Annotated in this window: 108 protein-coding genes and 2 pseudogenes (2 of these 110 only partly in view); 67 read left to right on the forward strand and 43 right to left on the reverse strand. The window is 71.5% G+C overall.

What is annotated here, in order from left to right:
* Positions 1–423, reverse strand: partial view of an FAD-dependent oxidoreductase gene (locus tag ACZ7MF_RS14140; RefSeq protein WP_471476984.1) — the start only. 699 nt of this gene lie to the left of the window's left edge; only the first 423 of its 1,122 coding nucleotides appear in the window; its start codon is at positions 421–423; its stop codon lies beyond the left edge, outside the window.
* Positions 424–585: 162 nt separating this feature from the next.
* Positions 586–1,569: an alpha/beta fold hydrolase gene (locus ACZ7MF_RS14145; RefSeq protein ID WP_471476986.1), complete on the reverse strand. Its 984-nt coding sequence runs from the start codon at positions 1,567–1,569 to the stop codon at positions 586–588.
* A gap of 163 nt (positions 1,570–1,732) precedes the next feature.
* Here ACZ7MF_RS14145 and kcsA point away from each other — a divergent pair, with 163 nt between their 5' ends.
* From kcsA to ACZ7MF_RS14160, 3 genes are all read left to right on the forward strand, one after another.
* Positions 1,733–2,215: a pH-gated potassium channel KcsA gene (kcsA, locus tag ACZ7MF_RS14150; protein ID WP_471476988.1), complete on the forward strand. Its 483-nt coding sequence runs from the start codon at positions 1,733–1,735 to the stop codon at positions 2,213–2,215.
* Between the two features lie 73 nt (positions 2,216–2,288).
* Entirely contained in the window at positions 2,289–2,894 is a 606-nt protein-coding gene (locus ACZ7MF_RS14155; protein WP_471476990.1) for a dihydrofolate reductase family protein, read from the forward strand.
* 234 nt (positions 2,895–3,128) lie between these two features.
* Positions 3,129–4,307: a Cmx/CmrA family chloramphenicol efflux MFS transporter gene (locus ACZ7MF_RS14160; protein ID WP_471476992.1), complete on the forward strand. Its 1,179-nt coding sequence runs from the start codon at positions 3,129–3,131 to the stop codon at positions 4,305–4,307.
* Between the two features lie 36 nt (positions 4,308–4,343).
* On the opposite strand, the gene ACZ7MF_RS14165 is transcribed toward ACZ7MF_RS14160, so the two are convergent.
* Together ACZ7MF_RS14165 and ACZ7MF_RS14170 are read right to left on the reverse strand one after the other, a co-directional pair.
* The gene (locus ACZ7MF_RS14165; protein WP_471476994.1) at positions 4,344–4,628 is read right to left on the reverse strand and encodes an MGMT family protein; all 285 of its coding nucleotides are present in this window, start codon (positions 4,626–4,628) and stop codon (positions 4,344–4,346) included.
* Complete coding sequence (locus ACZ7MF_RS14170; protein WP_471476996.1) at positions 4,625–5,161, reverse strand: DUF488 domain-containing protein; 537 nt, start codon at positions 5,159–5,161, stop codon at positions 4,625–4,627. The genes ACZ7MF_RS14165 and ACZ7MF_RS14170 overlap by 4 nt, the downstream gene beginning before the upstream one ends.
* Before the next feature lie 163 nt (positions 5,162–5,324).
* On the opposite strand from ACZ7MF_RS14170, the gene ACZ7MF_RS14175 reads away from it, so the two are divergent.
* Positions 5,325–6,272 carry an NADP-dependent oxidoreductase gene (locus tag ACZ7MF_RS14175; RefSeq protein ID WP_471476998.1) on the forward strand — a complete coding sequence of 316 codons (948 nt, stop codon included), beginning with the start codon at positions 5,325–5,327 and terminating at the stop codon, positions 6,270–6,272.
* Positions 6,273–6,277: 5 nt separating this feature from the next.
* Complete coding sequence (locus ACZ7MF_RS14180; protein ID WP_471477000.1) at positions 6,278–6,874, forward strand: HD domain-containing protein; 597 nt, start codon at positions 6,278–6,280, stop codon at positions 6,872–6,874.
* Between the two features lie 44 nt (positions 6,875–6,918).
* Here the strand turns inward: ACZ7MF_RS14180 and ACZ7MF_RS14185 are convergent, their stop codons facing one another.
* The 3 genes from ACZ7MF_RS14185 to folE form a co-directional block, all read right to left on the reverse strand.
* Positions 6,919–7,662 (reverse strand): pyrimidine reductase family protein, encoded by a 744-nt coding sequence (locus tag ACZ7MF_RS14185; RefSeq protein WP_471477002.1) that lies wholly within the window; start codon positions 7,660–7,662, stop codon positions 6,919–6,921.
* Entirely contained in the window at positions 7,662–8,537 is an 876-nt protein-coding gene (gene folP, locus ACZ7MF_RS14190) for a dihydropteroate synthase (protein WP_471477003.1), read from the reverse strand. Before folP ends, ACZ7MF_RS14185 begins: the two co-directional genes overlap by 1 nt.
* A 217-nt stretch (positions 8,538–8,754) precedes the next feature.
* The gene (folE, locus tag ACZ7MF_RS14195) at positions 8,755–9,369 is read right to left on the reverse strand and encodes a GTP cyclohydrolase I FolE (protein ID WP_471477005.1); all 615 of its coding nucleotides are present in this window, start codon (positions 9,367–9,369) and stop codon (positions 8,755–8,757) included.
* A 127-nt stretch (positions 9,370–9,496) separates the two neighbouring features.
* Between folE and ACZ7MF_RS14200 the strand changes: the two genes are divergently transcribed.
* Together ACZ7MF_RS14200 and ACZ7MF_RS14205 are read left to right on the forward strand one after the other, a co-directional pair.
* Positions 9,497–10,204, forward strand: a complete 708-nt coding sequence (locus ACZ7MF_RS14200; RefSeq protein WP_471477007.1) for a helix-turn-helix transcriptional regulator — start codon at positions 9,497–9,499, stop codon at positions 10,202–10,204.
* A gap of 49 nt (positions 10,205–10,253) precedes the next feature.
* Positions 10,254–11,000, forward strand: a complete 747-nt coding sequence (locus tag ACZ7MF_RS14205; protein WP_471477009.1) for an SAM-dependent methyltransferase — start codon at positions 10,254–10,256, stop codon at positions 10,998–11,000.
* A gap of 4 nt (positions 11,001–11,004) precedes the next feature.
* Here ACZ7MF_RS14205 and ACZ7MF_RS14210 read toward each other — a convergent pair whose 3' ends face one another.
* Genes ACZ7MF_RS14210 through ACZ7MF_RS14220 form a run of 3 tightly spaced genes read right to left on the reverse strand, consistent with a single transcriptional unit; the run spans position 11,005 to position 13,724 of the window.
* Positions 11,005–12,036 carry an NAD(P)/FAD-dependent oxidoreductase gene (locus tag ACZ7MF_RS14210; protein WP_471477011.1) on the reverse strand — a complete coding sequence of 344 codons (1,032 nt, stop codon included), beginning with the start codon at positions 12,034–12,036 and terminating at the stop codon, positions 11,005–11,007.
* Complete coding sequence (locus tag ACZ7MF_RS14215) at positions 12,033–12,548, reverse strand: isoprenylcysteine carboxyl methyltransferase family protein (RefSeq protein ID WP_471477013.1); 516 nt, start codon at positions 12,546–12,548, stop codon at positions 12,033–12,035. The genes ACZ7MF_RS14210 and ACZ7MF_RS14215 overlap by 4 nt, the downstream gene beginning before the upstream one ends.
* Before the next feature lie 9 nt (positions 12,549–12,557).
* The gene (locus tag ACZ7MF_RS14220; RefSeq protein ID WP_471477238.1) at positions 12,558–13,724 is read right to left on the reverse strand and encodes a type III polyketide synthase; all 1,167 of its coding nucleotides are present in this window, start codon (positions 13,722–13,724) and stop codon (positions 12,558–12,560) included.
* Positions 13,725–13,769: 45 nt separating this feature from the next.
* Between ACZ7MF_RS14220 and ACZ7MF_RS14225 the strand changes: the two genes are divergently transcribed.
* From ACZ7MF_RS14225 to ACZ7MF_RS14265, 9 genes are all read left to right on the forward strand, one after another.
* Positions 13,770–14,630, forward strand: a complete 861-nt coding sequence (locus tag ACZ7MF_RS14225) for a UbiA family prenyltransferase (protein ID WP_471477015.1) — start codon at positions 13,770–13,772, stop codon at positions 14,628–14,630.
* A gap of 143 nt (positions 14,631–14,773) precedes the next feature.
* On the forward strand, positions 14,774–15,328 hold the full coding sequence (locus ACZ7MF_RS14230; protein WP_471477017.1) for a COG4315 family predicted lipoprotein: 555 nt from the start codon (positions 14,774–14,776) through the stop codon (positions 15,326–15,328).
* A 38-nt stretch (positions 15,329–15,366) separates the two neighbouring features.
* On the forward strand, positions 15,367–15,768 hold the full coding sequence (locus ACZ7MF_RS14235) for a cupredoxin domain-containing protein (protein ID WP_471477019.1): 402 nt from the start codon (positions 15,367–15,369) through the stop codon (positions 15,766–15,768).
* 43 nt (positions 15,769–15,811) lie between these two features.
* A complete protein-coding gene (locus tag ACZ7MF_RS14240) occupies positions 15,812–16,261 on the forward strand; it encodes a hypothetical protein (RefSeq protein ID WP_471477021.1) in 450 nt (149 codons plus the stop codon).
* Positions 16,262–16,355: 94 nt separating this feature from the next.
* Positions 16,356–16,577 (forward strand): ferredoxin, encoded by a 222-nt coding sequence (locus tag ACZ7MF_RS14245; RefSeq protein WP_388520267.1) that lies wholly within the window; start codon positions 16,356–16,358, stop codon positions 16,575–16,577.
* Positions 16,578–16,689: 112 nt separating this feature from the next.
* Positions 16,690–18,276: an ABC transporter substrate-binding protein gene (locus ACZ7MF_RS14250; protein WP_471477023.1), complete on the forward strand. Its 1,587-nt coding sequence runs from the start codon at positions 16,690–16,692 to the stop codon at positions 18,274–18,276.
* The gene (locus ACZ7MF_RS14255) at positions 18,273–19,223 is read left to right on the forward strand and encodes an ABC transporter permease (RefSeq protein ID WP_471477025.1); all 951 of its coding nucleotides are present in this window, start codon (positions 18,273–18,275) and stop codon (positions 19,221–19,223) included. Before ACZ7MF_RS14250 ends, ACZ7MF_RS14255 begins: the two co-directional genes overlap by 4 nt.
* The gene (locus ACZ7MF_RS14260; protein ID WP_471477027.1) at positions 19,220–20,074 is read left to right on the forward strand and encodes an ABC transporter permease subunit; all 855 of its coding nucleotides are present in this window, start codon (positions 19,220–19,222) and stop codon (positions 20,072–20,074) included. Before ACZ7MF_RS14255 ends, ACZ7MF_RS14260 begins: the two co-directional genes overlap by 4 nt.
* On the forward strand, positions 20,071–21,696 hold the full coding sequence (locus tag ACZ7MF_RS14265; RefSeq protein WP_471477029.1) for an ABC transporter ATP-binding protein: 1,626 nt from the start codon (positions 20,071–20,073) through the stop codon (positions 21,694–21,696). The genes ACZ7MF_RS14260 and ACZ7MF_RS14265 overlap by 4 nt, the downstream gene beginning before the upstream one ends.
* A gap of 62 nt (positions 21,697–21,758) precedes the next feature.
* Here the strand turns inward: ACZ7MF_RS14265 and ACZ7MF_RS14270 are convergent, their stop codons facing one another.
* On the reverse strand, positions 21,759–23,408 hold the full coding sequence (locus ACZ7MF_RS14270) for a (2,3-dihydroxybenzoyl)adenylate synthase (RefSeq protein WP_471477031.1): 1,650 nt from the start codon (positions 23,406–23,408) through the stop codon (positions 21,759–21,761).
* Positions 23,409–23,535: 127 nt separating this feature from the next.
* On the opposite strand from ACZ7MF_RS14270, the gene ACZ7MF_RS14275 reads away from it, so the two are divergent.
* From ACZ7MF_RS14275 to ACZ7MF_RS14330, 12 genes are all read left to right on the forward strand, one after another.
* Positions 23,536–30,324, forward strand: a complete 6,789-nt coding sequence (locus ACZ7MF_RS14275) for an amino acid adenylation domain-containing protein (RefSeq protein ID WP_471477033.1) — start codon at positions 23,536–23,538, stop codon at positions 30,322–30,324.
* Entirely contained in the window at positions 30,321–35,855 is a 5,535-nt protein-coding gene (locus tag ACZ7MF_RS14280) for a non-ribosomal peptide synthetase (protein WP_471477035.1), read from the forward strand. Before ACZ7MF_RS14275 ends, ACZ7MF_RS14280 begins: the two co-directional genes overlap by 4 nt.
* Positions 35,852–37,003, forward strand: a complete 1,152-nt coding sequence (locus tag ACZ7MF_RS14285; RefSeq protein ID WP_471477037.1) for a saccharopine dehydrogenase NADP-binding domain-containing protein — start codon at positions 35,852–35,854, stop codon at positions 37,001–37,003. The genes ACZ7MF_RS14280 and ACZ7MF_RS14285 overlap by 4 nt, the downstream gene beginning before the upstream one ends.
* Positions 37,000–38,958 carry a Gfo/Idh/MocA family oxidoreductase gene (locus ACZ7MF_RS14290; RefSeq protein ID WP_471477039.1) on the forward strand — a complete coding sequence of 653 codons (1,959 nt, stop codon included), beginning with the start codon at positions 37,000–37,002 and terminating at the stop codon, positions 38,956–38,958. Before ACZ7MF_RS14285 ends, ACZ7MF_RS14290 begins: the two co-directional genes overlap by 4 nt.
* Positions 38,959–38,967: 9 nt before the next feature.
* Complete coding sequence (locus ACZ7MF_RS14295; protein ID WP_471477041.1) at positions 38,968–40,203, forward strand: cytochrome P450; 1,236 nt, start codon at positions 38,968–38,970, stop codon at positions 40,201–40,203.
* The gene (locus ACZ7MF_RS14300; protein WP_471477043.1) at positions 40,200–41,033 is read left to right on the forward strand and encodes a thioesterase II family protein; all 834 of its coding nucleotides are present in this window, start codon (positions 40,200–40,202) and stop codon (positions 41,031–41,033) included. The genes ACZ7MF_RS14295 and ACZ7MF_RS14300 overlap by 4 nt, the downstream gene beginning before the upstream one ends.
* 10 nt (positions 41,034–41,043) lie before the next feature.
* Complete coding sequence (locus tag ACZ7MF_RS14305; protein WP_471477045.1) at positions 41,044–41,772, forward strand: class I SAM-dependent methyltransferase; 729 nt, start codon at positions 41,044–41,046, stop codon at positions 41,770–41,772.
* Positions 41,769–43,598, forward strand: a complete 1,830-nt coding sequence (locus ACZ7MF_RS14310; RefSeq protein ID WP_471477047.1) for an ABC transporter ATP-binding protein — start codon at positions 41,769–41,771, stop codon at positions 43,596–43,598. Before ACZ7MF_RS14305 ends, ACZ7MF_RS14310 begins: the two co-directional genes overlap by 4 nt.
* Entirely contained in the window at positions 43,595–45,358 is a 1,764-nt protein-coding gene (locus ACZ7MF_RS14315) for an ABC transporter ATP-binding protein (protein WP_471477049.1), read from the forward strand. The genes ACZ7MF_RS14310 and ACZ7MF_RS14315 overlap by 4 nt, the downstream gene beginning before the upstream one ends.
* A 58-nt stretch (positions 45,359–45,416) precedes the next feature.
* A complete protein-coding gene (locus tag ACZ7MF_RS14320; protein WP_471477051.1) occupies positions 45,417–46,832 on the forward strand; it encodes a salicylate synthase in 1,416 nt (471 codons plus the stop codon).
* A gap of 75 nt (positions 46,833–46,907) precedes the next feature.
* Complete coding sequence (locus tag ACZ7MF_RS14325) at positions 46,908–47,651, forward strand: SDR family oxidoreductase (protein ID WP_471477053.1); 744 nt, start codon at positions 46,908–46,910, stop codon at positions 47,649–47,651.
* Positions 47,652–47,842: 191 nt separating this feature from the next.
* Positions 47,843–47,980, forward strand: a complete 138-nt coding sequence (locus ACZ7MF_RS14330; protein ID WP_356857703.1) for a hypothetical protein — start codon at positions 47,843–47,845, stop codon at positions 47,978–47,980.
* Positions 47,981–48,015: 35 nt separating this feature from the next.
* Here the strand turns inward: ACZ7MF_RS14330 and ACZ7MF_RS14335 are convergent, their stop codons facing one another.
* Positions 48,016–48,987, reverse strand: coding sequence for an SDR family NAD(P)-dependent oxidoreductase (locus ACZ7MF_RS14335; protein ID WP_471477055.1), 972 nt, complete (start codon positions 48,985–48,987; stop codon positions 48,016–48,018).
* Between the two features lie 62 nt (positions 48,988–49,049).
* Between ACZ7MF_RS14335 and ACZ7MF_RS14340 the strand changes: the two genes are divergently transcribed.
* Positions 49,050–49,622, forward strand: coding sequence for a TetR/AcrR family transcriptional regulator (locus ACZ7MF_RS14340; RefSeq protein WP_471477057.1), 573 nt, complete (start codon positions 49,050–49,052; stop codon positions 49,620–49,622).
* 52 nt (positions 49,623–49,674) lie between these two features.
* Here ACZ7MF_RS14340 and ACZ7MF_RS14345 read toward each other — a convergent pair whose 3' ends face one another.
* Positions 49,675–50,043, reverse strand: coding sequence for a VOC family protein (locus ACZ7MF_RS14345; RefSeq protein WP_471477059.1), 369 nt, complete (start codon positions 50,041–50,043; stop codon positions 49,675–49,677).
* A gap of 65 nt (positions 50,044–50,108) precedes the next feature.
* Between ACZ7MF_RS14345 and ACZ7MF_RS14350 the strand changes: the two genes are divergently transcribed.
* On the forward strand, positions 50,109–50,558 hold the full coding sequence (locus tag ACZ7MF_RS14350; RefSeq protein ID WP_471477061.1) for a MarR family winged helix-turn-helix transcriptional regulator: 450 nt from the start codon (positions 50,109–50,111) through the stop codon (positions 50,556–50,558).
* A gap of 181 nt (positions 50,559–50,739) precedes the next feature.
* Entirely contained in the window at positions 50,740–52,050 is a 1,311-nt protein-coding gene (locus ACZ7MF_RS14355) for a phytase (protein WP_471477063.1), read from the forward strand.
* Between the two features lie 92 nt (positions 52,051–52,142).
* Here ACZ7MF_RS14355 and ACZ7MF_RS14360 read toward each other — a convergent pair whose 3' ends face one another.
* On the reverse strand, positions 52,143–53,240 hold the full coding sequence (locus tag ACZ7MF_RS14360; protein ID WP_471477239.1) for a MerR family transcriptional regulator: 1,098 nt from the start codon (positions 53,238–53,240) through the stop codon (positions 52,143–52,145).
* Between the two features lie 294 nt (positions 53,241–53,534).
* Here ACZ7MF_RS14360 and ACZ7MF_RS14365 point away from each other — a divergent pair, with 294 nt between their 5' ends.
* From ACZ7MF_RS14365 to ACZ7MF_RS14390, 6 genes are all read left to right on the forward strand, one after another.
* Positions 53,535–54,950 (forward strand): family 2B encapsulin nanocompartment shell protein, encoded by a 1,416-nt coding sequence (locus tag ACZ7MF_RS14365; RefSeq protein WP_471477065.1) that lies wholly within the window; start codon positions 53,535–53,537, stop codon positions 54,948–54,950.
* A 91-nt stretch (positions 54,951–55,041) separates the two neighbouring features.
* A complete protein-coding gene (locus ACZ7MF_RS14370) occupies positions 55,042–56,361 on the forward strand; it encodes a family 2 encapsulin nanocompartment cargo protein terpene cyclase (protein WP_471477067.1) in 1,320 nt (439 codons plus the stop codon).
* A 15-nt stretch (positions 56,362–56,376) separates the two neighbouring features.
* Positions 56,377–57,252, forward strand: a complete 876-nt coding sequence (locus tag ACZ7MF_RS14375; protein WP_471477069.1) for a geranyl diphosphate 2-C-methyltransferase — start codon at positions 56,377–56,379, stop codon at positions 57,250–57,252.
* 96 nt (positions 57,253–57,348) lie between these two features.
* Positions 57,349–58,188 carry a hypothetical protein gene (locus ACZ7MF_RS14380; RefSeq protein ID WP_471477071.1) on the forward strand — a complete coding sequence of 280 codons (840 nt, stop codon included), beginning with the start codon at positions 57,349–57,351 and terminating at the stop codon, positions 58,186–58,188.
* A 44-nt stretch (positions 58,189–58,232) separates the two neighbouring features.
* Complete coding sequence (locus ACZ7MF_RS14385) at positions 58,233–58,940, forward strand: TetR/AcrR family transcriptional regulator (RefSeq protein ID WP_471477073.1); 708 nt, start codon at positions 58,233–58,235, stop codon at positions 58,938–58,940.
* An 87-nt stretch (positions 58,941–59,027) separates the two neighbouring features.
* Positions 59,028–60,218 carry an FAD-dependent oxidoreductase gene (locus tag ACZ7MF_RS14390; protein WP_471477075.1) on the forward strand — a complete coding sequence of 397 codons (1,191 nt, stop codon included), beginning with the start codon at positions 59,028–59,030 and terminating at the stop codon, positions 60,216–60,218.
* Between the two features lie 8 nt (positions 60,219–60,226).
* Here the strand turns inward: ACZ7MF_RS14390 and ACZ7MF_RS14395 are convergent, their stop codons facing one another.
* On the reverse strand, positions 60,227–61,084 hold the full coding sequence (locus ACZ7MF_RS14395) for a helix-turn-helix transcriptional regulator (protein WP_471477077.1): 858 nt from the start codon (positions 61,082–61,084) through the stop codon (positions 60,227–60,229).
* Positions 61,085–61,221: 137 nt separating this feature from the next.
* Between ACZ7MF_RS14395 and ACZ7MF_RS14400 the strand changes: the two genes are divergently transcribed.
* The gene (locus ACZ7MF_RS14400) at positions 61,222–61,506 is read left to right on the forward strand and encodes an Atu4866 domain-containing protein (protein WP_471477079.1); all 285 of its coding nucleotides are present in this window, start codon (positions 61,222–61,224) and stop codon (positions 61,504–61,506) included.
* A 35-nt stretch (positions 61,507–61,541) separates the two neighbouring features.
* Here ACZ7MF_RS14400 and ACZ7MF_RS14405 read toward each other — a convergent pair whose 3' ends face one another.
* Positions 61,542–62,192: an MBL fold metallo-hydrolase gene (locus ACZ7MF_RS14405; protein WP_471477081.1), complete on the reverse strand. Its 651-nt coding sequence runs from the start codon at positions 62,190–62,192 to the stop codon at positions 61,542–61,544.
* A gap of 90 nt (positions 62,193–62,282) precedes the next feature.
* Here ACZ7MF_RS14405 and ACZ7MF_RS14410 point away from each other — a divergent pair, with 90 nt between their 5' ends.
* From ACZ7MF_RS14410 to ACZ7MF_RS14430, 5 genes are all read left to right on the forward strand, one after another.
* A complete protein-coding gene (locus ACZ7MF_RS14410; RefSeq protein WP_471477083.1) occupies positions 62,283–62,750 on the forward strand; it encodes a MarR family winged helix-turn-helix transcriptional regulator in 468 nt (155 codons plus the stop codon).
* 35 nt (positions 62,751–62,785) lie between these two features.
* Positions 62,786–63,661, forward strand: a complete 876-nt coding sequence (locus tag ACZ7MF_RS14415; RefSeq protein ID WP_471477085.1) for a glycosyltransferase family 2 protein — start codon at positions 62,786–62,788, stop codon at positions 63,659–63,661.
* A 52-nt stretch (positions 63,662–63,713) separates the two neighbouring features.
* Complete coding sequence (locus tag ACZ7MF_RS14420) at positions 63,714–64,460, forward strand: phosphotransferase family protein (RefSeq protein WP_471477087.1); 747 nt, start codon at positions 63,714–63,716, stop codon at positions 64,458–64,460.
* A gap of 80 nt (positions 64,461–64,540) precedes the next feature.
* On the forward strand, positions 64,541–65,992 hold the full coding sequence (locus tag ACZ7MF_RS14425) for a sensor histidine kinase (RefSeq protein ID WP_471477089.1): 1,452 nt from the start codon (positions 64,541–64,543) through the stop codon (positions 65,990–65,992).
* 7 nt (positions 65,993–65,999) lie between these two features.
* Positions 66,000–66,680: a response regulator gene (locus tag ACZ7MF_RS14430; RefSeq protein WP_471477091.1), complete on the forward strand. Its 681-nt coding sequence runs from the start codon at positions 66,000–66,002 to the stop codon at positions 66,678–66,680.
* Here ACZ7MF_RS14430 and ACZ7MF_RS14435 read toward each other — a convergent pair.
* Positions 66,672–67,361, reverse strand: a pseudogene (locus ACZ7MF_RS14435) (phosphatase PAP2 family protein); the annotation flags it as partial. The gene ACZ7MF_RS14430 and the pseudogene ACZ7MF_RS14435 overlap by 9 nt on opposite strands.
* Before the next feature lie 309 nt (positions 67,362–67,670).
* Between ACZ7MF_RS14435 and ACZ7MF_RS14440 the strand changes: the two are divergent.
* From ACZ7MF_RS14440 to ACZ7MF_RS14455, 4 genes are all read left to right on the forward strand, one after another.
* Complete coding sequence (locus ACZ7MF_RS14440) at positions 67,671–68,210, forward strand: GNAT family N-acetyltransferase (protein ID WP_471477093.1); 540 nt, start codon at positions 67,671–67,673, stop codon at positions 68,208–68,210.
* 66 nt (positions 68,211–68,276) lie between these two features.
* Positions 68,277–69,080, forward strand: coding sequence for an SAM-dependent methyltransferase (locus ACZ7MF_RS14445; protein ID WP_471477094.1), 804 nt, complete (start codon positions 68,277–68,279; stop codon positions 69,078–69,080).
* A 63-nt stretch (positions 69,081–69,143) separates the two neighbouring features.
* On the forward strand, positions 69,144–69,488 hold the full coding sequence (locus tag ACZ7MF_RS14450) for a hypothetical protein (RefSeq protein WP_356857736.1): 345 nt from the start codon (positions 69,144–69,146) through the stop codon (positions 69,486–69,488).
* A 228-nt stretch (positions 69,489–69,716) separates the two neighbouring features.
* Positions 69,717–70,172 (forward strand): SRPBCC family protein, encoded by a 456-nt coding sequence (locus ACZ7MF_RS14455; RefSeq protein WP_388520380.1) that lies wholly within the window; start codon positions 69,717–69,719, stop codon positions 70,170–70,172.
* Positions 70,173–70,274: 102 nt separating this feature from the next.
* Here ACZ7MF_RS14455 and ACZ7MF_RS14460 read toward each other — a convergent pair whose 3' ends face one another.
* From ACZ7MF_RS14460 to ACZ7MF_RS14475, 4 genes are all read right to left on the reverse strand, one after another.
* Entirely contained in the window at positions 70,275–70,715 is a 441-nt protein-coding gene (locus ACZ7MF_RS14460; RefSeq protein ID WP_471477095.1) for a VOC family protein, read from the reverse strand.
* A gap of 190 nt (positions 70,716–70,905) precedes the next feature.
* Positions 70,906–71,319, reverse strand: coding sequence for a hypothetical protein (locus ACZ7MF_RS14465; protein WP_471477096.1), 414 nt, complete (start codon positions 71,317–71,319; stop codon positions 70,906–70,908).
* A gap of 38 nt (positions 71,320–71,357) precedes the next feature.
* Positions 71,358–72,194 (reverse strand): hypothetical protein, encoded by an 837-nt coding sequence (locus ACZ7MF_RS14470; protein WP_471477097.1) that lies wholly within the window; start codon positions 72,192–72,194, stop codon positions 71,358–71,360.
* Positions 72,195–72,223: 29 nt separating this feature from the next.
* Positions 72,224–72,880: a TetR/AcrR family transcriptional regulator gene (locus tag ACZ7MF_RS14475; RefSeq protein ID WP_471477098.1), complete on the reverse strand. Its 657-nt coding sequence runs from the start codon at positions 72,878–72,880 to the stop codon at positions 72,224–72,226.
* Positions 72,881–73,036: 156 nt separating this feature from the next.
* Here ACZ7MF_RS14475 and ACZ7MF_RS14480 point away from each other — a divergent pair, with 156 nt between their 5' ends.
* From ACZ7MF_RS14480 to ACZ7MF_RS14490, 3 genes are all read left to right on the forward strand, one after another.
* On the forward strand, positions 73,037–74,047 hold the full coding sequence (locus ACZ7MF_RS14480; RefSeq protein ID WP_471477240.1) for a hypothetical protein: 1,011 nt from the start codon (positions 73,037–73,039) through the stop codon (positions 74,045–74,047).
* 97 nt (positions 74,048–74,144) lie between these two features.
* Positions 74,145–74,654: a GNAT family N-acetyltransferase gene (locus tag ACZ7MF_RS14485; RefSeq protein ID WP_471477099.1), complete on the forward strand. Its 510-nt coding sequence runs from the start codon at positions 74,145–74,147 to the stop codon at positions 74,652–74,654.
* A gap of 168 nt (positions 74,655–74,822) precedes the next feature.
* Positions 74,823–75,038 (forward strand): hypothetical protein, encoded by a 216-nt coding sequence (locus ACZ7MF_RS14490; RefSeq protein WP_471477100.1) that lies wholly within the window; start codon positions 74,823–74,825, stop codon positions 75,036–75,038.
* 58 nt (positions 75,039–75,096) lie between these two features.
* On the opposite strand, the gene ACZ7MF_RS14495 is transcribed toward ACZ7MF_RS14490, so the two are convergent.
* Positions 75,097–76,074 (reverse strand): winged helix-turn-helix domain-containing protein, encoded by a 978-nt coding sequence (locus ACZ7MF_RS14495; RefSeq protein ID WP_471477101.1) that lies wholly within the window; start codon positions 76,072–76,074, stop codon positions 75,097–75,099.
* Between the two features lie 88 nt (positions 76,075–76,162).
* Here ACZ7MF_RS14495 and ACZ7MF_RS14500 point away from each other — a divergent pair, with 88 nt between their 5' ends.
* Both ACZ7MF_RS14500 and ACZ7MF_RS14505 read left to right on the forward strand, forming a co-directional pair.
* Entirely contained in the window at positions 76,163–77,443 is a 1,281-nt protein-coding gene (locus ACZ7MF_RS14500) for an MFS transporter (RefSeq protein WP_471477102.1), read from the forward strand.
* A gap of 33 nt (positions 77,444–77,476) precedes the next feature.
* Positions 77,477–78,082 carry a DinB family protein gene (locus ACZ7MF_RS14505; protein ID WP_471477103.1) on the forward strand — a complete coding sequence of 202 codons (606 nt, stop codon included), beginning with the start codon at positions 77,477–77,479 and terminating at the stop codon, positions 78,080–78,082.
* A 34-nt stretch (positions 78,083–78,116) separates the two neighbouring features.
* On the opposite strand, the gene ACZ7MF_RS14510 is transcribed toward ACZ7MF_RS14505, so the two are convergent.
* The gene (locus ACZ7MF_RS14510; protein ID WP_471477104.1) at positions 78,117–79,310 is read right to left on the reverse strand and encodes a hypothetical protein; all 1,194 of its coding nucleotides are present in this window, start codon (positions 79,308–79,310) and stop codon (positions 78,117–78,119) included.
* A gap of 128 nt (positions 79,311–79,438) precedes the next feature.
* Between ACZ7MF_RS14510 and ACZ7MF_RS14515 the strand changes: the two genes are divergently transcribed.
* On the forward strand, positions 79,439–79,921 hold the full coding sequence (locus ACZ7MF_RS14515) for a tetratricopeptide repeat protein (RefSeq protein ID WP_471477105.1): 483 nt from the start codon (positions 79,439–79,441) through the stop codon (positions 79,919–79,921).
* 183 nt (positions 79,922–80,104) lie between these two features.
* Here the strand turns inward: ACZ7MF_RS14515 and ACZ7MF_RS14520 are convergent, their stop codons facing one another.
* Positions 80,105–81,595, reverse strand: a complete 1,491-nt coding sequence (locus ACZ7MF_RS14520) for a helix-turn-helix domain-containing protein (RefSeq protein WP_471477106.1) — start codon at positions 81,593–81,595, stop codon at positions 80,105–80,107.
* A gap of 176 nt (positions 81,596–81,771) precedes the next feature.
* On the opposite strand from ACZ7MF_RS14520, the gene ACZ7MF_RS14525 reads away from it, so the two are divergent.
* Entirely contained in the window at positions 81,772–82,395 is a 624-nt protein-coding gene (locus tag ACZ7MF_RS14525) for a hypothetical protein (RefSeq protein ID WP_471477107.1), read from the forward strand.
* Positions 82,396–82,506: 111 nt separating this feature from the next.
* Here the strand turns inward: ACZ7MF_RS14525 and ACZ7MF_RS14530 are convergent, their stop codons facing one another.
* Entirely contained in the window at positions 82,507–83,496 is a 990-nt protein-coding gene (locus tag ACZ7MF_RS14530; protein ID WP_471477108.1) for a phosphotransferase family protein, read from the reverse strand.
* 179 nt (positions 83,497–83,675) lie between these two features.
* Here ACZ7MF_RS14530 and ACZ7MF_RS14535 point away from each other — a divergent pair, with 179 nt between their 5' ends.
* Positions 83,676–84,227, forward strand: coding sequence for a YciI family protein (locus tag ACZ7MF_RS14535; protein ID WP_471477109.1), 552 nt, complete (start codon positions 83,676–83,678; stop codon positions 84,225–84,227).
* A 116-nt stretch (positions 84,228–84,343) separates the two neighbouring features.
* On the opposite strand, the gene ACZ7MF_RS14540 is transcribed toward ACZ7MF_RS14535, so the two are convergent.
* Entirely contained in the window at positions 84,344–85,270 is a 927-nt protein-coding gene (locus ACZ7MF_RS14540) for a LysR family transcriptional regulator (protein WP_471477110.1), read from the reverse strand.
* Between the two features lie 156 nt (positions 85,271–85,426).
* On the opposite strand from ACZ7MF_RS14540, the gene ACZ7MF_RS14545 reads away from it, so the two are divergent.
* The gene (locus ACZ7MF_RS14545; RefSeq protein WP_471477111.1) at positions 85,427–86,170 is read left to right on the forward strand and encodes an SDR family oxidoreductase; all 744 of its coding nucleotides are present in this window, start codon (positions 85,427–85,429) and stop codon (positions 86,168–86,170) included.
* Between the two features lie 500 nt (positions 86,171–86,670).
* Here the strand turns inward: ACZ7MF_RS14545 and ACZ7MF_RS14550 are convergent, their stop codons facing one another.
* From ACZ7MF_RS14550 to lepB, 6 genes and pseudogenes are all read right to left on the reverse strand, one after another.
* Complete coding sequence (locus ACZ7MF_RS14550) at positions 86,671–86,964, reverse strand: DUF1330 domain-containing protein (RefSeq protein ID WP_471477112.1); 294 nt, start codon at positions 86,962–86,964, stop codon at positions 86,671–86,673.
* Positions 86,965–86,998: 34 nt separating this feature from the next.
* The gene (locus tag ACZ7MF_RS14555; protein WP_471477113.1) at positions 86,999–88,432 is read right to left on the reverse strand and encodes an MFS transporter; all 1,434 of its coding nucleotides are present in this window, start codon (positions 88,430–88,432) and stop codon (positions 86,999–87,001) included.
* Positions 88,429–88,791, reverse strand: a complete 363-nt coding sequence (locus tag ACZ7MF_RS14560) for a MarR family winged helix-turn-helix transcriptional regulator (protein ID WP_471477241.1) — start codon at positions 88,789–88,791, stop codon at positions 88,429–88,431. The genes ACZ7MF_RS14555 and ACZ7MF_RS14560 overlap by 4 nt, the downstream gene beginning before the upstream one ends.
* 566 nt (positions 88,792–89,357) lie before the next feature.
* Positions 89,358–89,489 (reverse strand): annotated as a pseudogene (locus ACZ7MF_RS14565) (ATP-binding protein); the annotation flags it as partial.
* A gap of 52 nt (positions 89,490–89,541) precedes the next feature.
* Positions 89,542–90,297 carry a class I SAM-dependent methyltransferase gene (locus ACZ7MF_RS14570; protein WP_471477242.1) on the reverse strand — a complete coding sequence of 252 codons (756 nt, stop codon included), beginning with the start codon at positions 90,295–90,297 and terminating at the stop codon, positions 89,542–89,544.
* Between the two features lie 626 nt (positions 90,298–90,923).
* Positions 90,924–91,589, reverse strand: coding sequence for a signal peptidase I (gene lepB / locus ACZ7MF_RS14575; RefSeq protein ID WP_471477114.1), 666 nt, complete (start codon positions 91,587–91,589; stop codon positions 90,924–90,926).
* Positions 91,590–92,137: 548 nt separating this feature from the next.
* Here lepB and ACZ7MF_RS14580 point away from each other — a divergent pair.
* Positions 92,138–92,908, forward strand: a complete 771-nt coding sequence (locus tag ACZ7MF_RS14580; protein ID WP_471477115.1) for an SOS response-associated peptidase — start codon at positions 92,138–92,140, stop codon at positions 92,906–92,908.
* A gap of 81 nt (positions 92,909–92,989) precedes the next feature.
* Complete coding sequence (locus tag ACZ7MF_RS14585; RefSeq protein WP_471477116.1) at positions 92,990–93,895, forward strand: arginase family protein; 906 nt, start codon at positions 92,990–92,992, stop codon at positions 93,893–93,895.
* Positions 93,896–93,991: 96 nt separating this feature from the next.
* Here ACZ7MF_RS14585 and ACZ7MF_RS14590 read toward each other — a convergent pair whose 3' ends face one another.
* From ACZ7MF_RS14590 to ACZ7MF_RS14605, 4 genes are all read right to left on the reverse strand, one after another.
* Positions 93,992–94,333 carry a hypothetical protein gene (locus ACZ7MF_RS14590; RefSeq protein WP_471477117.1) on the reverse strand — a complete coding sequence of 114 codons (342 nt, stop codon included), beginning with the start codon at positions 94,331–94,333 and terminating at the stop codon, positions 93,992–93,994.
* A gap of 297 nt (positions 94,334–94,630) precedes the next feature.
* Positions 94,631–95,068, reverse strand: coding sequence for a pyridoxamine 5'-phosphate oxidase family protein (locus ACZ7MF_RS14595; protein WP_471477118.1), 438 nt, complete (start codon positions 95,066–95,068; stop codon positions 94,631–94,633).
* A 486-nt stretch (positions 95,069–95,554) separates the two neighbouring features.
* A complete protein-coding gene (locus ACZ7MF_RS14600; protein WP_471477119.1) occupies positions 95,555–95,923 on the reverse strand; it encodes a VOC family protein in 369 nt (122 codons plus the stop codon).
* Between the two features lie 208 nt (positions 95,924–96,131).
* Positions 96,132–96,965 (reverse strand): enoyl-CoA hydratase/isomerase family protein, encoded by an 834-nt coding sequence (locus ACZ7MF_RS14605; protein ID WP_471477120.1) that lies wholly within the window; start codon positions 96,963–96,965, stop codon positions 96,132–96,134.
* Positions 96,966–97,071: 106 nt separating this feature from the next.
* On the opposite strand from ACZ7MF_RS14605, the gene ACZ7MF_RS14610 reads away from it, so the two are divergent.
* A complete protein-coding gene (locus ACZ7MF_RS14610; RefSeq protein ID WP_471477121.1) occupies positions 97,072–97,464 on the forward strand; it encodes a winged helix-turn-helix transcriptional regulator in 393 nt (130 codons plus the stop codon).
* Between the two features lie 268 nt (positions 97,465–97,732).
* A complete protein-coding gene (locus ACZ7MF_RS14615; RefSeq protein ID WP_471477122.1) occupies positions 97,733–98,854 on the forward strand; it encodes an FAD-dependent oxidoreductase in 1,122 nt (373 codons plus the stop codon).
* 144 nt (positions 98,855–98,998) lie between these two features.
* Here the strand turns inward: ACZ7MF_RS14615 and ACZ7MF_RS14620 are convergent, their stop codons facing one another.
* The gene (locus tag ACZ7MF_RS14620) at positions 98,999–99,757 is read right to left on the reverse strand and encodes an SDR family NAD(P)-dependent oxidoreductase (protein ID WP_471477123.1); all 759 of its coding nucleotides are present in this window, start codon (positions 99,755–99,757) and stop codon (positions 98,999–99,001) included.
* A gap of 146 nt (positions 99,758–99,903) precedes the next feature.
* Here ACZ7MF_RS14620 and ACZ7MF_RS14625 point away from each other — a divergent pair, with 146 nt between their 5' ends.
* On the forward strand, positions 99,904–100,539 hold the full coding sequence (locus tag ACZ7MF_RS14625; protein ID WP_471477124.1) for a TetR/AcrR family transcriptional regulator: 636 nt from the start codon (positions 99,904–99,906) through the stop codon (positions 100,537–100,539).
* A gap of 147 nt (positions 100,540–100,686) precedes the next feature.
* On the opposite strand, the gene ACZ7MF_RS14630 is transcribed toward ACZ7MF_RS14625, so the two are convergent.
* A complete protein-coding gene (locus tag ACZ7MF_RS14630) occupies positions 100,687–101,307 on the reverse strand; it encodes a TetR/AcrR family transcriptional regulator (RefSeq protein WP_471477125.1) in 621 nt (206 codons plus the stop codon).
* 272 nt (positions 101,308–101,579) lie between these two features.
* Between ACZ7MF_RS14630 and ACZ7MF_RS14635 the strand changes: the two genes are divergently transcribed.
* Positions 101,580–102,089, forward strand: a complete 510-nt coding sequence (locus tag ACZ7MF_RS14635; RefSeq protein ID WP_471477126.1) for a hypothetical protein — start codon at positions 101,580–101,582, stop codon at positions 102,087–102,089.
* 113 nt (positions 102,090–102,202) lie between these two features.
* Positions 102,203–103,861: an alpha/beta hydrolase gene (locus ACZ7MF_RS14640; RefSeq protein ID WP_471477127.1), complete on the forward strand. Its 1,659-nt coding sequence runs from the start codon at positions 102,203–102,205 to the stop codon at positions 103,859–103,861.
* Positions 103,862–103,994: 133 nt separating this feature from the next.
* Here the strand turns inward: ACZ7MF_RS14640 and ACZ7MF_RS14645 are convergent, their stop codons facing one another.
* Positions 103,995–104,588: a TetR/AcrR family transcriptional regulator gene (locus tag ACZ7MF_RS14645; RefSeq protein ID WP_471477128.1), complete on the reverse strand. Its 594-nt coding sequence runs from the start codon at positions 104,586–104,588 to the stop codon at positions 103,995–103,997.
* A 101-nt stretch (positions 104,589–104,689) separates the two neighbouring features.
* Here ACZ7MF_RS14645 and ACZ7MF_RS14650 point away from each other — a divergent pair, with 101 nt between their 5' ends.
* The 3 genes from ACZ7MF_RS14650 to ACZ7MF_RS14660 all read left to right on the forward strand — a co-directional run bounded on the left by ACZ7MF_RS14650 (position 104,690) and on the right by ACZ7MF_RS14660 (position 106,677).
* Positions 104,690–105,430, forward strand: a complete 741-nt coding sequence (locus tag ACZ7MF_RS14650) for a nitroreductase (protein WP_471477129.1) — start codon at positions 104,690–104,692, stop codon at positions 105,428–105,430.
* A gap of 302 nt (positions 105,431–105,732) precedes the next feature.
* Positions 105,733–106,065: a type II toxin-antitoxin system PemK/MazF family toxin gene (locus tag ACZ7MF_RS14655; protein ID WP_471477130.1), complete on the forward strand. Its 333-nt coding sequence runs from the start codon at positions 105,733–105,735 to the stop codon at positions 106,063–106,065.
* A 201-nt stretch (positions 106,066–106,266) separates the two neighbouring features.
* Positions 106,267–106,677, forward strand: coding sequence for a DUF2625 family protein (locus tag ACZ7MF_RS14660; protein ID WP_471477243.1), 411 nt, complete (start codon positions 106,267–106,269; stop codon positions 106,675–106,677).
* A 21-nt stretch (positions 106,678–106,698) separates the two neighbouring features.
* On the opposite strand, the gene ACZ7MF_RS14665 is transcribed toward ACZ7MF_RS14660, so the two are convergent.
* Both ACZ7MF_RS14665 and ACZ7MF_RS14670 read right to left on the reverse strand, forming a co-directional pair.
* Positions 106,699–107,310 carry a DUF998 domain-containing protein gene (locus ACZ7MF_RS14665; RefSeq protein ID WP_471477131.1) on the reverse strand — a complete coding sequence of 204 codons (612 nt, stop codon included), beginning with the start codon at positions 107,308–107,310 and terminating at the stop codon, positions 106,699–106,701.
* A 563-nt stretch (positions 107,311–107,873) separates the two neighbouring features.
* Positions 107,874–109,355, reverse strand: a complete 1,482-nt coding sequence (locus ACZ7MF_RS14670; protein ID WP_471477132.1) for a hypothetical protein — start codon at positions 109,353–109,355, stop codon at positions 107,874–107,876.
* A 696-nt stretch (positions 109,356–110,051) separates the two neighbouring features.
* On the opposite strand from ACZ7MF_RS14670, the gene ACZ7MF_RS14675 reads away from it, so the two are divergent.
* Positions 110,052–110,654 carry a hypothetical protein gene (locus tag ACZ7MF_RS14675; protein WP_471477133.1) on the forward strand — a complete coding sequence of 201 codons (603 nt, stop codon included), beginning with the start codon at positions 110,052–110,054 and terminating at the stop codon, positions 110,652–110,654.
* A gap of 24 nt (positions 110,655–110,678) precedes the next feature.
* Here the strand turns inward: ACZ7MF_RS14675 and ACZ7MF_RS14680 are convergent, their stop codons facing one another.
* Positions 110,679–110,924 carry an MmyB family transcriptional regulator gene (locus ACZ7MF_RS14680; RefSeq protein ID WP_471477244.1) on the reverse strand — a complete coding sequence of 82 codons (246 nt, stop codon included), beginning with the start codon at positions 110,922–110,924 and terminating at the stop codon, positions 110,679–110,681.
* A gap of 13 nt (positions 110,925–110,937) precedes the next feature.
* Positions 110,938–111,219 carry the 3' end of a response regulator gene (locus ACZ7MF_RS14685; RefSeq protein ID WP_471477134.1) on the reverse strand. The gene runs 396 nt beyond the window's last position, so the window shows 282 of its 678 coding nt (coding positions 397–678); the start codon falls outside the window, past its right edge; it ends in the stop codon at positions 110,938–110,940.

The raw sequence follows: 111,219 nt of genomic DNA on the forward strand, positions 1-111,219 counted from the left end.
GGCGAACGTCACCTCGTGGCGTCCGTCGCCGAGGGAACGGGTGCGGCTGACCTTGTGTCCCCACCGCACGGTGCCGGCCGGGAGCGAGTCGAGCAGTATCTGTCGCAGGTCGCCGCGCTGCACCTCCGGGCGTCCGCCGGTTCCGTCGTCGGCCTGGTCGAGCCGGACGGTGCCGTCCTGGTCGAGGACCCGCATGGCCTGGCGGCCCTCGAGAACAATGGCCTGGAACTCGTCCGTCAGACCGGCCGCCTCGACCGCGAGCTGCCCGTTGTAGTCGTGGATGTCCAGCAGCCCGCCCTGGGCGCGCGCCGAAGGGGAGGAGTCGGCTTCGTAGACGGTGACCGGGATCGCGTGGAGGTGCAGGACGCGGGCCAGTGTGAGTCCGCCGAGCCCGGCGCCGATGATCGTGACAGGGGTGTGCATGCTGACTCCTTCGGGATCGGGCCGTCCGGTTCTTCTCCGGACGGCCACCTCTCGAAAGGTGCCAGCTGCCGCCGACGGGCCACCGACATCCGACCGACAGCCCCCGACATCTCTCCTACGCGGTGTCGGTATGACACCGACACCGCAGGTCGGACGATGTGCTCAGGTCCGGCGGGCGCGGATCACGACGGCCGTACCCGCCGCGACGGCGAGCATCGCCGCGCCGCCGAGGAGCGCGGTCCGTCCGTTCGTGCCGGTGCTGGCGAGGCTCGGCCGCGCGTCGCCCGCGGCCCGCAGGATCAGTTTGCTGACGTCCTCCGGGTTGGTCTCCATGACGGCGTGCGGCGCGTCGACCTCGACGGTGGTGGCGTCGGCCCGCTTCGCCATGAAACGCAGGTTGTCGGTGCCGATGGTGCGGTCGTCGGTGGGGACGAGGTACCAGGACGGGATGGTCTTCCACGCGACGGCCTGCGTCGGTTCATTGCCGGAGGCGGCGGTCGCGGGCCGCTGGGTGGCGGCCAGCACCTTGACGCGGCTCGCGTCGAGCCGGTCGCTCAGGAAGACGTCGCTGAACTTCTCCGGTTTGAGGTACAGGTCCACGTTCGTGGCGTCGCCGCCGAGCGGTACGGCGTTCAGCGCGGTGGGCACCGGCGCGTTCGGGTCGTCCGTCACCCGGCTGCCCGGGAACTTGGCCGCGAGCTGGAAGGCGGACTCGCCCTTGTCGGGCGCGAACCCGGCGATGTAGACGAGGGACTCGACGTTGGGGTTGCCGGCGGCGGCGTTGGTGATGACGGCTCCGCCGTAGGAGTGCCCGACGAGGACGATGGGTCCCTCGATGGCCTTGAGCTGGGCGGCGAGGTAGTCGGCATCGCCGGAGAGGCTGCGCAGCGGATTCGCCGTGGCCACCACCGGATAGCCCCGAGTCTGCAGGATCTCGACGACCCGGTCCCAGCCGGAGGCGTCCGCCCAGTACCCGTGCACGAGTACGACCGTCGGCTTGCCGCCTCCGGACGTCCCGCCGGGGGGTGTGGCACTGCCTCCGCTCTCGGACGCCAGGGAGGGGCCTGCGGCCATCAGGGCGGCCGCCGGGAGGAGGACGGCCAGGGGTAGCGTCCGCCGGGCGGCGGCGCGTCGTATCTGCTCCATGACCCTTCTTTCTCTGAGGGGAGAGACTGCTGACCACACTGCGTTCGGGTGATGGACGCGGCACCACGGATATGGCCATAGGAGTGAAGATCGATCACGGGGCGTAAAGGAGTGCCTCGCGCACGGCGCGGTGGCGCAGCGTCGTCCCGGCCGGTGGCGGAGCATGCCGTCCATGCTGTCCGGTCTTCTGGCCAGATTGGTCAAACTGCTGCTCGGGCGCCACGGCGGTGCGCTGCACTGGAGGGCCGCGTGTGCCGCGACGGTCGTCCTGGTGATCGTGCTCCTCGCGGGTTCGTACTTGGCCGTCCTGGCTGAGCGCGGTGCCCCGGGGGCGCAGCTGATCACGTATCCGCGGGCGCTGTGGTGGTCCGTGGAGACCGCGACGACCGTCGGTTACGGCGACCTGTATCCGGTGACTCTGTGGGGCCGGCTCGTGGCCGTGGTGGTGATGGTCGCCGGGATCACCGCCTTCGGTCTGGTCACCGCCGCGCTGGCCACCTGGTTCGTCGGAAGGGAACAGGAGCGCCGGGGCCACTTCGTGCGCCACACCGAGAAGGCCGCCGAGGAGGCCTACAGCCAGGCGACACGGGCGCTGCACGAGCGTTTCGACCGGTTGGAGCGGATGCTCGACGACAACCGCGGGTGACCGCCCGCCCGGACGCCGCACCGATGAGTTTCCGGCGGTTGTGCGGTCTACCCGTCGACGAAGGGAGCGCACCATGCGCGAGATCATCGTTTGCACGTTCCTGACGCTGGACGGTGTCATGCAGGCGCCGGGCGGCCCGGACGAGGACGCCGAGAGCGGCTTCGAGCACGGCGGCTGGCAGAAACCGGTGGACGACGACGAGGTCGGCACGGCCATCGCCGGTTGGTACGAGGACTCCGACGCCATGCTGCTCGGCCGCAAGACCTACGACATCTTCGCGTCGTACTGGCCGACCGCCGACCCGAACAACCCGTTCACCGATCGGATGAACGGCATGCACAAGTACGTGGCGTCGCGGACCCTGACGTCCCTCGAATGGCAGAACTCGACACTGCTGGAGGGTGACACCGTCGACGCCGTACGCAGGCTGAAGGCGTCCGACGGCGGGAACCTCAACGTCGTCGGCAGCGGCGACCTGGCCCAGACCCTCATGCGTCACGGCCTCGTCGACGAGTACCGGCTGACCATTCACCCGGTGATCATCGGAACCGGCAAGCGGCTGTTCGCCGACGGAGCGGTTCCCACCGCGCTGGAGCCGGTCAGCGTCTCGACGACGAAGGGCGGCACCGTCGTCGGCGTCTACCGGCCGAGCGGTGCGCCCAGCTACGACAGTTACTAGGCCGGCGGGGAAACCGAGGTGCCCCGGCGGGCCGGGGCCCGGTACTGTGCGGCTCATGTCGAGTCCTGAGTCGGACAGGGTGGGGGCTTTCGGTCACCCGTCAGCCCCCTGAATCGCTGAGTTCGCAGCCCTGCGTCGTCGTACCGCTTTGTCGGTCGGACGAGCGCGCGCATGGGGCCGGCCGTGGTGACGAGATGACCCTTCTCGTGCTTCTCCTCACCTCGGAGCCACTCGATGCCTCTTCCGCTGTACCTGCTTGCCGTGGCGGTGTGCGCCATGGGCACCTCGGAGTTCATGCTCGCCGGCCTCGTGCCGGACATCGCCTCGGATCTCGACATCACCGTCGGGACCACAGGCGTACTCACCTCGGCCTTCGCGACCGGCATGGTCGTCGGCGCTCCCCTTGTGGCGGCGCTTGCCCGCACCTGGCCCAGGCGTTCCAGCCTCCTCGGGTTCATCCTGGCCTTCGCGGCGGCTCACGCCGTGGGAGCCGGCACCGCGAGCTTCCCCGTCCTGGTGGTCTGCCGCGTCGTGGCCGCGCTCGCCAACGCGGGGTTCCTCGCGGTCGCTCTGACGACTGCCGCCGCACTGGTCCCCGCCGACAAGAAGGGACGCGCGCTGGCCGTGCTGCTGTCCGGCACGACGGTGGCCACGATCGCCGGTGTCCCCGGTGGGTCACTCCTGGGCACCTGGCTCGGCTGGCGGGCCACGTTCTGGGCCGTCGCCGTCTTCTGCCTGCCCGCGGCGCTCGGCGTGCTGAAGGGAATCCCCGCGGGACCTGTGACGGCGGCGGCAACCGTTGGGCCGCCGCTGCGAGTCGAGCTCGCCCGGCTCAAGACCCCCCGGTTGCTGCTGGCCATGCTGCTGGGCGCGCTGGTGAACGCGGCAACCTTCGCGAGCTTCACCTTCCTGGCCCCCGTCGTGACCGACACCGCCGGGCTGGGTGAACTGTGGGTCTCTGCCGCTCTGGTGCTCTTCGGTGCCGGTTCCTTCGTCGGCGTCACCGTCGCCGGACGGCTGTCCGACCAACGCCCCGCCCAGGTCCTCGCCGTCGGCGGTCCGCTGCTGCTCGTCGGCTGGCCCGCGCTGGCGATGCTGGCCGACCGGCCGGTCGCGCTGCTGATCCTCGTGTTCGTCCAAGGCGCACTGTCGTTCGCGCTGGGCAGCACGCTGATCACCCGGGTCCTCTACGAGGCGGCGGGCGCGCCCACCATGGCCGGTTCCTACGCGACCGCCGCCCTCAACGTGGGCGCCGCGGTCGGACCACTCGTCGGCGCGACCACCCTCGGCACCACGACCGGCACCCTCGGGCCGCTGTGGGCAAGCGGGCTCCTGGTCGCCGTCGCGCTGCTCGTCGCGGTCCCCTTCCGCACGGTGATCACGACCGCCGCACGCCCCGAGACGATCCGATGACGCAGGCGAAACCCGCGTGGTCCACCGTGGACGGTGTCACGGCGTCCAGTGGTGGCGGGCACGGGCCATGTCCACTCGCGCCCCGCGCATCGGCGTGCCCTCGTCCCGCAGCAGGAGCGGCGCCCGCCCACCGTGGCAGGAGGGCGGCGTCCCGTCCGCGTACACGACACGCCGCCACGGCACGCCCTCGTCGAGCAGACTCATGGCCCGACCCACCTGCCGAGCACCTAGACCGACCCGTTGACCGACGTCACCGTAGGAGGCCACGGCACCCGCGGGGATCGAGCACACCGCATCCCGGACCTCGTCGACGAAGGTCACGGCACCTCCGAGTCGGGCGGTGGGTAGGTGAGCCGGCCGTCGCGGACCCGTGCGTGCTCGTTCAGGACCGCGGGCTTCGTGGCCGTCCTCGACATGATGTGCACCACCTCCACCCCGGCGACCAGCAGCGCGTCAGTGATCAGCCGCCGGTGGCACCGCCACGGCACCGCCTCGCTGCACATGATCGCGGGCCGCTCGTGCCGCGCCAGCCGGATCAGCTCGTCGAGGCCTTCCGCGAATGCGTCCCCCGCCATGTAGTCGGCGTAGTCGCGGAACGCCTTTACCCGCCACGCACCATTCTCACTGGGAACCCCCGCGGGGGTGTGTCGCCGACCACCGAGTTGAGGGATCCAGCGGTACTCGATGTCGGACGGCAAATTCTCCACGACAGCGGACTGGTTCCACTGGGGATACTTCCTCGACGAAGGGTAGGAGCGCACATCGACCAGGCAGGTGATGTCATGGCCGCGCAGCATGTCCAGCACCTCGTCGAACGCACGCGTCGAATGCCCGATCGTGTGGACCCGGCTCACCTCGGCTCCATGCGGTCCAGAATCTCACGGGGGCAGGCCCGCGGCTATCCGGTGAATGGCTCAGTCCCCCGGGGGCGAAGTGGCCCACACGGGCAAAGTGGCGGGAGCATACGGTCGAGGGCACCGTGTGCGTGACGACCGCCGCTCGACCCGAGGACCCGATATGCAAGCCATCTCCGTCCATGACCGTGACGCGGGCGCCGAAGGGCTCGCCCTGACGGAAATGCCCTACCCGCACGCTGCCGAGAACGACGTCGTCGTGCGTGTGCATGCCGCCGGTTTCACCCGCGGGGAACTCACCTGGCCGGGTACGTGGACCGACCGTGCCGGACGCGACCGCACCCCGAGTGTGCCCGGGCACGAACTGTCCGGGGTGGTCCAGGAGTTGGGGTACGGCACCACCGGACTCACCGTCGGTCAGCGGGTGTTCGGTCTGGCCGACTGGACGCGCAACGGATCGCTGGCCGAGTACACCGCGGTGGAGGCACGCAACCTGGCCCCGCTTCCCGCGGATGTCGACCACACCGTGGCCGCCGCGCTGCCCGTCTCGGGGCTGACCGCGTGGCAGGGGCTGTTCGACCACGGACGGCTCGGGGCGGGGCAGACGGTCGTGATCCACGGCGCCGCAGGCAGCGTCGGTTCGGTCGCGGTCCAGCTCGCCCGCGAGGCGGGTGCCCGGGTGATCGCCACCGGTCGTGCCGCCGACCGGGACACCGCTCTCGGTCTGGGCGCCGAGGTCTTCCTGGACCTCCAGTCGGACCGCTTGGAGGACGCGGGAGAGGCCGACGTCGTGTTCGACGTCATCGGCAGCGAGATCCTGGACCGCTCGGCCGCCCTGGTACGTCCCGGCGGAACCCTCGTCACCATCGCCGCGCCCCCCGTCGTCAGGCCGGAGAACGGGCGGGCGGTCTTCTTCGTCGTCGAATCCGACCGGGTCAGGCTCGCCGACCTCGCGCAGCGGGTGCGGGACGGGCGGCTCAGGGTGTCCGTCGGAGAGGTGCGCCCGCTCTCGGAGGCACCGGCCGCCTTCGCGTCCGGCCGGGGCAGGCACGGCAGGACGATCATCCGCGTCGCGACCGAGGGCCCTCACGAGGCGGCGGGCCTCCGGTGACCCGTATGTCGCTCGACGCCCTGCCCGTGCCCGGCAGCGCGGCATCGGCCGCCGCCCTGGACGTCGCGACCGCCTACCTTCCGCCCGCGCTGCTCAACCACTCGCTGCGCGCCTACGTGTGGGCGGCCGCCCGCGGCACGGCGTCCGGCCTCTCCTTCGACCCGGAACTCCTCTACGTCGCCGCGCTTTACCACGACATCGGGCTGGTCCCGGCCTTCGACAGCCACACCGTCGCGTTCGAGGAGGCGAGCGGCCACGTCGCCCGCGTCTTCGCGGCGGGCGCCGGATGGCCTGCGGAGCGCCGCGAGCGCCTGGCGGACGTCATCGTCCGCCATATGGCGCCGCAGGTGGATGCCGCCACGGACCCCGAGGGACATCTGCTGGCCCGTGCCACCGCGACCGAGGTCACCGGCAAGGACGTGGACGACTACCCGCCGCTCTTCCGCGACGAGGTGCTGGCACGTTACCCCAGGCTGGACCTCACCGAGCGGTTCCTGGCGTGCTTCGAGGCCCAGGCCGCGCGCAAACCCGGCAGTTCCGCGGGCGGTGCGGTGCGGTCCGGGCTCGCCGGCAGGATGGCTGCCAACCCGCTCGGCCCCTGAGCCCGGCTCATGGTCCCTGCACTCGGCCCGTGGGCCGTGCCGGTTCAGCACGACGGCGTGAGGTAGCGCAGCAGCAGGGTGTCGTCCTCGGCGAGTGCGGTGGCCAGGCGCAGGCCGGTGGGCGGGGTGGGCGGCCCGGTGGCGATCCGGCCGGCCGGGCCCGCGGTCAGCAACGGGGAGACGGTCAGACGGAGTTCGTCGACCAGTCCGGCGGCGGTCAGCGCCCCGAACAGATGGGGCCCGCCTTCGCAGTCGATGCGCCGCAGCCCCCGCCGGGTGAGTGCGGAGACCGCTGCGGCCAGGTCGACGGTGTCCTCGCCCGCGACGACGACGTCCGCTCCGGCCTCCTGCCAGGCCCGACGCGTGGGCACGGGTACCGAAGCGCAGGTCAGGACGATGGTCGGGACGCGCGCCCGGGTGATGACGGGGGCTTCTGCGGGCAGTGTCCTGCCGGTGCTCACGACGGCCGTCGGCGGGACGTCGGCCAGGCCGAGGCGGCGCCGGCGGTCGAGGGTCTGCCGGTCGGGGTGGACGCCGCGGAAGCCCTCGACCATGGCGGTGGTGGCGCCGATCAGCAGGACGTCGGCGAGGTCGCTGCCGAGCCGCAGCACCTTGCGGTCGGGCGGGGTGGACAGGGGCCTGGCCAGGCCGCCGACTTCCACGGCCCCGTCGGCGCTGGCGACGAAGTTGACGGCGAGCCAGCGCTCACGGTCCGGGTAGGTGTAGAGGCGTTCCAGTTCGTCGTCGTCGATGGGCCGGGCGTGTTCGGCGGGCCAGATCAGATGCATCAGGCGATCCAGGTACTCGTACGGGCGGGGGGACGGCTGCCGTCGATGCCCGCGGCCATCTCGACGACGTGCCGGGTGGGCAGGACCTGGTGGGCCCGGAAGACGGCGGCGCCGTCCCTGGCGGCGATGGCGGTCGCCGCCAGGGTGCCGGCCAGCCGGTCCTCCAGTTCCACATTCAGCATCTCGCCCACGAACGTCTTGTTGGACAGTGCCATCAGGACCGGCCACCCGGTCCGGGTGAACTCGCGGAGGTTGCGGAGCAGGAGGAGGTGGTCGGCGGTGTTCTTGCCGTAGCCGGTGGCGTCGACGAGGATGCCGCCGCGAGGTACGCCGGCGGCTTCGGCCCGCTCCGCCAGCTCGAGGACGGAGGTGCGGACGGCGGCCACCACGTCGGGGTAGTCGGGCCGGAAGGGTTCGGCGCGGGGAGCGCGGCCGCCGGTGTGCGTGCACACGTAGCCGGCCCCGTGCTCGGCGGCCACCTCGATCAGTTTCGGGTCGGCGGCGGCCCAGGCGTCGTTGAGGATGTCCGCTCCGGCCCGGCAGGCGGCGTCGCCGACCTCGTGGCGCCAGGTGTCGATGCTGATCAGCAGGTCGGGGTAGCGGTCGCGGGCCCATTCCACCAGCGGAACGACACGGGCGACTTCTTCGGCGGTCGTGACTTCCTCTCCCGGACTGGCCGCGACTCCGCCGAGGTCTATCATGTCGGCGCCCTCGGTGACGGCCCGGGCGATGGCGGATTGGGCCGCCTCGGCGGCGAAGGTGGCACCCCGGTCGTAGAAGGAGTCCGGTGTGCGATTGACGATCGCCATCACCAGGGGCCGGTCGCGAACTACGCGGCGGCCGCGGAACTCCAGGTCGACTGCTGTGGTGGGCATGGTGTGTGCGGCTCCTGTCGTCGGCCGGTCGAGGGTGCGCAGCGTGTGCACCCCGGGATCCAGAGCGGTGACTGCGGTGTCACGGCGCGGGGTGATGCCGTGGTCGCGCCGGTAACCGGCCTCGCGGACCCAGTCCGGCGCCCACGATCAGGATCCGCCGGGGCGGGCGCTGCGGTGCGCTCATGACTGCCTCCCCATGGCCTGGTGCGTTGTTCTGCTACCGCTGGATGCCGGTGAGGGCGAGGAACTCCTGCCGGGAGGCCGCGTCCTCGCGCAGCGTTCCCAGCAGGGTGGAGGTGACGGTTCTCGATCCGGTGGCCCGCACTCCGCGCAGGGTCATGCAGGTGTGTTCGGCTTCGACGACGACCCCGACTCCCCGGGGCTGCAACTGTTCGGCGAGGTGGTCGGCGACCTGCTTGGTCAGCCGTTCCTGCACCTGGGGCCGGCAGGCGTAGTGCTCCACCACCCGGGCCAGCTTCGACAGCCCGAGGATGCGCGCGCCGGGCAGGTAGCCGACGTGTGCCACCCCCACGAAGGGCAGCATGTGGTGCTGGCAGACCGAACGCAGGGGAATGTCGCGGGCCAGGACGAGTTCGTCGTAGCCCTCGTCGTTGGGGAACGTGGTCATCCGGAACGGGCGCGCGTTGAGCAGTTCGGCGTAGCCGCGGGCCATCCGGCCGGGCGTGTCCCGCGTCCCCTCGCCGTCCACCACGACCCCAAGCGCCCGCAGGAACTCCCGGGCGGCCCGCTCGGCGGCCTCCAGGTCGGGCCCGGTGACCTCGTCGGGCCCGGTGACATCCTCGATCACCTGCAGTGCGGCTGTGGCAGTCATATCCACGGATCCTCCTGTGACATGTGCACGGCCCACGGCCCTCCGTGTATCGACAAGTCCCGTTGTTTTTACAGGCTGGTCACCGTGCCGGAGATTTGTCAAATCTCATTGGTGTTACATTGGGAATGTGGGTACGAACGAGGACCGTGACAGGGACGCCATCGGCGAACTGAGCAGCCTGGACGATCCGGTGCGGCGTCGGCTGTACGACTACGTGCGGACCCGCGACGAAGCCGTCAGCCGGGAGGACGCCGCGAAGGCGGCCGGGATCAGCCGCACGCTGGCGGCCTATCACCTGGACAAGCTCTCCGAGGCCGGCCTGCTGACCGCCGGCTACGCGCGGGCCGCCGGGCGCGGCGGCCCGGGGGCGGGCCGCCCGGCCAAGCGCTACACGCGAACGGACCGGGAGCTGTCGGTCAGCGTCCCGCCCCGCGACTACGCTCTGCTGGCCGGGGTGCTGGCCGAGGCCGTCACCGCGGACAGCTCCGGGGCGGTGCGGGAGGCCGTCGCGGCCGCCGCGCACGCGGCGGGCAGGGCGGCCGGTGGCGAGGACCTGACGGCGGCGCTGCGCGGCTGCGGCTACGAGCCCGCGACGACCGCCGAGGGAAGCATCGACCTGCGCAACTGCCCCTTCCACCGGCTCGCTCGCGAGCACACGGAACTGGTGTGCTGGCTCAACCTCCACCTGGTACGGGGCATGCTCGAAGCCGGCGGGCAGCAGCCCGGTCGTGCGGTGCTCGCACCCCGCCCCGGCCGCTGCTGCGTGGTCGTCGACCCGCCCGAGCGGGGGTCCGAAGCAACGTCCGCACGACGGCCGCACCGGGGCGGCCGGTAGTTTCCCGTCCTGATCCCCGCCTGCCTCCCTCCTTCGAAGGAATCCGGTCATGGACCTTCCTCGCATCTTCACCATCCGCGAGAGCAGCCATCGCATCCACAACCCCCTGACCCCGGCCAAGCTCGCCACCCTGGGCGAATCACTCCACCTCGACCCCGGGACCCGGGTGCTCGACCTGGCCAGCGGGTCGGGCGAAATGCTGTGCACCTGGGCCCGCGACCACGGAGTCACGGGCACCGGAGTGGACATCAGCACGGCCTTCACCGAGCGGGCCCGGGCCCGCGCCGACGAACTCGGCGTCGCCGACCGGGTCCAGTTCCTCCACGGCGACGCCTCGGACCATGTCGCGGACCAACCGGTCGATCTCGCCGCCTGCGTGGGCGCCACATGGATCGGGAACGGCGTCGCCGGAACGGCCGAACTGCTCCGGCGCAGCCTCCGCCCCGGCGGCCTGATGCTGATCGGCGAGCCCTACTGGCGGCGGACCCCTCCCGACGAGGAGACCGCCACGGCCTGCCACGCCGCTGCCATCGCCGACTTCCTGGAACTCCCGGACCTGATCGCGGAGTTCCAGGGGATCGGCTACGACGTGGTGGAAATGACGCTGGCCGACCAGGACAGCTGGGACCGGTACACCGCGGCCCAGTGGCTCACCATGCGCCGCTGGCTGGACCGTAACCCGGACGACGAACTGGCTCCCGAGGTACGGGAAGGTCTTGCCACCGAGCCCGTCCGCTACGCACGCGCCACACGTGAGTATCTCGGCTGGGGAGTCTTCGCCCTGATGAAACGCTGACGCCTCAGGCCAGCGCGTTCACCGCGGCCGAGAACACACGCGGCAGACGGGCGGCGGTGGGCATGATGCGGGGAGCGAGCGAGGGCTGTAAGCGCGCTCGCAGCAGGAGTTCGGTCAGCAGCCGGTGCCGGCGGGTCGCCCTGCGCCAGTCGGCCTCGTAGCGGCCGGGTGTGCCCCGGCGCAGGTTGGCGACCAGGGCCTCGGCGCCGACGAGGGCGAGGGCGACGCCCTCACCGGTCAGGGCGTCGACATATCCGGCGGCGTCGCCGACGAACAGGACTCTGCCGTGGGCCCGGGTGCGGGACCGCTGGCGCAGCGGTCCGGCGCCCCGCACCGAGGTGACGGCCCGCTCCGGCGAGAGTCGGGCCGCCAGACCGGGAAAGCCCTCCAGATGGGTGGTGAAGGAGGCGCGCCGGGTGGTCAGCACGGCGATGCCGACGAGCCGGGGGCCGATCGGGGTGACGTACGCCTCCGCGTCCCTGCCCCAGTGCACTTCGACGTACGGCGACCAGGGCGCCACCGCGTAGTGCCGGCGCAGCCCGTAGCGGGGTGCGCCACGGGCCGGCACCTCCAGGCCGAGGGAGCGGCGCACACGTGAGTGCAGGCCGTCCGCCGCGACCAGCCACCGGGAGCGCAGCCCCGTGCCGGGCACGCTCACGCCCCCACGGTCCTGCCGCACCTCTCCCACGCGCAGCGGCAGCACGGGCACCCCGGCCGCCAGCACGGCACGGTGCAGCACGCCGTGCAGGTCGGTGCGGCGGACGCCCATGCCGGGGCCGTGGCGGAACGTGGCCTGGACCCCGTGAGCCCCCTGGACGTAGCGGATGCCGCTGACGGGGACGCCGGGGACCGCAAGGCCGAGCGCGGCGAGCGAGCGGACCGCGCCGGGCATCAGCCCCTCGCCGCACGCCTTGTCGACCGGCGCCGGGCGGGGCTCGACGACGACCGTGTCGAGACCGGCGCGCGCCGCGTGCAGGGCGGTGGCGAGACCGGCGGGTCCGCCCCCGACGATCACCAGGTCGTGGTGGGCACTCACGCGGGCGCCGCCTGGGCGAGGGCCGTGTTCTCACAGCGCAGGCGGACGGTGAGCAGCATCGCGTTGGCCGCGGTGAAGACGGCCGCGGTCAGCCACGCGGAGTGCACCAGGGGCAGGGCGGCCACCTCCACCACGACCGCGACGTAGTTGGGGTGCCGCAGGAAGCGGTATGGTCCGGCGCCGACCAGACGCGTTCCCGGGACGACGATCACCCGGGTGTTCCAGTAGGGCCCGAGCGTCCCGATGCACCACCAGCGCAGGGCCTGCGCCGAGAGCGCCAGGGCCAGCATGGGCCACCCCAGGGCGGGCAGGAACGGGCGGTCGGCGAGCAGGGGTTCGAGCAGACAGCACGCGAGCAGCCCGGTGTGCAGGGCGACCATCACGGGGTAGTGGCCACGGCCGTGCTCCACTCCGGCGCGGGCGAGCGTCCACGCCGCGTTGCGGCGGGCGACGACGAGTTCGGCCACGCGTTCGACGGCGACGGCGAGGACGAGAAGCGCGTACCACGGCATGAGAGCACCTCACCAGCGCAGCAGGACGAGTTCGGAGCAGAACCCCGGGCCCATCGCCAGGAGCAGGCCCCAGGTGCCGGGCTCCGGTTCACGGCGTGCCCGGATGCCCTCCAGGATGTGCAGCACGGACACGGACGACATGTTCCCGACCGCCGCGAGGGAGCGCCGTGAGCAGTCCAGGGCGTCGTCGGACAGGCCGAGGGTCTCGCTCACCGCCGACAGGATCCGCGGGCCCCCGGGGTGGCAGATCCAGGTTCCGATGTCGTCGACGGTCAGCTCGTGCTCGGCCAGGAACGCGCGCAGATGCCGGCCGAAGTGGCCCCGGACGATGTCCGGGACACCGGCGTCGATCACGACGCGGAAGCCGGCGGCGCCGATCTCCCATCCGAGGAGCTGCTCGGTACCCGGGTACAGGTGACTGCGGGTGGCGACCACGCGGGGACCGGCCGCGGGTGCGACGGGGCCACTGCCGCCGCCGTCCGTGTTGCCGCCGCGGGCGACGAGTGCGGCGGCGCCGTCGCCGAAGAGCGCCCCGGCCACGAGGTTGGCACGCGAACCGTCACCGCGCTGGAGCGTGAGCGAGCACAGCTCCACGGTGAGCAGCACGGCGGTGTCGTCGGGGTGCCCGCGGAGGTGGTCGTGCACCCGGGCGAGACCGGCGGCGCCCGCGACGCACCCGAGCCCGAACAGCGGAAGCCGTTTGACGTCGGGCCGCAGCCCCATGCGCCCCGCCAGCCGGGCGTCGAGCGACGGCGCGGCCACGCCCGTGATCGAGGCGAACACCAGCAGGTCGACGTCGGCCGGTGCCAGCCCCGCCTCGCGCAGCGCGCCCGAAAGGGCCTCCTCGCCCAGTTCGAGCCCCGCCTCGATCCACGCGTCGTTGCTGCGCCCGAAGTCACCGAGCCGGGCGTACCGCTCGATCGGCAGGGCGAGGTGACGCGTACGCACCCCCGCGGACGCGTGCACACGGTGCAACAGGGCGCGGTCCGCCCCGGGGGGCAGGCACAGGTCGCCGATGGGCCCGGTGAGCTCGTGCTGGGCGTACCGGTGCGGGGGCAGCGCGCACCGCACGGCGGCGATGCGGGGACCCGCCGCGGAGGGTGGCGCCGGGCGCCGCGCGGGGGAAGGGGGAGCGGACGGGGAGGGGGCATGCTCGACGAGCACGGGGACACGCATGTCGTTCATGCCTTCCTCGGCCGCCGGTCCCACTACCGTGCGTACGTGTCACTCCACCCGTCTGGGGTTCTCCCGCGCTCGTCCGGCAGAGTCGTGGCGCTGCTGCGCGCCTGCCATCCGGAACCGACGGTCGCCGTCACCGTCTTCGTGGCGGTCCTGGCGGCCGGAGCCGGCCGCGGGCCGGCCGGGTCGGCGGCCGTGGTCCTCGCCGTACTCGCCGGCCAGCTCTCGATCGGCTGGTGCAACGACGCGGTCGACGCACGGCGCGACACGGCCTGCCGACGCGGTGACAAGCCGGTGGGTACCGGGGCGCTTCCGCGTGCCGCTGCCGCCGCCGCGGCGGGCACGGCCCTGGTCCTGTGCGTACCCCTTTCCCTGCTGTGCGGGCTCGCCGCGGGAGCGACCCACCTGGTGGGGGTGGCCGCCGGCTGGGCGTACAACCTGCGGCTGAAGCGGACGGTCCTCTCGCCGCTGCCGTACGCCGTGGGTTTCGCCTCCCTGCCGGCCTTCGTCACCCTCGGTCCGCCCCTGTCGGCCTGGCCCGCCTGGTGGGCCACGACCGCCGGTGCCCTGCTGGGCGTGGGGGCCCACCTGGCGAATGTGCTTCCGGACATCGAGGACGACCTGGCCACGGGGGTGCGCGGGCTGCCGCAGCGGCTGCACCGGCCGGCCTGCCGCCGGCTCGCGCCGGTCGTGATGTCGGCCGCCGTGGGAGTGCTCGTCGTGGGACCGCCCGGCGCGCCCGGAGTCATGGACCGGGTGCTGACGGGGGCAGCCGTGGCCGCCGCCGTGGCGGGCACGGCCGTACGGTCGGGAACCCGCAGCCGGTGGCCGTTCCGGGCGGCCATCGTGGTGGCCGGGATCGCGGTGGCGCAACTGCTGCTGCACGCTCCCGACATGAGCTGAGCGCGGGCTGCGAACCCCGGCCGCACTCCGAACAGACGCGGTGCGTTGGTCGGTTCGCGAGTCCTGAGGTGCACTGGGACCGGTGGCCCCGAAGCGGGGCCGGGTGCTGCCCGCGAGGCGGCCCGACGGTCGAGGAGACCCCCATGAAACGCATCAGGACAGCCACCGCGCTGGCCGCAGCCCTGCTGGTCACCGGCGCGGCGGCAGGGTGTTCGGACGACGGTGGCGGCGGCAGCGCCGGCGGCACCGAGACCCGCAACGCCGCGGACGCGCCGGACACCGACGTCGTACCGGCCGCGACCTCGTCGAGCGCCCCCGCGGTCGACATCAAGGACGGCACCTACGGCAAGTCGCTCGTCGACGAGAAGGGCCGGACCCTCTACCTCTTCGAGAAGGACTCGAAGGACAAGTCGAAGTGCGACGGCGACTGTGCAAAGGCGTGGCCGCCGTTCACGGTCAAGTCGACCCCGGCCGCGGGCAAGGGGGTGAAGAAGGACCTGCTCAAGACCACCAAGCGGGACGACGGCTCCGAGCAGGTGACGTACAACGGGCACCCGCTGTACCGGTTCGCCGACGACCAGAAGCCCGGCGACACCAACGGGCAGGACGTCGACGCCTTCGGCGCCAAGTGGTTCGTCGTCGACCCCGACGGCGACAAGATCACCACCAAGCCCAAGACCGGCGACGGCGGCTACTGACCTCCGGCCGGACCGGCCCACCAGCGCTCGGAGACTCCATGCCGTTCCCGTTTCCCACCGGTGCCGCCCGACTCGCCGCGGCCGGCGCCTGCGCGCTCGCCCTGACCACCCTCGTCGGATGTTCCGACGGGGGAGGCGGTGGCGGCGACGGCGCGACCGAGACGGCCACCCGCTCGTCCGCGAGCGGCGGGACGCAGGTCGTGATCAAGGACTTCAAGTTCCAGCCCGCCTCCCTGACCGTCTCTCCCGGGACGAAGGTCACCGTCGTCAACAAGGACTCGACCACGCACACCCTGACGGCGTCCAAGGGCGGATCGTTCGACACCGGAGACATCGCCCCCGGCAAGAGCGCCACCTTCACGGCGCCGTCCACGGCGGGCGACTTCCCTTACACGTGCACGATCCACCCGTTCATGAAGGGCACGCTCACCGTCGAGTGACCCCGGCCGGTGGCCCCTCGGCCGCGAGAACGAAAGACCTGCCATGTCATCACAGCCCACCGCTCCGTCCCCCCGCCGAGGGGGCGCCGGCCAGGTCGTACGGGGTGCCGTGCGGGTGCTCGCCGCCGCCGGTCTCGCCGTGGACGCGTACCTGCACGCGCACCTCGCCGACCGGTACGACGCCATCTCGTCGAGTGTCGGCCAGGGCACCCTCTTCCGCCTCGAGGCGGCCCTCGCGGCACTGGCCGCCCTGCTCGTCCTCGTCTGGCGCCGGCTCCCCGGAGACCTCTTCGCCGCGTTGGTGGCGGTCGGCGGGCTCGCGCTGCTGCTCGTGTACCGCTACGTGGACGTCGGCGAACTGGGGCCGATCCCGGACATGTACGAGCCGGTCTGGTACGGCGAGAAGGAAGCCACCGCGATCGCCCAGGCCGTCGCCGCACTCGCCACGCTGTACCTGCTGCTCGTCCGGCCCCGAGGCGGTCGCCGCCACTGAGTCCGTGAGCAGTGGTTGAATATGAATGTCGTTTTCCCTTAACGTCTGACCATCGCGTGTCGGCCGCGCCCGCGGCCGCAGGGGAGGGGCCCTCATGTCCTTGGCAGGCCAGGCGTTCGGATCCGGGAGAGTCGGCGTCGAGCGGGACCGGTGTGCCGGAGCGGGGCAGTGCGTCCTCGCCGCGCCGGGTGTCTTCGACCAGGACGAGGAGGACGGGCTCGTGCGCGTGCTCGCCGAGCGGCCCTCCGCGGCCGAGTCGGACGCCGTGCGGGCGGCCGTACGGGCCTGCCCGTCCGGAGCGCTCACTCTCCGCTAGCCCGCGCGGGCCGCCCGTCTTCCGGCCTCCCGCCCGGTCTTCCCGCCCCACTTCACGCGCCGCAGCTGTCGCGCGGCGCTCGGTTCAGCTCAGCAGAACGTCAAGGAGAAGCATGTCCAGACAGATCGATCGCCGTGCCTTCCTCCGTCGCGGCGCGGCGGGCGCCGCGGCTCTCGCGGTGGGACCCGGCCTGCTGGCGGCGTGCTCCACCGACGAGCCCGGCTCCGCCGGAAAGCCCGGACCGGGGTCCTCGCCCCGCTCCGGCGGCACGCTCCGCGCCGCCTTCGTCGGCGGCGGCGCCTCCGAGACCCTGGACTTCTTCAACGGCCCCTCCGCACTGGACCTCGTACGGGCCCGGGCCTGGCACGGCACATTGGGCAACCTCGATCCCGGCAGTCCTGACGGGGTGCGGTACGGCGTGCTCAAGGGAATCGACATCGCCGACGACCTGTCGGCCTACACGCTGCACGTGCGGCCCGGCGTCCGCTTCACCGACGGCTCCAGGCTGACCTCCGCCGACATCCTGCACTCGCTCAGCGGACTCGCGGCCCGGAGCAAACTGCCCGTCTACCGGCTCGCCGCCGCCAACTTCGACCTCGCGCGCGCCAAGGCCGACGGCGACCTGAAGGTCGTACTGCCCACCCTGCGGCCCATCGCCGACGGCCGCCTGATCCTCTGCCAGGGCAACTTCCTCGTCGTCAAGGACGGCACCAAGGACTTCCGCGAGTCCATGCCCAGCTGCGGTCCCTTCCGGCTGACCGGGTTCACGGCCGGCCAGGGATCGGCGTTCGAGCGCTACGACGACCACTACGGTCACGTCCCCCACCTCGACGGCCTGGAGCTGCGGTCCATCGCGGACTCGACGGCCAGGGCAGGGGCGCTCACCGGTGGCGCGGTCGACTTCGCCCACGACCTCTCGCCCGTCACCGCGCGGACCCTCGCGGACGACGCGAAGGTCGAACTGGCGCCCACGAAGAGCCCCTACCTGGTCGGTCTCTCCTTCCAGCTGAACATGAGCGCCGAGCCCTTCGACGACCCGCGGGTCAGGGAGGCGTTCAAACTCGCGGTCGACCGCGAGGCCATGGTGAAGACCGTCTTCTACGGCAACGCCGAGATCGGCAACGACCTGCCCTCCCTCGGCTTCCCCGACTACGCCGACGGCATCCCCCAGCGCGCCCACGATCCCGAGCGGGCCCGCGCCCTTCTCAAGGAGGCCGGTGCCGACGGGGTGAAGGTCCGGCTGACCACCGGCCCCGAGACTCCGGGCATGGTGGAGATGGCCACCCTCTTCGTCGAGGACCTGAAGAAGATCGGCGTGCGGGCTTCCGTCCGCGAGCTGCCCCCGGGCCAGCTCTACGCCGACTTCCCGGCGTACTCGGCGCTGCAACTGGCCGGCTCGTACCAGATGCCCATTCCCGCGCTGTCCACCTACCAGATGAACACGGCCGGCGGATCGCCGTCCGCGTTCGGCTGGAAGAAGTCCGAGACCGACGCCCTCGTGGCCAAGGCGCGCGCCGAGCGCGACCCGGAGCGGGCGAGGGAACTGGGCACACAGGCCCAGCGCACGCGCTGGGACGAGGGCAACCAGGTGGTGCCGGTCTTCAAGCCGAACCTGAACGCCCAGGCCAAGGGGGTCGACGGGATACCCGACGACCTCTTCGAACAGTTCCCCGGCTTCTCCCGGGCGTCGCTGGCGTGAACCTGCTCGCCTTCGCGGCCCGCCGCCTCGCGGGGGCCGCCGTCCTGCTCGTCCTGCTGTCGGCCGCGGTCTTCGCGGCCACGGCGGTCCTTCCCGGAGACGCCGTCAGCGCGGTCGCCGGCGTGGATGCCACCGAGGCGCAACGCGCCGAGGTCCGGGCCGGACTCGGGCTGGACCGGCCCGCCGTCGAGCGGTACGCCGACTGGGCGGCAGGCGCGGTCCGGGGGGATCTGGGCCGCGGCTTCGTGGGGGAGCGGCCGGTCACCGACGTTCTCGCCACCCGCCTGCCCAACAGCCTGCTCCTCGCCGGACTGACCCTCGCGGTCACCGCGCCGCTCGCCACGCTGCTCGGCCTGTGGACGGGGCTGCGCGGCGGCGTCGCCGACCGGGTCGTCTCGACGTCCGCCCAGATCCTGGCCGCCGTACCGGAGTTCGTCGTCGCCGCCCTGCTCGTCGCGGTACTGGCGGTGTGGCTGGAGGTGCTGCCGCGTGTCTCCGTCATCCCTCTGGGAGGCACCCCGCTCGACGCCCCGCACGCGCTGGTGCTGCCCGTACTGACGCTCAGCGCGGTCGGCCTGGCGGTGGCCACCAGGCTGCTGCGGGCCTCCGTCGCGGACACCGCGGCCACACCGTACTGCGAAGCCGCACGGCTCAACGGCGTGCGCGGCGTGCGCCTCGCGGTACGCCACATCCTGCCCAACGCGGCCGGACCGGCCGTGCAGGCGCTCACCCTCACCACGGGGGCGCTGGTCGGCTCCGCGGTGGTGGTGGAGAACGTCTTCGACTACCCGGGCATCGGCCGGGAGCTGCAACTGGCCGTCGCGGCACGGGACGTACCGATGGTGCAGGGCATCGCCACCGCCCTGGTCGCGGTGCTGCTCGCGGTGCTGCTGCTGGGCGACGTCTGCGCGCGTCTGCTGGGGGCGCGGGAGGGGCACGGACGATGACGACGGTACTGACACCACCGCGGAGGCGGGCACGCACGGCCCGCACCGCAGGACGCCGACGACCGCCGCTGCTCACCGGAGCGGTCACGTTGCTCGTGCTCCTCCTCGCCCTTCTGGGTCCGCTGGCCGCGCCGCACAGCCCCACCGCGCAGCTCGCCGCGCCCTTCCAGCAGCCGGACGGGCAGTTCCTCCTCGGCACCGACGTGCTGGGCAGGGACGTGGCGAGCCGGGTGCTCGGCGGCGGCCGCACCATCGTCCTCACCGCGCTGGCGGGAACGGCGGCGGCCGGCGCCGTCGGCATGAGCGCCGGTGTCCTGGCGGCCATGGTCTCCCACCGGCTGGGCGACCTGACGGTCCGCTGCGTGGACGCCCTCGCCGTGCTCCCCGCCCTCCTGGTCGTCCTCGTGCTGGCCGCCGGTTTCCCCGGCAGCGACGCCGCCCTCGTGACAGCCGTCGCCCTGGCCACCGCCCCCTTCTCCACCCGGGTGCTGCGCGCCGCGGCGGACACGGTCCTGCACAGCGGGTACGTCGAGGCGGCCCTGGCCCGGGGCGACACCCGCAGGGCCGTGCTGCGCCACGACGTGCTGCCCAACATCGCCGGACCGGCCCTCACGGACACCGCGTTGCGCCTGGTCGCCTCCCTGCACCTCACCGCCACCGCGGGCTTCCTCGGCCTCGGACGGGGAGGAGCGGCGCCCGACTGGGGACGCATGGTGAGCGAGAACGCCCCCGGGGCGACACTGGCCGCCGCGCCCTTCCTCGCTCCGGCCCTGCTGCTCGTACTGCTGTCCGTCTGCGTCGGTCTGCTGGCCGGACGGCTGGCGGACACGGTGGGGAAGGGGGCCGTGTGACCGGGAACATGACCGCCCCACCGTCGGGGGCGGACCCGCTGGTCGAGATCAGCGGGCTGTCCCTCGGCCCCGCGCAGGGCGGCCCGCCCGTCCTGCACGACGCCCGCCTGACGCTGCCGCGCGGACAGGTGCTGGGGGTGGTCGGCAGGTCCGGATCGGGCAAGAGCAGCCTGGCGTACAGCCTGCTCGGGCATGTCCGCCCCGGCCTGGAGGTGCGCTCCGGAACCGTCCGCGTGGCCGGCCTCGACCCGTTCGACCGTGCGGACGCCCGCCGACTGCGGGGCCGCGTGGTGTCGTTCCTGGGGCAGGACCCCGCCTCCTCGCTCAACCCCGCCCTCCGGATCGGCACGCAGATCGCCGAAGCGGTCCGACTGCGCTCGCCCGTGAGACGTGCGTACGAGGTCCGTGCACAGGTCGAGGAACTGCTGCTGTCCGTGCGGCTGCCGGCCGACCGGGCGTTCCGGCGGCGGCTGCCGCGTCAGGTGTCGGGAGGGCAGGCGCAACGGGTGGCTCTCGCCCTCGCCCTGGCGGGTACGCCGGCCCTGCTGGTCCTCGACGAGCCGACCAGCGGTCTGGACACGGTGCTCGCGGACCGGATGCGCGGTCTGCTGACCGAGGTCCTGTCCGACGGGGACCGCGCCGCGTTGCTGGTCAGCCACGACCCGGCGTGGATCGCGTCCGTGGCACACGATGTCGTCCGCCTGGAAGGAGGCCGGATCGCCGATGCCGGGAAGCCCGACGCGCCGGTGCCCGCCCCGCGGCCGTCCGCAGGCCTCCCGGCCGGTGGCGGCCCCGGCCCGGGCGGTGCGCCGCGTAGGCACTCCGGCAATGCGCCGCGTACCGGCTCCGGCGCTGCGCCGCGTACCGGCTCCGGCGGCGCGCTGTCCGTGCGCGGGCTCGACGCGTCCCACGGGCGTGAGTCCGTGCTGCACGACATCTCCCTCACCGTCCCGGCAGGTTCCTGCACCGCCGTCGTGGGTCCCTCGGGTTCCGGCAAGACCACCCTCGCCCGGTGCCTCGCGGGGCTGCACCGGCCCGCGCGGGGGAGCGTCGAGTGGCGGGAGGACGGTGCGGAGGGAGGGCGCGGCGCCCCGGTGCAGCTCGTCGCACAGGATGCGCGCGGCGCCCTCAACCCACGGGAGTCCGTGCGCGCCGCACTCATGCGACCCCTAAGGCTGCGCCATTCCGCCGACGCCGCCTCCCGCGAAGCCGCACGGCTGCTCGGCCTGGTCTCGCTGGACACCGATGTGCTGGCCCGCCGGCCGGGGGAGCTGTCGGGAGGCCAGCGCCAACGCGTGGCACTGGCACGGACGTTGGCCGCCCGGCCACGTGTCCTGGTCTGTGACGAGATCACCTCCGCGCTGGACCCGGAGACGGCGAGCGGCGTCCTGGCCCTCCTGGACTCGCTGCGCCGGACGCTGGGAGTGACGGTCGTGATGGTGACGCACGACCTGACCGCCGCCGTCCACCACGCGGAGCGGGTCGTCGTCCTGGACGCGGGCCGGGTGGCCGAGGCCGGTCCCGCGGACCAGGTGCTCACCGCCCCCGGGCACCCCGTCACCAGGGCACTGCTCACCCACGCCGACGGTGCCGTCCTCGCCGTACCGGATCAGCGGCGGTGAAGGACGTCTTAGGGCAGGCGGGAGGAGCGCCCCGGTCACCGGGCGCTCCTCCGCGCCGGGCCTCACTGCCGGGGCAACCGCCGTGCCAGTGCCGCCTTGTCGACCTTCCCGACCGCGGTGAGCGGAAGCCGGGAAACGTGCACCACCTCGTCCGGAGCCTTGTACCCGGCCAGCCCGCGCTCCTTCAGATGGGCGGCGACCGCCCGGATGCCGGGGGCAGCGCCCGTACAGACGACGAAGGCGACCGACCGCTCGCCCCACCGCTCGTCCGGCACCCCGACCAGCGCCGCCGCCGTGATCGCGGGATGCGTCAGCAGCTGCTCCTCCACCTCCACCGCGGCGACCTTCTCGCCGCCACGGTTGATCTGGTCCTTGAGCCGCCCCACCACCACGAGGTGACCGGACGGCAGGCGCCGCACCACGTCTCCGGAGCGGTAGTAGCCGTCCGGCGTGAACGCCGTGCGGTTGTGCTCCTCGGCGCGGTAGTAGCCACGCAACGTGTACGGACCCCGGGTGAGCAGCTCACCCGCCGTACCGTCCGGCACGGGCCTGCCGTCGGCGTCCACCACGAGCACCTCGTCGTCCGGCGAGACCGGCCGGCCCTGGGTGGCGCAGACCAGGTCCTCGCTGTCGTCGAGGCGGGTGAGGTTGATCAGGCCCTCCGCCATGCCGAAGACCTGTTGCACGGTCACCCCGAGCGCCGGTCCGAGCTTGCGGGCATGGTCCTCGGGCAGCCGCGCCCCGCCGACCTGCACCACCGAGAGGCTGCCGAGGTCCCAGGAACCGGACGCGGCCTCGTCCGTCCAGTGGGGGACGAGCGGGGGCGTCAGCGAGGTCAGGGTCACACCCTCCCGCTCGACGAGAGCGAACGCCGTCTGCGGGCTGGGGTCGGGCGCGACGACGACCGTTCCCCCGGCCATGAGGGTGCCCAGCACGCCGGGGCAGGCGAAGGCGAAGTTGAACCCGAGGGGCAGCACCGCCAGGTACACGGTGCGCGTGTCGAGTGCGCAGACCTCGGCGCAGGCACGCGCGTTGTAGGAGTAGTCGTCGTGGGTGCGCGGGATGAGTTTGGGAAGTCCCGTGGTGCCGCCGGACAGCAGCAGGAGGGCGACATCGGCGGCCTCCGCCGCGTCCTCGTCCGATGCGGGACCGGACCCGGGACCCGACGCGGACGGCGCGTCCGTGAGCAGCGCCTCGAAGGAGACGAAGCCTTCGTCGGCCCCGGGATCGCCGACCACCACGACGTGCCGCAGCGTGCCGTCCGGCCCTTGCTCCGCCCGTACCTCGCGCATCAGTTCGCGGTGGTCGAACCGGGCGTGCCGGTCGGGCACCACGCAGGCCACGGCGCCCGCCACGCGCACCAGGTGGCCGATCTCCAGGCGCCGGTGGCCCGGCATGGCGTGCACCGGAACGGCACCGACGCGCTGCAGCCCGAACCACACCAGCACGAACTCCGCGCAATTGGGGAGCTGGACCACCACGCGGTCACCCCGCCCGATCCCGAGTCCCCTCAGTCCGCGGGCGACACGGTCCGCCTCGGCGTCCAGCTCCGCGTAGGTCCACCGCCGGGCGCCGTCGACCAGGGCGACATGCCCTCCATGGACCGCCGCACCCTCCCGCAGCCGGGCGGCGAAGGTCACCCCCTGCCAGTGCCCGGCGGCACGGTAGTGCGCTGATTCGGCTTCGGACCAGGTCCGTTGGGTCTCGCTCACGGGCTACGCCTCTCAACTTTTGCCGGGCCTCCGGCTCTGGCGCCGAGTCCCGTCGTGTGATTACGATGTGAACTATAGAAATGATAATCATTTCTATCTAGCTCCAGCCGACCGGAAGGCAGCACCAGTGAGCGATGAAGCAGTCGTCCAGGCGCGGACAGCGGAAGGAGACGTCGGCAGCCGCGACCGCCACGCCCCCGCCGCGGTGCGGGAAGCCGTGGCAGGCGCGCTGGAGATCGCACCGGAGGAGTTGGACGACGACCGCGACCTCTTCGAACTCGGTCTCGACTCACTGGCCTTGATGTCCCTGGTCGGCACCTGGCGGCGCGAGGGCAGCACGGTCACCTTCCAGGACCTCACGAGCAGACCGACCCTGCGGGACTGGACGACCCTGCTCGCGCAGGTCGCGCAGGTCGCGCAGGTCGCGCAGGCCGACACGGCCGCCACCGCCCCGCCCGGGCCGCACGAGCCGGTGACCGGGGCGGAGCCGGACTCGGACTCCTTCCCGCTGGCCACGATGCAGCACGCCTACTGGATCGGGCGCCAGGACGGACAGCCTCTCGGCGGCGTCGCCGCGCACTTCTACGTCGAACTCGACGGCCACGGCATCGACCCGGCCAGGCTGGACACCGCCCTGCGGGCGCTCGTGCTGCGGCACGGCATGCTCAGGGCCGTCTTCGGCGAGGACGGCCGTCAGCGCTTCGGTGCCGCCGGGATGCCGCTCACCGTCCACGACCTGCGGGAACTCGCCCCCGCTGAGGCGGAGTCCGAGCTGGAACGCCTGCGCGAGCGCAACACCCACACCCGCCCGGACATCGGCGCCGGTGACGTCTTCCGCGCGGCCCTGTGCCTGCTCCCCGACGGCAGGACCCGCCTCCAGATCGACCTCGACATGATGGCCGGTGACGCACTGAGCCTGCGGGTCCTCCTGTCCGATCTGCGGCGCTTCTACGAGTGTCCCGACGAACCGCCGCGCGCACTCGGACTCGACTACCGGCGCTACCTTGCGGAGCACGACGCCCGGCGACGGACCGAGCGTGAGCGGGACGCCGCCTGGTGGCGCGAGCGCCTGCCGGATCTGCCGCGGGCTCCGCGACTGCCGACGACCGTCGACCCCCTGACCCCGGTCGGCGCGGACGACGGCACGCTGACCCACTCCCGCCGCCTGCACCACTGGCTCGGCCCCGCCGACAAGGCCGCCCTCCTCGGCGCCGCCCGCCGGCACGCCGTCACCCCCGCCGCCGCCCTCGCCACCGCCTTCGCCGAGGTGATCGCCGCCTGGAGCGACAGCCGGCGCTTCCTCCTCAACCTGCCGCTGTTCGACCGGGAGATGTTCGCGCCCGAAGTCGCCGGACTCGTCGGCGACTTCAGCAGCTCGGTCCTGCTCGACGCGGACCTGAGCGCGCCCCTGCCCTTCTCCCGGCAGGCCCGCGGCCTCCAGGAGCGGCTGCAGGCGGGAATCTCCCACGGCGCGTACGGCGGGGTCGAGGTGCTGCGCGACCTCTCCCGCGCCGAGGGAGCCCCGGTACTGGCTCCCGTCGTGTACACGAGCGCCATCGGACTGGGGGAGATCTTCGAGCAGGACGTCCAGAAGTCCTTCGGCCACCCGTCCTGGATCATCTCGCAGGGCCCACAGGTGTATCTGGACGCCCAGGTCACCGAACTCGACGGCGGTCTCCTCCTCAACTGGGACGTGCGGGACGGCGTGTTCGAGGCCGGCGTGCCCGACGCCGCGTTCGACGCCTACCGCCGCCTCGTCACCCGCCTGGTGACCGACCCCGACGCCTGGGCCCGGCCCGTGGACGGCCTGCTCGCCCCCGACGTCCTGCCCCGGCGCGCGGAGGCGGCCCTGCCCGCCACCCCCGTCGCGGACCGGGCCCTGCACACCCGCTTCTTCCGGCTGGCCGAGAGCGAGCCGGGCCGCACCGCGGTCGTCCGCACGAGCGGCGACACCCTCACCTACGGCGAACTCGCCCACGCCGCACGGCGGATCGCCACACTGCTGCGCGACCACGGGGTGCGGGAGGGGGACACCGTCGCCGTGACCCTTCCCAAGGGCGACAACCAGATCACCGCGGTCCTCGGCGTGCTGGCCGCGGGCGCGGCCTACGCCCCCGTCGGCGTGGAACAGCCCGCCCTGCGCCGGCAACGCATCCACGCGGTGGCCGGCGCCTCCGCCGTACTCACCGACCGGGACCACGCCCACCTGTGCGAGGACGTCGCGCCGGCTCCGGTGGTGCTTCTGGAGGACGCCTCGGGGCTCCGGCCCGCGCCGGTCGTCCGGCCGGACCCCGCCCTGCCCGCCTACGTGCTGTTCACGTCCGGCTCGACGGGACTGCCCAAGGGCGTCGAGGTGTCGCACCGGGCGGTCGTCAACACCGTCGAGGCGATGGCGGCGCAGCTCGGGCTCGGCCCGGCGGACCGCACGCTCGCGATCTCCGCACTGGACTTCGACCTCGCCACCTGGGACGTCTTCGCCCCGCTGTCCCTCGGCGGCCAGGTGGTGGCCGTAGGACAGGAGCACCGCCGCGACGCCCACCACTGGGCGCGGCTGGTGCGCACGCACGGGGTGACGCTGGTCCAGTGCGTGCCCGCCCTGCTGGACCTGCTGATGGCCGCCGGGGAGGACGAGGGCCTCGGGGACTCCCTGCGCATGGTGCTGCTCGGCGGCGACTGGATCGGGCTCGACCAGCCCCGCAGACTCCGGGCACTCGTCCCCGGCTGCCGTTTCGTGGCACTCGGCGGAATGACGGAGGCCGCCGTCCACTCCACGGTGTTCGAGGTGGAGGAGACCGACCCCGCCTGGAAGTCCGTCCCCTACGGTGTTCCGCTGCGCAACATGCGGGCGCGTGTCGTGGACGGACGCGGCCGCGACTGCCCCGATCTCGTCCCGGGCGAGCTGTGGATCGGCGGCCCCGGTGTGGCCAACGGCTACCGCGCCGACCCCGCACGCACGGCGGAACGCTTCGTCGACCACGACGGCGAACGCTGGTACCGCAGCGGCGACCTGGCCCGCTACCGGCCCGACGGCGTGCTGGAGTTCCTCGGCCGCGCCGACCACCAGGTGAAGATCGGCGGCCACCGCATCGAACTGGGCGAGGTCGAATCCGCGCTGGAGGACGACCCCGCCGTCCTGCACGCGGTCGCGACCGTCCTCGACACACCGGTACGTCACCTCGCCGCGGCCGTGTCCGCGCCCGGCGCGGCACCCGAACCGGACGAGATCCGCCTGTGGGCGGCGGAACGCCTCCCCGCCCACATGGTCCCCGAGCGCGTCCTCGTCCTGCCCGACCTGCCGCTGACCGCCAACGGCAAGCTCGACCGTACGGCCGTCCGCCAGGCGCTGACCGAGGCCGAGGGTGAGGCCGCCGACTGGCCCGGATCCGTCACGTCGGCGCCGGCCGGCCCGGTGGAGACCGCCGTGGCGGCCGAATGGGCCGACCTGCTCGGCGTGGCCGAAGTGGGACGCGAGAGCGGCTTCTTCCTGCTGGGCGGCGACTCACTCGTCGCGACCCGCATGATCGGCCGGCTGCGCGCCGCGGGCTTCCCGGGCGCCCGCGTGGCCGACCTCTTCGCCCGCCCCGTACTCCGGCACTTCTGCCAGACGCTGCACCCCGCGACGACGACCGACGAGGAGTCGGCCGCGGTCACCGCTCCCCTCCTCGTACCTGATCCGGACCACGCGCACGACCCGTTCCCGCTGACGGACGTGCAGGCCGCCTACCACACCGGCCGCGACCCCCGATTCACTCTGGGCGGCGTAGGCACCTGGCACTACACGGAGTTCGACGGCACCGACGTCGACCTGGACCGGCTGGAGCGCGCCTGGAACACCCTGGTGCGACGGCACGGCATGCTCCGCGCGGTCGTCCAGGACGGACACCAGCGTGTCCTGCCCGACGTGCCGCCGGTGCGCGTGCCGGTGGAGGACGCACCTGTCGGCGGTGCGGCCGAGGCCCTGGCCGGCCTGCGCGCCCGGCTGTCCCAGCAGGTCCGCGACCCCGCCCGCTGGCCGCTCTTCGCCATCGAGGCGGTGCGCCACCCCGCGGACGAGGACCCCGACGAGAAGGGCGGCGGCATCCGGACCCGGATCGGCATCGGCCTGGACTACCTCGTGCTCGACGCGCTCTCCATCACCACGCTCTACGCCGAACTGAACGCCCTCTACGCCGACCCGGAACACGAACTGCCGCCCGTGGACGTGTCGTTCCGCGACTACCTGACCCGCCTCCCGGCCGACCCCGCGTCGACCGCGCGGGCCCGCGCCCACTGGCAGGCCCGCCTGCCGGAACTGCCGCCGCCGCCCGCCCTGCCCTTCGACCGGGACCCGGCGACGCTCGACGCACCCGTCTTCACCCGGCGCCGGCTGAGCCTGCCCGCCGGGGACTGGGCGGCCGTCAAGCGGGACGCGGCCCGGCACGGCCTGACCCCGTCCACCGTCCTGCTCGCCCTGTACGCGGAGGTCCTGGCGGCCTGGAGCGGGACCGACGCCGTGACCGTGACGCTCACCCTCTTCAACCGGCGTGACGTCCATCCCCACATCTACCGGGTCCTGGGCGACTTCACCTCCCTGTCCCTCGCCGGCTACCGGCGTGAAGGCGACGCCTGGCGGGCGGCGGCCGCGGAGCTGCAACGCCGTCAGGCGGAGGACCTCGACCACGCCGACGTACCGATCGACTGGCTGCTGCGGGAGTTCGGCCGGCGCACGGGCACGGTGGACGCCGCCGCACCCGTGGTGTTCACCAGCGCCATCGGTGTCGGGGACGCGACGCTGGCCGGACCGGGCACCGGACTCCCTCCGAAGGTCTGGGGCATCTCCCAGTCCCCGCAGGTCTGCCTGGACAACCAGGTCACCGAGGAGTCCGGGAACCTGGTCGTCACCTGGGACGCCGTCGAGGAACTCTTCGCCGAGGGTGTGCTGGACGCGATGTTCTCCGCGTACGAAGGGCTGCTGCGGCACCTCGTGGACGGTGACTGGGAGGCACCGCTCCCCGACCTGGTGCCCGCCTCCCAGTACGAACGGCGGGACGCCGCGGCACGGGAGGCCGCCCTGGAACGGGTGACGCCGCGCCCGCTGCACCAGAGGTTCTTCACCCACGCGGCGTCCACCCCCGACCGCACCGCCCTCGTCACGACGGCGGGGGAGGAGGTGACCTACGGAACCCTCGCCGGACAGGCGCTGCGCACCGCCGCCGCGCTCGGCGACGCGGGGGTGCGGCCGGGCGACCTGGTCGCGGTCACCCTGCCCAAGGGCCCGGAACAGATCGCGGCCGTCCTCGGCACCCTCGCGGCCGGCGCCGCCTACGTTCCCCTCAGCCTCGAACAGCCCGCCGCACGGCTGGAGCGGGTGCACGCCACGGCCGGTTTCGACCTCGTCCTGGGCGGCTGGCCCGCCACGGACGGCTCCGGCCCCCGCACCCTGTCCTTGGCGGACACGCAGGGCGGCGAGCCGTTGTCCACACCGGTCGGAACGGCTCCCGACGCGCTCGCCTACGTGATCTTCACGTCGGGCTCCACCGGCGAGCCGAAGGGCGTCGAGATCACCCACGCCGCCGCCTGGAACACCGTCGCGGACATCAACGCCCGCCACGGCATCCGTGGCGACGACCGCGTCCTCGCCCTGTCGGCACTGGACTTCGACCTGTCCGTGTACGACGTCTTCGGGCTGCTCGCCGCAGGCGGCTCCCTCCTGCTGCCCACCGAGGACCAACGACGTGAACCGGCCCGCTGGCCCGACCTGCTGGACCGGTACGGCGTGACCGTCTGGAACACCGTCCCCGCCCTGCTCGACCTGCTGCTCGACGCGGACGGACAGGGCGGACAGGACGGACAGGACGGGCAGGGGGAAAAGGGGGGACGGGCAGGCGGCCGGATCGCGGGGCTGCGGACCGCGCTGGTCTCCGGCGACTGGATCGGCCTCGACCTGCCCGCCCGGCTGCGCGCCCGGACCGGGCGATCCTGCGCCTTCGTCGCCATGGGCGGAGCCACGGAAGCAGCCATCTGGTCCAACACCCTCACCGTCACGGAAACCGACCCCCGGTGGGTGTCCATCCCCTACGGACGCCCCCTGACCGGGCAGCACTATCGCGTGGTCGGCAGGGACGGCCGGGACTGCCCCGACTGGGCGCCCGGCGAACTGTGGATCGGCGGCGCGGGACTGGCCCGCGGCTACCTGGCCGACCCGGCCCGCACCGCCGAGAAGTTCGTCGAACGGGACGGGCGGCGGTGGTACCGGACAGGAGACCTGGGCCGGTTCCGGGGCGACGGACTGCTGGAGTTCCTCGGCCGGCTCGACAGCCAGCTGAAGATCGCCGGCCACCGCATCGAGGCGGGCGAGGTCGAGGCCGCCCTGGAGGCGCACCCGGCCGTCGCGCGCGCCGCCGTCCTGGCCGTGGGGGAGCGCACCGCCAGGCGCCTGGTGGCGTTCGCCGTACCGCACGAGCCGCCGCCCGCCGAGGACACCGAGCCGGTCGAGAACCCCGAACTCACCGAGGGCCTCCTCGGCCTGCTGGCCGAGCGGGTGCCGGGCTACGCCGTCCCGTCCCGCATCCTGCTGCTGCCCGCCCTGCCCCTCACCGCGAACGGCAAGGTCGACCGGGTCGCCCTGACCGGCCTCGCGGGACCCGACGAGGTCTCCACCGCCGCCGAGCCGCCGCGGGGCGAGACCGAGACGGCCCTCGCCGCGCTCTGGCACGCATGCCTGCCGCACGGGTCGCCGGACCGCAACGCCAACTTCTTCACCGTCGGCGGCGACAGCCTCACCGCGCTGCGCCTGCTCACGGCGATCGAGCGTCGCTTCGGGGCCGCCGTGCCCGCCCGCCGCTTCTTCGCCGCACCGACCATCGCCGCGCTCGCCGCGGACATCACCCGAACGCTCGCGGCCCACGGGACCGCCTACGAGACCGGAGAGCTGTGAACATCGCTGAACTGCTGGCCCGCTACGCGGACGAAGGCGTGACGCTGTGGGCCGAGGACGGACAACTGCGGTTCCGGGCCCCGCAGGGCCGGCTCACCGACACGCACCGAGCCGAACTGCGCACGCACAAGGAAGCCATCCTGCGCCACCTCGAGGCCGGGGAACCCGCGCTGCGCGCCGACCCCGACCACCGCCACGAACCGTTCCCGCTGACGGACATCCAGGCCGCCTACCTCATCGGCCGCACCGACGCCTACGCCTACGGGGGCGTCGGCTGCCACGCCTACGTGGAGCTGGCGTACCCCGACCTCGACGTCGACCGCGTCACCTCCGTGTGGCGGCAACTGGTCCAGCGGCACGACATGCTCCGGGCCGTCATCCACCAGGACGGCCACCAGCGGGTCCTGCCCGAGGTGCCCGCGCTGTCCGTCGGGGCCGACGACCTGACCGCGCTGCCGGACGCCACCGCCGAGGCACGGATGCGGCACACCCGGGCGCGGCTGTCCGCCCGCGAGGCGCCCACCGACCAGTGGCCCCTCTTCGACGTGCACGTGACCCGGACCGGCCGGCGGGCCGTACTGCACCTCTCCTTCGACATGCTCGTCGTCGACCACGCCAGCCTGCGGATCCTGCTCGCCGAGTTCCGGCGGAGCTACGGCGGCAGCGCCCTCGCCGACGCGCCGCGGATCACGTTCCGCGACTACGTCCTGGCCCGCCGCGCCCTTGCCGACACCGACGGCCACGCCCGCGACCGCGCCTACTGGACCGACCGGCTCGACACCCTGCCGCCCGCCCCCGAACTGCCCCTCGCCGAAGCCTGGCAGGCCGCGGTGGGCGACCCGGGAGAAGCGGGCCGCGGCCCGGCGTCCGGCGGCGACGCGGTGGCGTTCCGCCGACGGGAGGTACTGCTGCCCGCGGCCGACCGGGACCGGCTCACCGAACGTGCCGCGCGGCGCGGGCTGACCGTGTCGACGGCCCTGCTCGCCGCGTACGCCGAGACGGTCGGCGCCTGGTCGCGCACCAGCCGGTTCACGCTCAACGTGCCCACCGTCGACCGGCCCGTCCTGCACGAGGACATCGACCGCCTCGTCGGTGACTTCACCTCGCTCGAACTCCTCGCCGTCGACCTCGACACCCCGGCCACCTTCGCCGAACGGACCGGGGCCGTGGGCGAACAGCTCCTCGAAGACCTGGCCCACCCGCTGTTCACCGGCTCGGAGGTGCTCGCCGAACTCTCCCGCAGGGCCGGTGGTCCGGTCCTCATGCCGGTCGTCTTCACCAGCGCCCTGGGCGCGGGCGCCACGTCCGAGGGCGTGCCCCCCGAGGTGGAGTACGCCGTGACCCGGACACCGCAGGTGTGGCTCGACTGCCAGGTCATGCACCGCGGCGACACCCTCAGCCTGTCCTGGGACATCCGGGAGTGCGCGCTCGCCCACGGGACGGCCGACGCCATGTTCGAGGCGTACACGGCACTCGTGCGGTCGCTCTCGGCCGAGGGCGAGGCAGGTGAGCAGGCCTGGGACGCGCCCGTCCGCATCCCGCTGCCCGCGGCGCAGGCGGCGCGCCGGGACGCGGTCAACGCGACCGAGGGCCCCCTCCCGGACGCCCTGCTCCACGAACCCGTACTCGCCCGGGCACGGACCACACCGGACGCGATCGCGGTCCGCACCCCCGAACTGGCCCTCTCCTACCGGCAGCTCGTCGCCCGCGCCACGGGACTCGCACAGCAGCTGACGGCCTCCAAACTGCCCCCCGGGGAACCGGTGGCCATCTGGATGGACAAGGGCTGGGAGCAGGTCGTCGCCGTCTTCGGCATCCTCATGGCGGGCGGCGCCTACCTGCCCGTCGACACGGCCCAGCCGGCGGCCCGCCGGGACACCATCATCGCGGACGCGGGCGTCCGCACCGTCCTCACCCAGTCCTGGCTCGCCGAACTCGATGACCTCCCGTCGGCGGTGTCGCCCGTCGCCGTGGACCTCGTGGAGGAAGCCCGCGCGGACCGCACGCCCGCCGCCGCCCGCCGGGAACCGGACGACCTCGCCTACGTCATCTACACCTCGGGCTCCACCGGCACGCCCAAGGGTGTGATGATCAGCCACCGGGCCGCCCTCAACACCGTCGAGGACATCAACCGCCGCTTCGCGGTCGACGAGCGCGACCGCGTCCTCGGCATCGCCGGACTCGGCTTCGACCTGTCCGTCTACGACCTGTTCGGACCGCTCGCCGTGGGCGCCACCCTCGTCCTGCCCCGGTCCGACCGGCGCGGCGACCCCTCCCACTGGGCCGAACTGGTCCGCGACTTCGGCGTCACGGTGTGGAACTCCGTGCCCGGCCAGCTCCACATGCTGTGCGACTGGCTCCGCTCCGAGCCGCCCACGGACGACGGCTCACTGCGCCTCGCACTGATATCGGGCGACTGGATACCCGTCTCGCTGCCCGACCAGGCCCGCGCACTCCTGCCCGGACTGGAGATCATCTCCCTCGGCGGAGCCACCGAGGGCTCCATCTGGTCCATCGCCCACCCGATCGGCGAGGTCGACACCACCCGCCCCAGCATCCCGTACGGCAGGCCCCTGACCAACCAGACGTTCGCCGTGCTCGACCGGCACCTGCGGCCGCGGCCCGAATGGGTACCGGGCGAGCTGTACATCGGCGGTACCGGAGTCGCCCTGGGCTACCTCGGCGACGGCGAGCGCACGGCACAACGGTTCCTCACCGACTCCGCCACCGGAGAGCGGCTCTACCGCACGGGCGACCTGGGCCGCTACCTGCCCGACGGGACCATCGAGTTCCTGGGCCGGGAGGACGCCCAGATCAAGATCCGCGGTTACCGGGTCGAACTCGCCGAGGTGGAGGCCGCCGTACAGACCCACCCCGCGGTCGCTGCGGGCGCGGTCGTCGTGGACGACTCGGCGGCGGGCGGGCGGCGCCTGGCCGCGTTCGTCGAGACCGCACGCAAGGACGGCGGCGGGCCCGCCGTGACGAGCCGCGAACAGGCGCGCGCGGCAGCCGCCGACGCCGTACGCGAAGCGGCCGCGGCCGTCGACGCCGCACGGCTCACGGACTTCCTGGCCGCCCTCGACGACGTGGCCGTCGCCGAGATGACCCGGGTCCTCGCCGCCTCCGGAGTGTTCGACTCGGGCGCGGCACGCACGGCGGAGGAGGTGGGCACGGCACTGCGCGCCACACCGCGCCACCGGCACATCGTGCGCCGCTGGCTGCGCGCCCTCGCCGCCCGCGACCTGCTCACCCACCGGGACGCCGACGCGACCTACACCGGCCTCCGCCCCGTCCCCGCACCCGAGGCCGAGCGTCGGTGGCGGCGGGCCGCCGACCTGGAGCACGAGATCGGGTGGAGCACCGAACTGCTCACCGTCATGCGCACCTGCGCCGAGCGGCTGCCCGAGCTGATCTCCGGGGACGCCGGCATCCGGGACCTGCTCTTCCCGGGCGCGGCGACGGACGCCGCGGACGCCGCCTACCGGGACAACCTCGCCATCCGGCACCTCAACCGCGCCGTGGTCGCCGCGCTGCGCGAGATCGCCGCGGGCCACACCGGCGAGCAGCGGCTGCGGGTGCTGGAGGTCGGCGGCGGCGTCGGCGGCACCACCGGCGAACTGGTCCCGGTCCTCGCCGAGTACGGCGTCGACTACCTGTTCACCGATCCCTCGGCGTTCTTCCTTAACGAAGCCCGCGAGCGCTTCGCCGACCACACCTGGGTCCGCTACCAGCGCTTCGACGTCGACGAGGACCCGCGCGCCCAGCAGCTGCTGCCCAACACCTTCGACGTCGTGGTCTGCGCCAACACGCTGCACGCCGCCGCCGACGCGGACGCCGCCGTGGGCAGGCTCAGGGAACTGCTCGTACCGGGCGGACAGCTCGTGTTCGTGGAGAACACCCGCGACGAGAACCTCCCGCTGCTGGTCTCCATGGAGTTCCTGGAGGTCGCCGGCCGGGCCTGGACCGACGTGCGCGAGCACACCGGGCAGTCCTTCCTCACCCACACCCAGTGGCGTGACCTCCTCGACGGGCACGACGCCTCCGGGGTCACCTCGCTGCCGGACTCCCGGGACGCCCTGGCACGCACCGGGCAGGAGGTGTTCATCGCCACGATGAAGGACGACCGGCACCACGTGCCGGTGGGGGAACTGGCCCGAACGGCGGCCACCCGGCTCCCGGAGTACATGCTCCCCACGGTGTGGCAGGTCGTCGACACCCTGCCCCGCACGGCGAACGGCAAGACCGACCGCGCGCGCCTGCGGTCCTGGCTGCCCCGGGAGAGCGCACCGGTCGTCCTTGACGAGCAGCCGAAGGACGAGCTGGAGAACAGCCTGGCCGACCTGTGGACGGAACTCCTCGCCGTCGAACGCGTCACCCGCAACGACGACTTCTTCGACCTCGGCGGCGACTCGCTCCTGGTGGCCCGGATGGTGGGCCGGCTGCGGGAACGCGTACCGCGGGCGGCGGACCTGGAGTGGGAGGTCGTCCTGCGCCACATGCTGCGCCGCCCCACGGTCGCGGGTCTCGCCGGATTCCTGCGCGGCCTGGCCGGTCCCGAGGACGCGCCCCCCTCCGGTGCCGTACGCACGGACCCGGTGATCCACCTGCACGGCTCCCGCTCCGAGGACGAACCGACGACCGTGCTGGTGCACGCCGGAACCGCCACGATCATGCCGTACCGGGCGCTGATCACCGAGATCAGGCGCCGCTCGCCGGGCCTCGCCGAGGTCGTCGGCGTGGAGGTCCCGGACCTCGGCGGATTCCTCGCCGCACCGCCGGACGGACTCATCGAGCGGATGGCGGCCGACTACGCGCGGGCGCTGACCGCGGACGGCCGCAGCCGCTTCCACGTCGTCGGCTACTGCCTGGGCGGCCTGATCGCCACCGAAGTGGCCCGCAACCTGGCCGAGTCGGGAGCGGAGGTGGAGAGCCTCACCGTCATCAGCAGCCACAGCCCCCGCTTCCGCCTGGACGACGAACTCCTCGCCGAGTACTCCTTCGCCGTCATGATGGGCATCGACCCGGCCGACCTCGGGTTCCCGGACGACCAGTACCGGGTGGCAGCCGCGGCCGACGCGGTCCTGGCCGCCAGTCCCGGCGTCCTGCCGGACGGCGGACTCGCCGCGTCGGGCGAGGAGTTCGAGGACGTCGCGAGCTGCTTCCGCCGACTCGCCGACGTCCCCCGCGCCACCCGTATCGCCCGGATGTGCGAGGCGGTGCCCGCATCGGCCGGCACCTACGAACCCGACCACATGACGCGGCTCTTCCTCGCCTTCCGCCAGAGCGTCTTCGCCATCACCCGCTACCAGGCGGAGCCCTACGCGGGCGACATCACCTTCCTGCGCCACGACGGCGCCTACCCCTTCCCCGGAAGCAAGGACGCCGTCACCGCCTACTGGGAGGAACTGACCCTGGGAGACCTGGACATCGTCGACATCGGCGGAGACCACTACAGCTGCCTGTCCGTGGAACACGCCCCCGGGATCCTCAAGACCCTCGGCGAGCTGACCCAGGGGGCGATCACCCGATGACCAAGCCCGTGATCGGAGTCCTGGGCGCCTCCGGGGCGGTGGGCCGCGCCGCCGTACGCGAGTTGCGCGCGCTCGGCCACACGGGGCTCCGCCTGGGCGGCCGGACCGCCTCGACCCTGTGCGCGATCGCCGAGGAGGATCCCGCCGGCCACGACGAGACCGTGTGGGCGGACGCCACCGCACCGGACGGCCTGCGCGCCTTCACCGAGGGCTGCGACATCGTCCTCAACTGCGTCGGCCCCACCTACCGGCTGCGCGCCACGGTGGCCTCCGCCGCACTCGCCGCCGCGGCGCACTGCGTCGACGTGGCCGGGGACGACCCGGCCGCGGAAGACCTTCGCGAGGCCGGTGACCGGGCCCGGGACGGCCGCACGGTCGTCCTGTCCGCCGGAGCCCTGCCCGGCCTGTCCAGCCTCCTGCCCCGCTGGCTGGCCGGGCAGGGCCTGGACGGCGCCTCCGCGCTGACCGCGCACTGCGGCGGTCTGGAGACCTGCTCACCGACGGTGGCGCACGACCTCATGCTCTCCCTCACCTCCGGAGGCGCCGACGGCGCGGCCTACGGCGAGGCCCTCGCCGCCGTCCGCGGCGGCCGGCGTGTCCCGCGCGCCCTGCGCACGGCCGAGGACACCGAACACCGGTCCTTCCCGGGCCGGGTGGCGCTGCAGCCCTACCTCAGCCAGGAGAGCGAACGCCTCGCCGCCGTCCTCGGCCTCGACCGGCTCGACTGGTACAACGTCCACCCCGGCCCCGCCGTCCGCGTGCTGCTCAACCAGCTGCCGGGCCGCCTCGCCGCCGGGGACGACCCGGCGGAGCTGGCGGACCGGTTGATCCTCGCCGCTGACCTCGACCTGGCCGGACGCAAGCCCTGGTACGTCATGGATTTCGAACTGTCGGGCACCGCGGCCGGGCGGCCGGCCACCGCGGGACTGACCCTGCGCGCGGCCAGCAGCTACCGGCTCACCGCGGCCGTGGGCGCGCTCGCGGTGGACGCGGTGCTGCGGGCCCGGGTACCGGCGGGCGTGCACTTCGCCTGCGACGTGCTCGACCCCGACGCCGTGGTGCGGCACCTGCGCACCCGGAACGTCGCCGACCTCCGGCCCACCGGAGCGGCGGCCGGTGCCGACCAGGTGGAAGAGGGCGTGCTGTGAACACATCGACGCCCTTCAGGGTGCTGGTCTGCGGCACCAACTTCGGCCGCTTCTACGCCGAGGCGGCCCACCGGCGCCCCGGGTACGCCCCGGCCGGCATCCTGAGCCGGGGCTCGGCCGCCTCACGGGCCTGCGCGGAGCGACTCGGCGTCCCCCACTACACGGACGTCGACGACCTCCCGGCCGGCATCGACGCCGCGTGCGTGGCGGTGAGCTCCGCCATCTCGGGCGGTCAGGGCACCGAGCTGGCCCGGGCGCTCATGGACCGGGGCATCCACGTCCTCCAGGAACACCCCGTCCACCTCACCGAGTTGACCGACAACCTCACCCACGCACGCCGCCGGGGAGTGCAGTACCGCCTCAACACCCACTACCCGCACGTCGCCCCGGTCCGCGCCTTCATCGACGCGGCCCGCAGGCTCGTCGCCCAGCAGCGACCGCTCTTCGTGGACGCCGCCACCCCGGTCCACCTGATGCACCCCCTGACGGACATCCTCGGGCGGGCGATGGGCACCCTGCGGCCCTGGCGCTTCGCGGACCCGGCGCCGCTGCCCGCCGGCATCGGTCCGCAGCCGTTCCGCTCCCTGCACGGCATGCTGGCCGGCGTACCCCTCACCCTGCGCGTGCACCACCAACTCGACCCGTCCGACCGGGACAACCACGCCCTGCACTGGCACCGGATCTCGATCGGCACGGAAGGCGGAGTCCTCACCCTGGCCGACACCCACGGCCCCGTGCTGTGGAGTCCCCGGCTGCACGTCGGACGGGACGCCGACCGGCGCTTCGTCCTCGACGGACCCGGCACCGGCCGCCTGGGCCTGGGCACCACGGCCGTCGTCGGGACCACGGGCACCTTCCGCACCGTCTTCTCCGACCTGTGGCCGGAAGCGGTCGGCCACGCTCTCGACGGGCTCCGCGCGGCCGTCGAGCAGGGCGGCGACGCCCTTCGCGCGGGACAGTACGACCTGGCCGTGTGCCGCATCTGGAGCGACCTCGCCGCACGGCTCGGGCCGCCCGACATCGTCCGTCCGGCCACCCCGCGGCCCCTCGCGGTCAGCGACGTCTTCCCCGCCCCGGAGCAGGCTCGCGCCGACCTGGCTCGTACCGACGCACACCGCACCGACACGGACGACGGGGCCGACCCACACCGCGCCCACGTCCCTTCGAGTGCCTCGCCCTACACCCCGTCGGCCGAGTTCTTCGACCTCGTCGCCGCCGAGCACACCGCGACCGCGAGCGCGCCCGCCGTCGCCGCGCTCCTGGCCGACGCCGACCTGAGCGGCGGCCCGGTGGTCGACATCGGCGCGGGCACCGGCCTGGTGACCGAGGCCGTCGCCCGTGCCCGGCCGGACGCCGAGATCCTCGCCTGCGAACCGGCGGTCGGCATGCGCGCGGTGCTCACCAGCCGGGTCTTCAGCGACCCGGACCTGCGCTCCCGCGTCACCGTCACCGCGGACGCCGCGCCCGACCTGGAGCTCCCGGACCGGGTGAGTGCCGTCCTGCTGTGCGGTGTCCTCGGCCACCTCGACGAGGACGGACGAGCCAGGCTCTGGCGACGGCTGAACCGGCGGCTGGCCCCCGGCGGTCTGGTGGTCGTCGAACTCATGCAGTTCGAGGAGCCGTTGACCCTCCCCGAGACCCGGCTCGCCACCGCGACCGCCGGACGGCACCGCTACGAATGGTCGTTCGGCGGAGCGCCGGACGAGACCGAGGACGGCGTGATGCGCCTGCACTCCACCTGGCGCGTCTACCGCGACGACGCCACCGAGGCGGAGCGCGAGGTGCACGACTCCTACCGGTGGGCGCCCTTCGGGCTGAAGGACGTGGTCGCCGAGTCCGGGATGACCGCCCGCGCCCTGCCCACCCGGCCCGGAGCACCCCCGCTGGCCGTACTCACCCGGGCACCGGACGCCCCGAACACCCCTGCCCCTGTTGCCACCTCCACCCACGGCTGAGGACCACCGATGACACCCCCCGAATCCCCGACGGCCTCCCACACCCCCGGCGCCACCCCGCCCCGCGACTTCCCGATCCGGCGCGGCTGCCCCTTCGCCGCGCCCGCGGAGTACGCCGCGCTGCGCACCGACGACCCGGTCGCCCGCGTCACCCTGCCGACCCGGCGGGAAGCCTGGGTGGTGACCCGCTACGACGACGTACGGGAACTGCTCTCCGACCCGCGCGCCAGCGCCGACATCCGCCGCCCGGGCTTCCCCGCTCTCGGAGAGGGCGAGCAGGAGGCCGGGGCCAGGTTCCGTCCCTTCATCCGCACCGACGCCCCCGAGCACACCCGCTACCGGCGCATGCTGCTGCCGGCGTTCACCGTGCGCCGGGTCCGCGCGATGCGGCCCGCCGTACAGGCACGGGTGGACGAGATCCTGGACGGCATGCTGGCCGCCGGAGGCCCGGTGGACTTCGTGAGCGCCTACGCCAACGCCGTCTCCACGTCGGTGATCTGCGAACTGCTCGGCATCCCGCGGCACGACCTGGAGTTCTTCCGGGACGTCACCCGGATCTCCGGCTCCCGCAACAGCACCGCCGAGCAGGTCTCCGAAGCCCTCGGCGGCCTCTTCGGCCTGCTCGCCGGGCTGGTCGCCGAGCGCCGGGAGGAACCCCGCGACGACCTGATCTCGCAGCTCGTCACCGACCACCTGGTCCCCGGCAACGTGACGACGGAGCAGCTGCTGTCCACCCTCGGCATCACCGTCAACGCCGGCCGCGAGACCACCACCAGCATGATCGCCCTTAGCACCCTGCTCCTCCTGGACCGGCCGGAGCTGCTGGAGGAACTGCGCGAGGACCCCGCCCTGATGCCCGCGGCCGTCGACGAACTGCTGCGCGTCCTGTCCGTCGCCGACTCGATTCCGCTGCGCGTCGCCGCCGAGGACATCGAGCTCTCCGGCCGCACCGTCCCCGCCGACGACGGCGTCATCGCGCTCCTCGCCGGTGCCAACCACGACCCCGAGCAGTTCGACGACCCCGAGCGGGTCGACTTCCGCCGCACGGACAACCACCACGTGGCCTTCGGGTACGGAGTGCACCAGTGCATCGGTCAGCACCTGGCACGGCTGGAGCTGGAGGTCGCCCTTACGACACTCGTCCGCCGTGTCCCCACGCTGCGCCTCGCGGGGGAGCGGGACCAGGTCGTCGTCAAGCACGACTCGGCCACCTTCGGCCTCGACGAACTGATGGTGACCTGGTGACCGCCGCCTTCCCGTCGCACTCCTCCGCCCGCGCCGGACGTGCCGACAGCCCGTGGACCAGACGGTGGAACGAGGGTCCCGCCTCCCGGCTCACGTTGATCTGCCTGCCGCACGCCGGCGGCAGCGCAGGCTTCTACCGGCCCTGGGCGGCACTGATGCCCCCCGAGGTCGAACTCGTCGCCCTCCAGTACCCGGGCCGCGAGGACCGCTTCGACGAGCCGGAGAGCGCCGGCATGGGCGAGCTGGTGACCGCGGTGGCGGACGCAGTACTGCCGCTGCTCGACCGGCCCTACGCCCTCTTCGGACACAGCATGGGCTCCGCCGTGGCCTGGGAACTGGCCCACGAGTTGGACCGCCGCCAAGCCCCCGGCCCGCGCCGGCTCTTCGCCTCCGGCCGGGCCGCCCCCGGCACGGCGGTGACCGGGCAACTGCACCGCCAGGACGACGACGTGCTGTGCGCGGAACTGGCCCGGCTCGGCGGCACCAGCCGTGAGGTCCTCGACGACCCGGGACTGCGCTCCCTGGTCCTCACCGCCGTCCGCCACGACTACCGGATCATCGAAACCCACCGGCCCGAAAAGCGGCCGCCGCTGTCCTGCCCGATCCACGTGCTGACCGGCGACGCGGACCCGGAACTCGGCGAGCGGCGCAGCCGCGACCGGGCCGGCGGCTGGGCGGACCTCACCACCGCCCGCACCGAGGTCCGGGTCTTCCCCGGCGACCACTTCTACCTCACCCCGCGACGCCGTGAGGTGGTCGCCACCGTACTGCGCCGGATGGACCCCACGCTGACCACGGACGTCCGGCGCACCTGGCCGAGCACCCCGTGAGGAGACCGTCGTGATCGACTACTACTCGACCTCGGCCGAGTTCTACGAGCTGGTCGCCACCCGGCACACCGCCAGCAGCGGCCCGCCGCTGACCCGCGTCCTGACGGGCCTGGACGTCTCGCACGGCCCGGTCCTGGAGATCGGCGCGGGCACCGGACGCGTGACCGAGGTCATCGCCGCGGCGCTCCCCGAGGCGGAGATCCTCGCCGCCGAACCCTCGGCCACCATGCGGGCCATGCTCACCTCCCGGGTCGCCCGCGACCCGGACCTGCGGCGCCGGGTGACGGTGGCCGACGGCGCCGCCCAGGACCTCGTCCTGCCCGAACGGCTCTCCGCCGTCGTCATCTTCGGCGTCGCCGGTCATCTCACCGTCGCCGAACGCGTGGCGCTGTGGAAGCGTCTCGCCGACCGACTGCCGGACGGTGCGCCCGTCGTCGTGGAACTGATGGGGGTCTCCTCGCCCCGCCACATCCCCCCGGTGATGTCCCTGAGGGAGACCATCGGCCGCCAGACCTACGAGTGGTGGATCGGCGGCGAACCCACCGAGGGCGACGCCATGCGGTTCACCACGACCTGGAAGGTCCTGCGCGACGGCCGCACCGTGCGCGAGGTCGCCGACAGCTACGACTGGCACACCTTCGACGTCGCCCGCCTGGCCCGCGAGGCGGGCATGACCAGCCGCCGCATCACCGAGGCGGGCGGCCGGCCCATCCCCGAAATCGGAGTACTCGTCAAGTGACGTCACAACCGCCCGAGACCGGCCCGGACCCGGTGTCCCGGACGCCGACAGCCCCCGGCGAGGGCACCGCGGCACTCCCGCGCCCCTTGCATCCCCTGCGCGAACTGACCGGACCCGTCCGGAGCCGACTGGCCGTCGCCGTCGGCCTCCAGACCGTCGCGGCCCTCGCCGGAGTGGTGCCGTTCATCGCCGTCTCCGAGATCGCCGACCGACTCACGACGGGCACCCCCGCCGACGGCGACTCCCTGTGGCCGCTGGTCGCGCTGGCCTGTGCGGCCGGCCTCCTCGCCCTGGCGTGCGGCACGGCGGCCGGCGCCCTCGCCCACATCGCCGACAACGACCTCCAGCTCGCCCTGCGCCGCAGGCTCGCCCGGCACATCGGGCGGCTGCCGCTCGGCCGGCTCACCGACCGGGGCACCGGTGAGGTCAAGCAGGCGGTGCAGGACGACGTGAGCGCACTGCACACGCTGTTCGCCCACACCCTGCTCGACGTCGTCGCCGTGCTCACCGCACCGGTCCTCGCACTGGCCTACCTGTTCACCGTCGACTGGCGCCTCACCCTGGTCAGCGTCGTCCCCCTGCTGCTCGGCGTGCTCCTGTTCAGCCGGGCCATGGCGGGCGCGGCGGCCCAGATGGCCGAGTTCGGCGCCGCGCTGGGGCGGATCTCCGCCGCCGCCGTGGAGTTCGCCTCCGGCATCGCCGTCTTCAAGAGCTTCGGCCGCGGCCGCAAGGCCCACGAGCGTTTCGTCGACGCCACCGAGGGCTTCGCCGACTTCTTCTCCCGCTGGGTGCGGACCACCCTGGTCAGTTCCACCGCCGCCGTGCTGGTGGTCGCCCCGGCCGTCGTCCTGCTGCTCCTGACCGTCGTGGGCACGGTGTTCGTCACCCGCGACTGGACGACCGGCGCCGAACTCGTCCCCTTCCTCCTGCTGGGCCCCGCCGTCGCCGCGCCCATGGGCGTCGTCGGCCCCCGCATCCAGCAGATCCGGGCCGGCCAGGCCGCCGCCGTACGCATCACGGAACTCCTGCGCGCCCCGACCCTCCCCGAGCCCGCCGACCCCGTCGAGCCCGACGGCCACCACGTCTCCCTGCGCGGGGTCTCCTTCTCGTACGACGGGCAGGTCGACGTCCTGCGCGACGTCGACCTCGATCTCGCACCCGGCACGGTCACCGCGCTGGTCGGACCCTCCGGCTCCGGCAAGTCCACCCTGGCCTCGCTCCTGCCCCGCTTCCACGACGTCACCGCCGGCACGGTGACCCTCGGCGGCGCCGACCTCCGCGACATCCCCGCGACCGAGCTGTACCGCCGGGTCGGCTTCGTCCTCCAGGACGTACGGCTGCTGCGGGCGAGCGTCACCGACAACATCCGCCTGGGCCGCCCCGAGGCCACCGACGAGGAAGTCGAGCGGTGCGCCCGCGCCGCCCGCATCCACGACCGCGTGACGGCACTGCCCGACGGCTACGCGACCGAACTCGGCACCGCCGTCACTCTCTCCGGCGGTGAAGCACAACGCCTCTCCATCGCGAGGGCGTTGCTCGCCGACGCCCCCGTCCTCGTGCTCGACGAGGCGACCGCGTACGCCGACCCGCACTCCGAGGCACTGATCCAGGACGCGCTGTCCGCGCTCGCGGCCGGCCGCACCCTGCTCGTCATCGCCCATCGGCTGTCGACCGTCCGCTCCGCCGACCGGATCGTGGTCCTGGAGGACGGACGCGTCACCGAACAGGGCCGCCACGACGACCTCGTCGCCGCGGGGGGCCGCTACGCCACCCTCTGGGACGCCCAGAGCAGCACGGACGACGTCCGAGAAGGAAGTGCGCGATGATCCGTCAGCTCTACCGCGTCCTCGGGCCGGAAGGCTCCCGCCCCCTGAACCGGCTGCTCGTCCTCCAGTGCGGCGCGGCCGTCCTCCAGGGTGTGGCCTTCGCCCTCCTGGTGCCCGTCCTGCGTGCCCTGCTCGGCCCCGATCCCGACGACGTGTGGCCATGGCTGACGGCGTTCGCCGGCTGCGCGCTCGCGTACGCCGTGCTCCAGGGCGCGGCCGTCAGCGGTGGGTTCACGGTCGGTTCCCGGCTCTCCCGGGTGCTGCACCGCCGTATGGCGGACCAGGCACTGCGCCTGCCGCTGGGCTGGTTCAGCGCCGGCCGCACGGCCGAGTTCAGCAGGCTCGCCGGACAGAACGTCATCCAGGTGATGAGCACACCGGCCCACCTGCTGCGCCCGTTCATCAGCTCCCTGCTCACCCCGGCGACACTGGTGGCCGCCACGTTCTTCTTCGACGTCCGCACCGCCCTGGTGCTGATGGTCTGCGCGCCCGTGCTGTTCGCCGTCCAGGCGGCGAGCAGCGCCGTGATGCGCCGGCTGGACCTGGGCCGCGACGCCGCGATCGGCGAGTCCGCCGACCGGGTCCTGGAGTACGCGCGCAACCAGCCGGTACTGCGGGCGTTCGGCCGGACCGCCGAGGGATACGGCGCCCTCGACGACGCTCTGGTGGCCGAGGCGCGCGCCGACCGGCGGCTCATCGCGCGAGGGCTGCCCGGACTGGTCTCGTTCTCCTTCGCCACCCGGCTCGTGTTCGCCCTGCTGCTCGCCCTCGGGGTGTCCTGGCAGCTCGACGGATCGCTGTCCGTGCCCACCCTGCTGGCGCTCCTCGTGCTGCTGGTCCGCCTGATCGACAGCGTGTCCTCCGCCGCCGAGGCAGGTGCCGGAATGCGCATCGCCCGCAACACCCTGGAACGCCTCGGCGCGGTCCTCGACGAACCGCCGTTCCCCCAGCCCGCCGAGCCGCGGACGCCCCGCGACGCGAGCGTGGAGTTCGACAAGGTCGGCTTCCGCTACGACGGCGGAGCCGACCCGGTGTCCGGGGCAGCCGCACGCCCGGTCCTGAACGACGTGACCTTCCGCCTGCCGGAGCGCAGCATGACGGCGCTGGTCGGGCCCTCCGGCGCGGGCAAGACCACGATCGCCCACCTGCTCGCCCGCTTCCGGGACACCACCGAGGGCACCGTCCGCATCGGCGGCGTCGACGTCCGCGAGATCGGCGCCGACGCCCTCGCGGCCCACGTGTCCCTCGTCTTCCAGGACGTCTACCTCTTCGACGGCACGATCGAGGAGAACGTCCGCATCGCCGCCCCGCACGCGGACTCCGGCGAACTGGCCGAGGCCGCGGCGCTCTCCGGCCTCGACCGGGTGATCGGGGAACTGCCCGAGGGTTGGGCGACGAAGGTGGGCGAGGGCGGCGCCCGTCTGTCCGGCGGACAGCGGCAGCGCGTGTCCATCGCCCGTGCACTGCTCAAGGACGCCCCGATCCTCGTCCTCGACGAGGCCACCGCCGCCCTCGACCAGGAGAACGAGGCGCTGTTCGCCCAGGCCGTGCGCGCCCTGGCGGCCCGCAAGACCCTCCTGGTCATCGCGCACCGGCTGAGCACCGTCGTGAGCGCCGACCAGATCCTGGTCCTGGAGGACGGCGAGATCACCGAACGGGGCACGCACGACGACCTGGTGGCGGAGGCGGGCACGTACGCCTCCTTCTGGGAACGGCGGGCGCAGGCCCACGGCTGGCGCCTGGAGGCGGCCCCGTCATGACCCCTCGCCCGACACCCGCGACCCCCCCGACCCAGCGGCAGAGAGAAGGCACGACACGATGAGCACCGGATCCAGGAACACCTGGGAGGCATGGGCGAGGTCCGTCCCACCGCTCGCGTGCGCGAGCACCCGGGAGCCCTGCCACGACCCGGCCGCCACCGCCACCCGCCTCGCACAGGCGGGCCTCGCGGGCCAGTACGTGGTGTACGAGTCCGAAGGCGGAGTCTGGCACTTCGCGGCAGGCTCCGACGTGAGCGTCACCGCGGACGCCACCGGCATCACCGCGCGGGCCGCCGGACGTACCTGGACCTCGCGCACGCAGCGGCGGCCACTGACGGCGTTCGCCGACGCCCTGGCCGCGCTGGCGCCCGTGTCCGAGCTGCCCGACGAGAGCGGCGAAGGGCGCCGCTTCTACGGCTGGGCGGCCTTCGAACTCGCCCACCTCCTGCACGCGGACCCCGCGACGGCCGGAGACCGGCCGCTGCTGCACGCCCTGATCCCGTCCGTCGAAGTGACCCTCACCGGGGAGTCGACGGTGGTCCGCGCGGTGGACGAGGCATGGGCGCGCAAGGTCGCCGACCTGCTCGCGGAGCCCGCGGCCGAGCAGACCTCCCACGACGAACCGGCGCGGGACCGGACCGAGGCCGTCATCGCCGTCGGCACCGACGCCTACGGCCGAGCGGTCTCCCGTACGGTGCGGGACATCCGCGCCGGGTTGCTGGAGAAGGCCGTGGTCTCCCGGCAGGTCCCGCTGCCCGCCGAGCCCCGCCCGGACTTCCCCGCGACCTATCTCGCGGGCCGCCGGGCCAACACACCGGCACGTTCCTACGTGCTCGACCTCGGCGGCTACCGGGCTGCCGGATTCAGCCCCGAGACCGTTCTCGAGGTCGGGGACGACGGGCGGGTCAGCACCCAGCCGCTCGCGGGCACCCGCGCCCTGGGCGCCGACCCGGCGGAGAACGAGCGCCGGCGCGCGGAACTGCTCAGCGACCCCAAGGAGATACACGAACACGCCGTGTCCGTGCGTCTCGCCTGGGACGAGATGGCGGCCGTGTGCCGCCCCGGCTCCGTCGTGGTCGAGGAATACATGGCGGTCCGCCCGCGAGGATCGGTGCAGCACCTGGCCTCACGGGTGAGGGGCCGGCTCCGGCCGGATGCCGGACCCTGGGACGCCTTCGCCTCCCTGTTTCCCGCGATCACCGCGACCGGAGTCTCCAAACGCGCCGCGCTCCAGGCCCTGGCCCGCCACGAGGAAGGGCCACGCGGCCTGTACGGCGGGGCGGTCTTCCGGGGGAGCACCGGCGGCGCCCTCGACGCCGCCCTCGTCCTGCGCACCCTGATCGGCGCGGGCGACGAGGCGTGGCTGCGGGCCGGCGCCGGGGTCACCGCTCAGTCCAGCCCCGAGCGGGAGACCGAGGAGACCTGCGAGAAGCTCCGCAGCGTCGCCCCGTACCTGCGGTTCTCTAACACCTGACCGGAACCGTGCCTTCGGAGCCGCTGGAGGGTACGGGTTGGTGGCAACGGACGAGTCGGCAACGTAGGAGGGGACATGGCGGTACTCACAGGCAAGGCGGCTGTCGTCACCGGAGGCTCACGGGGGATCGGGCGGGCCGTCGTGCTGCGCCTCGCACGGGACGGAGCGGCGGTGGTCTTCAACTACGCGCAGAACCGGGAGGCCGCGAACGAGGTGGTGCGGCAGGCCGAGAAGGCCGGTGGCAGGGTCACCGCGGTCCAGCTGGACCTGGCCGAAGCCGGAGCGGCCGAAGACCTGCTGGCCACGGCCGAACGCCGGCTCGACGGCCTGGACATCCTGGTCAACAACGCGGCCATGCACACCGACGTCGTACCCCTCGCGCAGACCACCGAGGACGATTTCGACCGAGTGATGGCCGTCAACGCGAAATCGGTCTTCCTCACCGTGCGCCATGCCGCCCGGCACATGCGGGACGGCGGGCGGATCGTGAACATCTCCACCCTCAACACCGTCTTCCCCGCGCCCGGCAACGCCCCCTACGCAGCCAGCAAGGGGGCCCTCGAACAGCTGACCCTGGTCGCCTCCCGCGAGCTGGGCGCACGCGGCATCACGGTCAACACCGTGTCGCCCGGTGCCACGGACACCGATCTCCTGAACGCGGCCAACGAGCCGGAGAAGCTGGCGATGGCCGTCGCGATGACCTCGCTCGGACGCCTGGGCCGGCCCGAGGACGTGGCGGACGTGGTCGCGTTCCTCGCGGGGCCGGACGGGCGATGGCTGACGGGACAGAACATCCGTGCCAACGGAGGCGTCCTCTGACGGGTGTTGCGGAAGGCCGGGATCAGTGGTGGCTGTGGGGCGTCGTGCGGGGATCGAGCACCCGTGCGCCCCGCAGGCTCTCTCCCTGACGTGGCGCGGTGCCGCGCACGGTCGGATGCATGGGGCATACAGGTGAAGCATGTGCGGGACGCGGAGACGGTACGGACTGCCCGAACGGGGAGGATGCCGTCGTGGACGGGCCGCGGTGCGAGGAATGCCAGTACCACTGGGAGCTGGACCAGACCGAACCCGGCCGGCGTGCGGCCCCGGACGACGGGATGACCCGGCCGCTGGGGGAGCCGGGGGAGGCCGGGAAGGAAGTCGCGTAGGTTCGGCTCACGGTCGGCACTTGCGGGCCGAGAGGTTACGGGCGCAGCAGATCGGTGGAGACGGTCCACAGACGCTTGGAGGTGGCTGGATCCAGCGCCCACTCCTTGACCCCGTGCGGGTGCCGCGCGAGGTCGGCGTCGTCCGGCACCGGGTATGCCTCTTGCCCGTCGTCGAGGTAGTGGCCCCCGGAGTGGGCGAACTCGGGGGCGACGGCCGCGACGACACTGGTGGCGGCTCCCTGCTCGACCGTTTTGTACGTGAACACTCCGGCCGCCTCGGCCGCGTCGAGCGATGCCTTCTGTTCCGGCGTGAAGTTCCGCTGCAGACCCGTCGCGACACCGCCGGGATTGACCGCGTTGGCGACGATGCCGTCCGACCCCCATCGGCGGGTCGCCTCGACGGCGAAGAGGGAGTTCGCCGTCTTCGACTGTGCGTAGCCGGTCTGCGGGTCATGCCTGCGGCGCTCGAAGTGGAGGTCGTCGAAGTCGATGCCGGACCGCATGTGCGCCGTCGAACTGACCGAGACGATCCGTGCTCCGTCGCGCTCGGCCGCACCGCGGGCCAGGGCCTCGTGCAGCCCGGTGGCCAGGGCGAAGTGGCCGAGATGGTTCGTCGCGAAGTGCAGCTCCCAGCCCTCGGGCGTCCGTTCGAGCCCCCCGGTGACCACGCCGGCGTTGTTGATGAGCAGGTGGAGCGGGCCGTCCCACGCGTCGACGAACCGGGTGACGCCGGCCCGGTCGGCGAGGTCGAGTCGGACGACGCGGGGCGGGGCCGCTCCGGTCGACCTGCCGATCGTTTCGGCAGCGGAGACACCCGAAGCCGTGTTCCGTACGGCGAGCGTCACTTCCGCCCCGGCAGCGGTCAGCGCGCGAGCCGTCTCGATGCCGAGTCCGGAGGACGCTCCCGTCACGATCGCGCGGACACCGGTGAGGTCGACGCCCTCCAGCACCTCGTCCGCGGTGCTGGAGGCGGTGAAGGGCGTGGAGATGAGCGGGCGGGTATCCATGACTCAACTATACGAACTAGACCTCATTTGTATAGTGCGACTGATGCTCGTATGCTCGCCGCATGAGCAGTCGCGACCCCGGCCACCCGCCCACGACAGGTGCGGATGCCGACCGCCGGACCATGGTTCTGGAGTCCGCCATGGCCACGTTCGCGCGTTTCGGGTACCGGAAGACCTCGATGGAGGAGGTGGCGCGGGCGGCGCACATCTCCCGGCCGGGCCTCTACTTCCTCTTCTCCTCGAAGGAGACCCTGTTCCGTGCCGCGGTCACCCAGGCCCTGCACCGCGACATCATCGCGGTCGAACAGGCCCTGGCCGACGGCGACCGCCCCCTTCCGGAGCGCCTCGTCGAGGCGTTCGACCACTGGGCGGGCCGCTACGTCGGCCCACTGGCGCGCGATGCCGCGACGGTGATCGAGGACAACCCCGGCATCCTCGGAGAGGTCGTCGAGGTCCTGCCGCGACGTTTCGAGGAGCTGATCACAGACGCGATCACCGCCGCGACAGGCCGAGCGGAGGCCGTCCAGATCGCACAGACGATGATCAGCACGTCGACGGGACTCAAGCACCAGGTCGGGTCCAGGGAGTCGTACCTCGAGCGCCTGGCGGTGGCCGTCGGTCTTCTGCTGCGCTGAAACGCGGCGGTGACACCCGCGTTCCGCGTCGATCGGTGCGGCGTTCCGCTCGTCAGGCGCGGTCGTGGAGGGTGACGTGGTAGCCGTCGGGGTCGGCGAAGGTGAACGTTCGGCCGAACGGGCCGTCGACCGGTGCGGAGACGATGGTGTGACCGTCGGCGACGAGGGCGTCGTGGATGGCCTGGACGCCGGTGCCGTGGAGCCAGATCGCGGCACCGATGCCGGGCTGGGCGACGGAGGCGAGATCGGTGCCGGGTACGACGTCGCGGAGTGCGAACGCGATCGGCTTCGTCTCGAAGACCACGGCGTGCGCAGGCCCGGCCTGCGAGCGGACGAGGCCGAGGTACTGCTCGTAGAACGCCTGTGAAGCGTCGAGGTCGCGTACCTGGAGGGAGACGAAGTCGGGACCGGTGACGGGCATGGTGGTGTGCTCCTTCTCTTCGTGTCAGATTCCTGACACAGGTCAATGTATGTCAGAATGCTGACATGAGTCAAAAGGGTGCCGGCATCGACCTGGACAAATCACTGGGCTACCTGCTCAAAGAGGCTTCGAGCGCCCTGCGCGCAGCCATGGAGGAGGTGCTGCGGCCACTCGGGATGAGCGTGACGCACTACTCCTGCCTCGAACTGCTGGCCCAACGGCCGGGCTTGTCGAACTCCGAGCTCGCGCGGGGCGCGTTCGTGACCCGCCAGTCGATGAACGTGCTGCTCCAGGCCCTGGAACGCGACGGCTACGTGACCAGGCCGGCCGAGGCGCCCGTCGGGAAGGCGCTTCCCGCGCGGCTCACTCCTCGCGGCCAGCGGAGCCTGGAGAAGGCGACCGTGGCGGTCCGTTCCGTCGAGCTGAGAATGCTGGCCGGTATGACCGAGAGGGAGCAGTCGGGCGCGTTCCGGATCCTGGAGAGCATGATTCATTCCCTGCGCGACGGGAAGTGAAGGGCGGGGCGCATCCGTTCACCCCTCCGCCATGTAACCGTCGTCGGCGGGCTGCCCGGGCGATGCGTGCCCTCCGCCTCCGTTCTCGATCATGTGACCTCGTCCCAGCGGTGGATGCGGTCGCCATCCGTACGTCGGAGGCGCGACGGCCTCACCCGCTCCCCGACGAAGGAGACAGCTCGTGCACGCGTTCACAAGACGCCGTTCCGGTGTCGTCGCGGCGACGGCCACCCTGATGTTCACCGCCGCTGTCGCGGCCGTCCCCCCGGCGGACGCCTCGGCGCTCGCCGCACCCCCCGAGGTCGTTCCCCGCGCCGAGACCGCCGCGCTGTTCGACGACGACGAGGGGGGCAATGCGAACGCCGACGACCCGGCGATCTGGCGCAACCACGCCGACCCGGACGCCAGCCTCGTCATCGCCACGGCGAAGGAGGGCGGCCTGCGGGTCTACGATCTCGACGCCCGGCAGGTGCAGTCGGTCCCCGCGCCCGAGGCGCCCGGCGCGGACGACGCTCCCGGCCGCTTCAACAACGTCGACCTGGTGCACGGCATGTCCTTGGGCTCCGGCGCCACGGACCTGGCGGTCGTCAGCGACCGCGGCAGCGACAAGCTGCGCGTCTACCGCGTCGACGGCGACCGGCCGCACGCCCCGCTCACCGATGTCACCGACGCCTCCGCGCCGTGGATCTTCTCCGGCTCCCAGGAGGAGGTCGACGAGGAGAGCACCGCCTACGGCCTGGCCACGTACACCGACTCCGCGACCGGCAGGTCCTACGCCCTCGTCAGCCAGAACGCGACCACCCGCGTCGCGCTGCTGGAGCTGACCGCCACGCGCGAGGGCACGGTGTCCTACCGGAAGGTCCGCACGCTGGACCTGCCGGCCACGTTCACGATGCCCGACGGCACGAAGTGGTCCCCCTGCGGGGAACCCGGCGAAGGCCCGCAGGTCGAGGGCATGGTCGTCGACCCGGAGACCGGCACGCTCTTCGCCGGACAGGAGGACGTGGGCGTCTGGCGCCTGCGGGCCGACCTCAGGGGCGGTCCGGTCCTCCAGGACAAGGTCCGTGAGTACGGCGTGCCGGCCACGTACGACGAAGCCTCCGAGGAGTGCGTGGCCGGTGACGACCCCGGCTTCGGGGGTGCGCGGGTGTCGGCGGACGTCGAGGGCCTGACCCTGATCGAGCAGGAAGGCGGAGACGGCTACCTGCTCACCTCCAGCCAGGGCGACGACACCTTCGTCGCCTACGACCGCGAACGCTCCGACGCCTACGAGTACGAGGGCGGCTTCCGGGTCGGTGCCGCGTCCCAGGCGCTGGACGGTTCCGAGGAGTGCGACGGCGCGGACGTCCTCGCCGAGCCTCTCGGCAGCAGGTACCCGGACGGCCTGCTCGTCGTCCAGGACGGTCACACGGCTCCGGAGGACGGCGACCGGGAGGCCACGGGCTTCAAGTTCGTCGACCTCGCCGACGTCCTGGAGGCGCTCGACGACTGACAGCCACCGTGGCGGCCCGAGCCCGGGCCGCCGGTCGAACCGTGGAAGGCGCCGAGTGCGCCACGGCCGGCACGGGCCGACCGACGCCCAGGTCAGGCGATGAGCAGGCGGAGGCCGAGATCTGCCGTGTCGAGGTCGGCGAGGGCCTCGTTGCGCTCGGCCCACCGGCCGGAGTCGAGGTCGTCGCCGAGGCTTCGCACCGCCCGCCGCTCGGCCTCCGGCCCGACCCTCGTCCACACCGACGCGGCCCGGCGCACGTGATCCTCCAGATACGCCTCGGGCCGGCGCCAGTACGCCTCGAACAGACCGTCGGCGCAGTCCCACGGAACGGGCACCGGCTCGGCGCGGGCCCCGATCGCGTCGGCCATCCCGGCCAGCGAGGGAAACTCCGCGAGAACGGTGGCGAACTCGGGAAGGTAGTCGCGGGTGAGCCAGAACCGGTCCTGCCATCCGGGCTCGTCGGTGTCGAACGTGAGCACCACCACGCGGCGGGCCACGCGCCGCATCTCGCGCAGCCCCGCCATCGGGTCCCCCCAGTGGTGCACGGTGGAGACGGCCATCGCGACGTCGAAGGAGCCGTCCGCGAACGGCAGCCTCTCCGCGGCGGCGGCCACGCACGGAGCCGCCCCGGCAGGCCGCTGCTCCCGCATGACCGCCGACGGCTCCACCGCGGTCACGTCGCGATCGGTGGGCTCGTAGGAACCGGTGCCGGCACCGACGTTCAACACCGTCCGCGCGTCCCCGAGCGCGTCCCAGATCCGCGCGGCGATCCGTGGCTCGGTGCGCCGTGTCGTCGTGTAGGCGCCGCCGATCTCGTCGTACAGCCGTGCACCGAGCACCTCCAGTTGCTCCTCCGGTGTCACCTTCAGTCCCTTCGCCCGTACGTCGAGTTCCCTGTCGATGGCCGCCACCATGGCGTCGGCGCGATCACGCCGCTCCAGGAGCAGGCCGCGCAGCCGGCGCAGGTGCGCGACGGCGTCGCCGGACGGGTCGCCGACGAGTTCCGCGACCTCCCGCAGCCCGAAGCCCAGCCGTCGATAGCCGAGCACCTCCCGCAGTCGCGCCACGTCGTCCGCCGAATAGGCCCGGTACCCGGCCGCGGTACGCCCCGACGGCCGAACGAGCCCGATCTCGTCATAGTGATGCAGCGTGCGGACGCTCACGTGGGCCAGCTCGGCCACGCGTCCCACGGTCCAGTGATCCTTCACGGCACCGACTATGCAGCCTGACGCCACGTGAGGGTCCAGACCTTCTCCCGCGGTGCGATCTCAACCAGCGGACCGATAAACCGCATTCGACCGATTGTCACTGCTTCGGGGTAAGCCTCCCGTCACCTTGGTGGATGCGGCCGTTCCAGCAGCTAGCTTTCTGTGTGGCGGACGGATTCCCGTGATCCCTCCGACTCGATGCCCACCCCTCCCGTCCCCCCTGTCGGCGCAGCTGTGTGCGCCGGTCGCCCCGTCGTGCAAGGAGAAGGCCTCCCGATGTCCGTCGACAGCATCCCGGAAGCTCAGACCCCGACCGAGGCGCCGCAGCAGTCGCTGAGCACCGCGGCTGCCCGCAACCTCGCCACCACCGCCAAGTCCGTCCCGCAGATGCAGGAGATCACCTCCCGCTGGTTGCTGCGGATGCTGCCCTGGGTCGAGGCCGCAGGCGGTGCCTACCGGGTCAACCGACGGTTGCGGCACACGCTCGGCGACGGCCGCATCGAGTTCGTCCAGGACGGCGCCAGGGTCCGGGTGATCCCCAGAGAGCTCACCGAGCTGGCCCTGCTGCGCGGATTCGCGGACACGGACGTCCTCACCGCCCTCGCCGACCGCTGCACGCAGCGGGACTTCGCGGCGGGCGAGGTCCTCGTCGAACGGGGCGGTCCCGCAGACCGCATCCACCTCATCGCCCACGGTCGCGTCAGCCGGACCACCGAGGGCAAGTACGGGGGAGAGGTCACCACCGCGGTGCTCGCGGACGGCAGCCACTTCGGCGAGAAGGCGCTGACGGATCCCGACGCCCGCCACGAGTGCACCTTCACCGCCGAGACCTCCGGCACCCTCCTCACCCTCACGCGCGCCGACTTCACCGCGGCCCAGACCTCCGCGCCGCAGCTGCGGGCCCACGTCGACGCCTTCCACACGCGCACCCGGCAGCGGCAGACCAAGCACGGCGAGGCCGAGATCGCCCTGTCGGCCGGTCACGTCGGCGAGGCCGAACTGCCCGGTACCTTCGTCGACTACGAACTGCGGCCGCGCGAGTACGAGCTCTCCGTCGCACAGACCGTCCTGCGGATCCACACCCGGGTCGGCGACCTCTACAACGGGCCGATGAACCAGACCGAGGAGCAACTCAGGCTCACGGTCGAGGCCTTGCGCGAGCGTCAGGAACACGAACTCGTCAACAACCGCGAGTTCGGGCTGCTGCACAATGCCGACTTCGCGCAGCGCATCCAGCCCCGCACCGGCGCGCCGACCCCGGACGACATGGATGAGCTGCTCTGTCGCCGACGCGGCACGAAACTGTTCCTCGCCCACCCCAGGACCATCGCCGCCATCGGACGCGGCTTCAACGCCTGCGGTCTCTACCCCGACCACGTCGACCTGGGCGGGCAGTCCGTCCCCGCCTGGCGCGGCGTCCCCATCCTGCCGTGCAACAAGATCCCGATCAGCAAGGAGCAGACCAGCTCCATCATCGCGATGCGCACCGGCGAGAAGAACCAGGGCGTGATCGGCCTGCGGCAGACAGAACTGCCGGACGAGTACGAGCCGGGCCTCTCCGTGCGGTTCATGGGCATCAACGAACAGGCGGTCATCTCCTACCTGGTCAGCACCTACTACTCCGCCGCGGTGCTCCTGCCCGACGCCCTCGGAGTGATGGAGAACGTTCAGATCGCCCCGGAGTCGCGCTGAAGCCCCGCACGGCCCGCACGGCCCACCGGGCCAGGCCCGACCGGCCTCACGCGCAACAGAACGCCCGCCCCACCGCAGCAAGGAGCCGCCGATGCCCGACTCCGGGACCCTCGGAACACCACCCTCTGAGCGGGGGCCGACGCCGCCCGCAACCCTGCCGGACGTCCCCGCCCCGGTGATCGCGAGCGCATCGGCCACGCCGGCCGTGTGCGACTTCCTGGCCGCACTGCATCCGCCGGTCACCATTCCCCACCCGGCACCACCCTCGACGCCCGCCGCCGCAGGGGACACGCCCGCCCCGGCCACGGGCGGCTCCGCCCTCCAGCGGATCCTGCGCGGGCCGACCGGGCCGGGCACGACCTCGCTCACCCCGGCCGACAGGTACGGACGGCAACCGGACCCGGTGACCCCGGCACCCTCCCCGCCCGCCGCCGGACGAGCCGTCCCCGGCCTCTACCACCACCCCGTCCCGGAACCCGACCCCGTGCGCGTCGAGGAGGTGAGCCACCGGATCAAGCGCTGGGCCGAGGACGAGGTCCAGCTGTATCCCGAGGAGTGGGAGGGGCAGTTCGACGGCTTCTCGGTCGGCCGCTACATGGTGGGCTGCCACCCCGACGCGCCGACCGTCGACCACCTGATGCTCGCGACGCGGCTGATGGTCGCGGAGAACGCGGTGGACGACTGCTACTGCGAGGACCACGGTGGCTCACCCGTCGGTCTGGGCGGGCGCCTCCTGCTCGCGCACACCGCGATCGACCACTTCCACTCCACGGCCGAGTACACGCCGATGTGGCAGGAGTCCCTCGCATCGGACGCCCCGCGCCGGGCGTACGACAGCGCCATGGGCTACTTCGTCCGGGCGGCGACCCCCTCCCAGTCCGACCGCTACCGGCACGACATGGCCCGGCTGCACCTGGGCTACCTCGCCGAGGGCGCCTGGGCACAGACCGGACACGTCCCGGAGGTGTGGGAGTACCTGGCGATGCGCCAGTTCAACAACTTCCGCCCCTGCCCCACGATCACCGACACCGTCGGCGGCTACGAACTGCCCGCGGACCTGCACGCCCGCCCGGAGATGCAACGGGTCATCGCCCTCGCCGGGAACGCGACGACCATCGTCAACGACCTCTACTCGTACACCAAGGAACTCAACAGCCCCGGCCGCCACCTGAACCTGCCGGTGGTGATCGCCGAGCGCGAGCAGCTCGGCGAACGCGACGCCTATCTCAAGGCCGTCGAGGTCCACAACGAACTCCAGCACTCCTTCGAGGCGGCCGCGGCCGACCTCGCGGAGGCCTGCCCCCTGCCCCCCGTGCTGCGCTTCCTCAGGGGCGTCGCCGCCTGGGTCGACGGCAACCACGACTGGCACCGCACCAACACCTACCGCTACAGCCTGCCCGACTTCTGGTAGAGAACGGACGTATCTGTGACCACTGAGACCACCACCACCGCCACCGCGAAGATCCCGGCCCCGGCGACGCCGTACCAGCAGGACATCGCCCGCTACTGGAACAACGAGGCACGGCCGGTCAACCTCCGCCTCGGTGACGTGGACGGGCTCTATCACCACCACTACGGCATCGGCGCGGTGGACCAAGCCGCGCTCGGCGACCCGGCGCACAGCGAGTACGAGAAGAAGGTCGTCGCGGAGCTGCACCGGCTGGAGTCGGCGCAGGCGGAGTTCCTCATGGACCACCTCGGTCAGATCGGTCCCGACGACACCCTCGTCGACGCCGGCTGCGGACGCGGCGGTTCCATGGTCATGGCCCACCGCCGCTTCGGCTGCCGGGTCGAGGGAGTGACCCTGTCCGCCGCCCAGGCCGACTTCGGCAACCGGCGCGCGCGAGAACTGCGTATCGACGACCATGTCCGCTCCCGCGTGTGCAACATGCTCGACACGCCCTTCGACAAGGGCGGCATCACGGCCTCGTGGAACAACGAGTCGACCATGTACGTCGACCTCCACGACCTGTTCGGCGAGCACTCCCGCTTCCTGAAGGTCGGCGGCCGCTACGTGACGATCACCGGCTGCTGGAACCCCCGCTACGGCCAGCCGTCGAAGTGGGTCTCCCAGATCAACGCCCACTTCGAGTGCAACATCCACTCCCGCCGCGAGTACCTGCGGGCCATGGCCGACAACCGGCTCGTGCCGCACACCATCGTCGACCTCACCCCGGAGACACTGCCCTACTGGGAGCTGCGGGCCACGTCCTCGCTGGTCACCGGAATCGAGAAGGCGTTCATCGAGTCCTACCGTGACGGCTCCTTCCAGTACGTCCTGATCGCGGCCGACCGCGTGTGAGCGACGCGGGCCGGCTCCAACGGAACGACGAGCCCCTCGATGAGGGCATGTTCCGGCGGGATCCGCGTCCCCACGGGCCAGCCCCCTGCCTCTGCCATGAAACGCATCAGCGCACCGCGACGGACGGCCAGCCCGTCCGCGCAACTGGTCTGCTCGTCCAGCGAGCTTCAGTCGGTCATGGTGCGGCGGGCGAGTTCCGCGCAGCGGGACAAGGTGCTGGAACTGCGGACCGTTCTGGAGGAGTACGCCTCGGGAGCCGCGGCCCTGCGCCGGAGCGAGAGCCAGTTGCAGCAGTTGCAGCAGTTGCGGGAGCTGCTGGCCGACGCCGACGCGGCCTGCGACGGTGCGGATCCGGCCGCGGCCACGGGCGTCGACGCGCGGTGTGCGGGCACGCTTCTTCATGGGCCTGCAGTCCCTGGCCTTCTACACCGCCGTCGCGTGGCTGCCCAGCATCCTGACCGACCGCGGCACGAGCAGTACTACGGCCGGATGGGTGCCTTCTACTACCAGGTGGTGTCCTTGGCATCCAGCAGTCTCCTGCCCCTGCTCACCCGCGGCCGGCACGATCAGCGATGGGCCGCGGCCGGGGCCTCGGTCCTGGTGGCGGGCGGCTTCACCGTGCTGGTCGTCGCTCCCGCGCTGTCCGTCCTGGCGTGCACCCTGCTCGGACTCGGCGGCGGTGCCTGCCTCGTCCTCGCGCTGACCTTCCAGAGCCGGCGCGCCGACAGCTCCGGCGAGGCCGCCGCGCCGGCGGGCATGGCGCAGCCCATCGGCTACCTCGTGGCGGCGGCCGGGCCGCTCCTGCTCGGCATCCTGCACGACACCACGCACAGGTGGACCCTTCCGCTCACCGTGCTGGCCGTCCTCGGGATCGCCACGGCGGTCGCCGGACACGGGGCGGGACAGGACCGGCACCTGCGTCAGGATTCCCGCTGACACGGTCCCGACCACAGGGCGAACGTGTTCGTTACGATCGGGACATGGCAGCGAGAAGAGACCCGGTCAGCCGCCGGGACCGTCCGGCGAAGCCCGCACTGTCCCGGCAGTGGATCGTCGACACCGCGGTGGCGCTCATGCGTGCGGAGGGGCTGGCGAAGGTCACCATGCGCCGCCTGGCGCAGGAGCTGGACACCGGCCCCGCCTCCCTCTACGTGTACGTGGCGAACACCGTCGAACTGCACGCGGCCGTGCTGGACGCGCTGCTGGGCGAGGTCGACCTCACCGGTGCGGGCGCCGAGGAGGGCTGGCGCGAGCAGCTCAGGGCCGTGCTGACGTCGTACACCCTCGTACTGTTCGCGCACCCGCAGCTCGCCCGGTCGGCCCTGGTCGCCCGCCCCAGCGGGGAGAACTACCTGCGGCTCGTGGAACGGATCCTCGAACTGCTCGCCCGCAGCGGAGCCCCCGGCGCCCAGGTCGCCTGGGGCGTGGACAAGCTCCTGCAGGACGCCACCGCCACCGCCGCCGAGCACGCGACCCAGGAACACGATCCGACGTCCCACGAGGACTGGAGCGCCACCGTCCGCGCCCTGCGTGACGCGGACGAGGCCACCCATCCCGCCATCGCCTCCCACATGCCCCTGCTCGTCGGCGGCTCCGCCCACGACCGCCTGCGCTGGTCGTTCGACGTCCTCGTCAACGGGATCACCCGCACGCCCGTCCCCGGCCCGGCGCGGGGCGCGGCCGGCTGAGGGGCCGGGGCCGAGGCCGGCTGCCGAACCCGTCGCTGCCCAGCCTTTCTGCGAGCGCGCGACTGAACGAACTTGTTCGCTACGAACATGTTCGTTACGCTGAAGAGGTTCGACCGCGCACCCCTGGAGGTCACCATGAGCACCCGGCACCACCCCATCGCGATCATCGGCGGCGGCCTGGGCGGCCTCACCGCCGCCCGAGTCCTGCACGTGAACGGCATCGAATCCGCGGTCTTCGACCTGGAGCCGGGCACGGAGGCCCGCACGCAGGGCGGCATGCTCGACATCCACGAGGAGAACGGCCAGAAGGCGATCCATGCCGCCGGCCTCCACGACGAGTTCCGCAAGATCATCCACGAGGGCGGCCAGGCGATGCGCCTGGTCGGCCCCGACGGCACGGTCCATGTCGCCACCGAGGACGAGGGCGACGGCGGCCGCCCCGAGGTCGACCGAGGCGAGCTGCGCGGCCTGCTGCTGAACTCCCTCCCCGACGGCACGGTCCACTGGCGGCGCAAGGCCACCGGCGCCCGAGCACTGGACGACGGCCGGCACGAGGTCACCTTCGCCGACGGTTCGGCCATCACCACCGACCTCCTGGTCGGCGCCGACGGCGCCTGGTCCCGCATCCGGCCGCTGCTCTCGGCCGCCGAGCCCGCCTACACCGGCATCTCCTTCGTGGAGACCGACCTGCACGAGGCCGACACCCGCCACCCGGGCAGCGCGGCCGTCGTCGGCGGTGGCTTCTTCATCTGCCTCGGCGACCGGCGCGGCCTCCTCGCCCACCGCGAGACCGACGGCAGCCTGCACGTCTACACGGCGCTCAGGGCGGACGAGGACTGGATCGACACCATCGACTTCACCGACCACGGCGCCGCCAAGGCCGCGGTCCTCGCCCACTTCGACGGCTGGGACGAGGGCCTGCGCGGCCTGGTCGCCCACGCGGAGACCATCACTCCGCGCCGCATCCACGCCCTGCCCGTCGGGCATCGCTGGACGCGGACCCCCGGCGTCACCCTGCTCGGTGACGCGGCCCACCTGATGTCCCCCTTCGCCGGCGAGGGCGCCAACCTCGCCATGTACGACGGTGCCGAACTCGCCCTCGCCCTCGCCGCGCACCCGGGCGACACCGAGGCCGCGCTCACCCAGTACGAGGAAGGCCTCTTTCCCCGCAGTGAAGCGTCCGCCATCGAGTCCGCCGGCAGCCTGGACACCATGTTCGGCACGGACGGCCTGGAGCAGATGATCGGGTTCTTCGACTCCGGCCGCACAGGGGCGTGACCCGGCATTCACGGATTCCGCTCGCCGTGCATGCCGACGTGCTGCCGCTCCCCGGCGTGCAGCGAGCCGAGAAGGCCCAGGGCGCGGGCCGACGGGCTGCCCGGCTCGGCGTGGTAGATGACGAGTTGCTGCCCGGGAGCGTCACGGACGTCGAAGGACTGGTACGTCAGCGAGAGAGCGCCGACGTCCGGGTGGAGGAGCCGCTTGGCGTCCTGGGTCTTGCCGCGCACGGAGTGCTCCGCCCACAGGCGCCGGAATGCCGCGCTGTGCTCGGCGAGCGCGTCCACCAGGCTCCTCAGGCGCGGGTGCTCGGGATCAAAGCCATGTGCCTGGCGCAGGTTGGCGACGACGGCCTGGGCGGCCCGGTCCCAGTCCTGGTAGAACTCCCTGCCCGCCGGGTCGAGGAAGGTCATGCGGGCCAGGTTGTCCGCAGGGGTGAAGGGGGCGTAGAGCGCGTCGGCCAGGGCGTTGGCGGCCAGGACGTCGAGGGCGCGGCTCATGACGAAGGCGGGGGTGTGGGCGTAGCCGTCCATCAGCTGACGCAGTGCGGGACCGACCCGTTCGGTCGCGTGCACAGAGTCCCGGCCGGCCGGTGACACCCCGGCCAGGCGGTGCAGGTGGGCGCGGGCCTCCGGGTCCAGGTGAAGCGCGCGGCCGAGAGCGTCGAGTACCTGCGGAGAGGGATGACGCTCGCGGCCCTGTTCCAGCCGGGTGTAGTAGTCGGCGTTGACCCCGGCCAGGACGGCGACCTCCTCGCGGCGCAGTCCGGGGACCCTGCGCAGGCCGTGGCTCGCCATGTTGACGTCCTGCGGCCGCAGACCGGCACGGCGCGCGCGCAGGAACTCCCCGAGACGGTTGTCGACCATGCCGCCAAGGCTAGGCGGTGCTCCGGTGTGCTGCCCGGGTGCGCCGCACCCAGGCAGCGAACGCCCTGGTGCGTCCCGGCCGACCTGCGCAGACTCGGCCGGGCAGATGCCACCGCCCACCGTGGAAGGGAAGTGCGATGACAGCGAACGCGCGGGATCGGCGCAACCGTGAGAACGCCGATGTGGTCGGCATGTGGGTGACCGCGGACGGCCACATCCGTCAGGAGCTGCTGCCGGACGGGCGCTACGACGAGGCCCGGGGGGATCGGCGCAGCGCGTACACCGGCCGCTACACGGTGACCGGCGACCACCTCGACTACGTCGACGACACCGGCTTCACCGCCACCGGAGACCTGCGGGACGGCGTGCTCCACCACGAGCACCTCGTGCTGTACCGCGAGGAGAAGTCCTCGGCGTCGTAGGCGTCGGCATGCCGTGAACGGTGCGCCACCGGGCCTCAGCCGATCCGGACACTCGCGCCCGGGAGCAGCCGACGGTAGCGGGCCGGGACCCCGGGCCCCCGCTCGCCGAGGAAGCCCTCGACCATCGCGGTGCCGACGTCGTTGAGGGCGCCGTCATGGACGGCGTAGGCATCGTGGGGAGCGACCTCGCGCACGTAGTCGATCAGATCGCCGACCGTCGACCAGGGAGCGTGCACGGGTAGCAGCAGCGTGCCGACCGGAGTGCCGGGGACGGTCAGGGCGTCGCCGGGGTGGAACAGGGACTCGTCCACCAGGAACCCGATGTTGGCCATGCGCGGGACATCCGGGTGGATGACCGCGTGCCAGGTTCCGTGCACCGTGAGGTCGAAGCCCGCGACGCTGAAGGCGTCCCCGTCCCCGGTGGTGGCGACCTGCGCGCCGAGACCGTCCAGCCGTTGCGCGACGGAGGAGTTGGTCCAGATGCGCAGACCCGGACGCGCGGCGGCCGCCCGGCGCAGCACCTCCTCCGAAAAGTGGTCGAAGTGCTCGTGCGTCACGAGCACCGCGTCAGCGCCGTCCAACGCCTGGGGGTCGGTCAGACCGCCCGGGTCGATGACCAGGCGCCGCCCGTCCTTCTCCAGCCGCACACACGCATGACCGAACTTGGTGAGTTCCACGACCGCCATGTCCTGCCGCCTCCATCGAACATTACCTGCAGATTATTTGTACAACCTAACTGTACAACTAGCTGGAAGATCTCCGGCTAGGATGGCTCCATGGACGAAGACGCGCTGGCCGAGGAGCTGCGGCGGTCGATCGGCGAGCTGGTCCGGGCGGTAAGAGCCGTGGACACCATGCCCCCCGGCGAGGCCGCCATCCTCGGATTCCTCGACCGCGACGGCCCTCTGACCACGGCCGACCTCGCCCGACTGCGCGGCGTCACACACCAGTCCGCCGCCAAGTCGGTCAAGGACCTCTCCGTCGCCGGCCTGCTCCGCGGCGAGCCACACCCCGACGACGGCCGCAAGCTCCTGCTGCACCTCACCGACGCCGGCCGCTCCCGCCTCCGGCAAGAGCGCACCCTCCGCGCGGGCGCCCTCGGCGCCGCCATCCGCGAGACCTTCGACCCCGACGAGCGACGGCGGCTGAGCGAGTCGGTCGCCCTGCTGTCCCGCCTGACGGCCCGCCTCACCGGACTCGGAAGCGACGCCCGTATCGCGCGGAGCGCAGGGGCGAGCCGATAGGCTGCGGCCTTCGAGAAGTCGATCGGAGTTCACCTGTGAGCCGCACTCGTCTGGGGATCGCGATCCTGACCATGGGCAGTCGCCCCGCCGAATTGCAGGCGTTGTTGGCCTCGGTGGCCGGTCAGACACGGCCGGCCACCCGCATCGTGGTGGTGGGCAACGGCTGTGCGCTGCCGCGGCTGCCCGCGGGCGTGGACGGAGTGGAGTCGGACGAGAACCTGGGAGTGTCCGGCGGCCGCAACGTGGCCATCGAGCACCTGCGGGCGTGCGGAGACGTGGATGTCGTGGTCGATCTGGACGACGACGGGCTGCTCGTGGACAGCGGCGTCTTCGCCAGGCTCGCCTCGATGTACGAGGCCGATGAACGGCAGGGGATCGTGTCGTTCCGGATCGCCGACGAGCACGGTCGCACACAGCGTCGGCACGTACCGCGGCTGCGGTCGAGGAACCCGATGCGCGGTGGTGAGGTCACGACGTTCCTGGGCGGCGGTCACGCGCTGTCGATGCGGATGCTGGACCGGATCGGCGGCTGGCCGGACGCGTTCTTCTTCACGCACGAGGAGACCGACCTGGCGTGGCGGGCCCTGGACGACGGGTGGCGGGTGGTGTACGAGCCGTCGCTGCTGCTCCAGCACCCCTGGACGTCACCCGCCCGGCACGCCGTCTACTACCGGATGACGGCCCGCAACCGGGTGTGGCTGGCCAAACGGCACCTGCCCGCACCCCTGGTCCCCGTCTACCTCGGGGTATGGACCGGGCTGACGGTGGTGCGGACCCGCTCCTGGGGCGGACTGCGGGCCTGGGCGGGCGGTTTCGCCGAAGGAGTGCGCGCATCGGGCGGTGCGCGGCGACCGATGCGGTGGGCGACCGTGGCACGGATGACGCGCCTTGGTCGCCCGCCGGTCATCTGACGCTGTGTCCGGGAGGGGACATCGACGGTCACTCCCGGGATACTGGTCGCCCATGGATGAGGTCGAAGTCGTCGTCGCCCATTCCGAGCGTGCGACTCTGCGCGTCGGCGACGTGTTCCTGAAGGTGGACACGGATCAGGCGCGTATCGACGTCGAGGTCGAGGCGATGTCCCGCGTGCCGGTCCCGACCCCGCAGGTCCTGTGGCACAAGCCGCCCGTGCTCGCGATCGCCGCACTGCGTGGGACGACGCTCGGACGCCTCGGCGGGCCGTCGACCGGGTCGCCGGCGGGGTGGGCCGCGGCGGGCGCGGTCATCCGGGAGCTGCACGACGCGCCGTTGCCGCCCTGGCCGGGCCGGGCCGGCCGGAGCATCGTCGCGCTGGCGGCGGAACTCGACGACGAGTGCGAGTCACTCGTGACGAACGGCGTGCTGCCCGCCGGCCTGGTCACCCGCAACCGTCGAGTCGCCGAGGCCGCGCTCCGGCCGTGGGCTCCGGCGTTCACGCACGGCGACCTGCAGATCGCGCACGTCTTCGCCGACGGCGACGAGGTCACGGGCATCATCGACTGGTCCGAGGCGGGCCAGGGCGATGCCCTGTACGACCTCGCCACGTTCACCCTCGGACACGAGGAGCACCTCGGCGACGTCATCGCCGGCTATGGCACCGACATCGACATCGACGTGATCCACGCATGGTGGTCGTTGCGAAGCCTGCTGGCGGTTCGCTGGCTGATCGAGCACGGCTTCGACCCCTTCGCGCCGGGCTGTGAGGTCGACGTGCTGAGATCCCGGATGTGAGGCTGCGGCGCAAACGACGGGCACGGTATGAGACTTTCGGCAGTGGGCGGCCGCCGTCCGAGGTCCGTACCGTCGCCTCCGTGGACAGCACACTGACCGACAACGGGACGGCGACAACGCCCCAGAACCGACTCCTGCGGCGGGTACGTGATCGCCGGACCCTTCTCAACGCCGCCACCGCGGTGGCCGCCGGTCTGAGCGTGACGAACCCGTGGTGGGCGGTACCGACCGCCGTCACCGCGTTCCTCGCGGGACTCCGGCCCGGGCGGACGGCTCCGACGGCGCTCGCCCTGGTCGCGGTCCTCGCGGCCGGTGTGACGGCCCTGTCCGTCGTCCCCGCCTGGCTCCCGCTGGCCGGACGGTTCGTGGCCGTGGTGGTCGCCGCCATGATGGTGCCCTGGTTCGCGGGGCGGTTCTGGTGCCAGTACCGCCAACTCGTCCGGGCCGGGTGGGAGCGCGCCGGTCAACTGCAACGCGAGCAGCAACTGATCGCCGATCAGGCGAGGTTGCGGGAGCGGACGCGCATCGCGCAGGACATGCACGACGTGATGGGCCACGACCTCAGTCTGATCGCCCTGTCGGCCGGCGCGCTCAAGCTCGCGCCGGACCTCGCGGAACACCACCAGAGGGCGGCGGCCGACATCCGCGCCCGGGCCGCGGCCGCGGTCGAGCCCGACGTCCCCGGCCTCGCCCGCCTGACCTCCGAGGCGTCCGAGGCGGGCCTCCCCGTGGAACTTCGCGTCGACGGCGAGGCGGACGACCTGCCGCCCGTGGTCGCGCGGGCGGCGCACCGGGTGGTGCAGGAGGCCCTGACCAACGTGGCCAAACACGCGCCGGGCGCGGGGACCACCGTTCAGGTGACGCACACGGCGACCCGGACGGACGTCGTCGTGGAGAACGGCCCACCGCCGTCCGCCGACCGCGTACGGACCCGGCCCGGCATCGGAGGGCGTGGCCTGATCGGCCTCGAGGAACGTGTGCGGCTGACCGGCGGCTCGTTCCAGCACGGGCCGCGCGACGGAGGCTACGCGGTCGTCGCCCGCATCCCGCACCACCCCTCGCCACGCCCGCACCACCCCGTGCCACCCCCGCACCACCCCGTGCCACCCACGCTCACGCCCCCGCCGCTCGTGCTCCCGGCCTCTCGCGACGACACGCTGCCGCAGGAACACCGCCGCGCCCGGCGCAGGGTCGGCCGGACCCTGGTCGCCGCGGCCATGGTGCCCCTGGTGACGGCAGCGCTGCTGAGTGCGGTGCTCATGGTCTGGGAGACCCGGTCTGCGGCACAGTCGGTGCTGGACCCGCGTGACTACGCCCGCCTGCACGTGGGGCAAGATCGTTCCGAGGTGCGGCGCCTCCTGCCGGAACGGCAGACCGACTACCGGCCGCCGACCGACGAGCCGACGGGAGAGGGCACGACGTGCGAGTACTACGCGATGACGGCCGACCGGTTCGACGACCGGTCCGGCGACGCCTACCGGCTCTGCTTCCGGAAGGACACGCTGGTGTCCCTGGGTACGGTCGCTCCGTGAGCGCGCGATGATCCGGGTGCTGATCGCCGACGACGAGCCGATGATCCGCGCCGGGGTACGCGCCGTCCTCGCCACCGCCGCGGACATCGACGTGGTCGCCGAGGCCGCCGACGGGCACGACGCCGTGGAACTGGTGCGACGCCATCGTCCCGCGGTGGCCGTACTCGACATCCGCATGCCGGGCCTCAACGGCATCGACGCCGCCGCCGAGATCCGCACCGCCGTGCCGGGCACGGGCGTCATCATGCTCACGACCTTCGGCGAGGACGACTACATCCTGAAGGCCCTGGGCGGCGGCGTGGCCGGTTTCCTGATCAAGTCGGGTGAGCCCGAGGAACTGCTCGCCGGAGTCCGTGCGGTGGCCGGGGGCGCCGCCTACCTGTCACCGCAAATCGCGGCCCGGGTCGTCGCGCACCTCGCCGCCACGGGCGCCGGCACCCTGGCCGGTCGGCGTTCCGCTGCCCGTGACCGGGTCGCCGCCCTCACCCCCCGGGAACGGGACGTACTGGCCCTTCTCGGCAGCGGTCTGTCCAACGGTCAGATCGCCCGGCGACTGCACGTGGTGGAGGGAACGGTCAAAGCCCACGTGAGTTCCCTCCTGGCGAGGCTGGGCGTCGACAACCGGGCCGCCGCCGCCGTCGTGGCCCACGAGGCCGGGATCATCGCGCCGCAGCCTCCCCAGTCGTGAGGCCGCACCCTGGGCCGCGGGCCAGAGCGCGAGGAGCACCGCCGCCACGACGGCGCCGCCGAGCGTCGCACCGGCGAGCACGTCGTGCGGGTAGTGCACCCCGACCAGCACGCGCAGCAGCGCGGCAGCTCCGGCCAACGGCAGTGTGACCACGGTGAGCCGGGGCCGCAGAACGGCGAGACCGACGGCCAGCGCGGCGGCCAGGGTGGCGTGGTTGCTCGGGAACGACCAGTCCCCGACGTCCGGGCACTCGGCGACCGCCTCCGCCCCCGCACCGAGCGCACGGCACGGACGCTCCTCGTCCACCACGAGTTTCAGCGCTTCACTCACCGCGTAGGCGACGACCGTACCGAGGCCGATCAGCACGGCCCCGGCGACCCCTCGGGCGTCCTCGCGGCGCACCGCCGTCCAGGCAGCCCACAGCAGCAGCGCTCCGAGAACCACGAGTGTGCCCTCGGTGGCGACCTCCAGAGCGGCCCCCGCCCACGACGGCGCGTCCGCCAACGCCCCCGCGACCGACCGGTACGCGGACGCCGAAGCCCCGCCGGTGACCTCGACGGGGCCGGCCCGGCCCAGCCCGCCGGGGGACAGCCACGCGATCACTCCCGCTCCCGTACCCAGGACGGCCGGCACGCCGAGCAACCGGCCGGCCGCGACCTTCTTTCGCGGTTCTCGTCTCATGAGCGGAAACGTAGAAGCGCGCACATCCGGACGCCCGGGCCGAACGACAACCCCGGACCCTGACGATCGTCGGGGTTGACAACTCGTATCGTCGGGTGGACAACTCGTCGAGGTCAGAGACTTATACGGCTCGGGAGGAGTTCCACGCCGGCGACGGTGGGCAGGGGAGGCTTTGGTCGTGCTCGGGACGACCAGTGGGTGACCAGCGGGCGCCCGGCAGGGGCGTTCCCGAAGGAGACTCCCGCTCCGGAGCAAAGTCATCGCCCGTGAGCGATGTCCGGTGTCCGCCCGGCTTGTTAGCCTGCGCGCATGGCAGACCTGGGACCCGTCGCGTGGCCGCCCGTACCGATCAGAACCGCCAGACTCGTGCTCCGGGAGCCCGGGGCCGGGGACCGTGCGGCGTTCGTCGAGCTGCTGGCGTCACCCGAGGTGCACACCTACCTCGGCGGTCCCCGCCCCCGTGCGGAACTGGAGCGCGAGCTGCCCGGGTCACCCGAGCGGTGGCCCGGGAGCCTCGTCGTCGACCTCGACGGGGAGATGATCGGCCAGATCCTGCTCAGGCGAACACGGGAGCACCGCTGCCCCGTTGCGGTGGGGAAGGTCGACCTCGGTTACCTGTTCCTGCCGCGGGTGTGGGGATTCGGGTACGCCGCCGAGGCGTGCACCGCGGCACTCGACTGGCTCGACGGCGTCCTTCCGGGCGAGCCGGTGGTGCTCACCACGCAGACCGCCAACACCGGCTCGATGCGCCTGGCGGCGAAGCTGGGTTTCACCGAGGTGGAGCGGTTCCGGGCCTGGGACGCCGAGCAGTGGCTGGGCCTGCGGCCCCCGCTCACGCCGTCCGTCTGAGCCGGGGCCGCCGGGGAAGTTCCGTACTTCACTCCCGGCCGTACAGCCTTGTGTGAAGCTGTGCCCATGACTGATCCGCGTGAAGAAGTCAGGGCGCGACTGCAGACCGATCGGCCGCACTCCGCCCGGGTCTGGAACTACCTGCTGGGAGGCAAGGACAACTACCCCGTCGACAGCGAGGCCGGCGACGTCATCCTGACGACGTTTCCGGAGTTCGCCGCCGTCGCCCGCCTGCAACGGCGGTTCCTGGCACGCGCCGTACGCTTCCTGGCCGGCGAGGCCGGTGTCCGCCAGTTCCTCGACATCGGCACCGGACTGCCCACCGCGGACAACACGCACGAACTGGCCCAGCGCATCGCGCCCGAGAGCCGCATCGTGTACGTGGACAACGACCCCCTCGTCCTCACGCATGCCCAGGCGCTGCTCACCAGCACGCCGGAGGGCGCCTGCGCCTACGTCGACGCCGATGTCAGGGACCCGGAACGGATCCTGGCCGAAGCCGCCAGAACCCTGGACCTCAGCCGCCCCGTCGCGCTGACCACCCTCGGGATCATGGGGCAGATCTCCGACGCCGAGCGTCCCGCAGAGCTGCTGGACACGCTCATGGCGGCGCTGCCCCGGGGCAGCTATCTTGCCCTGAGCGACGGCACCGACAACAACGAGGCGCTGAACAGGGCGGTCGAGGTCTACAACGGGCAGTCGGCCAACACCTACCACCTGCGCTCCCCGCAGGAGATCGCCGCCTTCTTCACCGGACTGGACCTGGTGGACCCCGGAGTCGTCCCCACGGCTTCCTGGCGCCCGGACACAGGCCGGCCCGAAGAGCCCACGGCCGACGTGTCCGTCTGCGGGGTCGCGGTCAAGAACTGACGCCGACGCACCAAACTTGCCACCGGCCGGTACACACCCCCGGCACGGAGCCCGGGAGGGCACATGAGCGGGAACGACCCGCACATCCACGTGGAGTCGAAGGTACCGGCAGGCGACGCCGCGGTCCGCAACGTACTGGCATCGGCGTTCGGTCTGGCCGCGGACCTGCCCGGCGCCGTCACGACCGGATGCGGGCTGCGCGTGCCGTACGCGATGACCTCCGCGCGCCCGGACCGCGTCACCTGCCTGGCGTGCCGTGAGCACGCGCGGCGCGAGCACCTGCGCTTCGCCGACGAGGTCGAACGCCTCAGCCGCATGCCGGGATCGGCCATCGGCGCCGACCGGGGGAAGCTCGCCGCGGACGGACAGCGCGACCTCGCCCAGCGGTTCTCCGACGCGGAGGACTGAGCCCGGGGCGTGGTCCCGGGACGCGCCTCGGTCCGGGGCAGGGACCATGTCGGCAGCCCCGTACGAGGCCGCCGCCCGCGGGGTGCCTCACTCGGACGGCCTCAGGCGTCGGCGCGTTCCCCTGCCCCTCCGTAGCACCGGGCTAGTGTCGACGGGCACGCCGCAGACTGCGGATCATCCTGTGCCCCCGCCCCGTCGTCGCCGTCGTCCCGAGGGAGCGTGTTCCGCTTGGCCCGGAACCGTCGTCTGATCCTGAGTACCCCGTCCGAGGTCTGGAGCCTGCTGTCCGACGGACACCGCTACGGGGAATGGGTGACCGGAACCCAGCAGGTCCTCGCCGCGGACCCGCACTGGCCCCAGGTGGGCGCCCGGTTGCGTGTCCGGGTCGGTGCCGGCCCGCTGGTCCTCGACGACACCTGCGTCGTCCGCATCTGCGAACCCGAGCGCCGCCTGGAACTGGAGGCGAAGGCCGAACCGTTCGGCGCGGCCCGCATCGCCATGAAGCTGGTGCCCTGGGGCGACGCCACGCTCTTCGTGCTCGACTGGCACGCCTTGAGGGGCCCAGGCATCCGGATGCACGGACTGCCCGTGGACTACCTGGTCGAGGTCCGCAACGGCATGATGCTGACCAAGCTGGCCCGGATCGCGGTCCGGGAGCACGACCGCACGCTTCAGCGGGGCTGACCGGTCCGGACGGCGTAGCGGTGAGGAACCCGGTCAGCTGGTCCACATCACGCGGCGCCGTCCGTTCCGGCGCGGTAGAGCGAGAACGCTCCGGTCCCTCCTTCAGTCCAGTTGTTCGGCCAGCCCGACGATGATGCCGTCCGGGCCGCGGAGGTAGCACAGCAGACAGCTGTCGCCGAACCGGGCGAGCTCGCCGACGAGTTCGGCGCCGTGCGGGCGCAGGCGTGCGATGGTGTCCTTGATGTCGTCGACCGCGAACATGACACGGTGAGTGCCGAGGATGTTGTGCGGCCGGTTGCGCGGCCCGGTGCTGATCACCGCAGGGCTGTGGTACTTCGCCAGCTCGAGCCGGCTGTGACCGTCCGGTGTCCGGACCATCGCGATGTCGCACCGGACCCCATCGAGTCCGGTGCACTGGTCGGCGAACGGGCCCTCGATCTCCGCCCGGCCCTCCAGCTCCATACCGAGTTCCACGAAGAACGCGACGGCGGCATCCATGTCCTCGACGACGATGCCGACGTTGTCCATCCGCTGAATCCCCATGGTGGTCTCCTTCTGCCTCAAGCGGTCGGTGACGGCCACCGATGTCCCTGGGACGGAGCCGACGGCACGATCTCGACATCGCGACGGCGTCACTCGTCCCCGGGCCGCGACAATAGGACACAGGCCAGGACAATCGGGCCTACGAGGGCCCGTGGCCCGGCAGAGGTTTGCGGTGTCGTGCGGGCCGGGGTCACATGTAGATCGTGGACAGGTAGATCTCGTCCACCCCGGTGATCCCCTTGATCCCGTCCGTACCGGCCGAGGGGTCGACGTCGAACTCGACGTCGTTGTCGCCCCAGCCGGCCGTCGCGACGGTCGAGATCTTGACACCGGAGGCCGTCTTCCAGCCGATGTCCCACATCACGAGGACGGCGCCGAACGCGGTGCAGTGGAGATCGCCGTAGGCCCGGGCGGAGCCGTCCTCGTTGACGCACACGGTGATCGTTCCGTAGCCCTTGCTCACCTCCTTGGTCTCGGTGACGCAGCCCGGCGCCGCCGACGCGGTGGCGCCCGGCGCGGTGGCCGCTGTGGCGGCGGGTGCGGCGGCGAGGGACACGCTGCCGAGGAGAACTGCGGAAAGCAGGGCAGAGGCGAGCTTCTTCACGGGATCCCTTTCACCGGACAGGACAGGTCACCGTGAAGCTAGCCGCGGGCGTTATCGTCGGAATATCCGGAGCCGCACGCGTTGTCCCTCGCACTGGCTGAGGAAACCGAAGGGTTCTCCGTCGCCCAGCGGGCTTCGGTGAGGGCTCGCTGCCTGAGGTCGCCGAACAACTGCATCGTGGTGGCGGCCCGGAAGTCCTCCTCGCCGATGGTCCGTCCGTCCCCGCTGCGGGTGGACAGGGCCCCAAGCACATCCTTGGGAAACGGGGTCGGGGCCGGTTCGTCCGACATCACCAGGGTGACCGAACCGAAACGTTTGACCCCGCCCTCGCGGACGACCATGGCGGCGTCCCGGGCGAGGTCCGTCAGGAACACGCTCGCGATTCCGTCCAGGTCGCGGACCATCGCCGGGACGGCCGTCGCCCCCTGACTCCGCAGCAGCCTCCTGACCCCCGCCTCGAACCTGTGGGCGCCGACCACAGCACTCGGCTTGCGCGACCCGCTGCGCCCACGAGAAGACACGATGACGCCCTCGGCGTCGTACACGACACCGGTCAGGCCTCGAAACGTCGGGCTGTGGTCGTACCACTTGCTCCCCACCTCCAGCTCGACGTTGCGGTCGATCGCCGAGAGAAGGTCCCCGGGAACCAGCTTCTTCCGGGCCTCCGCTGCCGCGGCCACCCGCGCACCCTCGATGATCGCTGTCAGCACCGTCCGTGTCACCGACGCGGCGGCCCACGCGGCCGAGCGAGAGACGTGCATCGGGGTCACGTCCCTGACCACCGCTTTGACGAGGGAAGACTTGAACGGCAAGTCACCCATGACCGAGGTGGTCTCGGGACCGCTGCGTTCAGGGCCTGCGGGCTGTGTGATCATCGGTAGAAGCGCTCCCGGCTGGGTCGGTGTCACGGCTGCGTGCGTTGCTCTGCGGCGTCGAACGCGGGCGCGAGCGGGGCCAGCGCCGCGCGGAGCCGGTCGGGCAGTGAACCCGCCGGCACGACCAGTCCTCCGGCGGCGAAACTCCCGGCCGTCTCCGCGGTCCCGGCAGGCCGCAGCCAGCCTTCCAGTGCGATGCGCACCGCCGCGGTCACGCTCGCCGCGAGGACGCGGGCTGTGTGGGCTTCGGCGTTTCCCAGGCGTTCGGCGATCTCCGCTGTGAGCGGGAGTTCGATGCCGGCCGTGGTGTCGAGGAACGCGTCGCGCAGCGCGGTCTGGGTGGTGATCAGCAGCAGCGCCTGGTGCTCACGCTCGCCGGTGTTCGTGTACTGCTCGACCACTGCTTCGGTGACGGCGTCAGCCAGGCGTACTCCTTCGGGCCGGGCCGCGACCGCCGCGGCGATGCGTGCCTCCCGGTCCGCGGTCACGGCGGAGACGATGGCCTGCTCGCGGCTGGCGAAGTAGTTGTTGTAGGTGCGCGGTGAGACCCCGGCCGCCTCGGCGATGTCCTCGACCCGTACCTGGTCCGGTCCGCGCTCCATGGCCAGGCGCAGAGCCGCTTCGCGCAGCGCCTCGCGCGTGGCCTGCTTCTTCCGCTCCCGCAGCCCGGGCGGTGGTGTCGTCACGGGGTCAGCTTTCCACGCGTGACTGCGCGCCCGCAAACTTGCGTGTGCGTAAAGTTGCCCGAACGTAAACTTGCGTGCGCGCACTTTCCCTGTCAGTCTCGACCGGCAGAGACGGACAGAGCCAGGGAGGACAGCGGCACCATGCGAGCAAGAGGAATGACCTACGACACCGGATTCGTCGTGCACGGCCAGACGTCCCGCGAGCACTTCGACCCCGCGGTGGTCCGGCGCGAGCTCGCCATCATCCGCGACGACCTGCACTGCAACGCCGTCCAGATCATCGGCGGCGACCCGGACCGCCTGGAGCTGGCCGCCGGCGCCGCCGCCGAACTCGGCCTGGAGGTCTGGTTCTCGCCCTACCCGCTGGAACTGCATCCCGAGCCGATCCTCACGCTCTTCCGCGACTGCGCCGAGCGAGCGGAACGACTCCGGCAGCAGGGGGCCACCGTCGTGTTCGTCGCGGGGGTCGAGCTGAGCGTGATGAACCGCGGGTTCCTGCCGGGGGACAGCCCCGAGGAGCGGGTCGGGCAGCTGATGCGCCAACCCGAGCGGCGAGCCGAGGCGATGCGCGAGCTCGGCGTGCGCATCAACGCGTTCCTCCGCGAGGCCGCGGCCACGGTCCGCGAGCGCTTCCAGGGCCGGCTCACCTACGCATCCATCCAGTTCGAGCAGATCGACTGGACCCCCTTCGACCTGGTGACGTACGAACTGATCCGCTCCGCGGAGGTCGCCGACCGGTTCCGGGACGCGGTGCGCACACTGGCCCAGGGTCCGAAGCCGCTCGCCATCACCGGGTTCGGCACCGCGGCCTACCGCGGCGCGGGGGACCGTGGCGGACGGGTGCTGGAAGTGGTCGAGCACGACCCGGCGACCAGGGCCCCGGTACGGCTGACCGGCGTGTACGAGCGTGACGAGGCCGGCCAGGCCGCATATCTGAGCGAACTGCTGGAGATCTTCGAAACCGAGGGCGTGGACAGCGCGTTCGTGTTCCTGTTCTCCTTGCCCGGCTACCCGCACCGCCCGGACGGCGACCCCAGGGACGACTTGGACCGGGCCGGGCTGGGCATCGTCAAACTCCTCGAAGGACGCCGGGGACAGACCTACCCCGACATGGAATGGGAACCCAAGGCCGCCTTCACGGCCGTCGCGCAGCGGTATCGGCGGTGACAGGCTCCGCGAACGGTGTTCAGGAGAAGCGACAGCGCACGGCACCAGCCGCAAGAAATCCGTTGTCGCACCACCTCCGAAGTCGCATGCTTCGGGTGTGACCACTGCGGACGACTCTCCCTACGCCACCGTGACCACGTGTGTCACCGTGCGCGACTTGCTGCCTCAGGATGTGCCGGCGTGCACGTGGTCCGGCTCGGCCACCCACCTGCGCCACGTAGAGCGAGAGCTGACGCGCGCTGCGGCGGGCGAGGTGGACTACCTGGCTGTCTGCACCCCTGTGGACCTGCCGGTGGCGATCGGCGGCATCGACTATCAGGTCTCCGAAGAAGCCGGAACCTTGTGGCAGCTCGCCGTGCTGCCGGCACTGCAGTCCTGCGGCTTGGGAACGTTGCTCGTCCGCGCTGCCGAGAAACGAATCCGCTCCCGCGGGCTCCGTAGGGCCGAACTCGCTGTGGAGGAGGACAACCCCCGGGCCCGCGCCCTGTACGAGCGCCTGGGCTACGTCGCGTACGGCCGCGAACCGGACGCTTGGGACGAGGAAGGACCCGACGGATCGATCCGTCGCCACGAGACGATGTGCATCCTCATGCGAAAGAGCCTCTGACCGCCGTCCTCCACGGAGGACCGTTCTCGGTTCCGGAGGGCGGTTGCCGCCGGGCGAGCCTTGACAGGCCGGTGCCGTCCCGCCCCGGGAGGACGTTGTTCGATCTGGTGCAGTACCTGGGCACCGGCCGGCGCTGGTGGGCCGCGATCGTCACCGCGGGCCCGGCCGATGCTCCGCCGGCCGCTCCTGGCTCCTCGAGCTGGACGGCACCGGCGCCCGGCCCGCACCCCTCACGGACAACGCCGCGCCCCCTCCGCCTCGGCCACGGGCACGGCCGAGCAACTGCTCCTCCTCGCCTGGGGCCGCCTCACGCTGAGCGACCTGAAGACCGAGGGCGACCAGCAGGTGTTCGAGCGGCTGGTCGCCTGGGAGCCCGAGGAGTAGCCGGTCGATGCCGCCGGCGGACGGCCAGTACGGCCTCGAGCCGTGCTGCTCCGAGCCGTCAGCCCGAGCCGGCGACCAGTGCCTCGCCGAGCGGGGTGCGCCGGTAGAGCACCGACCGTCCGGACCGGGCGCGGACGAGCAGGCCCGCTCCTCGCAGGATGGCGAGGTGGTCTCCTACCGCGCCGGGTGCCATGGCGAGGCTTCGGGCGAGGTGACTGGTACTGGCCGGGGCGTCCAGCGCCAGCAGCAGCCGGGCTCGGGCCCGGCCGACCAGAGCGGTCAGCGCGTCCGGTGAGGGAACCGTCTCCTGTTCGCCCCACAGGGCGGCGGTGCCGCGTGCGGGGTAGACCAAGGTCCTGGGCCAGGGGTCTTCCGTGTGGGCGGCGACATGCCCGACGACGGCCGAAGGGATCAGCAGTAGCCCGTCGCCGGCGAGGCGGACCGTTCCGCCTCGGAAGAAACCGATCTCGATGCCGCCGGATTGCCAGACGATGCCCGGGTGCAGGCTCTCGATGGTCGTGGCCCAGCCGTGTTCGCCGATCACACCCACCCGGTGCACGACATCGCGCTCACAGACCGCGCGCAGTTGCGGCCAGTCCGTGGCGAGCAGCTCGTGCCACGCCTGATCCATCGCCCCGGCGATCCTGGAGACGGCGTCCGTCGAGTCCAGCACCGCGCGTACGCGGGGATCGCGGGCGAACGGGCCGGTCGCACTGGTGGCGATTTCGCGCCGGGCCGCGTCCAGCGGTGTGGCCCGGATCATGGCCAGGTCGTCTGCCCAGGTCTGGTTCAGGCCGCGTGGCGGCGGGGCGACGAAGTTCGGTCCGGACAGCGGGGTCTGCAGGGCGAGGGCAGCGTTCAGTTCGGTCTCGCGGCGAAGGCGTTCGAAGGCCGGCCTGAGCCGGGTGGACCAGGCTCGCGGCAGCGGCCGGTCTTGGCCGGCGAGCGAGCGCAGCAGTAGGCAGAGGTCCAGCGCGGGCGACAGTGCGAAGCGGCTGCGCAGCAGGTCCTCCACGGAGACTTCGAAGCGCAGCACTCGGTCATGCTATCGCGGGACGTCGCTCCGATTCGTCCAGCGACGAATCATTGGTGAGGGGCGTGGGCGCCTGGCGAGGCTGGGCGCCATGACCCCGACCGCCGAGCCCGCGCAGGGCAACCACCGTGCCACCTACCGGGAGGTGCTGGCCGAGCCGCGATTCCGGCTGCTCTTCTCGACCCGCACCGTCGCGATCACTGCGGGCGCACTGCGGATCACCACGTTCTCGGTGCTGGTCTTCGCGGCCACGGGCTCCGCGCTGTGGAGCGCAGTGGCCTTCGGTATCGGATTTCTCCCGCAGTTGTTCGGCTCGCTGCTGCTGGGCTCACTGGCCGACCGACTGCCGCCCCGCGCGCTCATCGCGGGCGGCTACGCCTTGGAGTGCGCCGCCGCCCTGCTGCTCGCCCTGGTGCGGATGCCGATCGCGGCAAGCCTCGGTGTCATGGCGCTGGTCGCCCTCGCCGCGCCGGTGTCCGGCGGCGCGTCGAGTCGGCTGGTCGCGCAGTGGCTGGAGGGCGACGCCTACGTGCTCGGCCGTTCACTGAACAACATCGCCGCCTCCGGCGCGCAGTTGTTCGGTCTGGCGCTGGGAGGCGCGGTCGTCGCGGTACTCGGCGCGCACCGGGCGCTCGTGCTGAGCGCCGCCCTCTACCTCGGCTGCGCGCTCGCTGTCCGGATCCGGCTGCCCCGGCTGGAGCCGGGAGAGTCCGGCGGCCCAGCGGGCAGGGCTCGGGGCGACGGCGGGGCCGTCCGGGCAAGTGTGCACGGCGCCGGGCTGCTGCTGCGCGGACGCGCGGTGCGACGGCTGATGCTCGCCCAGTGGCTGCCGCCCGCGTTCGTGGCGGGCGCGGAAGGTCTGATCGTCGCCTATGCGGGAGGACGCCACTTCGCGCCCGGCTGGTACGCGGTGCTGATGGGCTGTCTGCCGGTCGGCATGCTGGTCGGTGACCTGCTGGTGGGCCGGCTGCTACGGCCACCCGCCCGGGAGCGGCTGGTAGTCCCGTTGACCGCGCTGACGGGACTGCCGCTGATCGGCTTCGCCACCGAGCCCGGAGTGGGACTCTCGTCCTGTCTGTTGCTGCTCTGCGGCTTCGGATTCGCCTACGGGCTCGGCCTGCAACGGCCGTTCCTGGACGCCCTGCCGCAGGACGGTCAGGGCCAGGCCTTCGGTCTGCTCGGCTCCGGCAGCATGACGCTCCAGGGCGTCGGGCCGGTCTGCTTCGGCTCGGTGGCCGCAGGCATCGGAACCGGCGGCGCCATGGCCCTGGCGGGCGGTGCGGCGGTGCTTACCGCAGGCTGGATGCGCACCTGGCACTCCTGCGCAGCAACTGCCACGGTCCGGGTCGGTGGACCACGTACGGGATCTTGAGAATACGAACAGCCCATGGAAGGTTCGTGCCGCATGATCGATGAATTCGCGAAGAGCAACCTGCACGGGAGACTGCGGCGGGACCGCGAGGCACTGCTGTGGAAACTCGACGGCTTGTCCGAGTACGACGTCCGCAGACCCTTGACGGCGACCGGGACCAACCTCCTCGGCCTGGTCAAACACGTCGCGACCGTCGAGGCCAGGTACTTCGGCGAGGTCTTCGACCGCCCGTCCCCGGAAGCGCTGTGCCGGTGGCAGGACTCCGACGGCAGCGATCAGTGGGCGACCGCGGACGAGACCCGCGAACAGATCATCGGGTTCTACCGGCGCACGTGGGAACACTCGGACGCGACGGTCGACGCGCTTCCCCTCGACGCCCCCGGCCACGTGCCGTGGTGGCCGGAGCCTCATTCCCGCACGAACCTGTTCGCCGTCATGGTCCACGTCCTCGGCGAGTCCGTCCGGCACGCCGGGCACGCCGACATCCTGCGCGAGGGCCTCGACGGCCGGACCGGGCTGCGCGCCGAACACGAGAAGCAGATCGACGAGGAAGCCCGTGCCGCCTACCGCGCGAGGATCGAGCAGGCCGCCAGGTCGGCCGCCGGGCTCAAGGCACGGAGGCCGTCTCACGCGACTTGATGTTCGTGCGGCACGGGGACGGCGGCGGGCCGCGTCACAGCAACGCAGCGATCCCCTCCCGGTTCTCCGGCAGCCCGGCCGCGCGGAACCACAACCAATTGCCGCCGATGCTGCCCGTCGCCTCGTCGGTGTCCACGAACGCCCGCAGCAGGGCCCGTTGGGCGGAGGTGAGCGATTGGGTCGGGTCGTAGCCACCGGGGAAGGCCCTGAACAGGATCGGTCCGCGTTCGTTGTCGACGATGGACCTGTGGTCGGCGGCCACCATGGCGATGGTCACCGGTGCCACCTCCTCGAACGATGCGGCCAGGTCGAGCGCGGCACGCAGCACGGTGAACCGGAACCACCCGTCGACCCCACGCAGCGGCTGGGGGAACCATCCGTCTGTCGTGCGGGGGTCCCGTAGCGCGTCGAGGAGCATGGCGAGAGCGCGGGGCCGGTCGACCCGGACGGGACCGAGCGCGGCACAGACCTGTACGGCCGGGTCGGAGTCGGCGAGCAGGTCGGAGGTGTCCGTCCCCCAAAGACTCAGCGCCCGCGCCACGGCGGCTCGTTCCCGCCGGCCCGTCATGGTGCCCAGCCGGGCCCGCAGCAGCGCGGCGGCGCGCGGTACCCGGTCGGCGAGGGCCGAGGCTGAAAGGAGCGGCACAGCGACGCCGAGCGCGGACTCGCAGATGCGAGGGTCGGAGGAGGAGAGGAACGGCTCGACGGCGTCGTACAGGGCGGGACGGATGTCCCGGCACGCTTGCAGTGCGGCGAGCTCGTCGGGGCCGCGCTCGCCTCGCCTGCCCTCGTGCCAGGGCTGCCACTCCCAGTTGGTTCGGTCCCGCGCCGGATCCTCCCCGTAGGCAGCCGACTCGGCCACCCGGCCCAGCCAGTCGAGCAGGGCGGCCCGCAAGCTGCGCGGCGGCCCGTCGTCCCACGGGAAGTGTCCCTCGTGCTCGGCGCGACACAGCGGATGGTCGAGGATCGCGGCGACGAACAGCGCCGCGGGCGCGGTGACCGTGTACAGAGAGCCCTGATGAAGTACGCCCATGTCCAACGCGGCCAACGCCTCGGACCGCACCTCGGCATCCTCGTCCACGAGAGAGCACAGGGAGACCGGTATGTCCTCGCCGGAGCCGTAGGCATGCCGGTGAGAAGCCCAGTCCGTCTCCCACAGCACTTCTTGAGCCACTGCTGGCAACCCGCTGAGGATCCGCGTCATACGGGCACTCTCGCTGTTCGTCATGCAGGCACCCTGCCATGACCCACCGACGCAACTGAGGCGGGCCGTCGGGGCGTCCATGGAGGTGGCGGGTCCACCACGGCCGAGACCGTGTGAGGAGCGCCGGCCGGACAACTTGGAGCGAAGGAGGCGTGCCTGACGTGTCGTGGGGATGGGTGATCACGGGTGCGGTCGCGGCGGTGGGGGCCGCGCTTGGTGCGGTACGGGTGAGGAGAGCGCTGAGCGACCCTTTCGCGCGGGCGGAGAGGGAACTGGACAAGCGGGACCGGACGCTGCGCGAGGAGCACCCCGATACGGTGGCGCTCCGGCACCAGGCCCACTACCTGAGCGAGACCGGGGACCTGACCGGCGCCCTGGAAATCTCCGAGCAGCTGCTCGCCGAGCGGGTGCGGGCACTGGGCCCGGACCACCCTCAGGTCCTCACCACCCGGCACAACCTGGCCAACCTGCGCGGCAGGGCCGGGGACGCGGCCGGTGCCGCCGAGGCGTTCGAACGGCTGGCGCTCGACATGGAGCGGGTGCACGGAGCCGACTTCGTCTACACCGTCCAGTCCCGGCGCGCCGCCGTCCGCTGGCGGGAGGAAGCGGACGGCGGCAGACAGGTCACCGAGTGACGACAGCGGCGCCGCACCCACGGTGCCGGCGACCCCCGATCACTCACCACGGGCGCGGGAGTCACCGAGCCACAACAACCGCCGCGCGACGCTGCCGTACCGGGATCCCGGGCCCCAGCGCTACGCCGCTCCGAATGCCGGTCATCCAGACTTCGTCCCGCCTCCTTCGAATTGCCGTGTCCTCTAGCTGTAAGGCCCCCACTGGCGGCCCAGGGTGTCGTACATGTACCGCGGCAGGCCCTCGATGGCGGTGGTGCGGAACGGGCGGTCGTCGTCGATGCGCACGGTGCCGGTGCGGCCCTGGGAGGACCAGTCCAGTTCCAGGTACCAGCGGCAGTCGCACGAGCCGGCCGAGGCCGTGACCAGCAGGACCTCGGGGTCCTTCGCCGAGACGCGATAGGGCATGCGCACGGCAGGGATCGGCGTGCCCGCGTCGTTCCCGGCCACCGCGCGGGCGATGGGGCGGTCCTTGTCCAGGTCCACGGCGAAGGACCGGGGAGTGATCGAGCCGCCGCAGCCCTGGTCCATGGCGTAGGCGTTGCCCTCGACCGGAGCCGCACGGCCGGTCACACGCACGCGCAGAGCCTCCAGCACGACGGCGGTGTCGCTGCGCCCCTGCACCGACAGCTGCACGAGCGTCTCTTTGCCGTGCACCGCGTTCTGCGTCGCCGCCCAGGGCGCCGCGTCCTGCGGGGCAGGGGGAGGGGGGACCTGGCTCGGTGGTTTGGCGATGACGTAGTCGTGGCCGCAGCCGAGTTTCCAGGCCTGGGAGTTGACGGACCAGGTGAGCGGCAGCCCGGCGGGCTGTTCGCTGTGGGACGGGGCGGTCGTCGCTCCGTGCGGGCGGGAGGTGCCTGGCCGCTGCTGCTTCGGGGCAGCGGGACCCGGCGACTGCTCGGAGGCGCCCGACGTAGTGGTGCCGCCGCTCGGGCTGGGTGAGGCGTCCGGACGCTCGGACGCCCTGGCCCTGGCCGTGCCGGACGCCGTCGGGTCGGAGAGGTGCGCGGGACCGTCGGCGGACGCCCGTTGCCTGTCCGGTAGCGCGGACAGGGCTCCGAGCGTGGCGAGTACGGCACACACGCAGGCCGTCCCCGCCACGAGCGGTCTACGGCGGTACCAGGTGCGGCGCGGGAGCGGGGGCGAGGGGTCCGTTTCGGCGCGCGGGCCGCCGGTGGCTTCCGGCGGCGCGGCCGGGCCGCCGGCGCCCTCCGGCTCCGTGTCCGATTCGGTGATCGATTCGGTGGCGGTGTGTACCGACGTGTCCGGCCCGTGGGCCGTGTCGTCCACGGCTTCCGACTCGGTGGCGTCGGGCGCGTCCGGCCCCGCTCCCGCAGTACGGGGCCGGTGGCGGGCTGCGACTGCCAGGAGCCAGCGGCGGTGGAGTTCGAGGCGTTGGCCAGGGGTCGCCCCGCACAGGGCGGCGAAACGCTCCACGGGGGCGAAGTCGAGCGGCACCGTGTCACCGGCGCAGTAGCGGTGCAGCGTTGAGGTGTTCATGCCCAGGCGCCGGGCCAGCGAGCCGTAGCTGCGGTCCGTGTGCTCTTTGAGCTCCCTCAGCAGCGCCGCGAAATCGGCGACCCCGTCGGTGCTGTCGCTGTCGTGCTGTGTCGGCACAGGTCTCCCCGTCCTCGTACGACCCCTGTCCAGCCCGGGACGGCATCCCAGGCATCCCATGTACCTGCACGTCAGACGGGCTGGGATGGTTCCACCGTGTGTAACGGGCCGTCGGCTGTTGCGCCGGCCCCCCGCGTCCGCCGATGCTCTTGTTGCCGCACCGACCAGGCCCGGGTCCGACCAGCAGGCCTCCCCGCGGCACCCACGTCCACGCTTCCACCCACGGGGGAACACCCATGTCCCTGCACCTCCCGGTGAGCGCGCTCCGCGCACTCACCGTCGCCGCCCTCGCGGCGGGCGCGGTCCTGACGGCACCGGCCGCCGGTGCCACTCCGAAGGAAGCCGCGCCCGCGTTCCTGTCGGCGTCGCAGCTGCCGCCGCACCCGACGTCGTCCTGGACCGCCGGTCCGGTCACCGACGGTTTCCCGGACGAACTCGGCATGTGCGTGAGCACGGAGGGCGTGCCCGGCTACGACTACCGGCACCGCCGGTTCTGGACCGACCTGGACGCCGGCGCCGTGCAGTTGACCGTCGTCGCGGGCACATCCGCCCAGGCCAGGGCGCTGGCGCGGCACTACGACGATCTGATCCGCACCTGCGCCGACCGCATGGAGGAGGCCTCGCCCGACGTCGAGGCCGAGGGCCGCAACTACGGCACACTGCCGGTCGAGGAGGGGGCCCGCGTCCGGGGCCTGCACACCGAGACGTCCTGGGGCGCCACCGACATCGCTCTGCTGTCGGTCGGGCGGGACGGCAGGACCGTCACCGTCGTGAAGTGGGGACAGATGGGCGACTTCCAGGACGCGCCTGTGGCCGCCTTCAAGAAGACCACCCGTACGGCCGTCGACAAGCTGTACTGACCGGGCGGCCACCCGAAAGAGCCGGGGCCGTCCTCCCGCCACGGGGGTCGGGAGGACGGCCCCGAATCGGTCGCCTGCCGGGGCGTGCGCTGCTCGGACTCCGCGGCAGTTCTACCGATTCAGCAGAGCCAGTGCTTCCCTGGCGTTGTGCTCGGCGATTTCGTGCATGGCCGTGCGGTGCGGGAAGTCGCCGTCGAGCAGGCGGAGGGGGCCGGCCACCAGTGAGAGGCGTATCGCGAGCATGTAGAGGGCGAGTCGTGCGGGGTCGAGTCCGGGGCGGGACAGGGCTCGGTACCGGTCGCCGAAACGCAGTCGCAGGAACACGTGCTCCCACTCGACGTCGAAGTACATCAGGCCCTCGATGTCGATGAGGGCGGGGTGCCCGGTGGCATCGACCAGGACGTGGTCGGGGCCGAGTTCGCCGTGGATCAGTCCGTGCTGTGTACGCGGAGCCACTCGTGCGGCCAGCTCCTGCAAGCGATCGTGCAGGGAGGCTGCGGCCGACCCGATCCTGAGGTCACGTTCGGCGGCCTCGGCGAGGTCCTCGACGGCACGTTCGAGGACGAGTTGTTCGCAGGAGTCACCGCTCGCTCGGTCGCCGCGTTCGAGGACGTCCACCCTGCCGTAGTGCTGACTGCGCTGCTGGTGCATCACGTCGAGCATTGCGGCGAGCTCGCTCAGAGCATGTGAGGCGTGTGCGGGTTCGGTCTCCAGGAGCGCTTCCAGAGTGCCGCCGGCAATGTCCTCGACGACTGCCACATCCGCCGGGCAGCGGCGCCGGCTGTCGTCAGCGAGAAGTACCCCTGGAACCCGGACTCCGAGGCCGTCCAGTCTCCGCTGGGCGGCCAGGAAGGGGATCAGCCCGGAGGCGGGAGCGAATGGGTGGGCTGTGTCGACGGGTCTCGAGGCGGGCCAGAAGTTCTCGGCCTCGGCCCAGCTGTAGACGATGACACGCGCGGCACGTGTCCCGCCCGTGTGAACCCGGTAGACACCCTTCTTGCTCCCGCCGCGCAACCGGTCCACCTTGGCGACGTGGGCGTCCGCCCCCAGTGCCTCCTGGACGATCCCTGACAAGGCTTCACTCTCGGCGAACGGGCGCATCCGCCGACCCTGTCCCCGGCCCAATGCGTTGACCTGGGTCTGCTTCCCGGTCCTTCAGCCGGTCCGGGCAGGTTCTTCTACGGGACGTTGCCGCCTGGGATTCCGACGGAAAGGCCGCCGAGCAGCAATCACCGCGAAATCCGCTCGACTTGGACACCGCCTGGAAGAGATCTTGAGGCATGGAGTTCCTCTGCTACCACCGCGACCGGCCCGCCTCCCTGTCACTGCGCTACGAGCTGGGGGAAGCGCATTGGTCCTACATGGACCAGTACGCGAAGGAGATGATCGCCCGGGGGCCGACTCTCGCCGACGACGGCGAGACACTCACCGGAAGCGTGCACATCCTCGACCTGCCTGATCCCGCCGCTGCCCGCACATTCGCCTTCGACGAACCGAACTACCAGGCCGGCGCCTACCGGGACGTGCTGCTACGACGGTGGCGCAACACGTTGGGGCGCACCATGTGGGAGTTCCCCGGCGGCCGGACCGGCGGCAACCGGTACCTGGTGATCGGCCTCGGCACGGGACAGGCCGCCGACCTCGAAGTGCCGCCGGACCGGAACGAGCTGATCGCCTACGGACCCCTGCTGTCCGACAACGGCGTCACCTGGCTGGGCACCGCGGCGCTGCTCCGAGCGCCTGACCGGGACACGGCACGCGCCATCCTGACCCCGGACCGGTACGCCGACATCGAGGTGCACAACTGGCAGTTCGGCGGACGCCCGTCCTAGCCGGGGTTCCGCTCACCACCCTCGTGTTCCACCCGAGTGGAGAACCCCAGCTCCTGAGCGGCATCGGCATCGGCCTTCCAGCCGCTCCCCACCTTCGCCTGCCGGACCAGGCAACGTCAGGCTTCGCGTACGAGAAGGTTCTGCGCGGATTCACGGAAGTGGGCGACGAGCGGGTTGGCGTCCGCGAGCCGAGTGGCGACCACCACCTGGCAGGGTTCTACTCCCTCGACGGGGATGGTGGCGAGGTCGTTGCGGAGTGTGCAGCGCCGGTCGTCGGCCGGCACGAGGGCGATGGCCCGGCCGTCGGCGACGGCTTCGAGCTTGTCCTCGAAGGTGTCGACGAGCATGGGGCCGAGTGGGGCCGGGCTGCCGTCCGGACGCGGGTCGAGCCGCCAGAACCCGGTCCACAGCGCCGCCATACCGGCGCAGGCCACGAGGGGCTCGTCCGTGAAGTCGTCCGGGGTGACCGACTTCTTGCGGGCGAGGCGGTGAAAGGCGGGCACGAGGAGTGCCCGGGGTTCGTCGTAGAGGACGGTCACGTCCAGACCGTCGCTCGGGATCGGCAGCGGAGTGCGCAGGACGAGCGCGTCGACTCGCCCCTCGGACAGGGCGCGGGCCTCGTCCCAGTCCAGGTGGAGGGTGCGGACGTGGGCGTCGGGGTGCCGGCGGCGCAGGTCCCGCACGGCGGGGGTGACGACGAGGTCCTCGACGTACCCGATGGTGACCGTACGCGGCGGCGCGGCGGAGCGTGCGCTGAGCACCGCCTGGTGAGCCGTGTGCAGGAGGGTCTGCGCCTGCGGGAGGAAGGCCGCGCCCGCAGCGGTGAGGCGACTGCCCTGAGTAGTGCGCTCCAGCAGGCGCACACCGAGAGCGTCCTCCAGCCGCTGGATCTGGCGGCTCAGGGAGGGCTGGGCAACGCGGAGCGCGGCGGCCGCCCGCGCAAAATTCAGATGCTCGGCGACGACCGCGAAGTACCGCACCAGTCTCAGATCCAGGTCAGGGCCAGGCTTGCACGCGGTGGAGGGCGGGTCTTCGGCGGACATACCGGCAGCCTACCCGTTATGCAGATTCTGCATGACGGGGTGCAGAACGGGTCTTGGACACCTGATTCGGGCGGTTGTTGACTCGAAGTTGTCCAGCGAGGTCCAACCGCGCGGATGACAGCCAATAAACCTTGCAACAGATGGAGTGTGTCCGAAATGGGCAGGTACGCAGGCAAGCGTGTGGTGATTACCGGTGGCAGCAGCGGTTTTGGACTGGCCACCGCGCAGCTGCTCGTGGACGAAGGAGCACACGTGCTGATCACCGGGCGGAACCAGACCACTCTGGATGCCGCCCGCGACCGGCTCGGCGAGAGGGGGATCGCGGTCCGCAGCGATGCCGCCTCGCTGGCCGAGATCGAGATGCTGGCCGACCGGGTGAAGGCCGAGTTCGGCACGGTCGACGCCTTGTTCGCCAACGCCGGCATCAACGGCTTCGCGCCGTTCGAGGCGACCAGCGAAGCGCTCTACGATCAACTGCTGGCCATCAACGCGAAGGGCCCCTACTTCACGGTGCAGAAGCTCGCTCCGCTACTGGCGGAAGGCAGCGGCGTGGTGCTCACCACATCCGTGGCGAACGTGCTGGGACTTCCGATGCTCAGCGCCTATGCGGCCGGCAAGGCGGCGGTGCGCTCGATGACCCGAAGCCTGGCCCGGGAGCTGCTCCCGCGCAGGATCCGCGTCAACGCGGTCAGCCCCGGCCCGATCGACTCCGGAATCCTGGAGAAGTCGATGCCTCAGGAGGCGGCCGAACAGACCAAGACCCAGATGGCGGCCGAGAACCCCATGCTGCGCATGGGCACCCCCGTCGAAGTCGCCAGGGCAGTGGTGTTCCTCGCATTCGACGCCACCTACAGCACGGGCGCCGAACTCGCCGTGGATGGCGGCGGCTCCCAGCTCTGACGCTCGGCGCCGGGAAGCGAGGAAACGCCCTCCCCCTTTCCCCGTCCGCCGGGCCCTCGTGCATCGACGGCCCGGCGGACGGAGGCGGGGGGGGGTTCGACCTCCACGCTCCTCATCCGACTTCTTCGGCCCGTGGAGGCAGCCGGAACCCCTTCCGGCGCTGCTCTGGTTCCACGGCGGGGGACAGGTCCTCGGGTAGGCGGCCCAGGACGGTCCCACCCTCCTCGGCGCTGAGCTACCCGATGCTCGACGACCGCAACAGCACTGGTTCCCGGCGCCACTGGGTAAAATGCCCTTTGAACGGATCATGACCTCGGCAGGCCCCAGCTCGGCGTACGGCGGTGCGTAGTTCTTCCGCGCCCCGCTCCTGCGGAATCCCCGGCGCTGCTCCAGGGCCGTGCAGGCAGCGGCGACCGGACAGGATGAGAGCATTCCTTGGCTGGCGTGGTCAACGCGATTCACCCCCTGAGCCTTCAGCGAAGGTCCCGACCAGACCTCGGTCAGTCGATGCCTTCGACGATGCGGAAGTCACGCTCGACGCCGTCGGAGAGGGCGACCAGCGCCTCCTGGTAACCCGCGCTCTCGTACGCCGCGACGGCCTGCTCGAAGCTGTCGAACTCGACCAGGACGGTGCGCTCGGCGATTCCGGCATCATGCGCCACGACCCGACTGCCACGGACGAGGGTCCGACCGCCCCCGGCCTTGACGGCCGGACCGGCCAGCTTGTTGTAAGCAGCCAGCTTCTCAGGGTCTGAAATGGTGCGGTAGGAGCTGACCCAGTAGCCCTTGGGCATGGAACCTCCAGTGTGGGGATGAGTGCATCTGAACTCACGGGTTGGTCTCGGACGAACGTCGGCGGGCGAGAGCGAGGCTTGCCAGCGTCGTGAGCGCCATGGCGCCGATGCCGACCAGCGCCGCGGTGGTGTAGGCGCTGTCGTCGGGGAAGACGTGGCCGGGGCCGGTGCCCGCGGCGAGGATCAGGCCGCCGATGGCGCTGCCCAGGGAGTACCCGACGCTGCGGACGACGTAGTTGAAGCTCATGGCGCTCGACGTCTCGCTCTTGGAGGTGACCGCCAGGATGACGCCGGGCATCGCGGCAGAGAAGCCGCCGACGCCGAAGCCGAGTACACCCATCGCCGCGAACAGTTCGACGAGGTCCGACCGGGCCGCCGCGAACAGCGCGAACCCGCCGCCGACCACGACGGCGCTGCCGGCCAGGAGCAGGGGGTCGGTGATCCGCGTCCGGACCCGCGGCGTGAGCTTGCCGGCGACGAACCCCAGCACCGAGAACGGAATGAGGACCAGCCCGGCGACGAAGGTCGTCAGCCCGAATCCGTAACCGGCCCCATGCGGCGTCTGCGCGTACCGGGTGATGAGCGTGAGGAGGAGGTACATGCCGATCCCGCCGACGAACATGGCGAGGTTCGCCCCGGCGACCGCCGGGTGCCGCACCGCCCGCACATTGACCAGGGGCGTTGTGCTGCGCAGCTCGACGACCGCCCAGACGCAGAGCAGCACCACCGCGACGACGGCGAGGCCCGCCGCCACGGTGAGGTGTCGGCTCCACAGACTCCGTTCGCCGGCGAGGAAGAGCACCAGGATCAGCGCAGCGGCCAGGACGACCGCGCCTGCCACGTCCACATGGGCGGAGCGGCCTTCGGGAGCTCCGGGTATGGAGCGCCACGCGGTCAGGAGGGCGGCGGCAGTGACGGCCAGGCCGAGGCCGTAGGCGGCTCGTACCCCGCCGAACTCGGCGAGCAGTGCGGCCAGCGGGTAGCCGACACCGGCTCCGATGATCGAGACCACCGAGATCAGGGCGATCACGGCGGCGCTGCGTTCCTCGGGGAGGTGGTCCCGGGCCACGCCCATCATCAGCGCCGTCAGCCCGAGCCCGACGCCCTGGGCGACCCTGCCGGCCAGCAGCCACGCGAACGGCAGCGGCAGCACGGTGAGCGCGCTGCCGGCGACGACGACCGCCAGCGTGACGAGGATCGTGGCCCGCCGGTGCGCGCCGGCGCCGAGCCGGCCCAGGACCGGCGTGGCGACGGCGCCGCTGAGCAGCGCGGCGGTCAGCGTCCACTGCGCGCTGCCGAGCGAGACGTGGAACGAGGTCGCCACGCTGGTGATGAGCGGCGTCCCGAGGCTGGCGACCGCCGCCACGACCAGAGCGATGAACATGAGGGCGGGGACCAGCCACCGCGCCTCGGAAGGCGCCACCGGGAGCCCCTGCACCGCGCCCCCGTCGAACGGCTGCCCGGTCATCGCTTCGGCGCTTCGCGGTCCTGGCTTTCGAGCTCTGCCAGATGCTTCAGCGCCGGAAGGGCCGCGACCAGCGCCTCGACCTCGTCGCCGGTGAGCTCACCGATCAACCGCTCGAACGCGTGGACGCCCGCCTGGTGCCGCGTCCGGACATAGGAGGCGCCGGCCTCGGTCAGGCACACCAGCGTGACCCGCCTGTCGGACGCGTCACCCCGCCGCTCAACCAGGCCGGACTCCTCCATCACCCGGACCAGCGCGGTCATCGCGGGCTGGGTGACGCCCTCGACCGCGGCCAGATCGGTGATGCGCCGCGGGCCGGTCCGGTCCAGGGTGGCCAGGGTGGCGGCGGACGTCAGGCTCATGTCCCGGGGCAGACGTCGCGCGGCCCTGGTGGCCAGGCTGTAGAGGGCTGCCCCGATGGCGGCGGACGCGCCAGGAGCGGTGTCTTGACGACTCATATTCGAAGCATAGCATTTTTATATTCATAGGTTATGTAAATAATCGACAGGCGCAGCCGAGGTACTGCTGGAACACCGTGGGCAGGCGCGGCCGGCAGGGGTCGGCCGTCGGCGGGTTCGGGAGGAGCAGCGTCTGCCGGGTGGCTTCGTTGTCGGGCGTCAGTCCAGCAGCGGCCGACCAGGCAAGAGCGCCGGACACGGCCTGATCGACAGGGAAGTGCTCCAGAGGTATCTCGTAGCTCCTCGCCATCTCCCGGTTGAGCAGACCATCCCAGCTGTTGCCGTCCGGCGTCGGCGAAGTCCGTGACCTGCCAGCCCTCCGCCAACGCCTCCGTGTCGTCAATGATCCGCCCGCATTTCCCATGGGCCGCAAAGTAGCGGATGCCTCTGACAAGCCAACTCGTGCCGCTGGGACAGTGGTGTCTCCGGTGCGCCTTGTCGGTCGCGTTCCTGGGGCGCTTGTTCGGGCGTTAGCTGGGCCCGTTCGTGATCGCCTGGCGGCTGGTGATGATCAGGGACCGTCCCTGTCGCTCGGAGACGAGTTCGTAGAGGTCGTCGGCCGGGGCCGCGGACAGCTGTCGCATCGCGAAGTCGTCGAGGATGCGGCTGATCTCGTCCTGGCAGAGGGCCTGCCGGAAGTCGAGATGGCCGAGCTCATACCTTGCTCGCGACCACCATGTAGTTCTCGGCCTCAAGATCGAACGTGCTCAGTTCCGTCTGGAGTCCGACCCGGTGCAGCTCGATTTCGAGTTCCTCGTACCGGTACGGCCAGCAGGACAGCAGTTCCGAGCGGACAAGAACCAACCCGGTCGCATCAACTTGCGCGATCGCGATCTCGATGTGGTGCTCCGCCTCCCAATGCGGCGCAATCTCCCAGCGGTAGACCACGACGGCATCGCGACCGTTCCGGCGGACGAGTCGGTCGCTGATCTCCAGCCGGGAACCTCTGGCCCTCACGAGTTCCCAAGTGCGGGATGTGAGTACCAAGCGCCCGCCGGGGCGCAGAAGCCGTGACATCGACTCCAGAGCAGCACCCCTGCCTGTCGCGCCCGTGGCATGGTGAAGCGAGTTGCCAACGCAGAACACCATGTCGAACGAGTTGTCCTGGAAATGCTCGGGCAACTCTTCCCAGTCCGCCCGTACGGCCCGGACGGATGCCCCGAACTCCTCAGACAACTCTGTAGTCCGACGAACCATCGCCTCGCTGGCGTCAGTCGCGACCACCTGCATGCCACGACCGGCGAGGCCAACCGCCAACTGTCCGGTTCCGCACGAACAGTCGAGGACGTGAGCGTTCGACGGCAGGTGATTGAGGACGTCGTCGAACGAGGCAGCGAACTCGGCCGGAGGCAACTTTGCATCCGAGATGAGCCATTCGTACACCTCGGCAAGCACGTCATAACCTGTCACAACCACTACCCCCGTCACGCGGCAGACTCACGGTAGGACGTCAGTCCATCAGCGGAGCAAGCCGGGCACCAACGGTTTTCGCAAGGATGGCTCTGACGGCTTTTGTGGGTTGTCAGTTGTCCGTCTGAGTGGGCTCTGGTCCGCTTAGTGCGGTCCCGTACGCAGCGTGGCTGTCGATCGTCTCGTGAGGGTCTCTGAGACAGCCCGAAAATCGCCCGCCCGGTGGGCGAACTGGTCGACAGTGCTGCGCCGTGAACGAAGTGCAGCTGCCACCCGAAGAGTTGCTGTTCTCCTCGCTGGAGAACGTGTTGGTGGAGTCGATCGAGGCGAAGCCCAGATCATCGAAGGCATACCCGAGAAGCAGCAGTTTCGACTCAGCGTTATAGGGGCCACACCTCGGGATCCGAGGCAGAGGGGAAAAGCGCTTCGGCATGGTCGACGGACAGCGGGACCAGCCGGACGGCGCGGCCGAGGAGGAAGTCGTTGCTCGCGCCACAGCAAGTGGACCAGAGCCAGCCTTCACGGTCAAAGCCAACTGGGCGGCCTGAGGCGTGCACGTGAGGGCAGCGCCCGGTGGCTATTGAGCCGCCCGCCGAGGCAGGGCCGTGTCCTTGCGGTGCGGACCCTCACACCGCGGCCCATGGCGGCGCAGCCGCGAGCGGTCGCCGGGCCGCCCGCCGGGCCGTGTACCCGCTGATCCCCAGGCCGGCCCCGACCACGGCCAGCACGATCCCGAGCCCGCCGACGGTCAGCAACACCGGCGGTACGACGAACCCGTCCCGCACCCGCCCGAGCACTCCGGAGGCCGCGACGCTGCCCGACTGCTCGTCGAGGGAGAAGCGTGAGTCGTTCGAGTTCCCCCGGTTGTCACCCAGCAGGAACAGCCGCCCGTTCGGCACCGCCACATCGTACGGTGCGGCTGCGGGGGTGAACTCGTCTCGCCGCACGTAGGGTTCGTCGACCGGCTTCCCGTTCACCGTTACCTGGTCCCCGTCGCTCTCCACGTGATCACCGCCCGTCCCGATGACCCGCCGCAGGACAGGGGCGCCCTCGTATCGGCCGGGCACGCGGACGAGTACGACATCGCCTCGGCGTATCTCGTCCGCGCCGATGCGCTCGACGACCAGGTGCTCGCCCTGGCGGTACGTGGGCTCCATCGACTCGCCTCGAACGGTGACCCCTTGGTGACGCGCGAAGAAGTAGCCGGTGCTTCCCAGCACCAGAACCAACCCGAGCGGAACCAACACCCAGCCCGCGACTCTCAGCCGCCCGCCCGCTCCCCGCTGCCGCATGAACGCCCCTCCCCGGAACCGCCCCGGGCGGGCGGACCAGCAGAGGTTATGCGGTCCCGGACGGAAACGCACCTTCCGCCGAGGCCACACGGGGCCGGACCAGCGGGGCCTCCGTCGAAGGCGCTCCACTCCCAGGGACCGTCGGACCGCCATGCCCGGCGGGCGGCGTCGGCGACTCGTCGCCCGGTCGGAGAGCCGCGTACGGTCGCACATGGAGGCCGAAGGTGGACAGGGCATGGAGCGCGACGACAGGCTGACCCGGCGGATGCGCCGGGACGACAACGCGAAGGCCGCCGCGACGATGACGCACACCGGCCCGTCCCGGACGATGCGGCCAGTGACGGCAGTCTCCCATGGGCGTCCCTCCTCGGCGGCCGCACCAGCACCCTGGTCGGCCTCGCCCGACCGGCGCAGTGGCGGCGCGCCTCGCCGAATCGGCTGTGCCGCACCCGGAAGCCGTGTGCACGAAGGGTCGGAGGCGCCCCCGGCGTGCGACACGGTGGTCGGTGCGGTCGCGGCAGGCGCCGAGAGTGAGCGACAGTTGTTCCATGTGCGGCCGGTACGTTTCCACCCGCAGCCCCGAGGACCTCGCCAGGCGGTTCCAGATCGCCGACCAGGACCTCGGCGATCCCCTGGCGCCGAGCTGGAACGTCGCGCCGACCGACGAGGTGTGGGCCGTGCTCGAGCGCACCTCGCGCGACACCTCCGCCGGCGCTCCGGCGGTACGGCACCTGCGTAGGCTGCGCTGGGGCCTGGTGCCGTCCTGGGCCGGCGACACGAAGATCGGCGCCCGGCTGATCAACGCCCGGGTGGAGACGGTGCACGAGAAGCCGGCCTTCCGCACAGCGTTCGCCCGGCGCCGATGCCTCCTGCCTGCCGACGGCTTCTACGAGTGGCAGCGCATCGAGGACCCGGAGACGGGAAGGAACCGGAAGCAGCCCTACTTCATCCACGCCGCGGACGACCAGGTGATGGCCCTGGCGGGGCTGTACGAGTACTGGCGCGACCCGGACGCCGGGCACGACGACGACCCGTCGGCCTGGCTGACGACCTGCACCATCATCACCACCGACGCCACCGACGCCGCCGGACGCGTCCATCCCCGCATGCCGCTGACCGTAGCCGAGGAGCACTACGACGTCTGGCTCGATCCCTCCCGCCAGGACACCGGCGCGCTGCGCGACCTCCTCGAGCAACCCGCCCGCGGCCGGCTCGATGCCCGCCCCGTCTCCGCGGCGGTCAACAACGTCCGCAACAACGGCCCCCAGCTGGTCGAGGCGGTCACCGGCCCGGAAACCGGCGCCACTCCGTCCGATTGAGCCCCCCCCTCGGCCGAAGAACAACCGTCGCCCCGCGAAAGACCGGTTGAACACCATCCGCCCGGCGGCAAGGATGACGCCATGCGAAGCATCATGGTCATGGACGCCCCCTCCAACCTGGGCCTGCGCCCGCCCGCCCCCGGCACCGTCCCCGGCTGCTACAAGCTGGCCGGGACGCTGCGGGACAACGGGATCGTACGCAGGCTCGCCGCCCTCGAAGGAGGCGTCGTCGTGCCGCCCCGCTACGACCGGGGCGACTGGCAGGAGGGCGACGGCGTCTTCAACGCACGGGCCATCGCCGCCTATACGCGCACCCTCGCCGACCGCATCGAGGCGCACGTGTCCGACGGTCACTTCGCCCTGGTCCTCGGCGGGGACTGCTCCATCCAGCTCGGCGCCGCGCTGGCCCTGCGCCGCCTCGGCCGGTACGGCCTGGTGTCGATCGACGCCTCTCCCGACTTCCGTCATCCGGGCACGTCCGACCGGATCGGCGCCGCCGGTGGCGAGGAACTCGCCCTCGCGACCGGGCGCGGGCAGGAGGACCTGACCGACCTCGAAGGACTGCGGCCCTACCTCCGGGACGAGGACGTCCGGCTCTTCGGCACCCGGGACGCGTTCGTGGACGACGAGGACGTCGCCGAACTGCGCGGGCTGAAGGTGCCCGTCACCACCGTCTCCGACCTGCGCCGTACCGACCCCGCCGGCCTGGGCGCCGCGGCCACCGCCGATCTCGAGGCCACGGCCCTCGACGGCTTCTGGGTCCACCTTGACGCCGACGTCCTCGACCCCTCGCTGATGCCCGCGGTCGACAGCCCGGACCCCGACGGCCTGCTTCCCGGCGAACTCACAGCCCTGCTGCGCCCGCTCGTCCGGTCCCCGCGCTGTGTGGGGCTCAACGTCACCATCTACGACCCCGACCTGGACCCCGACGGCAGCGCGGGCGTCCTCCTGACCGACCTGGTGGTGGCCGCCTTCACCACCGACTGAGGCGCGACGTTCCGGCCAGCCTCCAGGGCCGAGTGCTCCGAACACGGCGACAGGAGTCAGCAGTTCACGCACACGACCATGAGGAGCAGCACTCGGTCAGCCCTCGTGCGTCCCGCGGCTCTGCATTTCACGCAGGGCCTCGTCGGCTGCGTTCAGCTCCGGGTACCACTGCCGATGCACCTTGTACGTACGGTCGAGCTCGATCAGGTGGTACAGCCCGGTCGGTTGGCCGAACCAGAAGTCGCGCGGAAGGCGGTGCGCCTCGCCGCGACCCACGACCAGGATCGCGCGGTCGGTGACGACGAACGTCTCCGCCGGCACGGTGAAGATCCACCAACCCGTCAGCGTGATGAATCCCGTCTGGATCTGCTCGCCGGGCTCCAGGTGTGGTGCGGCCCGCTTAGCGATCAATTCGACTCGACGTTCCTGGTAGCCCATGAATGGCCCTCCGGAGTGAGACGTGCCCGAATCTACCAGTCGCTGCTCGGTGGGGCCTTGAATCGGCGAGATTGGCGATGGTCACTCGACGAAAGCTGGACGACGTCGCACACGCCGTCCGGCCTCGTCCTTGCCTTCCAACGGGCAGCGGACTACGCCCACCCTGCAGGGCACCCGTTCTGCCTGGTCCGGCACTTGTTCGGAACTGCTTGATCTTGTTGATCGAGGGCTCGACGGTGGTTCCTTGCCGAGCAAGGCCGTCGGTAGACCTGGCAGATCCTGGTAGACAGAGCAAGCTCAGCGAGTGGCCGTATAGCTCAGATCATGGGCTGTCAGGGAGGAGGGTGTCAGCCGTAGCCACATGGTGCCGCGCTGGTCAGGATCATCATGCAGGTAGTGGACGAAGCGTGCATCCCAACGGGACTCATCCGTTCCCAGATACCGGACCAACTTGCGGCGCCCACGCGGGACATCGAAAGGAACAAGTTCGGCACGGCCCCGGGCGACGACCTGGCGGACCAGCCCCGTAGCGATGTCACATACGTCCACCACAAGAGCGATCCGCGGATCCGCGCTCACTCGGTGAAACAGCCGGGTCCACGGTCCGGTCAGAACCCAGAAGGCGTTCTCCTCCCACAAAAACCACACAGGCCGCACGCTAGGTCCATCGGTAGCGATGCGCGCGGTGAGCGGCTGACTGAGGAAGGCGTCAATGTCAAAGGCGGGAGGTGCCACGCCACCATGCTCGTCCTTCCAAACACCGGCGAATACCCCGACCTTCGGCCTAGTACTCCAGCCGTAGATCGTGGCTTGGCGCAAGCTCGCGCTCAACGACTGGCAAACAGTGCACTCCTGGGCCAGCCTCGAGGAGGCTTGTCGCTACCAGCCTTGGGGGCCGAACACCGAGGATCAGACGCGCGCGTTCGTGCAAACCGCCGTCGAGGCCTGGTCGCACGCCCAAACTACGCGACCTGTGACCCCCGCAATCTCGCGTCGTCTCGGTTGCTGGGCAAGCTCGGCATGACGTACGAGGGGCGGCACCGGCACACCGCGTTGATCCGGGACGGCTGGCGGGACTCCGAGCTGTTCAGCATCCTCGAAGCGGAATGGCGGCCGAGCCCTAGCGACAGATTGTTGAATCTGCCGCGCAAGAGAGGCCACTACAGGGAAATGATGTCTACCGCAGGCAGCCCACGACCAGCACGAGCACCCGGAAAAGCGTCACTGGGCCGGGATCGGCTGGGTGAGGTTCACCGGGTTGCCGTCGGGGTCCTGGATGTGGGCGACGCGCTGTCCCCACGGCATGTCGTTGGGGCCGCTGCGGACCGAGCCGCCCAGCGCCGTCACCCGGCCGAGCATCTCGTCGACGTCGTCGACAGCGATGCTGAGCAGGATTCGCGGTGCCGTTCCGGTCCCCGGGTTCTTCTTGGCCACCAGCCCGAGGTCGGTGTCGCCGATGCGCAAGCCGAGGTAGAAGGCCGGGCCTTTCGCCGGTACCCGGAAGATCTCCTCGGCGCCGAACAATTTCGTATAGAAGCCGAGCAGGACGTCCTGGTCGGCAGTGATGATCACTGGCTGGATGGTGGACATGGCACTCCTGTCGAGAACGGTCGTGTCGCTGGGTAGACCGTTTGAGGACGGTGAACTCATCGGCAAAACCGCCCTGCCAGACGATCTGTACCCCAGACTGCCGCCCACGACCGGTGCACGCAGCCCGAAACGGGGTCACACCACACCGACCGACCAGCCACTTCAAGATGGCGCAGCGTCAACGATGTGCCATGTGCCCGTCCGGCAATCAGCGCGCAACGCTGCGCATCAGTCCCTCAAGATCGCGTTCACCAGCCGGCGTCTGTGCCCCCGCCTGCAGGCCCTTGCTGATCAGATGCTGAGCGGTCGGCAGACTGAACGTAGAAGCCCAGGCATGGTTCTCACGCAGGAGCCCTTCCTTGAAGTCATCGGCGGGCAGCGAGTGCTTGGCTGCTTCGATGACACCGTCGGGCAGTGCGGCGATGTTGCGGGCGACACGGTCGACGTACTCGTCGAGCTCGTCGGCCGGCAGGGCCCGGTTGATCCAGCCGTAGGACGCCGCGGTCTCGGCGTCGAACAAGTCGGCGGTGAGGATCACCTCCAGTGCGCGGTTGCGACCCACGCGGTTGCGGAGGTACTGCGTTCCGCCTCCGCCGGGGATGATGCCCATCAGCGCTTCGATCTGACCGAGTCCAGCGGTCTCGACGGCGGCGAACGTCATGTCCGCTGCGGCCACGAATTCCGCGCCGCCTCCGCGGGCCTTCCCCGCGAGCTTCACGATGGTCACCTGGGGCTGGTGGCGGATCAGCTCACCGATCGCCTGGAACACGTTGACGTCTGCCGGAGCGGATGCGGCGAGTTCCTGGAGGACGTCCATCTCCTCGCCGACGTGCATGTCCACGTGAGCGATGAAGAATTCAGGGTCGGCGCTCGAGAAGACGATCACGCGGACCGAAGGATCGTCCTTGAGGTCCGTCAGCACGGTCCGCAGCTCACGCATCGTCGTCGTTCCGAGCGCGTTCACCGGGGGATTGTCGAGGACGATCCGGGCGACGCCGTGTTCGCTGCTCACGTGCAGGGTCGATTCGGCATCGTTCGTCATGAGGTTCTCCGTCGGTTACCGATGGGCATGTAGGTTTGCGATGCATACCTACCGTCGGTGGCGGCGCCCAGATGGTCAAGAACGCACTTTGGGAGTACCTAGGATCATGAAGGACACCGATCTGCCCGGCGTTGACGTCGAAACACGGACGGTTTTCCGGGCGGACTGCCCCAGCCGACCGATCCTCGACCAGATAGCGGACAAGTGGTCGATGATGGTGATGGCGCTGTTGGAGCGGCCCACGCGGTTCAACGAACTGAAGCGGGGACTGGAGGGCATCACGCAACGTGTCCTGACCCAGACACTGCGCCGTCTTGAGCGCAACGGCATGATTCGGCGCACGGTGCTGCCGACCTCGCCGGTCGGCGTCGAGTACTCGCTCACACCTCTGGGCGAGTCCCTGCGCGAGCCGTTCGGCCTGCTCTACGACTGGACCGTCGAGCACAGCGGAGAGATCCAGAACTGCCAGCGGGCATACGACACCAGGGCTGACGCCTGATACCCCAGTCTGTTCCCGTGATCTTGCCCGCGAGCGCCGCAGGTGAACGGCCCGGCTGCTGCGAAGGGGGTCCCGAGATAGGGGGATCCCGAGTTATAGTCACCGTGTCGCGAAAAGCGAAGTTCCGTGGGTTCGCCGCGGGACATCGCCCGTACATCGATGCAGATCGTTCTGATCGTTGAGCGTCTCCTTACCGGGACTGGACATCTCGTCCGCTTCCCGGCGAAGACCATCGTCGGCCCCTGCCGACGCAACCGAGGAGCGCTGCATGCAGAAGACCATCGTCATCGTCGGAGCGGGACTGGGCGGGCTGACGGCTGCCCGAGTACTGCAAGCTCACGGCGTCGCCGCGACGATCTACGAGGCTGAGGCTTCGGCGACGACCCGTACGCAGGGCGGCCTGCTCGACATCCACGAACAGACCGGACAGGCCGCGGTTCGCGCCGCCGGTCTCTACGACGAGTTCCTCAAGCTCGTCCGCCCGGGCGAAGACGCCAAGCGGGTGGTCGACCGCCGCGGCACGATCCTGTTCGACCAGCCTGCGGACCCCGGTTCGGCCCGCCCAGAGGTGGATCGCGGCGAGCTGCGGCGCCTGCTCATCGACTCGCTGGCGCCCGGGACGATCAGGTGGGGGCACAAGCTCGCTTCGATCCGGCACCGTCCGGAAGGCGGCCACGACCTCACCTTCGTGCACGGTTCCACCGCGCGCGCCGACATCGTCATCGGCGCGGACGGCGCCTGGTCGAAGGTGCGTTCACTGCTCACGCCCGCCAAGCCGCTCTACAGCGGCACCTGCTTCATCGAGATCGCTCTCGGCGCAGGTGCCCAGGGCTGTCGGGCGAGCGTGGCTGCGATCGGCAGCGGCACGCTGATGGCGGTCGCGCCGGGCAAAGGCATCATCGCCCACCGCTACGCCGACGGGCGCGTACGCGGGTACGCAGCGCTGAACAAGCCCGAGGAGTGGATGAGGTCGATCGACTTCGGCGACCCGTCCACGGGCCTCCGTCGGCTCGCCGACGAATTCGACGGCTGGTCGCCCCTGCTCACCGCCTTCGTGACTGAAAGCGAGGCAGAACCGTGGCTCCGGCCCATCTACGCGCTTCCTGTCGGACTCACATGGGACCGGTCACCCGGCGTGACGCTCGTGGGCGACGCCGCGCATCTGATGTCCCCCTTCGCCGGCGAGGGCGCGAACCTCGCCATGTTCGACGGAGCTGACCTGGCGAACGGGCTGGTGGAGCAACCCGACATCGAGGTTGCGCTCGCTGCCTACGAAGAGCGGTTGTTCCCGCGCAGCAGCGACTCCGCCGGCCGCTCGGCACAGAACCTGAAAGTGTTCTTCGGCCAGGAGGCGCCGCAGAGCGTAGTCGCCCTGTTCGATCGCTTCTGATACCTCAGTTTGGCGATCATGGCGGGCGTGCCCGGCGCAGAACTCGACCCGGCGCAACGGGAGTTGTTGGCGGCACACCATCCACCAGGTGCCGCGAGGGCCGGCTCTCCCCGCGCCTGCTTCCTTACCGGCCACCGCCCGGCGTCACAGGAGGGCGCCGCCGGAGACCTCGATGCGCTGTGCGGTGACCCAGCGCAGTCCCTCGGAGGCCAGCGTGGCGATGGCGTCGCCGATCTCCTCAGGTTCGCCGACGCGGCCGAGCGCGGTCTGTCCGGCCAGAACCTGGCGCATTCCGGCGTCGTCCCGCATCGCTCCGCCGTTGAAGTCGGTGGCGGTCGGCCCAGGTGCGATGGAGTTGACCCGGATGCCGCGAGGTCCGAGTTCTGCGGCGAGGGTGCGGCTCAGTGCTTCGACGGCGGCCTTCGAGGCAGAGTAGGCCGAGGTGGCGGGGCTGGTGTGGCGGGTCAATGACGTCGAGACGTTGATGACCTGGCCGCCCTGGGCCAGCAGCGGCACGAGCGACTGGATGAGGAAGAACGTGCCCCGGACGTTGGTTCCCATCACCGTGTCGAAGTCGTTGATCGTGACAGTTTCCAGCGGCCCGAACACTCCCACTCCCGCGTTGTTGACCAGGATGTCGAGCCGCGACGTACCCCAGTGCTCCAGCTGCGCGCCCAGTTCCAAGGTGAAGGACGCGAAGGAGGAGACGTCGCTGATGTCGAGCCGGAGAACAGCGGCGGTCCCACCCACGGCCTGCACCTGTTCCGCCGTCTTCTCAGCCCCGGCCGCATCGCCGCGGTGGGTGATCACGACCCGCGCCCCGCGTGTGGCCAGGGCGACGGCCGCGCTGCGCCCGAGTCCGCGATTCGCACCGGTCACCAATGCGATCTTGTCGATTGTCATGAACTTCCTCCACCGTGCGACCACCAGGATGCGCCCAGGTGCCACCGAACAGTTGCGAGTCACTCGACTCGCCTTGTTGGTGCACCGTAAGCGGACCTCCGAGGCGAGTCAAGTGACTCGCCTCGGGGCTACGGCATACTTTTCGTATGGCATCAGAACTCACCGCGCATCACCGGCGTCTCGCCCAGCAGAAGCGTGAGGCCATCACCTCCGCGGCCACAGAACTGTTCTTGGGCCGTGGCTACGACGGCACCTCCCTCGCACGGATCGCCGAAGCGGCCGGGGTCTCGAAGTCCACCCTGTTCAAGCAGTTCCCCACCAAGGCGGCCCTCTTCGAGGCCATCGTCACCGAGTCGTGGCAGCGCGACGCCGGGGATACCGCCGCGGGGCCACAGGCGGGAGATCTGCGCTCCGGGCTGACGGCCATCGGTCACCGCTATGCCGACCTGATCGGCCAGCCCCGCATGACAGGCCTGTTCCGGATCGTCATCGCCGAACTGCCGCGTTTCCCCGAGCTGGGACGGCTGCAGTTCCAGCTCGGCAAACTGCCCTACTTCGTCTCCGTCCAGCGCTACCTGGAGGCCGAGCGTGAAGCGGGCAACGCTGATGTGCCCGACGCCGAGAGCGCCGCGAACCAGTTCCTCGGCATGATCGCGAACTACGTCCTGTGGCCCCGCATGCTGCTGACCGGCTGGAACCCCGCAACCTCCGACATCCACAAGGTCGTCGAAGAGGCCGTCCAGACGATGCTCGCCAGATACAGCCCCGACCCGCCGGCCTGACCCGAAGCTGGAACTTCGACACCCGCTGCCAGCCGCTCGACCGCGGCCAGGGCGTCCTCCCGGCAAGCGCAGGCGCTGCGACGGCTGTCTGAGGAGTAGATCATCTGCCGTCGGGTGTAACAGGTGGAGAGGGGCGGGTGGTTCGGTTCACGGCCCAGTCGGCCCAGTCGGCCCGGCGGATGGTGCGGGACCGGGGGAGAGGACGTGGTCGACGGCGGCGTTGAGGGTCTCGATCTCGGCGATGAGGACGGATTCGCGGGTGGGCAGGGCGCGTTCGACCGAGAGCCCGTTGAGGACGGTGAGAAGGAACCTGACGTTGCGGGTGTGGTCTCCCGGGGGCAGTGCGCCTTCCTCGGCGAGCACGGTCAGCCAGTGTTCGACGCGGCGCTCCGCCTCCCGCTCATGGGCGAGGTATGCGGCGCGTACCGGTTCGGTCGGCTCGGGTTCGATGAAGCTCCGATAGATCGTGCTCCATGCGGTTCGGGCGTCCTCGTGGGTGCCGAGCGGTGCGAGGACCTGACGCAGGCAGTTCAGCAGCCGCTCCCGGGGCGGCAGTGTCCGGTCCCGGATCGGGTCGCCGGGCAGGAGGTGTTCGTAGATCCTCGCGAGCAGGCTGTCCTGCAGGGCGCGCTGGGTGGGGAAGTGGAACCTCAGTGAGCCGGTGCTCACTCCCGCGCGCGCGGCGACCGCGCGCACGCTCAGCTTCGCCGCGATGTCCTCGGCGATCATTTCCGCAGCGGCCTGGAGGATCTTCTCGCGTGTTTCCATGCAGCACTCTCCCTCACTTCTCCCAGCTTCCTTAAGTGTACTAGCACGCCGTACTAGCACAGTGTGCTAGCGTTCTCGCTAACACACTGTACTAGTGATGTTCGCGGCTGATGTGCAAAGGGGCGTGCGGAGCATGGCGTGGAAACAATGGGCGGCATCGAAGCGCCTCAAGCCGGGAGACGGCAGGGAGTTGCAGCGGTTCCGGCTGGTGGCAGCTCCCCCTGCGCTCCCTGTTCTGGCTACGGCTTCCCGGTGCCGACGGACACGCCGGCGTGCACGCCATCGACGTGCGGCACTGGGCGCGGTTGGACAACAGCAAGATCCGGGCGCATCTGTTCCTGGACGGCAGACACGTGGCCGAGTCGAAATTGCCCGCGGTCTTCCCCGTCGACGGCGGTGTCATCGAGGTGGCGATGAGCAATTACGGCATCAAACGGTGCCACTACCGCCCCTTGGGCGGACAGCCGCGTCAGCTCACGCCCGACCATGCCTCGGCGGAGGGACGGCGGGCGCGTTTCGGCGCGCGCCATCCGGGACTGAGCCGGGCGATCGGCATCGGATCGGTGCTGCTGCTTGTCATCGGTGTGGGCCTGAACCTGTTGCAGCTCGCTGAACCGGTCTTTCGCATCCCTCCCGTCGCGCAGCGGGTCGGCACGTTCGAGTCGCCGATACACCTGCCGATCTGGCTGAACCTCGCACTGGGGTGCGGGGCCGTTCTGGCGAGCATGGAGCGTGCCCTCCGCCTGCGGTACTCCTCTCTGCTCGACGCGGCCGGTCACTGACTCCTCGAAGTGAGGAAGGCACGACCACGTCAGCCCTCGCCGGCTGGCTTCTTGGGCGACCGGCACGGCCCGGTCGCATGGAACGACACGAGTACGGAGAAGGGAACATCAACATGATTCAGTCGAGGTCAAGGCCCGCCGCCCGGTACGGGGTGGCGTTCGCCGCAGCCCTCATCGTCCTGACCGGGTGTTCGTCCGGAGCGTCGGGCGTGCGCGGCACGTCCGCAGTGGACGCGTCGGCGTCCGTCCCGTCCCCGGACCCGCCCTCCTGGAGCACGTGCGGGAAGAACCTCGAATGCGCCACGATCAAGGTGCCGCAGGAGTACACCGAGCCCGACGGCGCGCAGATCCCGCTCGCGGTCATGCGGCACCGGGCCACCGATCCCGACCAGCGCATCGGCAGCCTGGTCTTCAACCCCGGCGGACCCGGGGTTTCCGCCACGGAGACACTGCGTAATCTGCCCAAGACAGCAGGCACTCCGGGCGCCTTCTCGCCTACGGTGCTCGCCAGATTCGACATCATCGCGATGGACCCGCGCGGCGTCGGCGGATCGCGGGCCGTTCGCTGCCTGACCGACAAGCAGCGAGCCGACGCCGCCGGTACCGCCTTCGACCCGGCCGTCCCCGGGGGCAAACCCCTGCCGCGGCTGCTGACCGATGCCGCCGCGTTCACCGAAGGCTGCGTCGATCACCAGAGCAAGGAGTTTCTGGCCAGCCTGTCCACCGACAACGTGGCCCGCGACATCGACCAGGTCCGCTCCGCGCTCGGCGAGGAGAAGATCACGTACTACGGCCTGTCCTACGGCACCGTGGTCGGCCCGATGTACGCCACCCTGTTCCCTCACCGCGTCCGCCAGATGGTGCTCGACGCGCCCGTCGACACCAACCTGTGGTTCGGCAACTCCCTCACCTTCCTCAACGACGTCGCCGTGGCGAGCGAACGGACGCTCAACGCCTGGTTCAAGACCTGCCGCACGAAGGGGACCGCAGTGTGCCCATTCGGAGCGGGAGACCCGCAGGCGGCGTTCGACACACTGATCGGCACACTGGAAGCGAAGCCGCTGAAGATCGCACCCGCCAAGGGCGTCACCCCGGGCGGTGAACTCGACGGAGCCATGGCCCTGGAGGCCACCCGGGCCCTGGCCGGCGACCAGAACACCTGGCCGTTGCTGACCTCGGCGCTGCTGGCCGCACAGGACGGCAACGGTGCACCCCTGCACACCCTGTGGAGCAGCGTCACGGTATCCCCCTTCCCTGTCCCCACCGCGATGTTCGAAGCCCACACTGCGGTACGCTGCGTCGACTGGCAGACCCCGGTCGACATCGCCGCGCACAAGGCCGCAGCCACCAAGGCCGTCACCGAGGCCAAGCGGATCGGGACCCGGGCCGCCTACTCCGCCCTCAACTGCGCTCGGTGGCCCGCGCCGAACAAGGACCGCGTCACCAAGCCGCTCACCGGCGCCGGAACGCCGCCGACACTGGTGGTCGCAGGCCGACTGGACCCCGTCACCCCCCACCACTGGGCCGAGAACATGACCCGAACCCTGGACTCTGCGGTCCTGCTCACGCGTGAAGGAGTCGGACACGGCTCCTACGGCACCAACTCGTGCATCAACAGCGCAGTTGACGCCGCCCTCATCCACGGCACCCACCCCGCCGACGGCACCGTATGCATGACAGAAACACCAGCCACCACCCGCCCCCTCGTCTTCCCGAACGCCAGGACGGTCTCCTTGTCCCAGCCCGGCGGCGCGGGCAGGAGCCCAGTGTGAAGGTCTGCGGCGGTCACTGGGCTGCCGTCCGGGAGGGTGCACACGACCGTGCTGGGCGCGGGCGCGTAGAAGGTACTGCCCGGCGGATCTTGGCATCAGGTGCTGGGCATACCGGGCAACCCGGCGGGGCCGGTCAGGTCGCGGTCGGCAGCGCGTTGTCCAGGAGGATCTCCGCCGCTGTCCGCGCGTGCCGACCGTAGTCCGGATCGCCCAGCACCATGGCGCGGCTCGCGGCGCCGTCCGCGAGGGTCACGAGTTGCTCGGCGAGGATGGAGGGCTCGCGGCAGCCCAGTTCCGTCACCAGGTCGGCGACCAGGCGCACCATCAGCAGTTTCCGTTCGCGGGCATAGGAGTGGACCGCGTTCTGCGGGTCGGGAAACTCCACGGCGGCATCGATGAACGGGCATCCGCGAACCGGATCCGTGCCGGCCGGGGGCGGATCGAACAGTGCGAGGATGCGCTCCCTGGGAGGGATGTCCTTCCGCGCCAGCGCGCCCTCCAGCGTGCGCCCCGTCGAGGCGAGGTCCTCGAGGTGCGCGAGGACCAGCTCGTCCTTGGTCCTGAAGTGCGCGTAGAGGGTGCGCTTGGACACCGGGGCCCGCTCCGCGATCTGTTCCATGCCGGTCGCGTTGATCCCCTGGGCTGCGAACAGCCCGGCTGCGGCGGCCAGGATGCGCTCCCGTCCTCCGCGTCCCTGCCGTCGAGACGCCGTCGTCACCGTGGTCATGACGTAAGTATACGTTCTCGTTTACTTCGGAGGGGTGGCTGGCTATAGTGGCGTTCCATGTAAACGATCCCGTTTACTTCGATGGATCGAAGGAGAGTTCCATGAGCGGACCGGTCTCCACCCGGACGCGCACGAGCGAGGCGCCCACCGGCGGAACACGGATGGGCGGGACACGAGCGTGGGAGTACGCCGAGCAGTTGATCCGCGGGCGCCACGCGACTCGCGCCTTCCGTCCCGACCCGGTGCCCGAGGACACTCTGCGCCGGATCTTCTCCCTGGCCGGCGCCGCGCCGTCCAACTCCAACGCGCAGCCGTGGCGGGTGGAGGTGGTCGGCGGCGCGCGGCGAGACCGTCTGGCCGACGCCCTGCGAACGGCTCATACCGAGCGACGTCTCACGGCCGACTACCCGTACTCCGAGGACATGTACGCACCGGTTCACCAGGAGCGGCGGGCCGTCTTCGGCGCCGATCTGTACGGAGCGCTGGGCATCGGCCCCGAGGACCACACGGCCCGCGCGGCCTACGACGCGGAGAGCCTGGGCTTCTACGGGGCGCCCCATGCCGCTTTCCTGTTCGTCACCGGCGACGGCGGGCCGCGACTGGCCGCCGACGCCGGCGCCTACCTGCAGACGCTGCTGCTGGCCATGACCGCCCATGGCGTGGCCAGTTGCCCGCAGGGTCTGCTCAGCTTCTACGCCGACACCGTCCGCGACCAACTTGAAGTGGACGAGGGGAAGCTGCTCGTGGGGATCTCCTTCGGTTACGCCGATGAGAACGCGCCGGTGAACCGGGTCACGACCGGCCGGGCGGCACTGGAGGCAACCACCACATTCCACATCTAGAGCCGGTCGCGAAGGTACTGGTCACAGCCATGAGAGCGCGGCACCCGTTGGCGACGCCCGAGCGTGGGTCGCCAGGTCCTGCTCGCGCTCGCCCACCTGCGCCGGGGCCACACCCATGCTCAACTGCCTGCCGGTTTTGGGATCGGGACGCCTTCTGCCGGAGGGCAGGGACTACGCTGTGACCTGCGGCCACCGCGATGTTCTTCAGCCTTCACTCACTGCTGATCATCGATGGCCGCACCGTCTCCACAGCGCCTCAGGGCCGCGCAGCGTCCGCCTGCCGTCCTGTATCAGGAGGACATGTGCAACGTGGCGAAGTCTGGTGGGTCGAGTTCGACGAGCGGCGGCTGGTCGTACTGCTGTCGGGAGAGGGCCCGTCCGGGATCCGGGTGATGCAGGTCGTCGCTCCGGCGGGCGTCGACATCAGCGGTCTGGGCGTCGAAGTGGTAGTCGGCGCCATGGAAGGGCTGCCCTTTGAAGGCGTGCTGCGGATCGCGTTGCCGCGTCCAGGGTTTACCCCTTGCACGTGGCTGACCACCGTGTCCCGAGACGACCTGATCGAGCGGGCGGGCGCCCTGTCCTCGACGAAGCTCAGCGAGATCGACGATGCTCTCCGTCTCGGCGGGCTCGCGTAGGCCGAGAGGGAGCGGACGCCCCCGATGGCGTGGCCGATCTCGTCCAGACGATCGACGCCGGCGGATCTGCTGGGAACCTCGGGCCGCCCGCATCCATGAGACCCTCCTCTGGAACTCCCGGCGGACTACCGGGAGTGGAGCCGTACGTCATTGTGCTAGCCGTTCTAGGTGAGGGTCTTTGGCAGCCCCGTGGACGGGGTGATGCCGGGTCTGGCCCGGGTCAATCAGTTCCCAGGAGCGTTCGATTGTGCGTGGCGACCCGATGCCGGTCTGGTGGTTGCGCATGACGTGCTGGGTGGCGTCTTCGCTCTCAACGGCGGAGCTCCCGCCGGCGCCGGCCGCCCCGGGGTACCCGGTGAGATCGTGTATTTCGCCCCGGATACGCTTCGCTGGGAGGCTCTGGGAGCCGGGCATTCGGCGTGGGTGAGTTCTATGCGGCTCTGCACTGGCCCGGCTGGCGAGACGAGGTCCGGGCCGGCCAGTCACGCCACCGTCTGCTCCACGTCCAACGGTGACGGGCCAGCCGATGCGAGGACTCGACTGGTCGTAGTCCTACCGCTTGTCGGCATGGAGCTTGGCGGGCCTACGGCGACGGGCCCATCCCTGTCGTGACCAGCGGGTATGGGAGAATTGTCAGCTGCGCAGAATGCGCACGGCGAGCAGCGTCTGCCAGGTCCAGCCGATCGTGAGCGAGACGCGCTGGATCAGACCGCCCAGATCCACCCAGCGTTGATGCTGGCTGAACGCGGCACTGGCCAGCGCCATCGTGGCCGCGAAGAGCACGCCACTGGCGATCGAGTAGAGGGCCCAGCCCGGTGAGTTGGAGAGGGCAAAGACGAAGCAGGCCGCAGCAAGGGCGAGGAATCCGATGAGGGAGAACAGGTCATGCAGAGCCCCTGCGCGGGTGGGGCGCTGTAGCTGATCGGGAGTGCCGACTGGGTAACCGCTCACCGGATCCGTGCGGAAGGCACCGGCGCCCAGCAGGCCGACGGCCCACACGCCGATCAGCAGTGCGCCGCAGCGGGAAGGCCCAGCACGCCACAGGCCCACGGCGAAGATCAGCGACAGCCAGCCCGTGACGAGGAAGTTGACAGCCTGCGTCCACCCGGACCGGCCGAGGGCGAGCGAACTGACGGGATGACGGAGCGGCTTGTAGTCCCCACGGCTGGCGCCTCCCAGTAGGTAGGCGACGGTGAAGAGAGGACCTGCGGCCATCCCGCAGGCAAGTAGCGTTTGACCACCCATCTCGTCAACTTATGTTGACAGGACGGGCGTGTCAACCCTGGTTGACATGGGGATGGGGGCCAGTCAACCGAAACGTGCAATCGCCTGCTCAGGCGTCGACCTGTGCCTCCGCTCCGGCTGGGGCGACAGGCGATACTCGTCCTGTGGAGTGGTTGGAGCGGGCTCGGGCGGCGGAACAGTTTCAAGAATGGGATGTGGCGATCGCGCTGGTAAGCGCCCACGCCGAGTGCTTCTCCGACGCTCCGGACATGCACGACAACCATCTGTGGCACATGGATCTGCTGGCCCGAGCGGATCGGATTCCAGAACTTACGGAGCGCGCCCTCACGGATAGCCACGCCCGTCGAAGACTTAACAGATCGCTTCGGGAGCGGGGTATGGAGGCGGCGCTGCGTGACCGCAGGTAGTCCAAGACATCGGCCCCGACGACCAGTACGCACACCAGATTGTGGCCAGAGATTGCTGGCCTTAGGCGTCCGGCGATGACTAGGACTGGCTCGTGAAGTCTCGGCCCGGTGCCGTGTGCGACGACCTTGTTCGCGGCGAGGGCAGCGTCCCGTCCTCTAATCGGCGGGCCCACTCGCGGACGTGGCAGCGCGGAATGCACGAATGACCTGGTCAGTCCCGTTGTCCAACCCGGCTTCCCACTTGCGCCGGCGCAGCACGTAGTCGCTGAGGAGGTGTCGGCTCTGGTCGAGCAGTTCACCCACCTCTGCGTCGCCGCGCCGCCCGTCCGGCGACGGGTGCCAGCGCTGCACTGATTGCGCGGCCCAGGTGCGCAGCTTCATGTCCGGGTCCTGGAACAGACCGACCGCCGCCCGTAGCGCCACGGTGCCGCCGCGCGCGTCGAGCAGCCGGAATGCGCCGACGCGGACGTGCCGCGGCCGATCGGTGCCAGTGCGCTCCAACAGCCAGTCGGCGGGCAGTTCCCTGGCCGAGGGCAGCAGGGCGACGGCGGTCTCGCGGACGACCCCGGCGGCAGGGTCGTCGAGAAGTGGCCGCAACTGCTCCGCATCCGCGCAGTCCAGTGCCCGCAGTCCTGCCACCGCTCGCGCCCGTACCCCGGCCGACGGGTGCACGAGCAGCAGCCGCAGCAGTCCGGCGTCCGCGCGGTTTCCGCACTCCGCCAGGCCGATGACCGCACCCGGCGGCAACTCGGGGTCGTCCGATGCCGTGCACCGCTCTCGGTACCAGACCGCCGGGTCAGCACCCTGCTGTCGTACGACATACCGGGCGCAAGCGCGCACGAGCGCCGAACGGTCGCTCAGGAACGGCTCCGCCTGCTCTGGCCGCCCCGCCCGTCTCAGCGCGGTGACGCCTGCTGAACGGGTGCGCGGGTTGCGCGCGGACAGCAGTGGAGGCACCACACCCTCGTAGGCCTCCTCATCTCCCAGAGCCGTGAGCGCCGCTGTGGCACACAGGTCCTGGACCACGGTGTCCTGGTCCCCGGCGGCCGCGCGGGCCAGCTCAGCTGGACGGAGCAGTTGGCCCTCGATGGCCAGCCGGTACGCGAACCGTCGGACGATGCGGTCGGGGTGAGCGAAGAGAACGGCGAGCTGCCCGTGGGATGTTTGACCCAGGATCTGGCCGAGCACATCGACGCCGAAGGCACCTCTGTCGCGGCGGCCGACACGGAGGATGAGCGGCGCGAGGTCGACGGCAGAGTCCACGTTGAGGGCCTCGCGCAGCAACTTCCGGGCGGGCTCGCGCACTGGGCCGACCCAATCGGCGCAGCGGATCACGACCAACGGCAGCAGACCGGGGTATCGGACCGACTCACGCACCGCCTCCTGACGAATCCGCCCATCGCGGTGGCAGAGGGCGAGTGCGAGCCGAGACTCACCGAGCCGGGTCAGTTCGGCAGGCAGCGGGGCGGAGTGCTCCCATTCCGGCAGGAACTGCGGGCGGTACCAGGCCACCTCACGCACTCCTGCGTCCAGCGCGAGCCAGTCACCGGGCTCGGCGACATCAAGCGTGCTCTGAAGCGGCGCGCCTCCCGCGAGTCGTGTCGCTGCCGCTGCCCCGTCCTCGATGTCCTCAAGCATTCCCGTCCCTCCAGCAGTCATACCAGGTGATCGTAGGGGTGAGGTTCGCGTAGGGCGCGCGAAATATGGCGCGTGATCGCCAAGGGCCACCGTTCAGCACCCTGCGGCACACCCGGACCAGCAACCGACTGATCCAATGGAAGCTGCCTGGCCCAAATCGCCCAGGAGCGCTACATCCAGCGGCCGTTCTCGGTGTTGGGGACGAACAGCTTGTGCTTTGTAAAGCCGCGCAGGCGGACCCGTGGCCAACGAGGCCGGTTTCGCCGCCGGGCAGGCAAGGGCCGGGGGCCGCGATCCAGCGGCGGGTACGTCTCCTCCGTGTCGCCGTGAGGCTGTGCACGGCGTAGGCCAGGGTTTTCCCACACACCAGACACTCGACGGAGCAGTGACGGGCCGGCTCGCCGTCCTCGGGCCGATCGACCACCCAGATAGGGCCGTTGTAGCCCCGGCGACCGTGCCGTACGACACCTGGCGACCCACGAAGTTCCGGCGATGGCCAAGCATGGCGCGCTGCTCACCTGAGGGCGTCTCCGGACGGTTCTGGTCGCTGCCGGGTTCCGGCATCTTGACCTCCTGGACTCTTGTAATCGGTCCGCCTGCGTCCGACTGTTTGAGGGGCGGCTGCGACCGGCGAGGGCTTTGAGGGGAGCGGATTCGGTGAGGGACCGATTGAGCCGGAGGAGGCACAGAAGATGGGTGCTTCTGTCGGTCGGCCTTGTCCTGGGTGCCGCGGCGGGCCTGGTCGGGGCACTCAGCTACTTTGATGTGATCTTCAGCAAGGAGCTGAGTTATCAGTTCTGTCCGTCCCGCAGTTCTGACACCAAGGCGATCGTCCCGTCGCAGTTGAGCGAAGAAGGGGACGAATACCGTGGGCCGGGGCCGCACCACGTTCACGTCGCTGGCCCTCAGGGAGGCGACAGCACGCGTCAAGCTCTGCCCGAGAAGTGGACGTTTCCACTGGACGGCGGGCAGTACGTGTTCAGGTCGGTGCAACTGGTCGTCTGCGAGTACGAGCACGAGGTGGCCGGCAAGACCGGGACACCATGTTCCTACGTAGTCCCTGAGACAGGCCAGAGGTACGACTTCGAGACCTTGCCCTCGAGATATGAGTACCGGGTGTACGAGGCAACGACAGGAGAGCTGGTCAAGTCGTTCGAGGTGAAGGGCAAGGAGGGGACCGGCGACTGCGCGGACAGCGTGTGGGTGCACCCTGCGGAGGCCACGAGGAACCTGGCTGCTCCTGACATGACCGAGGTCGAACGCCGGCTGAGGCCGCTGGTCGAGGGTGATGTGCCCTGACGGCCACTGCACGGCTGTCCTCCTTCAAGGACATCCGCGGATTAACGGCCCAGCATCAGGTCGATGTACTCGATCCCGAGCTTGTCCAGTGACCCGTCGATCGCGTCGGCCGCCCGGTGGATGGTCATGCGTGTGCTTGTCCCGGGGGTCCCGGCCGGCTTCGGTGCGCAGGATCGACACGTTGACGTCCGCGGCCGCCTCCCAGCGCGGGTAGAACACCTTGGCCCGTTCGTCGAGAAAGCAGTGGCGCGCGAGGGCGATGACGTCCAGCGCATCCTGTGAGTCAGCTGTCGGGGGTCGGTCGGACGAGGCCGCTCTGGTAGGCGATCACGACCAGTTGCGCGCGGTCGCGTGCGTGGAGTTTGGTCATCGCGCGGGAGACGTGGCTGCGCACGGTCAGAGGGCTGAGGACCAGCTGCTCGGCGATCTGGTGGTTCGACCTGCCCAGCGCGGCCAGCGCCATGACCTCGCGTTCGCGTTCGGTGAGCAGGGCGAGGCGTTCCGGCGCCGCGAGGGGCACGTGGTCGGCCGGGGAGGCCAGGAAGCGGGTGATCAGGGCGCGGGT

Source organism: Streptomyces sp. NPDC111628 (assembly GCF_055635195.1).

Bases quoted from the DNA above. Each gene is read 5' to 3' on its own strand.
- ACZ7MF_RS14605 (WP_471477120.1), bottom strand. From the start codon at position 96,965: ATGACGAACGATGCCGAATCGACCCTGCACGTGAGCAGCGAACACGGC.
- ACZ7MF_RS14380 (WP_471477071.1), top strand. From the start codon at position 57,349: ATGAAACGCATCAGCGCACCGCGACGGACGGCCAGCCCGTCCGCGCAA.
- ACZ7MF_RS14670 (WP_471477132.1), bottom strand. From the start codon at position 109,355: ATGCTTGAGGACATCGAGGACGGGGCAGCGGCAGCGACACGACTCGCG.
- ACZ7MF_RS14490 (WP_471477100.1), top strand. From the start codon at position 74,823: ATGCTCCGCCGGCCGCTCCTGGCTCCTCGAGCTGGACGGCACCGGCGC.
- ACZ7MF_RS14390 (WP_471477075.1), top strand. From the start codon at position 59,028: ATGTTCGTTACGCTGAAGAGGTTCGACCGCGCACCCCTGGAGGTCACC.
- ACZ7MF_RS14175 (WP_471476998.1), top strand. From the start codon at position 5,325: ATGCAAGCCATCTCCGTCCATGACCGTGACGCGGGCGCCGAAGGGCTC.
- ACZ7MF_RS14510 (WP_471477104.1), bottom strand. From the start codon at position 79,310: ATGACGAACAGCGAGAGTGCCCGTATGACGCGGATCCTCAGCGGGTTG.
- ACZ7MF_RS14145 (WP_471476986.1), bottom strand. From the start codon at position 1,569: ATGGAGCAGATACGACGCGCCGCCGCCCGGCGGACGCTACCCCTGGCC.
- ACZ7MF_RS14460 (WP_471477095.1), bottom strand. From the start codon at position 70,715: ATGGGGATTCAGCGGATGGACAACGTCGGCATCGTCGTCGAGGACATG.
- ACZ7MF_RS14610 (WP_471477121.1), top strand. From the start codon at position 97,072: ATGAAGGACACCGATCTGCCCGGCGTTGACGTCGAAACACGGACGGTT.
- ACZ7MF_RS14180 (WP_471477000.1), top strand. From the start codon at position 6,278: ATGTCGCTCGACGCCCTGCCCGTGCCCGGCAGCGCGGCATCGGCCGCC.
- ACZ7MF_RS14650 (WP_471477129.1), top strand. From the start codon at position 104,690: ATGAGCGGACCGGTCTCCACCCGGACGCGCACGAGCGAGGCGCCCACC.
- ACZ7MF_RS14395 (WP_471477077.1), bottom strand. From the start codon at position 61,084: ATGGTCGACAACCGTCTCGGGGAGTTCCTGCGCGCGCGCCGTGCCGGT.
- ACZ7MF_RS14550 (WP_471477112.1), bottom strand. From the start codon at position 86,964: ATGCCCAAGGGCTACTGGGTCAGCTCCTACCGCACCATTTCAGACCCT.
- ACZ7MF_RS14660 (WP_471477243.1), top strand. From the start codon at position 106,267: ATGCCGGGTCTGGCCCGGGTCAATCAGTTCCCAGGAGCGTTCGATTGT.
- ACZ7MF_RS14205 (WP_471477009.1), top strand. From the start codon at position 10,254: ATGGACCTTCCTCGCATCTTCACCATCCGCGAGAGCAGCCATCGCATC.
- ACZ7MF_RS14320 (WP_471477051.1), top strand. From the start codon at position 45,417: ATGAGCACCGGATCCAGGAACACCTGGGAGGCATGGGCGAGGTCCGTC.
- ACZ7MF_RS14240 (WP_471477021.1), top strand. From the start codon at position 15,812: ATGTCATCACAGCCCACCGCTCCGTCCCCCCGCCGAGGGGGCGCCGGC.
- ACZ7MF_RS14340 (WP_471477057.1), top strand. From the start codon at position 49,050: ATGAGCAGTCGCGACCCCGGCCACCCGCCCACGACAGGTGCGGATGCC.
- folE (WP_471477005.1), bottom strand. From the start codon at position 9,369: ATGACTGCCACAGCCGCACTGCAGGTGATCGAGGATGTCACCGGGCCC.
- ACZ7MF_RS14235 (WP_471477019.1), top strand. From the start codon at position 15,367: ATGCCGTTCCCGTTTCCCACCGGTGCCGCCCGACTCGCCGCGGCCGGC.
- folP (WP_471477003.1), bottom strand. From the start codon at position 8,537: ATGCCCACCACAGCAGTCGACCTGGAGTTCCGCGGCCGCCGCGTAGTT.
- kcsA (WP_471476988.1), top strand. From the start codon at position 1,733: ATGCCGTCCATGCTGTCCGGTCTTCTGGCCAGATTGGTCAAACTGCTG.
- ACZ7MF_RS14385 (WP_471477073.1), top strand. From the start codon at position 58,233: ATGGCAGCGAGAAGAGACCCGGTCAGCCGCCGGGACCGTCCGGCGAAG.
- ACZ7MF_RS14260 (WP_471477027.1), top strand. From the start codon at position 19,220: ATGACGACGGTACTGACACCACCGCGGAGGCGGGCACGCACGGCCCGC.
- ACZ7MF_RS14365 (WP_471477065.1), top strand. From the start codon at position 53,535: ATGTCCGTCGACAGCATCCCGGAAGCTCAGACCCCGACCGAGGCGCCG.
- ACZ7MF_RS14620 (WP_471477123.1), bottom strand. From the start codon at position 99,757: ATGACAATCGACAAGATCGCATTGGTGACCGGTGCGAATCGCGGACTC.
- ACZ7MF_RS14315 (WP_471477049.1), top strand. From the start codon at position 43,595: ATGATCCGTCAGCTCTACCGCGTCCTCGGGCCGGAAGGCTCCCGCCCC.
- lepB (WP_471477114.1), bottom strand. From the start codon at position 91,589: ATGCGGCAGCGGGGAGCGGGCGGGCGGCTGAGAGTCGCGGGCTGGGTG.
- ACZ7MF_RS14535 (WP_471477109.1), top strand. From the start codon at position 83,676: ATGGAGTTCCTCTGCTACCACCGCGACCGGCCCGCCTCCCTGTCACTG.
- ACZ7MF_RS14555 (WP_471477113.1), bottom strand. From the start codon at position 88,432: ATGACCGGGCAGCCGTTCGACGGGGGCGCGGTGCAGGGGCTCCCGGTG.
- ACZ7MF_RS14410 (WP_471477083.1), top strand. From the start codon at position 62,283: ATGGACGAAGACGCGCTGGCCGAGGAGCTGCGGCGGTCGATCGGCGAG.
- ACZ7MF_RS14405 (WP_471477081.1), bottom strand. From the start codon at position 62,192: ATGGCGGTCGTGGAACTCACCAAGTTCGGTCATGCGTGTGTGCGGCTG.
- ACZ7MF_RS14420 (WP_471477087.1), top strand. From the start codon at position 63,714: ATGGATGAGGTCGAAGTCGTCGTCGCCCATTCCGAGCGTGCGACTCTG.
- ACZ7MF_RS14430 (WP_471477091.1), top strand. From the start codon at position 66,000: ATGATCCGGGTGCTGATCGCCGACGACGAGCCGATGATCCGCGCCGGG.
- ACZ7MF_RS14445 (WP_471477094.1), top strand. From the start codon at position 68,277: ATGACTGATCCGCGTGAAGAAGTCAGGGCGCGACTGCAGACCGATCGG.
- ACZ7MF_RS14440 (WP_471477093.1), top strand. From the start codon at position 67,671: ATGGCAGACCTGGGACCCGTCGCGTGGCCGCCCGTACCGATCAGAACC.
- ACZ7MF_RS14480 (WP_471477240.1), top strand. From the start codon at position 73,037: ATGACCTACGACACCGGATTCGTCGTGCACGGCCAGACGTCCCGCGAG.
- ACZ7MF_RS14245 (WP_388520267.1), top strand. From the start codon at position 16,356: ATGTCCTTGGCAGGCCAGGCGTTCGGATCCGGGAGAGTCGGCGTCGAG.
- ACZ7MF_RS14600 (WP_471477119.1), bottom strand. From the start codon at position 95,923: ATGTCCACCATCCAGCCAGTGATCATCACTGCCGACCAGGACGTCCTG.
- ACZ7MF_RS14230 (WP_471477017.1), top strand. From the start codon at position 14,774: ATGAAACGCATCAGGACAGCCACCGCGCTGGCCGCAGCCCTGCTGGTC.
- ACZ7MF_RS14325 (WP_471477053.1), top strand. From the start codon at position 46,908: ATGGCGGTACTCACAGGCAAGGCGGCTGTCGTCACCGGAGGCTCACGG.
- ACZ7MF_RS14345 (WP_471477059.1), bottom strand. From the start codon at position 50,043: ATGCCCGTCACCGGTCCCGACTTCGTCTCCCTCCAGGTACGCGACCTC.
- ACZ7MF_RS14545 (WP_471477111.1), top strand. From the start codon at position 85,427: ATGGGCAGGTACGCAGGCAAGCGTGTGGTGATTACCGGTGGCAGCAGC.
- ACZ7MF_RS14470 (WP_471477097.1), bottom strand. From the start codon at position 72,194: ATGATCACACAGCCCGCAGGCCCTGAACGCAGCGGTCCCGAGACCACC.
- ACZ7MF_RS14590 (WP_471477117.1), bottom strand. From the start codon at position 94,333: ATGGGCTACCAGGAACGTCGAGTCGAATTGATCGCTAAGCGGGCCGCA.
- ACZ7MF_RS14400 (WP_471477079.1), top strand. From the start codon at position 61,222: ATGACAGCGAACGCGCGGGATCGGCGCAACCGTGAGAACGCCGATGTG.
- ACZ7MF_RS14370 (WP_471477067.1), top strand. From the start codon at position 55,042: ATGCCCGACTCCGGGACCCTCGGAACACCACCCTCTGAGCGGGGGCCG.
- ACZ7MF_RS14295 (WP_471477041.1), top strand. From the start codon at position 38,968: ATGACACCCCCCGAATCCCCGACGGCCTCCCACACCCCCGGCGCCACC.
- ACZ7MF_RS14155 (WP_471476990.1), top strand. From the start codon at position 2,289: ATGCGCGAGATCATCGTTTGCACGTTCCTGACGCTGGACGGTGTCATG.
- ACZ7MF_RS14580 (WP_471477115.1), top strand. From the start codon at position 92,138: ATGTGCGGCCGGTACGTTTCCACCCGCAGCCCCGAGGACCTCGCCAGG.
- ACZ7MF_RS14520 (WP_471477106.1), bottom strand. From the start codon at position 81,595: ATGGGATGCCTGGGATGCCGTCCCGGGCTGGACAGGGGTCGTACGAGG.
- ACZ7MF_RS14585 (WP_471477116.1), top strand. From the start codon at position 92,990: ATGCGAAGCATCATGGTCATGGACGCCCCCTCCAACCTGGGCCTGCGC.
- ACZ7MF_RS14160 (WP_471476992.1), top strand. From the start codon at position 3,129: ATGCCTCTTCCGCTGTACCTGCTTGCCGTGGCGGTGTGCGCCATGGGC.
- ACZ7MF_RS14450 (WP_356857736.1), top strand. From the start codon at position 69,144: ATGAGCGGGAACGACCCGCACATCCACGTGGAGTCGAAGGTACCGGCA.
- ACZ7MF_RS14185 (WP_471477002.1), bottom strand. From the start codon at position 7,662: ATGCATCTGATCTGGCCCGCCGAACACGCCCGGCCCATCGACGACGAC.
- ACZ7MF_RS14665 (WP_471477131.1), bottom strand. From the start codon at position 107,310: ATGGGTGGTCAAACGCTACTTGCCTGCGGGATGGCCGCAGGTCCTCTC.
- ACZ7MF_RS14350 (WP_471477061.1), top strand. From the start codon at position 50,109: ATGAGTCAAAAGGGTGCCGGCATCGACCTGGACAAATCACTGGGCTAC.
- ACZ7MF_RS14525 (WP_471477107.1), top strand. From the start codon at position 81,772: ATGTCCCTGCACCTCCCGGTGAGCGCGCTCCGCGCACTCACCGTCGCC.
- ACZ7MF_RS14220 (WP_471477238.1), bottom strand. From the start codon at position 13,724: ATGCGTGTCCCCGTGCTCGTCGAGCATGCCCCCTCCCCGTCCGCTCCC.
- ACZ7MF_RS14215 (WP_471477013.1), bottom strand. From the start codon at position 12,548: ATGCCGTGGTACGCGCTTCTCGTCCTCGCCGTCGCCGTCGAACGCGTG.
- ACZ7MF_RS14615 (WP_471477122.1), top strand. From the start codon at position 97,733: ATGCAGAAGACCATCGTCATCGTCGGAGCGGGACTGGGCGGGCTGACG.
- ACZ7MF_RS14505 (WP_471477103.1), top strand. From the start codon at position 77,477: ATGATCGATGAATTCGCGAAGAGCAACCTGCACGGGAGACTGCGGCGG.
- ACZ7MF_RS14645 (WP_471477128.1), bottom strand. From the start codon at position 104,588: ATGACCACGGTGACGACGGCGTCTCGACGGCAGGGACGCGGAGGACGG.
- ACZ7MF_RS14640 (WP_471477127.1), top strand. From the start codon at position 102,203: ATGATTCAGTCGAGGTCAAGGCCCGCCGCCCGGTACGGGGTGGCGTTC.
- ACZ7MF_RS14560 (WP_471477241.1), bottom strand. From the start codon at position 88,791: ATGAGCCTGACGTCCGCCGCCACCCTGGCCACCCTGGACCGGACCGGC.
- ACZ7MF_RS14335 (WP_471477055.1), bottom strand. From the start codon at position 48,987: ATGGATACCCGCCCGCTCATCTCCACGCCCTTCACCGCCTCCAGCACC.
- ACZ7MF_RS14540 (WP_471477110.1), bottom strand. From the start codon at position 85,270: ATGTCCGCCGAAGACCCGCCCTCCACCGCGTGCAAGCCTGGCCCTGAC.
- ACZ7MF_RS14630 (WP_471477125.1), bottom strand. From the start codon at position 101,307: ATGGAAACACGCGAGAAGATCCTCCAGGCCGCTGCGGAAATGATCGCC.
- ACZ7MF_RS14625 (WP_471477124.1), top strand. From the start codon at position 99,904: ATGGCATCAGAACTCACCGCGCATCACCGGCGTCTCGCCCAGCAGAAG.
- ACZ7MF_RS14530 (WP_471477108.1), bottom strand. From the start codon at position 83,496: ATGCGCCCGTTCGCCGAGAGTGAAGCCTTGTCAGGGATCGTCCAGGAG.
- ACZ7MF_RS14500 (WP_471477102.1), top strand. From the start codon at position 76,163: ATGACCCCGACCGCCGAGCCCGCGCAGGGCAACCACCGTGCCACCTAC.
- ACZ7MF_RS14250 (WP_471477023.1), top strand. From the start codon at position 16,690: ATGTCCAGACAGATCGATCGCCGTGCCTTCCTCCGTCGCGGCGCGGCG.
- ACZ7MF_RS14285 (WP_471477037.1), top strand. From the start codon at position 35,852: ATGACCAAGCCCGTGATCGGAGTCCTGGGCGCCTCCGGGGCGGTGGGC.